This is a genomic window from Clostridium sp. (genome assembly GCF_036569345.1).
In the GTDB taxonomy this organism is placed as follows: domain Bacteria; phylum Bacillota; class Clostridia; order Clostridiales; family Clostridiaceae; genus Clostridium_AD.
Genome location: NZ_DATCQT010000209.1, coordinates 1 through 100,267 on the forward strand (window position 1 = coordinate 1; position 100,267 = coordinate 100,267).

The window sequence follows — 100,267 nt, forward strand, 5'->3', positions numbered from 1 at the left end:
TTGTTCATCACAGTCATTTATTAGTCTTTACCGGCCCAAGTTACCGATTAACACACTCAACCATGAATCCCCAGTAATGGGAATAAGGTGCTGGAAAAATTAAGTTCCGCAGTGCATGGTTTTTAGCTTGCCAAAAACAAAGTATCGAAATCAATACTAATATTTTTGCTATTATTTTAGGAGTAGATAAAACATTTCTAAATGTTAATATTGGGGAAGGGTATAGAATAGAAGAAGTTTTTTTAGACGAATGTGAATACAAAGATAAGATTGTTATGGGTGATAACTCTATTAGTAATAATTATTTGTTTGCTCAAATCAAAACTGAAAATGAAGGGAAAGAAAAAATAAGTTTTATATGTATTACTAAAAAAGATAAATTACAATACCCTCAACCAAAGCTCGATAATTCATTTCACCTATCTGATAAGAATCCATTATTCGATGATGAGATGCAAATCTATAAAGATAATAAGTATAGAGAAATTTATGATTTTATTTCAAAAATCATGTTATTTAAAGAGGGCGATATTGGAATATATGAAGTTTTTTTGAATTTTTAGTATCAATTTTTAATTATGAATAATGAGTTCACGAACACCGTGCTTATACAAGATGCAAATATTTTATGTGAAAATACATATACAGTTAATGAAAATGAAATACAAGTTTTAAATGAATTTCTAGTAAATCATAACGAAGCGTTTGAAATCTTACATAAAGTAATTGATAGTTTTACATATTCCTATAAACTGTCATATGACGCAAAGGCATTTGAACAAATTATAACAACACTTGAAATTTTGTTCCTTAATAAAGGTGAGTCAATGAAAACAGAAAATTTATCTAAGAGAGTTGCTGTTTTTTTAGAAGATGATGATGTCAAAATTTTAGAATTATATAAGGAGATAAGGTCTTTTTACAAATACAGGTCAAAGTCTACTCATGAAGGAATCGATTTAAAAATAACAAGAAATGCATTGGTATCTTTAAAAGAATATACAAGAAGGTCTATAAAAAAATTTATTGATGTTATTGAAGAAGACCTATTAATAAATTCTTTATGTAATTTCCATAGTATAAAAATCAATATTATTTTACAGCTTAAACAAGATATAATAGTAAAAATCCAGACAGGTATACTTCCTGAAAGGGCAAAATAAATGCATAATTGAGAATACTAAACAAATCATTTGCTCCTATTTTGTTTAGACTTTTACTCTCTAATTTAAATGTGTAAAATTAATGTTGACAATTGTGAAAGTTGAAACTTATAAACAAGTGATAAATTTTTAATAGAGGTGGTTATTTTGCTTAATAATAAAACTGAACAAATTGCAGTGAGTGGTGTTATAAATGCTATACTTCAAAGTAATATATTAGAGCCATTTATTGATTCTAATGATAAAACACCATCTTGGGATGGAAACATTTTGGTTTATAAATCGACAGATACTAAAAAAAGTAATTTAAAAGGCAAAATCCCCGTACAAGTAAAAGGTACTGCTGTTAAAGAATTTAGTGATGATACTATATCATTCTCTTTTAACATCTCTGATTTGAAAAACTTTCTTACGGACGGTGGCGTATTGTTTTTCGTTGTACAACTCATTGGTGTAAATAATGTAAAAATATATTATACCACCTTACTACCAATCGATATAAACAGACTTTTGAAAAAAGCAAAAAAAATCGAAACAGCTTATCTGCAAATCTTAAAGCTTTAAACTTGACTAATTCAAAACAATTAGAAAGCATTTGCTATAGTTTTTTATATAATAGAGAACTTCAATTTAGTACATATAACCACTCGAAAAATATAAGAAACTTTAATAAAATAACATTTAAAGTGTTCCCAGATGGTACCCCATTAAACGATTATCTTTTTAATAATGAAGTATATCTTTATGGTTATGATAACAGCAATACATTACCAATGCCCATAAGTAAAATGGCAATAGAAACGATTTCGCATAAAATGGAAAAGAAAATTGTCATTGATTCGATTGAATATTTTGATAGTTATGAAATTATAAACTCTAAAGAGAATAGTATAGTTAGTTTTGGCAAAAGCTTTACCTATAATATCGATAGTTCAGAATTAAACTATAAAACAAGGGGTAATTTAAAAGAAAGATTAAATGATGCAACATTCTTGAATAAGTTAATTGAAAAAAACTACTTTAATATAGGTAATGTTAAAATAACAAATTTAAAATTACCTAAAAGTGAAAGTGATTCTATTCGTAACTATTTAAACTATTTAAATGATATATTGGATTTGATGAAATTCTTTCATATTAATGATGAATTAAATATGGATATCTTTAATACTAAAGACTACATTAATATTAACTCTTTAATTGATATTGTCCTTTATAACAAAAAAATCAAATACCCAAATCAGCCTGGAGTTACAAATGTAATAATCGCTAATATAAATATTGCCATTCTTATCACTCTTGATAAAAACAGCATTATTAGTATAGAGGATTATTACAGCAAAATGTTTAAAAACCACAGGGTGTACTATATATCGCAAATAGACCAGAAGACGATTGTATGTAGTCCTTATGTGCTATTAAAAGCAAGTGATATAATTGAGTCCAGTAATTTAGATTTAGACGTTGTTGAGGACTCTTTCAAAAGTATCGCACTAAACAATGATAATTCTGGTGCAGCTAACACTCTGATTCTAGAATTAATAAAAGTATATGACATAAATAATGACTTTACTAACTGTTTAGATACTGCCATCAATTTATGTGAATGGCTACAAGAATATGATAGTAATTCTTGTATATATATAATTAATAAATATCAAATTATAAAACGCTTGCGAGACTTAAATAAAGAAGAAAAACGTAAACTTATGGAAATTAGAAGTGCATCAATAGAAAACATACCAATACAATGTGGCATTAGTATTTTATTGGAAAATAAAAGTGATTTTGAATATAATTTTGAGAAACTTCCTGAAGAAGAAAGTAACGTATTCTGCGAGTACCCCATCTATAAATTAATTAAATAATGATTAAATATTAATGTTAAAGAAAAGAATAAAAAATAGCTGCTTTGCATAGCAGCTATTTAAGTATATGGGCAAATTCCGATATTACTTATCTGATATTACTTATATAAGATTCTAACGAAAGGGAAGGCATTCCCAACAAAAATTTATTGTAAGATATAATCGAAAGATATAATTGCTGATGATGAGCCTAATTTAAGACAGCGTCATCCTTTAATTAAGGGTATCTAGTTAGATTATCAAAATAGTCATACATTGTTTTTCTCTTTTCTTTAGAAAAACCGCTATAAAATGAATTTGTATCTTCATATTTAGTATTATAGCTTAATGCAATACTAAAACAATCTGCAAAAACATCTTGTTTATGCTCTGCAAGCACATTATTCCAACTTGTAGGAAAAGTTTCTTCAAACATTTCCTTAAATCCATATGGAATTACGGAATCATCATTTGTTATTGCAAGGTGCAGTGCATGACCAGTTTCGTGCATAAATACTTCAGAAATTGGACTCTTATCAATTGCATTGTTTCTGGAATTAATAATAGTATTAAGATTAATATAATATACTGAATCCAGATTAGAAGACATATTAAAATTCAAAATAACAAGTGGATTATTCTTGTATATTATATCGATAGATGATTTAGCTAATGACATATTAAGGATATCTATAATTTCTTTTTCTTTAATAAGTTCAGAACTATTTTCTAAGGGCACATTATACATAGAAAGAAGTTCATGAACAATTGCTATTGTTTCTTTATAAGATTTAATAGTAGGATTAATACCTAGACATCCAAGTATAGAGGTTATAAAAATAATATATGAATCCTTTTCTTTAAAATAGAAATATTTAACCTTATCAATAACATTATTTTTATAATTCATTTGTTTCCCTAGAAAGATAGAATGCCTGTATTGATTAATATTTTCAAGTGCATTTTTTATAAGATATCTTTTATCCATCGAGTTTAGTATAATATAATTAATTTCATCTAAGTAATTCAATGCCTTTTTCTTAGTGTTACTTTTGCTATAAAATTTGGCAAGAGTTTCTTGTATATCATTTAACTCTTCAAATTTATTCATGGACAGCTCCTAGTATTATTACCTTAGAATATTATATTTTAAATGTTATTCTAATATAACTACTAGATAAAAATTCTGATGTATATACCGTAAGAATGATGCAACCAGTGTCAAAGTCCTCATTACTTATTATTCTACGTTCGATACACGTCAGTTCAATAAAATTAATATACTAATGAATATACTTCACAAATATAAAAGAGCCTATTTCTAGGCTCAATAACTTAAGTTTCTTATTGTGTACTCATTCTATTAATTAGCATTTGGGCAAATTCATAAGCTAAAATCTTAATTTGGTTATTCACCTTAATAAGTTCGTTCCAGAATATATTTTATAATCTCGGTATCTAAACAACTTATAAGCAATTATTTGTCATTTGTAATTTAAAGGTTTTCGTATTAAGTCCGTTAAATGATAACTTTATAATTTATCATTGTGTTTTTTAGCAATTACATTCAATTGTTGAACAATACTCACATCCATTTTTACACATACTTCTGTTAAAAATTTATAATATGATTTATAATCATCATCATTTTGTCCGAAAACTTGTAGAAATGAACTAATCCCTCTTGTACATGCAATTATTATATCTTTTCCCCTTTTAAATTCTTTTGAAATTAAAATATCTCCTAATTTATTTTCTTCTATGCGAATCTTTGAAAAATTCTCAAAAATGACTAAACTAATGTAGTTATTTTTGGTAATTAAAGCAAGTAGTGAATCTTTGAATTCTGGATACCGAAAAGCAAGCAAATTAAAATAATATTTACTCTTACTTGAATAGTTATCAATATACTTAACAACCATCATTGCATAGTCTAGAAATACTTCATTTGTCACAGTACTATGAATAGTTTTAAGAAATACAATATAAACATCAACGAAACTTAATAAATCTGAATTTTTATCCATCGAGAGATAAACTTTAAATTTTTCTACCATTTCTTCCTTTGAATTAATAGTTAGTGATAGGTTAAATAGGTCTACTGAATTAAAGTTTATAAAATCGTACTTAGAAAGTATAAGTTTGATATTTGCATTGCTAATTATCATTGACCGTTTTTCATCCTTTTGTTGTATGCTCCTCAATACGGCAACTATATTAACAATATAACTGCCTTTATCTCCAAGGCTGCTCTTTAGAGTAAAATCTGAGTTTAAATATGGAATCTTATTGTCTAGTGAGTAGCTTGCACAGTGTATCGTTTCTTCATGATATGCATCTACTCGTTTAAAGTCTAATAGTATTGCAGTATCAACTGGTACAAACTTTACGTCCACAGAATCTTTAAAATAATCAAAAACTGTCCTTATTAGAGCGTTTTCTGTATTTGATAATAATAGTTGAAGGCACTCAATAGTTGTATATGATATATATACTGTTTTAAACTCATCGAGTAACTCTAATAATCCAGCTTCAGCCAAGATATATAGCCCTATAGAATCAATTAATATCTCATCTATTACTAATTGTGTTGTAGTTTGAACTTCAGTTATATCTCCAGATGTAATCTTTAATTTCTGTTTGTGATTTTTAGAAGCCACTATCTGTATAATATTAATTCCAGAAAATTTAATATATGTTGAAACCCCGATTTGATGGTTATTAAAAGCATTTTGAATAGTATTATCCCTTGGTATTTTTGACCCAGTCTGTTTTTGCAATTCTTCTAAAAACTTACCTTTGCTTATATCTCCTTCGTCAATTTTAATCGCTTTAATCCAGCCATTGTTGGGATAATCCACAATATAACCCTGCATTGTAGCCATCCAATCGTCGACTCGATTACATCTTAGGCTAATGCCAGCAAAGAATGGGTGACTTCTTGCCTTTGAATTATCTTTATCAAATTCTTTTGCCCTTTTAGCGTATTCAAAAGCATTTCCCAGATTTGAATGAAATACTTCTAGCGTGCTGTAGAGCATATATAACTCCGATGTTTCTGCCAATTTATTTGTACTAAGAAATTTTACTAATGACTCTGTTTTATTTAAGTCATTAGCTTTAAAGTAATAACCAGCACTTCTAAGTAGATACTTATTATTTTTAGTCAGCTTATAGAGTTCCTCTAGTTGTAATGCTACATTTAAAACATCACCTTTAAGTCTGTAGTACTCTATAGTCATTTGACAATAATCAACATCCTCCAGCTTTAATTTATCAAGACTATCATAAAAAATGTAAAGTAGTTGTAAATCGCCTTGCCTCAATAAGTAAAAAAACTTCCTTTTTATAAATTCGCTTTTATCAATTTTCCCTATTTTATATTCACCATTAAACACCTTATCCAAGACAATGCATAATTCCTCATCATAATTATTAATATCTAAAAATCTACTAGCGTCTAAAATCGTGAATGCATTATTGGAACCTCTTACTATATCCATTAATTTATTTTTAGCCTTTAAATGCTCATTAATTCTTTCATAATATAAAACAAGCAACATATTAATTGGTTCATCATCTGGTTCAATACTAATATACTTCTTGTAATATACTAAAAACTCATTATAATCTTGATTTCTAGTTAACGAATCCATAAAAATATACTGGAGATGCTTGTCCTCTTTGTATTTATCGTCTATAAATGGTCTTAACTTATCTATTAATTCTTCATACTTGCCTTTTCGAGACAAATTGAAAATTTCAAACTTAAATTGTTCTTCAGGAGAAAGGTTTCTTCTTGTTTCTTGGTTATCGTTACCTAAAGACAACTCAGCAATTGCTTTAACTCTCATTAAATCATTATTCATTACATCTATATATTCTTTAGATTCAGAGCTAATTTTAATTATTTCTTTCGGTCTTTGAGTTAAATGAAGACAACTGAAATAGAAAGGCATTAGCTGTTTATATAATGTCTTTTTTAATTCTATGTTAGCTGTATTGTAAAGTTTATTAAATATATCAATAGCCTTATCTAATGCATCATAATCAACTTCATTTAACTTAATAGTATCTGTTTCATCTTTATTTATTGAAGCTATGAAGTAATAAGACACACCAATAGCTAATTCTCTTTGTGCTGTATAATTTAATGCATTAGCATCTTCATAATACTTTTTCGCCTCATAATATTCTCCACATTGAAGAGATATATCCCCTAGGACAGTTTTCATTTTGATAATTTCTTCTATAGTCCCTGAAATATATTTAGGATGTGAAGTAATTTTCTCAATTGCATCTTTGTATTCAATAGTCTTATTGATGGCATTTAAAAATATTCTTGAAAGAATAGCATTTAAGTAATCGCTCTTAAATGCTAACGCTTTATCATTAAAGTATATAGCCTTTTGAATATCTTGTTTATTATGGTAATATACAGACAGTATGAAAAAAAATTTATTAAGTTCTTTGACTTCGCCGAGAGACTCAACCTTTTTTATCAATAATTTGATTTTTTCATCATCTTCATTGATGTTGACATAGCAGTTCAAAAGTCCATTGTATATAGAAAATTTGTCATTAACTGATAACCCTACATCAAAATTATCATACATCAACTTATTATAAGCCTCAATTGCTTTATATGTTAAACCTGAAGTAATCAATTCTTCAATTGGTTTAATTTTTTCAGTTAATGTAATACTGCTATCAGATGTTAATTGAGATTCTGGTGTGTTTATTATAAAAACATTAATACTTTTATCAATGCTATTTCCAGTTCCTATGTTTATATCTTGAACATTTATGGTAGAGTCATGAATTTTATCGAAGTTTAAGACATCTCTAACACAACTCTCCATATCTGGAACTATTTCAGGATGATTTGGGGTTATAAAATTTTTAAGCCATTTACTCATCTGCATCCTTATCACCCTTTGTTATCCTATTATTTTCACCAATATTAGTATTACTTACTGTAACATTACTGTTTTTTATATTTTTTATATTTTCACTATTTTTAATATTATTACTACTTTTTTTAGTAGTCTTATTCACTCCATATGTAATCCCTATCACACCAACTATTATACCAATAATTGTAACTATCGTTCCAAACTCCATCTCTTCGCCCCCTTAGTAAAGTATAAATAAATACTATAACTTTAAGTTAATTATACTGCTATAATTGGCATTAGCAACCATTTCACTTTTGTTAAATATATAATTTAAATCTTAAAATTTTAACTATAATTCAAAAATCTAAATATTGTTATGAAATCCCGTAAGAAATGACGTTCTACCTAGTATGATATTTTTTATTAGCATTCTGTATTTCTCAATACTTTTAGTAACAAAAGATATACCTTAACTCTACTTTTTTAACCTTTCTACGCCTTTATTACAATACACGGTTCTGATAACATACCTATATCATTACTTATTCCTGTTCTCAAAAGTGCAGCAGCAACTAAATTATATGGATTCTCTGCTGTCACAGCGTTAGCTTGTACTATTAATGGATATTCTTTTATAAATATTTTTACCGCAATCTCTGCGTCACCTGAATGAGTTAAAGCCTTCGAATCCTTAGAAACAAATGCCTCCCATATAAACAAGTTAACGTTTTCATTTATAAAATTATCCCACCTAAATGTTACCTTTATTTCTACATTTATTAATATCTTAATTCTATTTAGTATCCAAACAGTCTCGGTCAACCCTGTGGCTAATGCTCCACACCCTGCACTCCACGCTCTGTCTCCTTCACCTTTTCTTGCGCTTGTTAAATTTAAAGGTTCATCTGATATCGGTAAAAATAATGGGCATTCAAACCCTACAGCTACTTTATATCCATTAGATAAATCCTTTGCGATACCAATAGAAAACTCTTCAATACTTGTTCCTATACTCCAACTATCTATTTTCCCTAATTCAGCTCTGCACCACCCAAAATTTTTCTTTTTAATCGAACCAATATCAGCACACCAAATCACCAAATTACCCATTTTTAATGCTCCTCAATTTTTACAAATTACACCCTAACTATCTTAATCCTAAATAATTTTCTAATCAACCTTCGTGAACTCTATATATTTACCTAACTTCAATTCTGTTTTCTTCCATCCATTTTCTACCCATGACCTTGTTATAGTATGTGTATCACTTACACCCCAATAGGCACTATATTGATAGGCGGATTTAGGAAGTTTAAACCCTATTATTTTTTCAATATTATCATAAGTCAATATTACCTTTTCTTCTTTCAAATTCTCAAAATACTTCATCAGCAATTCATATTTATAGTCGCCTAGCATTGCTTTTACATCTCCTTTTATTTAAATATTTATAATCATAATGACTGCTAAATATTATTTCAACAGTCATCATAATCATTTACCCTATATCCAATTCGTCTATATTAATATCTTTTAAAATCTCTTTTAATTTATCCAATTCAACTTTACTAATTGTAATCCCTTTTCGCATTTTAATATGGTCTTCATCCCAATCTCTAATATCAATTTTTGGTTTTCTATCGTTCCAGCTTATTATATTTATCTCTCTTTTCCAACCCTTAGCCTCTGACAAAACTCCAATGTTCTTAATAATATCAAACTTTATTTCAGACATTAATACCACTCCTTCTCTTTAACTTATAAGTCCATCCTAACACCGTAATTTTTAAGCCACTCTTTTCTTATCTCATAGTCAGGCATTACAGAAGCTACAAGCTCCCAAAACTCCTTTGAATGGTTCTTGTGATACATATGGCACATCTCATGGACTATTATATAATCTAGAGCATTTGCCTTTGCCATTATACATCTCCAATTGAATAATAATTCATTTTTAGATGTGCAACTTGCCCATCTCTTCTTTTGTTCTTTAACTTTTACAACTGTAGGAACGATATTAAAGAACCTCTGATAGTATTTAACCTTTAACCCTATCATTTCTTTGGCTCTGCCCCTGTACCAGACTTCCATGGCTTTTCTAATATCTTCTTCATTTTTATTTGGAGCTGTAACAATAAATTTACCTCTAAATAATTTTACCTTAGTATTTTTTATGTTTAAATCTAATTCTATTTGCAGCGAGTAGTTCCGCCCTAAATACATAAAGGATTCACCATTAACAAATTCTCTATTAATATGGACATAATGCATATGTTTATAAGCATAAATTTGTTGTATAATCCAATTTGCTTTACATTTCACCTTTTCAACTACTCTTTCTTCTGATGTCCCAATAGGAGCAGTTACAGTAATAATATTGGGTGCCTCTACTGCAATTTCCATCGTCTTTCTATTTTTATACTCTACATTAAATGCTATGTTTGTTGTTCCATACTTAAAGGAAAGCTTCATACGATACCTCATTTATTAGGTTTAAGGTGAGCCTATGCCTTAACTCTAATTTCTAATTTTATAATGTATTAACTCTTAAATGACTGGAAAATGCTTCTTAGCTAAATTTAATAATGGTTGAACCATCTGCTTTCTTACACCAACTTTAATTTGTTTGAAATAGTTCTTGTTAAGTGTCATAAAAATGGCTCTTTCAACATCTGACGTTTTGGAATTATTAGTAACCCAATCTACAGCATAGTTATCCTTTATAATTTGTGACATATCCTTTGCTATTGCTTTTGATAATTCAATTATATCTTGACTAATATATGTTTCACTTTCCTCGTGAAGCTTATTCCCTTTTCCCTCTTCTAATTCATTTTCCTCTAAAATATATTTTTTTACAACCTCAAAGAAAGCAAATTCCTTTTCATCTAAGCCTAAGCTTTCAGACTGTGATTTTGTACCTTTTTCAACATCTCTTTCAATAAATTCTTCAAGCTTCTTTTTTCTCTCTATCCAATTATTCTTAGTTTCATCAAGTATTTTTTGAAGTTTCTGTAAAAGACTCGTGAAGAATACAGGATTATCATCCATTTTTACACTTATAGCATGTTTTACAGCATGCTCCATTGCTGATGCTTGTGCTTCGTCTGATTTCAAGGTGTTAATTTTACTTTTAAAATCATTTTCAAATAAAGTTATTGGTTCTATCCATTGGAAAACGCCAAGAGATTTTAGATGTTTTTCAATTATTTCTCTTACCTTTTCTCCGCAATCACTTATATCTAATTCCTCTTGTGGACTATATTTTGCTTTAGCCCCTGCCCTAATATATCCAAGCCACTTCACATCATTTATAATATCCGTTCCAACATGTGATGGTAATAACGATTCTACAGCTCCTGAAAAACGTTTATAACCTATTTCAAATTCTGCCCTCTTATCCTGTGGCTCTAACACATTAATAAGTTCATCAAGATTATTTTTATCTTTTCCCTTGAACATATTTATAATGTCTTCTCTATAGGAAAGCATTTCTTTATACAATTCATTCATAGGCTGCATAGGTTGACCTAAGTCTTGCTTATCAAATATAGCTAAAGCTTCCTCTAAATAGTCTGAAACGCCATAATAGTCGACAACATACCCGCACTGCTTTATTATGCTATCTTTTTTAATATTTCCGTCTTCAACTTCACGCGTAATATCTGTGGTGCAAGTTCTGTTTACTCTAGCAATAGCTTGTAATAAATTATGCTCTTTTAGTGGTCTATCAAGATACATGACCTGCTCTATTGGTGCGTCAAAACCAGTTAAAAGCATATCCTTTACAATAATAAAACAAAGCTTGTTTTTTTCTATGGGTTTCTTAAAGTTATCTATAATTTTTTCCTGCTCTGCTTTTGTAGTAAAATGTTCCTTTAAATAAGTTTCTTCATTTAAGTTCCCAGAGAAAATAACCTTACACTCTAATTCTTCCCCTATAATTTCGTTCATATGTTCCTTTATAGCATTATAATATTTAACACATGCCACTCTGCTTACACAAACAATTTGTGCCTTGAATCCATTAGGTAATATATTATCTCTATAATGTTTAAGTATGTCTATTGCGATATCCTTAACCCTATCATCTGCTTCAATTATTGTTTTTTTATTAGCATATTTTTGCTTTATAGCTTCTCTTTCCTCATCACTTTTCTCTTTAAAAGCTTCATTAAATAATTCATCCAGGCTTTCACCTTTAATATGAAGTTCTGGTCTTCTTCCTTCATACACTATCTTAACTGTAGCTCCATCATCCACAGCTTCCTTAATCCCGTACTTATCAATATATCCACCAAAAGTTCTTGGAGTAGATTTATCATCTTTATCTATAGGTGTTCCAGTAAATCCTATAAAAGTGGCATTAGGTAATGCTGTACGCATGTTTGATGCGGTATCCTTATACTGGCTCCTATGTGCTTCATCTGTAAGTACAATTACATTAGACTTTACTGTTAATACATGATAAGGAAGACTAAACTGTTTCTTAACCTTATTCCCATTTTTTATAACTTCTCTTTCCTCAATTTCACTTTCAAATTTTTGAATAGTAGTCGTAATAATCTTTGGTTGAGCATCAGCTAAAAGTTTCTTCATTACTGAAATTTTGCCAGCTCTTTCTGGCGTAGTAATTTTCGATAGAGTTCTTATAAAAGTATTAAATATCTGCTTATCTAAATCGATTCTGTCTGTTACCACTACTATAGTAGCATCAGAAAGCTCTTTAGTTCTCTTTATCTTCCTCGCTAACATTACCATTGTCAAAGACTTTCCTGAACCTTGTGTATGCCAGATAACTCCTCCTCTTGATAAGGAATCCTTTCCACCATTCAACCTACTAATTGCTTTGTTAACTGCTCTAAACTGCTGGTATCTAGCTATTTTTTTAATTGTAATTCCATTATCAGTCTCAAACAATAAAAAGTTCCTCATAACATCAAGAAGATTGTTCTTTTCTAACAATCCCTGGACAAATAAATTCTGTCCATTATCCTCCAAACCTTTAACCTTATCTTTTGCAAAGGGATAAGTATCTTTCCATTCCAAATAATGATTATACTGAGAGCTAATTGTTCCAGCATAAGCATGGTATTTATTCATTATTCCTGTAAAGAAATTCGTGTAAAAAAGCCTTGGATTACCCTCTGAAAAATTATTGTCTCTCTCATTCATATATCTTCTAAGTTGCTTAAAGGCTTCTCTTTTACCTATATTTTCATTCTTTGTTTTTTCTAAGAATGGAGACTTACATTCAAGAACAACAACTGGAATACCATTAACAAATATAACTATATCAGGGTATATTGATTTCCCTAAAGGAGTTTTAACTTCAAACTGACGTGTAACTAGAAATTCGTTATTATCTACATTACCCCAGTCAATAAAATGCACTGTCTGAAGCTTCTTATGACCATCGCCGTATATATCTTGGTCAACTGTATAGTTTAAATCTACAATAGCATCATAAAGCTTTTCATTTATTTCTAAAAGACTTGTCCCCAAATTCTCTGGTCTGCTTAAATACCTTATGGTTTTATTAATATTGCCTTCATCCATCCATGGATTTAATCTTCTCAAAGCTAACTCAAGCCTTTTAGTAAGGATAACTTCTGTTAAAGTATCCCTTTCTCCTTTTTCTGGAATGAGCTCTTTACCATGAATAAAATCATATTTTAAGTTATCTATTAAATACTTTATTGCAGGTAACTCTACCAGTGTTTCCTCATTACCTAACCGTGACATATTCTCACCCCCATGTTGCTATTTCCCCATTAATTTAGTTATCTGATGTATCAATCCATCTGGAATTGAAGGACTTGAATCACCCTTTAACAATCCTGTATCAGCTCTACTAAATAATGATTGAAATACAATGCTTCTTTCTGATTCCGAAACAGTACCCTCATTCAAAAGAGATAGGTATACATATGTAAGTTGATTTCGTTCCTTTGCGTCTCTTGATAAGTGATATGCACTTAAAGATAATTTTACAAAAATTCTTAACATGTATACCCCTATCGATATAATAATAGTTAGTATCAAAGTAGCTCTTAAATCTTCAAACTTAAACTTATTTAGATTTATATTAAGTGAATCAGGTGTTATATATAAAATTATACTCAAAAAAATAATTAGAATTATAGCTGTAACAATCGACCAATTACGCCACATGCTTCCTTTCACTTCATACTCTTCTCTTAGCGTATCCCAATATTCGGCAGGAGCTTTTAACTTTAGGTTTTCTTTATAAGTTTTTTCTAACTCCATTAATTTAGTCTTTTTATCTTCCAAAAAATCAAACGTATTATTTTCAATTTCTACTTTCCATGCTTTAATTCCATCTGAAAATGTATTATACATCTCTTTTATTTCATTATTTTTGTTTAGGTATTCACTATGTAACACACTCATTGACCCAGAATATCGATTTTTCAATTGAATAAAAGTAGAATCTTGTGTCTCTTCAAATCTTTTACATGCAATCTCCGAATCCTTCCAATTAAATGCAAATAAAATACCTTTGAAATATTGTACAGAATTTATATTACTAAAGCTATTTCCTTGAATAAAATCAATTACTCCATTTGCTTGTAAAGAGCTTTCAACATATCTTGCTTTTATTAACTGTCCATAAACACTTATGGAGTATATATTGGGAAATCCAATCATATTAGCTAAATTAATAGCTTTTTCTATGTTTTGCTGAGGATAATTATTCACCGAAAATCCACCTATTGAGTTATCTAAACAATTATTAATCTCAGTAAATCTTGCTCTAATATTTGAGGTTTGACCCTCACTGCAACTATTCCAAAATTCATATTCAATCTTAATAAAATCATAAAATTCTCTTAAAGTAATAAATTTATGTATTATATCTTCGGGAAACAACGTTATTTGAACGTTTTGCTCTTTAAAATAATTTTCAAGTTCATCTGCAATCTCCATATAACCCTCCAAATCCATTTATTAATAAGCCATTATTTAATATTTCTACTATAGAACAATAACTCAGCTTACTTTAATGTTTTATAATATTTCTTATAAATTTAAAATAATTTATTTCGTGTAATTCTAACACCGTTTATTCTTTTCCCAAATAAAATATAATATTGTCACGCTATTTATTTGCCATCAACCATAATAAAATTATCATATAAGTCAACCATTACAAATATATCCTTTCTAATTCTATTGTTATCAAGGGATAATCTAAAATACGCTGCGCCTTTAACTATCCAATCATAAATTTCTAAACATCTAACATCTTTATCACTATATCGCTCAGCTTCTTCTACTTTGCTTGTATTTTCTCTTAATCTTTCTATTTCATTACTATCGTTTAATATCCAAATTAAGTATGCTTTAAAGACACAAGTTTCTCTATCTTCAAGCCAATTAATAATGTTGGCATTATTTTTTTCTAAGTTAGATATAATTTGTCCAATAGATATTTTATTAAACTTCATCTTATTATACAAATTCTTATCAACTCTCTTTATTGCACATAAAATAAGCAACTGATAGGGAAATACACACTTTTTTATATTTGCTTTCAGTATCATATATACTTCAACAACAAATTTCTCTATATCCCTTAATGATAATTTAAAGCCAATAGCTACCTGTATCACTACTTTAGAGAAATCGTTATATTTATATTCAGTTTCCAATACATTGCTAAATTTTCTCTTTTCAAATATTTTATCAAACTCATATTTATTTAATAAATATTTCACATACTGTTCTTTATTACTCTCTTTTAGCTTATATTCTAAATCTATAAATCTGGTTAAATACCCATTGGTGTCTGTTTGTTCTCCATATATAACCTTTACAGCATTTGATAGTGCTTCTTTATCTATTCCTAAAATAAAAATTATGTTATTGCCATTAAAAAAATGCTTTATTCTTTCCAATAAACTTATAGCATAATCTGGTCTACACCTATCTAATTCATCAACGAATATAACAATAGATTTTTTACTTTCTTCAAATTGCTTATCAGCTACTTTCTCCAATTCTCTTTTAAACTTTTTAACAGAATTCTTGTCTTTTTTATAATTGTCGATTTTAGCAGATACCATTTGTGCTAATTCATCATCTGAAACTATGACATCACTGTCAAAGCCAGTCTTTTCTCTAATCATCTTAGAAGCCATTTTAGGTGTTTGTTTAACTATTGCTAACCCAACATCTTTAGCTTTCTCAATAAAACCTCTAATCTTGTTTTCATCATTTATACTTTCTCGTATTTCATCTACAAATGCAATGAATGGCTCTTCTACATAATCATTTTCCCAAGCATTAAAGAATATTGTCTTATATCCTTCATTTATTAAATATTGATTCCACATTTTTAAAAAGGAAGTTTTTCCTGTCCCCCATTGAGAATTTACTGCTAAAACCATTTGATTATCTACAATTTCAAATACTGCTGTAAGATTTTTAACCTCTGGTTCTCTCTGTAACTTATCATTTTTAAATGGATTTTCTATATCAACTTCTAAATTATTATTAAATATCCCCATAAAACTTCTCCTCACCCCTACTGTACTCTGATTTTCCCTGTTAAAAGCTTCTGCATAAGTCCTTCTTTAAGTTCTTGAAGTTTTTGTTTTTTTGATTTATATTGGTCTATTTTTTTATCTATGGACAATAGAATTGATGCAATTTTAACTTGCTCATATAATGGAGGAATTATAATGGGTAAGTTTCTTAACTCATTCAGTCCAATTCTTAATCTTGTTGAGCCTGTGCTATTCGCAATTGCATTAATTCTAAAATACTTAGAATTAATTGAATACTTTATATAATCCACGTTATTTTCACTTTCATCTACAGATATTCTGATACCATCAGAACACATTAAATATCTCTCTTCAATGCAAGGAATCTTACAAGCTCTTGCCACTGGTTCTGCCATTTTTGCAATTATAATATTTCCTGGATATATATTGCAACTTCTTAGTTCATCAGCCTTTTTTTCTGATGTGTAAATAGTAGATTCATTATTAAAATATCCATCTCCTATATTCTGTAATTGTATTACTCTTACTCCTACTTCTGTATAATCACATGACTTTAAATTTGAACCAAAAGGTCCTCCCGTAAAAGAATACCTATCAGATTTGTCAGCTATATCAATCAACCTCTTTATTTTCCATTCTTCTGGCATCATTCCAATCTCCGCATCCTTAAACCTCTCATGCCCAATTCCTTTTGTAAGAAGCCTCTGCATAAGTCCTTTTTTAAGTTCCTTAGTCTTTTCAATAAGTTTATCAGTATTTTCTATTTTTTCATCTAATAAGGATAGGATTAAAGAGATTTTTTGTTGTTCTTCCAGTGGTGGTGTAGTAATCATATATTCTTTTAAAAACTCTGTTGGGACCCTTTTTTGACCTGCTGAACCAGTCATATTAGCCTTCGCCTTTTGAATAAAATTATTTGATGATATTATATAATAAATATATGATGGTACACTTTCGTTCTTTTTTGCTCTTAACACATGAAATTCTGTGCTTCCAAAACCCACTTCATTAATTAATTTAGTTGCTATTACTTTTTTACCATTTTCAAAGCAAGGAGTAATTTTAGCAAGTAAAACGTCATTATTTTTAAACGCTGTATAACCCTTTTTTACCTCACCATATGTCCGTACATTGTTCTTAATAATCCATCCCTGATTTGATACATCCTCCATAGCTATAAAAGATACATCCTTATCATCTTCAATAATTTCTTTTTTAGGATTTATTTCAGATATATCACATAGCCTCTTTATCTCCCACTGAGTAGGTATCTCCCCTAACTCCGTCATCTTATATCCTTTTTTAACTTTACTCACTATTAAGTCACCTCTATCTCTATATAATCTTAATCACTAACCAAATAAGAAAACTGTTAATTAAATAATAAAGTATTTTCCCGCCTATACTTCCAAACCAAATTCCATTTGTTCTACCATAAATAAAAATTCTTCCAACAATTCTGAATGTTATTATTGATACTGGAACCCCAATTACAGCAGATTTAAATTCATTAGTAGCCCATAATATCTTAAATGCCAGTAAAAATCCATTTATTAATGGTTCATAAAACATCTTACTTATATCTGTATTATTCATATACCACTCTAACCCCTACATCCTCAATCCTATTTTATTTCTTCAAATCCCAATTCCTTCAAATACCCATTTAACATTAGTCCTATCTCATTTTCCTTAATGCCTAATTCATTTATTTCATCAATAACTGTTTCAATGTCTACTTCTTCCTCTTCTTCGCTGGTATCTACATATCTGCTGATATTAAGGTTATAATCATTTTCCTTTATAGCTTCCATCTCAACTACATTTGCATACTTTTCTACATCTATATATTCATCAAATGTATTTACTATTTTCTCAATATCTTCATTTCTTAGTTTATTCTTACTTCCATCTTTTGCAAAGTCATTACTTCCATCTATAAATAAAATCTTATTTCTTTTTTGTTCTGTCTTATTCTTATTTATCACAAGTATTGCAGCAGGAATACCAGTACCATAGAACATATTTTGAGGTACTCCAATTATAGCTTCTATTAAATCATCCTTTATAAACCCTTCTCTTATCTTACCTTCTGCACCGCTTCTAAAAAGGACACCATGAGCCACTACAGAAGCCATTTTACCTCTTACATTTAAACTTGCTACCATATGACAAACAAATGCAAGGTCTCCGTATGATTTAGTTGGTATCCCATATGGGAACCTATGAAACTGGTCAGCACTTGCCTCTTCTAAACCCCAGTTGCTTAAAGAAAAAGGAGGATTTGCTAAAACTTTGTCATAGGTCTTCAAAACTCCGCCCTCTGTATGTTTAGGTTCTCTTATCGTATCTCCTTTTTGAATGTCAGCACCCTTTGCTCCATGAAATAACATATTCATCTTACAAATAGCCCAAGTCGAAAGGTTAATTTCCTGTCCAAATAAGGATATATTTTTATAATTCCCACCTTGATTCTTTATATATTGTAATGATTGAATTAACATACCACCTGACCCAGCTGTAGGGTCGTAAATTCTCTCACCTTCTTGTGGTTTTAATACATTTACCATTGTTTTTACAATTTCTGTTGGAGTATAAAATTCTCCACCCTTTTTTCCACCTTCATCTGCAAATTGTTTTATTAAATATTGGTATGCATCACCTAATATATCCTCTGATTCAAGGTTTGAGTTCGCAAGGTTAATCGTATCAAGCACCAATAGAAGTTGCGAAAGCTTCTTGTCAGGAACCCTTTCTTTATCATTATAATTAGCTGTCGTAAGCACTCCAATAAGCTCTGCATTTTTAGGTTCATCTTCTAATGCTTTAAAAGCCTTATCAAGTTCTGGTCCCACATTTAAATTCAAATTCTTCAACTTAGCCCATCTTGCAGTTTCAGGCACATAAAAAGTTTCATATATAGCGCTGTCGTTTAATAGCATCTCTACTTCTTCCGCAACCATACCCTGCTCAATAAACTCTTTATTCCTTATTTCTCTTTCTTCATCAAACTCATCGTTTAATCTCTTTAAAAATAATAATCCAAATATATAGTCCTTATATTCAGCAGCTGATAATTCGCCTCTTAGAATATCTGCACACGACCACAATATTCCCTCTAAATTTTGTAATGTCAGTTTCTCCATAATTCTCTCTCCTCATCAATCTATATCCTTTATTTCAGTATATTTATTTTAATAATCTATACATTTTAGTTTACCACATTTTTGAATTTTTTTGGCTATTAAGAAGTGAATTTAGAAATCTTATATCAAATACTATTATTAAAGTTATTGACTATAAATAAAATATAAATTTCAACATTATATTTAAATGTTGTAATAATTTTAGCATTTGAACTTATATAATAATATAGTAATACTTAGGAAAGAGGTTTATATGTCTGATGTAAAAACAGTATTTTTAAAAATTGAAGAATTAAGGAAATTTTGTGAAGAAAACGACCTAGTTGTTAAAGTTAAAAATGCTCCAAATGTTACTGAAGCAAAGGAACTAATTAAAAAAGAACTTCCTACAGGAAAAGATGTTAAGATTGAAGTAGTTAGAAACTACAGGAGAGAGCTAAAAAAAACGACTCTTCTTGATACAAAAGAACAAATTGAAATAAAAGAATGTAAAAAGTTTTGTGAAGATAATAAACTCGTAGATAAAGTTAAAAAAGCAATAAATGATAATGAAGCATTTGAACTAATTAAAAAAGCACTACCAGAAGGAAAAAATTTTAGTCTAGCAACTGTCAAAGCTTATAGAGCAATACTTAAAAATATTGAACTAAAAATATTCCAAAAGTTTTGTGAAAAAAATGAATTAAACGATAAAATTAAAAATGCAAATAATGATAATGAGGCATGGAACCTTGTAAAAATACTACCTGAAGGAAAAGATTTTAGTCTTGACATTGTAACTGCATATAGGGAATACCTTAATAAATATATTCAACTGGATGAATTGAAAAAAATTGATGTAGAAAAAAATATATTAGATAATATTAAGAACGCTAGCAATGATAATAAAGCATTAAAACTCATCAAAAAATTATTACCTGAAGGAAAGGATGTTGAAATTGATACTGTAATAGCCTACAGAAAATTTATTAAGGAAACGTATGTAGGTTTAGCACAAGGAGAAAAAACCGTATATTCAACCACTGAAAAGCAATCAAAAGAAATAGATAATTTAAAAGCTAAAAATAAAAACCTTAATGATGAAAATGACTCATTAAAGAATCAAAATGAATTATTAAAACAACAGGTGAAAGCATTAAATAACCAAAGAGAGATAAAAAATGATTTTACATCTAAAATTCCAAGTCTAAATGATATTGCGAGCAGTGAAGATAAAACTAGCGTTTTTATAAATAAAGATATTCTAGTTAAAGCCACTAAATATGTTGATTCCCATAGTCTTGTAAAGCTTGAGAACATAATTATAAATGGTCATGATTTAAATTCTGCAATAGTTCAAAGTGTATTACTTGAATTTATACTTCAAAATTCACTATTATAATTTTTATTTTTTTTTGCTTTAGATGATAATAATAATGCATGAAAATATTCTTGTAAAATTTCAATTTAAATATTTATTTAATATATTTTTACAATAAAAGGTATTTTATATTTTATGTAGAATAAATAAAGTAACATATTTGATATTGGGGATGAGGGGATTACAAATGGATAATTTAATTATTAGAATAGGTAAATTAGTAAAAGAAAAGCGTCTTGAAAAAAATTTCTCTACACAGTTGTTAGCAGAAGAACTTGATGTATCTGTTGGTCTAATTAACAATATTGAAAATGGAAAGACCGATACTTTTAATGTAGTTTTAATGGATAAGTTATGTTCAACCTTAGGTATAGATACAATATCTTTGTTTGCTAATAAAGTTGATGATGTCTTAGACCTCCTTAATATATCTAGCGATGTACCTTTAGAATTATCAGTATATTCTAATAAACTCATACACGAATATGCTACAGCAGCTATTGAGCTAAACTTTAATTCTAGTAAATTAGAGACTTTATTAAATAAGCTTATATACGAAATTAAATTTGTGGTAGATATTGAAAAATAATATTTAAATCTAAATATAAGAAAATATTAATGCTGGATTTTATAGAGCTTACTTTTGCATAGTAAGCTCTTATTTCATTTTTTGTGAAAATCATAATTAAACATGCAATAAATATTAATACATTCTAAATACATGAAAATCTATCTACAATTTACTTTTAATTAGTAGACAAGTATTATTATTCATTATGATGAATAAATTCATTATAATGGGTAATACTTATAATTATAGATATGAAAAATTAAACTTTGGAGGTGAGAAATATGCAAAATAAAACTTTATTTATTAGCAATACAAGTATTAATATGTTTAAAAATTGCAAGAAAAAATTTAAGTATAAATACATTGATAAAATTAATATTACCCCAATAAAATCTCATTATTTAAGTTTTGGAACTTCACTTCATAATACCTTAGCAGAGCTTAATAAACTTAATATAGAACTACAGACCTATGAAAGCTCCATTCCTATTTTAGAAAAACATTGGATTTCAGAGGGATATGAATCTGATGAAGATGAACTTAGTTATTTTTTACAAGCCAAGGAAATGCTTGAAAATTACTGTGCTGACAGAAAAGATTTAGGTAGAATTATTTTTAGTGAAGAGATGATAAAACATTATTTAAGCAAGAATTTAACACTATGCGGTAAAATCGATAAAGTTTATGTTAATGAAAATGAAAAAATAGAAATTCTAGATTTTAAAACTGGTAATTCTTTTATCCCTTTCATAGACCTTCGTGAAGATATACAGCTTCCTATATATCTATTACTATTAAAATATAAGTTAGGTGTTTTTCCGTCTATTATTAGTTATTACTATATAAGCATTAATCAAAAGGTCTCGCTCGAAGTTACAAAAGAAGTTATAGATTATAGTTTATTACAGCTCAAAAATATTATTTCAGAAATCAATCTAGAAACTCAATATCCATTTACCCCTACCACTCGTTGTAATAGATTCTGCGAGTATTTCACATCATGTGAATTCTATAAAGGTATTACTTAAAAGCACCTTCAAATATTTAGCGCATTTCTAAATGGTTTTTTGAGTTTTATAGTTTCTCAAAACGCGCATTTCGGTTATAAAAAATTAATAATCAATATCATATATAGCTTTTATATGATTTTTATATAATAACCTATTACCCTATAAGCGTATGGTTTTTAAGATATAAATAAAATAATTTATATTAATAATCAATTACGAAATAATTCCCTTTAAACGTTTGTATAATAAACTATACACACTTTTAGATTGGAGAAACAAAACATCGATGAATAATGCCATATTATTCATCGGCTAGACACAAAAAAATAAAAATTTGTATCCTATATAGACTTTATATATTATTTATATAACTTTTATTTAGGATTTATATAGAACCTATATAAATTATATATAAAAATAAAAAATTAAGTATTTTTTGATATGACTATGATATCAAATTATATACGATGATATTAAAAATGAAAGGTGAATTAAAATACATGAAGAAAACCAATGAAGAATCATTAAAAGTAACTATAAAATATTCTGAAAGTGCTGATAGTTGGAATAATTTTATTAATTTCCTTATATCCTTTATGATAGATATCAATATTGTAGGTGAAATTAGCAAAAATGACGAAAACAATTAATAGCAACAATAAATTATTAAAAGACCCTAAAAACTATGTGGCAGTTTATGCTAGAACATCCTCAACAGTAGAGAATAACTCTATAGCCGCACAAATTAGTGAAGGAAAACGAGTTATTAACAATAAAAATTTACTCCTTTATGCGGTGTACGTTGACCAAGTTTCAGGATTTAACACTTCCCCACCTGATAGAGTTGGCTTTGGCAAACTTTTAGAAGATGCGAAATCAGGATGTTTTTCAACTCTGGTGGCTTATAGGCATGACCGAATTGCGAGGAACTTAAACGACTGGGTCAATCTTAAAAATCAACTTAGAAAATTAAAAATTGAAATCATCTTTTCAGATGATAATGAGTATGCTTCTGATAATTCCGTACAGGGAGAATTTCTAGAAAACTTAATCGTAATGGTAGGAGAACTAGAGCCTAATACCATTAAGGAAAGAACCAGCGCTGGAAGATTACAAAGAAGAACTGAAGGTGCTTACAGCTCAGGTGGTCATTGCCCCTTTGGATACAATAAAATTGCTAATGATAAACTAACATCTAAAGGCAAATCCTATTACGAAGTTGACCCTTTAGCCGCAATTTTTGTACAACGCATCTTCTGTGAAGCGAAAGATGTGCTTGGTAAAAAAAAATTTACGATAGAAGATATTAAAAGAAGCCTACAAGACTATATAGACAATCTGCCAACATCAACTGTTGACTCTCTTTCTGAAGTGCTCATACCGTATGCACATGATACTCAAGAAAGACTAATTAATTCTCACGAAAAAGAGGATATTTTTAAAAATTTTAATGAAATTTTGAATAATCACTTTAAAAAAACTAATCTGTTAGAAATTAAAAAAGACCTTATAAGAATTAAAGCCCACATAATCAAACCAGGCAATATAAACTCTTTACTAAGAAATTCAACATATGGTGGTTATATGCTAAAGAATACTAAGGAAAATGAAGAAGAAGGAGAAGAAGAAGAAGGAAAAAAAGAAAAGGAAGAAAGCATTATCATTGAAGATAAAATTCCAAGGTTAAACAAAGCTGCTTTCATAAAACTTAATAATGTTGATTCCATTGTTGATGAAGATACCTTTGCAAAAGTTTATAGCTATATACGTATGCCTGATGTTTTAAAAGAAAAGGAACCCAATTATTTATTCAAAGGCAAATTAAAATGCGGCAATAGTAACTGCAAAACCATTCTTCGTTTTACTAATGGTTTACTTCAATGTAATTGTAAATCCTATGCTAAAAACAGTGTAATTGAAGCTTTACTAGACATTATTATTGATGATGCATTTGGAAATAGCAAAAACGGATTTAATAATTTTCGTACCACTATCGAAGGAAAACTTGACGCCCTTAGACTCGCCCTTCAAAAGCTTAGAAATATAAAAATATGTCAACTACAAAACTACTTAGAGGAAAAGAATAAAAGATGTATTAGAGATGTCCAAGAAAATCAGAAAGAAATAAATACTTTGCTTCAAAAAATTGCGACCTATGCAAACGAGCTTAGCTACATTAATAGACTCCAACAAGTTATTGAATGTTACAATAATTCAAGTTTTAAAAATGAAAAATCCGATTCTGATATTTTGAAAATAAAAACATCAATTATTGCTTATATTGAATCTAATCAGGATATTTTTAACCCGATTTTCAATAAATTAATTAAGGAAATAAAGGTGAGTACTTTTGAGCGAAAAAACAACATTAAATGTAGGTTCAAAATTAACTACGAATTCGAATATAAAAAACCAAAAGATAAAAAATCAAAAGGTAAAAAATCAAAAGATAAAAAACATAGCGATATATCTACGAGTATCCACTGACAAACAAGATAAAAACACCTCAAAAGAAACTCAAATGAAGACAATTGATAGGTATATTGAAGACCATAAAATCATTGATACTAAAAAGTATATCTATGAGGACAAATATTCAGCCTCAAGAATGCCGAAAGGCTCAAGTATAGATGATGATAAACCATTTACAAGAAGAGGATTAAATGAATTAATTAATGATGCAAAACTAAATAAATTTAATACAGTTATGGTATTTAATCATGATAGACTTACCAGAAACGTTCAAGAATCTCTACTTTTGAAATTCATCTTTAATAAACTAAGTATAAATGTGATTTACTGTAAACCTGGTGAAAATGTCGATACAGAAAGCAAAAAGATGAACACATTCTTTGAAAATTTGTTAAATAATCTATCTGCTCTTGAATCTAATATAATAGGTTCAAGAACCAGACTAGGTAATGAATACAATATAAGAAAAGGTTTTTGGGCTGGTGGTCCACCTCCATACGGATATAAGTTAAGCCATATACAACCTGGCAGCAGAAAAAGTGTTCTTAAAATCTGCTATCCTGAAGCTAGAGTTGTAATAAAAATATTTGATTTATATCTAAAAGGGCTTTCTCCCACTAAAATAGCTGAATATATTAAAAGCAACTACCCAAATAATAAAGATAGAAAGTGGACTAAGAACTCCATCATATCTATAGTAAAAAACAAAGATTACACTGGTATAATGGAGTGGAATAAAAAAGGTGGAGTTCGATGTCCTACTAAACGCAAGGAAACCCAATTTATTACTTCAGATATATACAAGGAAAATATAATTATTAAAGATGAGTTATGGGAGCAGGTTAAAAATATTAAAGCTATACAAAAAAAGCATCCTAAACTCTTCTCCTCGCCATTTCTTTTAAATGGATACCTTGTATGTGGAATATGTGGAAAAGTAATGATGGCTAAAAATAATGGTGTCAACAAAAAGAGAGTTTATTACTGCATAAAGGAAAAAAACAAATGGGAAACCTGTATAAATTCCGAATCAATAGAGACTATTGTTATCGAAAAGCTTGGAGAACATCTAACTTACATTCTTAGTAATGATGCTAAATTCAATTCATTTTATGAAAAGTATAACTTGAATTTCAACTCTAAAAAAAGTATATATCAAAAGGCTATTGCCGAACTTCAATTACAAATCAATAAAAATAATAATTATTTAGTAGATTGTAAATCTGAAATAAATATGCTGGAAGACGAATTAAATCGTAGCGGCGAAGATTTAAATAATACTAACTCAGATTTTATAGACTCTTTAAAAGAATTACACTCCTATCTTGTTATTAATGGAAATATAATAGAAGATAAGAAACAAGAACTAAATAGTAAAGTTACTGCAACTATCTTGAGTAAAGATACCATAAAAGAATTTATTCTACAAAAGAAAAACCTACTAGCTACTATAGAAAATAACATTATAGATAAAGAATTATATAGAAGAAGTCTATGTCTTTTGTTATACGACCTAATAGATAAAATAGTGCTTTCAGAAGACGCTAAAAATATAGAAATAATATTAAAATAACTTGTACTAATTTTTTACCCTCAAGATGAATATACTTTAACATAGCAATATTTATCTTGGAGAGATTAAATGCCTAATCAATATAGTAAAATAGAACTTACATTAGAGTTAAAAATGCCTAAGGATATTACACTTCTTAAAAAGCAATATACAAAAGCGCTCTTTGAATTTCTGAAAGATAAATTTCCACAAAATTCTGAGTTTACAAATGATTTAATCAAAACAGTTAAAGAAGAGCTAACGTAAAAAGAAGGCATAATAATTTAAAATTATTGTGTCCAGAAAATAAATACAGGAGGGGTAGTGTTTTGACAGTTGCAGCTATATATGCTCGAAAAAGTAAGTTCACCGATACTGGTGATTCTATTACAAATCAAACTAATTTATGTAAGCGCTACCTAGAAACCTTAAATATAACGGAATTTCAAATATATCAGGATGAGGGCTTCTCAGGCAAAAATATGGATAGACCTGGTTTCTCAAAAATGTACGAAGATGCTAAGCAAAAGAAATTTAATGTTCTCATTTGTTATAAGCTTGATAGAATTTCAAGAAGCGTTGCCGATTTTAGTAACCTTGCAAAAGAACTTGAAAAGCTCAATATCTCTTTTGTATCTGTTAATGAACAATTTGATACTTCAACCGCTATGGGAAGAGCTATGATGTACATTTGTTCTGTATTCGGACAATTAGAACGTGAGACTATCTCCATAAGAATTAGAGATAACATGTACGCTTTAGCCGAAAATGGTAATTGGTTAGGCGGTGAGGTAGCAACTGGTTTTGAAAGTGAGAGGTTAACTTACTTAGATACCAATGGTAAAGAAAAAACGTACTGTGTTTTAAAACCCATAGAAGATGAAATTGAATTAGTAAATCTTGCATTTACTAAGTATTTAGAATTGAAAAGCCTAAGCAAAGTTCAAAAATACATGCTTTCAAATTATATAAAAACAAAAAACGGTAAAGATTGGTCTAGAAACGGTTTAAGAAGTATTTTAACAAATCCTGTATATGTAAGAGTTGATGAGAATGTATTAAACTATTATAAAGCACAAGATATTAATGTATTTGGCAAAGTGGATAATGTACATGGAATTCTTATATATAGTAAGCGTAGTGGCAAATCTGGAAAAAACAAAGACCCAAAAGAATGGATATATGCCATATCTTCACATGAAGGGATAATAGATTCTAATAATTGGCTTAGGGTCCAAAAACAAATAAGCATAAATAAAGATAAAGCCCCTGCACTGGGAAGCAGTTCAGTTGCGCTTTTAAGTGGCTTAATACGATGTTCTAAGTGTGGAAGTTATATGCGTGTGGCGTATGGCAAACAGTATGCAGATAGTAATATTAAAAAATTCTACTATGTTTGCAGCCTTAAAAATGATTCAGGTAAAACCCGTTGTAATAACAGAAATGTTAACGGTATTGACCTTGATACTATGATTATTAATAAACTAAGAGATATGTCTGTTGATAAAGGTACCCTAATAAATGAATTGCAAAAATATAAAGCAGAACTTGAAAATTCTACAGAAAATACAGAGTTTAAAAATATATTGCACGGTATTAAACAAAATAACGCTATGCTAGAAAACCTATTACACAATGTCTCTATGACAACAGAAAAGGAAATGGTAGAGTTGCTTTTTGAGCGTATTAGTTCTCTCAAAGAGAATAACAAAGTCTTTGATAAAAGGCTACTAAATCTTAAGGAAGAGACAGAATCGCAATCAACCACTATTCACAGCTGTGATGCTTTTATGAAGCTAATTAGGAATTTTTCTATGGCTACCGATATTGCTACAGTAAAAGAGAAAAGATTGCTGCTTTCATCCATTCTAGAGAGGGTATTTGTAGATGGAGATAGTGGAAAAGTGACAATAAAATTTTGGGGAGTAGATGACTTATGACACCGTCTAAATCTACTCCCAATATTGGCACTTCTGCGTCACAGTTTTGTGAAGAGAACATCTGCTCTCCATACAAACATTCCACTATTCCAAAGGAAGTTTCCTTTTAAAAGCAAATCTTTGGCTACTTCAGTGTTAGGTTTTTCTAAAAATCGTTCTACCCTGAATGTTGGCATATCGCCGTACACCCTATCCCCCATTTCTATATAACCATAACCGGTTTCTGGTCTTGTGGGCTGTACCCCAATGGTTACTAGCCCTCTTTTCTTATTTGCAATTTCAACCCCTTGCAGCACAGTTTCTTTAAACTCCTTTTCATTCTCTATATAATGATCAGAAGGTAATACTATCATAGTTGCTTCCTTGTCTTGCTTTAATAGTTTGGCAGCAGATAGACCAATACATGTAGCAGTCCCTTTATTAACCTCATTGGTTCTTAAACAAATGCTACCTCATTAAATAATCGCCTTTGGAACTTAAATATGGAATTTATAAAATATATCAATACTCTTTTCTTTACTTTCTTTATCTTCTGAAATAATGATTTTTTCTATCAAATTTTCTACCATATTTCTATCTAAGTTTTGAAAGCTCAAAATTTTATCAATTTCACTTTTATAGAATTTATCCTTATCATTATAATTCTCATCCATCTCGTTATATGAAGGGATTTCATTTTTTCGGCTAATTAACTCCTGTTGTTTTGTTTCAATAGTGCTAGAAATGACTTCAAAATTTCTTTCACTTACTTTTTTATTGAACTTATCTAAATATAACCCTTCAAATTGTCTATCCAGCTTTCTTAATTCTCTTTCTATGTTTATTAATTTATTATCTTTGTTTCCTTTTTTATTAACAGACTTATCTATTTTATTATAAATATCTAAGGTGTTAAATTTTGTTATAGCGCAATTCGATAAATCCGTAATTATAATTTTCTTCAATTCTTCCTCCTTAAGCGAGTGTGATGTGCACCTTCCTCCACCCATTTGACTGTTAGTACATTTATATCCTTTGTAACTTTTTCTAAATGACATACTTCCTCCACATTCGCTACATTTTAATACTGATGAGAAAATATATATATTTTGATCTTTGTATCTGTAACTTTTAGCCCTCTTAATTATAAGGTTTTGCACTTCATCAAATGTTTTTTTTGATACTATACCTTTAAATTCTCCTCCATATATCCATTCATCTTTTAAAGTTTTTTTTACTTTTTTTATTTTATAGCTAACTTTTTTCCATCTTCCTTGAACCATAACGCCACCATATTTGGGATTATTTAAAATTGATTTAATTGTATTATTAGTCCATAACCCAAATTTAGAAAAAGCGAAATTATTTAATTTTGCTGAAGGTGGTTCTATTCCTTTTAAATTTAAATGTGTTGCTATTTTTCCAAACCCGTATCCTTTAATGTACAACTTAAATATTTCTTTCACAATCTCAGTTGTTTCATCATCTGTAGCTACTAACCTTATTGTTTTTACATTACCCTCATACTCTTCTTCAAATCTATATCCATAAGGTGGTTTACTTGCAATTGATGACCCTCTTATCATTCTTTGCTTTAATCCATCCCTGGATCTTCTTGAACAGTCTTTAATGTACATTTCATTTAGTATGTTCTTAAAAGGTATGATATCATTTATTTCCTCTAATGTGTCTACATTATCAAAGACTGATATAAAACGAACTCCATTTACTTTAAAATACTCTTCTAAATAATATCCTGCTGTTATATAATTTCTGGAGAATCTTGAAAGATCACGAGTAACAATCATGTTTATTATGCCTTTATCAATATCTTCCTTCATTTTGATAAAACTTTTTCTTTCAAAATTAGAGCCAGAAAATCCCGCATCTTCATATACCTCTATAAGATTATATATAGACTCTTTATCTGCTTCACTTTTTTCAAGTAACCATTTTTTTAAACTTTGTACCTGTGCAGGCATTGACTCTTGCTGCTCCTTCTTATCTGTTGAAACTCTTGCATACAATGCTACATTCCATGTTTTTCTTAAACAATTCATACCTTACTTTCCTCATTATTAATTACTGTTGAATTAATGTCTATTTTGTAATATATTTTATTATCCTTCTCTTCGCTAGGTTTGGAGTTTGAAATCTTCATTAATACTAACCTCTCCATTATAGTTTTTAAATTGTTATTCCCGTAATGCTTATTTATTTTTAAAGTAATTTTTGTCACCACAAACCCTCCACTAAGTACTTCACTCTAATATATGCTATAAAAATAATAGTCATGTTTATTAAAGGTTATAATGCTTTTGCTAGTATTTTAATGATTCCTTTTTGATTATCTCTCAATTCGACATTTATTTCACAGTATTGTTAATTTAATCATAAACAATATGAACAATATTGCTTCTATGCTTAATCGAATATTTACTTTTATATACTTTATTGCTATAATTTCAATATAAACATTTTACAAATAATAACTTAATATGCTAGTTTGATAATTAACAAACAAATTTGTTATATTATTACTTTAGTCAGTAAACGTTTTATTTTGTGAAAATGTTATCTATCTAACATAAACATAGGGGGGATTAACTTGAATAAAATATTAAAGCCATTTACTTGTGCATTAGTAGCGATATTTGCACTTTCCACTTCAGTAACTAGCTCGACTTTAGGATCATTAGGTGTAGATACTGTTTCAGCAGCTACAGTTGCAACACCAGCACCAGCACCTACTCCAACACCTACTCCAAGTTCATCAGGATCATCAAGTTCATCAAGTTCATCAAGTTCATCAGGATCATATAGTTCAGGATCATCAAGTTCATCAACAGCAACAACTCTAAGCGGTACACTCCAATCTGGATCTAGAGGTAGTGCTGTTACACTTTTACAAACTAAACTTAATACCGTAGGGTATAAGCTTCATACTGATGGTATATTTGGAAGTTTAACTGTAGAAGCAGTTAGAAACTATCAAGCTCTTCATGGTCTTGCAGTTGACGGAATAGCTGGACCAGCTACTTTCTTAAAATTAACTCCACCTGTAGTTGCAAAAGTAACTTCATTTGCATTAGGTTCTACCGGTGTTAAAGTTAAATCTCTACAAACTAAACTTAATACAGTAGGGTACAAACTTGTTGTTGATGGTACGTTTGGAAATTTAACTAAAATTGCAGTTGCAAACTATCAAGGTCTTCATGCTCTTGCAGTTGATGGAATAGCTGGACCGGCTACTCTTGCAAAATTATTTCCAGTAAAAGCAACAGTTGCAGTAGCACCTGTACTTAAATTAGGTTCTAGGGGTACTGCTGTTAAAGCTCTACAAACTAAACTTAATACAAAAGGTTACAAACTTGTTCCAGATGGTATCTTTGGCAATCTAACTGTTGCTGCAGTTAAGAACTATCAAGCTCTTCATAATCTTGTGGCTAATGGAATAGTTGGCGCAACTACTTATGCAAAATTAAATGCAGTAGTTAAACCACCAGTAGTTACTCCACCAGTAACAACACCACCAACTGATGTTACAACAACAGCTTCAATAGTAGATAATATAGCTGCTTTTAAAACAGCAATTAGCCCATCAGGTAAATGGATAGCAGCTACTGTAAAAGATTTAACTACTACTGATGCTCTTGTTTTAGATGGCGATTTAAATGAAGCTGGAGTTGTAAAACGTGAAATAGCTCTTTATGCTCAAACTAATGGTGTTGTTTCTGCTAGATACACTTTAACAGCTCCAAAATTAACTATTAAGAGTGCAAATGCTAATATCTCAAACGGAACTTTCAAGGGTGATATTTACGTAACAGTACCAAACTTCCAATTGAAAGGCGCTAAAGTTGTCGGAAATATACATTTCACAACTCAAGCAATTAAAGATACATTCAAAATGGATGCTACAAGTTCAGTATCAGGTTCACAAATTGTAGATGCACCACCAACTGATGTTGTAACAACTGCTTCAATAGTAAATACCGCAGCTAAACTAGAAACAGCAATAAGTGCTCCAGCAACAGGCGGCACATGGATTGTTGCTATTTTGAATAATATAACATCTACTAAAGATCTTGTTTTAGATGCCAAATTTTTAAATGGCAAAGCAGATGCTGTAACAGCTGTTCCTCTTGTTCAACGTAAATTAGCTCTTTATGCTCAAGACGCTGCTCATGTAGTAACTGCTAGATATACATTAACAGCTCCATCATTAACAATTAAGAGTCCTAATGCTAGTGTAGAACATGGAACTTTTAAGGGTGATGTTTACGTTAACTCTCGTAACTTCAAATTAATAGATAATGTTATTGTAGGAAATGTTTATGTTCATTCAACTGAATTTGCTTTATCAAAAAATGCTAAAATACAAGGAAATGTATATTTTGATAATATAGAAGCACAAAAAACATTCACAATGGAAGCTGGAAGTACTGTAACAGGAACTCAAGGATATAAAGCAACAACAGCAGTAGATTCAGTAACATCTGCTTCAAGAGTAAATGATCCAGTTGCTTTCGAAAAAGCAATAAGCCCAACAGGTACATGGATCATTGCTGCACAAAGAGATATGGTAGTTAATCATGAACTTGTCTTAGATGGTGACGTTAGAAAGGTTGACACATCTGTTCCACCTGTACCAGCTGCAGCAGGACGTAAGATAGCTCTTTACTTCCATGATGGTGATAACTATACAACTGCTAGATTTACTCTAACAGCTCCAAAATTAACTATTAAGAGTATAAAATCTAACATTTCAAAAGGAATCTTTAAGGGTACCCTTAATGTAGCAGCTACAGGCTTCAGCTTAGTAGATGCTAGAATTGAAGGAGATGTATATTTTGCTACTCAAGCTATCAAAGATTCATTTACAATGGATGCTACAAGTTCTATAACAGGACAACAAATAGTAGGAACAGCACCTGATGTTGTAGCGGCTGCTTCAATAGTAGATAATGCTGCTGATTTTGCAACAGAAATAGGCACTCAAGCTACAGGCGGTAATTGGATTGTTGGTCTTAACAAAGATATAGTTAGTCCAACTGAGCTTGTTATAGATGGACCTTTCTTAAATAAAGCAACTCCTCCAGTTTCACAACGTAAAATAGTTCTTTACACTAGACAACTAAATGCAGCTGGTGTTAATGTTGAGACTGCTAGATTTACTATAACAACACCAAAATTAACAGTTAATAGCCCAGATTGTAGCATTAGTAACGGAACTATCAAAGGTGACCTTGTTGTTAATACAACTAACTTCAAGTTATCAGATGTTCATGTTACAGGAGATGTTCACGTTAATGCAACAAACTTCACTATACTTAAGGGCACTAAAATTGACGGAAAAGTAATTTTTGGTACTCAAGGATCTAAAGATACATTCAAAATAGATACAACTGCAACAGGATTATCTGGAGCTACAAGTTCTGTAACTGGAACACAGGCTGTAGAAGTAGTAGATGCTGTAACAACAGCTTCAATAGTAAAAACTGATACTGCGTTAGTAACAGCATTAAGTGCAAGTGGTAATTGGATTACTGCTATATTGAATAATATAACTACAACAAAGGCTTTAGTTGTAGACGGAAACTTTTCAAATACAAAAACTCCACCTGTTGTTTCACGTAAAATAGCTCTTTACACTCAAGCTAAACAGGATGGTGTAAATACTGTAACTAATAGATTTACTTTAAAAGCTCCATCATTATCAGTTAATAGCCCAAGTACTAGTATTCAACACGGAACTTTTATAGGTGATGTTAATGTTTCAGCTGTAAACTTTGGTTTAATCGATGCCACAATTACAGGAAATGTGCATTTCGCTACTCAAGCACTTAAGGATGCATTTATGGCTACTCCACTAGATGCTACAAGCAAAGTAACAGGAACAGTTGATGTTGTAGCAGCAGCTTCAGCAGCAGAGTAAAACATTACTCATGTTACAAGGCCCCCTATGTACGCATAGGGGGCTATTTTTACGCTAAAAATGACCTATAAAGTTAATAAGGCGGTCTCTTTATTACTAGGCTCTACATATATATTAGCTTTATTGATTTCTGGAAGTTCATCACAAATTTTTTCAAAATACTCTTCATTAGTAACTACATAAATATTTTCATTGCTAACTAAACATTTTATTCTATCCACAGTGCTTCTTAAAAAGCTCTTATTATTAATAATATTCAAAAACTGCTTTGGGTTTTGTGCCCGAGATAGAGGGTAAAGTCTTGTTCCTTTTCCACCTGCTAAAATTAGTACATATAACAAAATACCACCCCAAATTATTACTCATTTCATTTTATGAAACATAAGTCTATGTTGTGAGCATAATTTATAATATTGCTTTTATAGTAAATTAAAAAGTGTGTAATATGAAAAAAATATTTTTCATATTACGCACTTTTTATTTAGAAGTTTTCATTCTTCTTCCACAACAATATATTCTTCCTCAATGGACGCAACAAATTCTATGCTGTCTGTTGACATTTTACCTCCGCTTCTTTTCAATAATTCTAAGTCATCATATTTCCTAAGTTTATATTCCTTTAATACAGAGGTCATACCCTTTTTCCCACGTCCTGGTAAACGCTTTGAAAATGTTCGAAACAGTTCCTCTCTAAAATATTCTGCATCTAATTTAGGGAAATATGGCAATGGAGAGAATCCATATTCCTGCGCCCGTTTGACACCATCAATATCATAATTAAAATAGTATTTTCCAGATCGTCTACTTAATTCACCTACTTTAAAAGATTCATCTTGGTCATTTCTCCATATCATCCATATTGTGCATTCCACTTCGCTAGTCATTCCTCTCACCTTCTTATTTAGAAAAATTACATTGCTGTTATATTATTATGATAGTTATTTAATAATTATCATAACAATAACCTTCATAAAATTTTTTTTTTATACATTAAGATATATTCTATTTATATCTAAAATTTATTTAATTTTTGTGTTAATCTCTCCATAATTATATTAGGGTTTCTATAAAATTCACTTGCACGAATTTTATAAAACTCCCAACCAACTCTTTCAAGGCACATCTGCATCTCATACTTCTTTTGCCAATTATAAATCTCGCCTTCTGAGGTGCCAATACATTTAATTGCTATTTTTTTATAATTCATACAACTACCTGATAATGAGGAATTCGATTCTACAACGAAATCTATGGTGTATTTTCCTACTTTAACCTTTGGCGTAACCTTGTAGCCGCAATCTTTTAAACACTTTTCTACGTGCTCCTCAAAATCATTTAATAATAAATATTCAGAAGATGCAATTTCTTCCTTAGGTTCATTCTGCTCAAGACAATATTTTAAGAGAGAGTATCTAACACATTTATTGCTAAGATCCTCTAAATCAACTGAATGAAATAACCACATTTGATTCTTAGCACGGCTGGCAGCCACGTTAAATCTTCTTATATCTGACCCTTTAGTTAAAGTCGAAAATTTAGTATTACTTGCAATAACCATAGATAGGAACATTATATCCCTCTCATCTCCTTGAAAGGAGTATGCATCCCCACATATAAGCCTTCTTTTAAGTATTTCCGCCATGCCAAGTTTATCTATCAACATGCTTAGTATTAATTCAGCTTGAATGTCCCCTAGTAGTGATATAACTCCCATAGTCATCCCATTATACCTCTCGTCACTACAACACCCTAATATCTTCTCTACAATGCTTTCTGCCTCTTTTATATTTAGAGACTTAGTTTCATCCTTAAATCCGTCGATGACCCTAAAAGTTACTATAGATGGCCCAACCCTTTCTTTACTATCTATTCTTCTTAAAGGTATTATTTCATTAGAATAACACAATTCATTACTAAATCCAATTATCTCAGGAGCGCATCTAAAATGTTCCTTTAATAATATTCTTGCTGGAAATACTCTTAATGCTGTATTGTATAAACTAGTTTTTAAATCAAACCATAACGCATGTGGAATGTCCTGTAAATACGTATCTATTAAGGTTTCTACAATATTATTATCTTTTCCAATGGCTTCAGGACTTATTTGCTTTTCATCCCCTACAATAATTGCCTTCTTAGCCCTCATTAAAACAGTTATAGCTGATATGTCACTTTGACTGCTCTCATCAACAATTACCACATCGAATAAATTATCTGTTAGCTTTAAATTTTCCATAACTCTGTTTATCGGCATAATCCATACTGGAATTACATCCTTGCAATTGTCCATCTCTTTTTGAGCAATTTTTCTATACTTTGCTGCCTGAGTTCCTGTGCCTTTCCCTATCCTCTTTATGGCTTCCATCCAAGTAAATAAACTTCTTTTCTGGACCTCAGTAGTTCGCTCAATTTGATTAAACCAGCTTTTTTTAGAAACAAGTTCTCTTATAATTATTTTTTCTTTATTTTTCTCATGTGTTATGTTTTTTTCTATTGCTTCTACATCGACCTCTTCAAATTTTAATAAAAGATCATTCCATTTTTTCCACTTCCATGAATTTTCCCAATCCAGATTTTCTAAATTCTTTTTGATTTTTCCTTTTTTATTAATAATGTTTTCAAGTAAAATGGGGCAACTTGCTTCTAATTTCTTGCTTAACTCTGTTAATTCTAACACCTTGTAAGCTATTTTAGTTAAACTTTCTATTTCCAAATATATAGCTTGTACACCCTTAATGTTTCTTTCATTTATAGCATAACGTAGTTTTAGTATACACCCCTCGCCTTTGAAGGTGTTTTTGATCCCTTCCATTTCATTTCTTAATTTATTATATTTATTAATAAGCTTTAAACTCTCTAATCCATTCTTAAGATAAATATATGATTGTTTTTCGTGCCACAAAAAATTACTTGTAAAATTTTTATCTAGGAAAAAATTAATTATATTATTTCTGAAGTCTCTGTCCCAATTTATAATTATCTCAATGCTTGAAGTGCCACTTGCCACGTCGCTTACATAATTTAAATCTGAATCTTCTATAATATTCCCACCATATTCTTTAACTGTATTATTCCAAATATTTTTAAGTTCTCTTTCTAATAACTGTTGCTTTATATATAAATCAATAACCATTACTTGCTTATGGTTATTGATTAACTCATAATCTACTTTTAAGTCATCATATATGTATTTAAGATTTCCATGGAGAACCTTAAATAGGATTCCTAATTTACCTTTTTCACTAATTGTTTTTGCTACAATATCAAAGTCAACTTTAAATTTGTTTATATCAATTCCACTTGGCAATTCTAAATTATGATTATTTAATTCTTGCTTAAATTTACTTATATTTTTTATATATTCATTACTTTTATTTACTAATTGCTGCCACATACCTTTAGCCTCATTACTAGAATAATAATGAGTCAAAACATTGCCTAGCCAGTTGTTTTCAAAGCCTTCTAGACTTTCTATAGCATTATCTACAAGTTTTAGTAATCTTCTATTTCCATAATCTATAGAATCAACATTATTTAAGTCTTTTATATTATTTTCATAAGCATATTGCTGCTGCTCTAATTTTAATAGTTCTGATATTTTATTACATAAATCATCTTTATCAGGCAATACCGCAATGTATTTATCTATGTTATCTATTTCCTCAATTTGCTCTTTTGTAATTATTTTTGATAATGTAACTAGCTTTATAAATTCTTCATTAGATAGAGGATTTTCCTTATTAAAATTAATCTTATCTACTAGCCAATCATAATTATTTTCATTATCTTTAACCCACTTAGCCATAAACATTAAGGTATATTCTTTTCCTTCATATTCTATCTTCTCATTTTCTCTAATTTCAATACATTTCAACTCTTTATATAAACATTTCTGCATCTCCAGGCAATTACTTTGTTTATATTTTAAAAGTTTTATTTCTTTACGTAATTCTTTAGTGTCCATGGATAAATTTTCTGTTATTTTTCTTACAGACTCGTCCAATTCTTCTAATGCTTTTGTGTCATTTCCTAATATACTGATACATAATGCCCTAACCTCTTCTGGTATTTTGTTAGACAAAACTCTGAGTGCTCTGTCTGTTTGGCTAGTCACGAGCACCCTTTTACCATGGGCCAAAAGATGACATACTAAATTAGCTATAGAGTGGCTTTTCCCAGTGCCTGGTGGTCCCTGTACAACGATGCCATAGTTTTCTGCAAGTCGTTTAGTTATTTCCATCTGCTCCTCATTTGCAGGCAATGGAAATAATACATCTTCTCCTACCTCAACCCATTCTTTAAGCTCTTCAATATCTTGCACTACTTCTTCCTCAGAAACCAAAACCTCTATAGTTTTGGGTATTGGAAATCCATTCCTTATTTGTTGGAGTACTTCATTTAATTCCATATTCCAAAGTCTTGTATCCACCTTTCTAAGGATGATACAAGGTGAGTTGTAAAATTGTATGTTACTACGAACCGTAATATCTGTCTCGCAACTTAGATCTTTAATGTAAAAGCCTTCCATATGAGCTTTTAAAAGCAGTGCTATTTCCTTAAAAATATTTGAAGCCATTTCTATATTTCTTACATCCAGAGCCATATCTTTAGCTTTATTCCTAATGTTTAGTAAACTGTCTACGTTTACTAGAGCATATTCATTTAAAAATTCTAGTTCCACATTAGTTTGATTATTATATGGTTTTAATTTAAAACTTTTTTCCTTAACGTCAAATTTTATTTCCATCTTGGTTGTAAAAATAGGATGTACTATTTCTTTTTCTTCCATTTGCCAAGTTAATAGTCCATTTGACCAAATCATCTCTAAATCTTCACTGTTTTTTTCTAATTGGAGATATGTTTTTTGAAACTGACTATATAATTTCTCTGCTCTCTCATCGATAGCTAGCCAATAATCCTTATTTTCATCAAGATTAAAAGTGCATCCACTAATATCTTGGAGTTCCTTTTGCCAATAAACTTTTTCATATTCATTAATATTTCTTATAGTTTTTTGATTCATATTTTTAATACTTAATAAATATGAGAATACTTTTTCTACTTTACTATTAATATCCAAAGCTCTATTACCTCCAACTTGTAAATTAGATATTTATAAAATTGACTGTTTTTATATTATTTACAAATAAAAAATGTAAAAAGTCTTATTAAAACTTATCGGTTTTAATAAGACTTTTATTTATTTACAGGAATTTCTCTCAACTATTCTATAAGGTAATACAAAATGTTTTTCAGTAACTTCTAAATTATTTATAGATTTTATAAGCATTCTCATACTTACAGAACCCATGTCATACATTGGTTGTGCTACTGTAGTCAATTTAGGATAAAATACTGAAGCGGAATAAATATCATTAAACCCCATAACATCTATATCCTCTGGAACCCTAATGGATCTATCTCTTAATGCATTTATTACGCACATAGCAATCTCATCACTTGCGCAGAATACCGCATCCATTTTTCCACCTTTATCTAATATAGCATTAATTCCTATGTATCCATCTCTAGACTTAACTCCACCAAGATAAACCAGTTCTTTATCTAAAGTTATTCCCATTTCCTCAAGTCCTTTGCAATATCCTGTGTACCTTTGAGATAATGCATTAACTTTTTCTATAGATGGTCCTACGTATGCAATTTTTTTATTGCCCTTGTTTATTAAATATTTAACTGCATCCGAGGCTGCCATTACATTATCAATGGTAACGCTAGGAAATGTACCCTCTGGATCTGAAGTTTCTACAAGTACAACTGGCATTTCCAGTTCTTTTATTAAACTTATAACATTATTTTCTATGGAGTTGCTCATATAAATAACTCCATCTATCATTTTCTCTTTAAGTATTCTTAAAGATTCCATTTCTTTTTCCACATCTAAATCTGCATTGCAAAGCATAATATTATAATTATAAATATTAGCTACATCCTCACATCCTCTAACGATTTCAGGATAAAATTGATTTGATATATCCGGTATAATTATTCCTATCGTGCTAGATTTCTGTGTTTTTAAACTTCTTGCAACAATGTTCGGCCTATATGATAATTTTTTTATTGCGTCTTTTACCTTTTTCTTAGTGTCTTCATTTACCACATCAATATCATTTAAAACTCTAGATACTGTGGCAATTGAGACTCCAGCTTCTCTTGCAACATCTTTTATTGAAGCAGCCATATCTCTCAACTCCTACTATTTTCTTATTATACCATTATACTTATAAAAGCTTCTCATTTCAAGTGTCTATTAACATATACTCTCTAAAAATAAAGAGTATGTCTCTAAAAATATAGAGTATGTCTCTAAAAATATAGAGTATGCAGATAAGTTCTACTGCATACTCTTTATTATTACCAATTAATGTATTTTTTAATCTTAGGATTTTCCCAAATGATTTATATTTTTTCTACCGCTAATTTCAAATCTTCGCCATTTATTTTAACTTCATTGTATTCTCGTGCTAAATTATATACAATATCTACAGCTAAAGTATCCCGTTTGATTTGCTCTTCAAATTTTGTTATTATCTTTTGAAGCATTTCATTTCCAGAAACGTAGATTTTAACCTTATCAGCAACTTCAAACCCACTTTCTTTTCTCATGTTTTGAATCTTACTTAATATCTCACGTACATTGCCTTCTTCTTTTAGTTCTTCTGTAATGTTCGTTATTAAGACTACTCCCATTTCACCTTCTCCTGCAAATGCATAACCTTCAAGCCCTTGCATTGTGACAAGTAATTTTTCACTATTGAGTTCTATTTCTGTTCCATTTACATCAATAGTAACCACTCCGCCATTATTTATAGTCTGAGCAAGTTCCATTTGGTCCATAGCACCAATTGCTTTTTTAATGCCTGGTATTAATCTGCCATACGGCTTACCGAGCACTGGTAAATTAGGTTTTATTTCGAATTTAACATATTTAGAAATGTCAGCTCCTAGCTCTACTTCCTTAATATTAAGTTCTTCTCTTACTATATGTCCATAATACTCTGGAAGAGATTTGGAACTAACGAGCATTTTAGAAAGTGGCTGTCTATTCTTTATATTAGCAGCGTTTCTAGCACTTCTTCCTAACTTAACAGTCTTATAAGCCATATCCATTTCTTTTTCTAAAGCTTTATCTACCTGATCTTCTCTATACTCAGGCCATGCACATAAGTGAATACTTTCTGGTGCAGACCTGTCAAAAGCAACAACAAGGTTTTGATATAACTCTTCTGTTACAAACGGTATAAATGGGGCAGCTATTTTAGCAAAAGTTGTGATAACTCTGTATAATGTCATATAAGCGCCTATCTTATCATCTGTAAGTGACTCTACCCAGTATCTTGATCTATTACGTCTTACATACCAGTTAGAAAGTTCATCAACAAAATCTTCAAGTTCAAGAGCTCCTTGAGTTATTCTATAATTTGTTAAATGCTCATCTATGTTCTTAACTAATGAATTTAGTTTTGACATCATCCATTTGTCCATAATATTAGAAGACTCAAATTCCTCATATTTAATTGGGTTAAAGTTGTCTAAATCAGCATATAAAATGTAGAATGAGTATACATTCCAAAGTGTTCCTATAAACTTTCTTTGTGCTTCAATAACTGCGCCTTCATAAAATCTTGAAGGTAACCATGGTGCACTAGCAGTGTAAAAATACCATCTTAAAGCATCTGCTCCTTGATTCTCAAGAACTGTAAATGGGCTTAACACATTGCCTTTATGTTTAGACATTTTAAGACCATTTTTATCTAATACATGGCCCAGTACTATACAGTTTTCAAATGGATTTGTATCAAAAACCGTTGTAGATATTGCTAGCAATGTATAAAACCAACCTCTTGTTTGATCTACTGCTTCTGAAATAAATTGAGCTGGGAAGTTAGCTTCAAATAATTCTTTATTTTCAAAAGGATAATGATGTTGCGCAAATGGCATTGACCCTGAGTCAAACCAACAATCTATAACTTCTTCTACCCTATCCATTGATTTACCACATTTTGGGCACTTTAAATGTACCTTATCTATATATGGTTTATGAAGTTCTATTCCTTCTGGCACATCTATTCCCTTTTCATTAAGTTCTGCGATACTTCCTATCATTTCACGATGTCCGCATTCACATTCCCAAATTGGGAGTGGAGTTCCCCAGTACCTTGTTCTACTAATACTCCAATCTATAACACCTTCAAGGAATTTTCCCATTCTGCCTGAACGCACGTTATCTGGCATCCAGTTAACTTTATTATTGTTTTCAATAAGCTTGTCTCTTACGGAAGACATTCTTACAAACCAACTTTCTCTTGGATAATATAAAAGTGGTGTATCACATCTCCAGCAGTGTGGGTATGAATGTTCAAATTTCTCTGCTTTATATAAAACATTATTTTCTTTTAAGTATTCTAATATCTTAGCATCAGCATTTTTAACAAAAATACCCTTCCATGGAGTAACACACTCTACAAATTTCCCTTCTACGTCAACTAAGTTAACAAGTGGTAAATTATATTTTTTCCCAAGCATATTATCATCCTCACCATATGCTGGGGCAATATGAACTATTCCCGTACCATCTGATAGAGTTACGAAATCTCCATGAACTATATAGAAGGCTTTTTCTTTTGGTGTATAAAAATCAAACATCTGTTCATATTCAAGTCCTAAAAGAGCTTCCCCTTTAAATTCGCGTACTACTTCATACTCTCCCTCTAGTTTACTAAGTAAATCTCTTGAGAGTATTAAAGTCTCACCTTCTTGAACAGCTTCAACATAATCATATTTTTTATTAACTGCAAGTGCTACATTACTTGGAAGAGTCCAAGGAGTTGTAGTCCAAACAAGTATAAATTTATTTTCACCTTTTACTTTAAATTTTACGTATGCTGACATTTCTTTTACATCCTTATAACCTTGAGCTACTTCATGCGACGACAAAGATGTTCCACATCTTGGGCAATAAGGCATTACCTTATGACCTTTGTATAATAGATCTTTATCCCACATTTGTTTTAATGCCCACCAAACTGATTCAATATAGTCGTTATGATAAGTTACATATGGGTTCTCCATATCTATCCAGTATCCAACTCTCTCAGACATTTCTCGCCACATTTCAACATAGCTAAAAACACTGTCCTTACATTCCTTTACAAACTTTTCTACTCCATAAGCTTCTATTCCAGGTTTCCCAGTAATTCCAAGTTTCTTTTCTATTTCAAGCTCTACTGGTAATCCATGAGTATCCCAACCTGCTTTTCTAAGAACATTATAACCTTTCATTACCTTGTATCTTGGAATTAAATCCTTCATAACTCTAGTTAAAACATGACCTATATGTGGTTTTCCATTAGCTGTTGGTGGACCATCATAAAAAGTAAAGGATTCTCCTCCCTTATTTAAATCAAAGTTTTTCTGAATAATATCTTTTTCTTTCCAAAGCTTAAGTGTATCTTTTTCCATATCCATAAAGCTTTTTGAAGAATCATTTTTCTTGTACATAATAAAACTCCTTTCCCTATTCCAATTAATTGTAGATACTTAGATGCGAGTAACTTCCCTACTTATTAATGTTAAAATTCACTAATGTTGTCTAATTGCTAAAAATATTTTAAACATAAAAAAACTCCACCCTGAAATAGGACGAAGTCAAATTCGCTATACCACCTACATAATAAATTCTAGTACAATTATAATAAATATAAATTCAAGTACAATTATACTTTATCCTTTAACGCAGAAATACGGATAAGCTTACTAAATTTTCAGCTCTCAGCTCCTAGGTGATTTTCTTTAAACCTTCACTATGGGTTCTCAACACTTCCCACTCTCTGTTAGTTACACGCTTAAATACTTTTCCAAATCATCGCCTTTTATTAGTTATAATTGATAATCAATATATACCAAAAATCAATTATAACTTCCCTTCATTATATTATAATGAATTTTTATTGTCAATTTCTTTTTAGATTTTCTATATATAAGTTGTGAAAAAATGTACATATATATATTTTTTAAATATTATATTATTGAGTAACCATCTTTATATTTGTGAATAATATAAAGCTATGCTAATAATAAAATGCTTTGATTATTTATTTATTACATTTCCATAGATATATGTGATATAATGTTACTTAAAAATGAACTCTGTTGTAATTAAAAATTATCTGTAAATTTCAAATATATCATTAAAAATGATTTTATTTTTATATTAACTTGCAAAATAGTATCATTATTTTGTAATTAGTTATAAATTCATGATGTTTTGTATTGACAAGGCGTCATTTTTATAATAAAATCATTTTATTTACAATAATAATTTAGTTATGTCTTAAATAAAAATTTCTCTACTATTATAAGTTATATTATTCTGTGAAAATGTCAAATGTTTCACTATAATATGATTTAATATTTAAAAAGGTTAGTCAAGTCGCCTTAGTGGCTTTTAAGTAATTTAATATATATTTTAAAGGAGGACTATTATTTTGAAAAAATTAATTTATGTAATTCCTAAAGAAACACATTCTGAAAAAGAGATTAAAGAAATTCTACTTGCCCACTCTGAGGTGAAATTCGTTTCCTTAGTTGGTATTGACTTATCCGGTAATGACACTGATGAGAGAATTCCAATGAAAATATTCTTAGATGATATTAGTGGATTCGCAAATGGTGCTATTCAAACTGATGGTTCGTCTGTAGTATTGCCAGGAATTGCAACTTTAAACAATGCTAAATTAGACATGCTTGCAGATTTAGATTGTAATTGGTACGTAGACTACAATCTTGAAAATATTGACCCTGAAACGGAATTACCTATTGGTACATTAAAAATTCCATGTGTATTATTACATGATAAGATCGCAGTTGATTCAAGATCAATATTAAAAAGATCAGTTGAAAGCTTTAAATCTACTGTTCTTGATTTATTCAAAGAAAATCCATCAGCTTTAAATTCTTTTGATTTTGAATATAAAGATATTGATGAGTTATCGCTCACTGCAGCTACTGAATTAGAATTTTGGGTAAAAACACCTAATGATCAAGCTGATATAGAAGAACTATCTACTTCTCAAGTATTAAAAGAACAATATTGGAGCAAAACTAAAGGAAGCGTTAGAACAGCTCTCGAGCAAACTCTTCTACTAATGGAAGAATATGGTTTTGAACCTGAAATGGGACATAAGGAAGTTGGTGGCGTAAAAGCTCAAATAGGCGAATCCGGCTCTTTAACTCATATTATGGAACAACTTGAAATAGATTGGAAATATTCAGACGCTCTTCAATGTGCAGATAATGAATTATTTATTAGAAATTTAGTTAAAGAAACTTTTAGACTTAACGGTTTAGATGTTAACTTTTTAGCAAAACCAGTTCATGATGTAGCAGGAAGTGGTGAACATACTCATATCGGTATGGCTGTAAAACTTAAAAATGGTAAAAGAGTTAATTTATTTAATTCAAATAAAGAACACTTCTTAAGCACTTTAGGTTATGCTTCTGCAATGGGTATACTTAAAAATTACGAGGTAATAAATCCATTTGTTTCATCAACAAGTGATTCTTTAAGAAGATTAAAAGTTGGTTTTGAAGCTCCTATTTGTATAGTAACTTCACTTGGTCACAGTGTAGATGTTCCATCAAGAAATAGATCTATACTACTCGCATTAATAAGAGACCTTGATAATCCTCTTGCTACTAGGTTCGAGCTTAGAGCTCCATGTCCTCATACTAATGCTTACCTAGCTTTATCTACTTTATATATGGGCATGCTTGACGGAATATCATATGCCATAGAAAACAATAAATCTGAAGATGATCTTTTGAAAGAATTATCTAAAGCACCAGGAGACGACAGTGATTATTTAGAAAAAGATAGAGCTTACAGAAGTGAAGAAGATGTATTTGAATACTATACAGAAGAGCAAAGAGCAGAGTATTTTGGAAAAGCTCCTAATACTGTTTTTGAAAATGTTAGTGCATTAGATGCATATCCAGCTAAACTTGAAGTTCTTAAGGCTCATGGTGTATTTACTACTAGTATAGTAAACAGCTTTAGAATGGCAATAACATCTAGATGGGTTACTGAAATAAACAACAGATTATTACACAATTATGCAGAGGAAATTAGAAAATGTAAAATGATTCATGCTGCTGAAAAAGCTTTAGATTTAGATTTGGCAAATTGGCAGAAAGTTAATGATCTAAGACATTCTCTTATGAAAGACACATATTCGAAAACTAGCCTCTTTACTAAAATAAATGAAGCTTCTAACTCTGAAAATTATGCAGAACTATCTAAATTACAAATACAATTAGATGCACAAATTGAAGAACTTAGACTTTGTTATTCTAACTATACAAAGAATTTATTAGATATCTAATAAAAAATTATATTTATAGTCACTAAAAAATCACCTCAATAGTAAAATTACTATTGAGGTGATTTTTTTATAATCATTTTATAAAAGATCATCAAAACTTTTAATATACTATATTAGTTATTCCTAAACACTTAAGAATACCCGTTGAAATTGCCTTAGCCAATGTGCTTTGGTAGGTAGCACTCTTCAATAAACTTTCTTCTGTTGGATTAGTAATAAATGAAGTTTCTACAAGTATTGCCGTAGCAGCTGTATTATTTAGCACATAATACCCTGCAGTTTTAATTCCCCTATCTAATCTTCCAGTTGCCTTAATTAATTCAGTTTGTACAGCTTGAGCAAGCTTTGATCCAGCTGCACTCCCAGTTGAGTAAGTCTCTATTCCACTAGCTGATGGACTTGAAAATCCATTGGCATGAATACTTACAAAATAATCTGGTTTAGCATTATTAGACACATCACATCTTTCTTGAAGAGATATTGTTTGCTCATTAGTTACTCTTGTATATACTACATCAACACCATTTTTAACTAATATATTTCGTATTTTTATAGCAATTGCTATTGCTATAACTTTTTCCTCTGTCCCCGCCGGGCCTACTGCTCCAGGATCAGTTCCTCCATGGCCTGAATCTAAAACTACTTTATATTTAGCAGTTGCTTTTACAGTAATTATAGCTTTAACTTTAGTATTAAAATCTTTTACCGTTCCATAATAAGTAGAAACGCCTGCCATGTTTGTAGTAACTAAAGTCGGAAGCCATACTACTCCAACAGTTTGTCTTGAGTTATTACTCATGTTAGCTTCTACTGTTGTAGGTAATGTATATTTGCTACCTACTGCTAAACTAGCTGATATATCTGGGATTGACACTATTTTTAAGACAGAATCATAAACAGTATCTGTATTTGCAACGCCAGCATAGTTCATTAGTCCGTTAGCAATAGCCTTTGCCTCATTGTTTTGGTACTCATCACTACTTAATAATATTTCTTCAGTTGGATTACTTATAAACCCTAAATATGCAGATATAGCAGGACAGCTTGTCTTACCTAATACTGCAAAATTTCCATCGGTACTTGCTATATTTATTCCCCTATTATAAGCCCCTGTTGCTTTTATTAGTTCAGCTTGAACCGACGTTGCGAGCAACTTATTCTGACTTACATCAGGTGTGTAATATGACTCAATCCCATATGCCGTTGGTACAGCCGAATTAGTGTTTATACTTAAAAATACATCAGCATTTTCATTTTTAGCTATTAAAGCTTTTGCAGCATCCTCACCACTCTGGGTCCAAGTCACTGCATCAGTGTCTCTTGTATATACTACATTAAATCCTCTTGCTTTTAGTATATTCCCAAGTTTTAACGCTATACTTAAATTTATATCCTTAGCGCGTACACCACTTGAACCTGTAATTTCTTTATAGTACTGGGCTGGATCAATACATACAGTGAACTCACTTGGACTTGTAGGTGCACTTTTAGTAGTAAAATCCATCCTAACTTCATTAGGAAGTGGTTTCCCGTCATAAGATAGAACATTCTGTGTAACTATCAGAGTATATGTCTTATTATATTCATAATTTTTTGCAGCCTCAACGATTACATCTTTATTGCTATTAGCTAAAGTAACTTTGATATCTATGTATTCATTGTCCTCACCAACCACCTTAATATTCGTGGGATTCACAGTAGTAACACTCAAAGGTTTATTAAAATTTATCGTCCAAGGTTTACTCGCCACTACATTTTCTTTTGGCACTATATTTGTATATGTACTTGCCTTTACTATAATTTGCATAGGTATACTCAATGCAAAAGCTAAAATCATGATTGTAAATGCTTTAAAGATATTTTTCATATAATTCCTCCTACATTATCTTAATTCTCATTTTTTAACATTTATTAAAAATACATCTAGATTTAATATATCTTCTTTTTTAATAGTGTATTACTCTACTAAGAGTGGCATAATTGAATTATAAACAACCTTTTAAAATATTCTTTCACTATAAAATACGTTCAAGTTGATTATTGGTTTCAACCTATACTAAAAAAGTAAAATTTTAAAAATAAAAGGAGAATTTACATGAAAATAACATGGTTAGGTCATTCATCCTTTCTTTTGGAAGATTCAAAAGGTAGTAAACTTTTAACAGATCCTTTTGACACTACTTTAGGATATGAAATTTATAAAGGTAGCCCTGATATTGTAACAATAAGTCATCAACATTTTGATCACAATTATTCCAAAGAGTTAAAAGGTAATTATAAAATCATAGATAAGGTTGGTACTTTCAATTTACATGATATACCTATAAAAGGTATCCCTTCATATCATGACAAAGCTAAAGGTGCAAAGCGAGGCGATAACATAATATTCACTTTTAGAATGGACGGGTATGCCTTATGTCATTTAGGCGATTTAGGGCACACTCTTTCAGATGATGATATAGACTCAATTGGAGATGTGGATATATTATTTATTCCAGTAGGTGGTAATTATACAATTAATGGCAAGGAAGCCTCAGAGGTTACAAAAAAAATAAACCCCAAAATAGTTATGCCTATGCACTATAAAACTTCAAAAGTGTCCTTTCCTTTAGATGGTGTAGAATCATTTCTTATACATATGAAAAATGCCTCAAAAATAGATAGTAATACACTAGTAATTAATCGTGAACTAAAAGGGTCAATGTCTGTAAAAATATTGAATTATATTTAAGCCATAATTTCTACATTATTAATGCTTAGATAAGTTTAGGTGTGCTTCATTAAATAAATACTAAAAAAATACAAATATTTTTTTTATTTTCAAAAAACTATTTCAAATTTTGTTAAAGTGTAGTATCATAATAGTTATGTTACAAATGTTGCAAATTTTTTTATTCAGGAGGAAAGTTATATGAAAACAGGTACAGTTAAATGGTTTAATTCAGAAAAAGGGTTTGGATTCTTATCCGTAGAAGGAGAAGAGGATGTATTCGTACATTTTTCAGCTATTCAAGGAGACGGATATAAGTCTTTAGAAGAAGGACAACAGGTTCAATTCGAAATAACTACTGGCGCTAGAGGCCCACAAGCTTCAAACGTTACTAGATTATAATTCGAAATCTAAGTAATCTATAATATAATACAAATTAATTATAGATAAACCACCTATCACTTTGTGATAGGTGGTTTTTAGTTTATGTATATAATACATAATATCTTGTTAGTATGTCTGTATATCTTATCCATAAAAACATTATAACTTATATGAATATAATAGTGATTTTTGCTAAAACTACTATAAAGTAAGTATATGTTATATGGAAGGATGATTTTATAATGGTTGGGAAAATAATCGATATGAACAACACCGATGCATTTATTAATTTTTTAGATGGAACAACTATGGACGTAAGTATTTCTCGTTTACCTAAAGATTCAAAAACAGGGGATACAATCGATTTAAATATTGGAAATGTTACTAATATGCTTAGTGATAAAATGATAAATTTTCTCTAAAATTTTAATAATAAAAGTCTGTATTTGCATTACAAATACAGACTTTTATTTTTTTGTATAATTAGAGTCTCCTTTTGAAATATTATTATCTAAAAAATAATGTTTTAAAAAGTTTTAAGCAAATCTATTTAATATTTAACGTTTCAACTATACTTTCAAAAATAGCTCTATAAGTCTCTTTAAAATTAACATTTCTAATAAAAAATGAAAATCTATAAAACTCTTTTCCATTATCAATAAAATATTCATAAGACTTGTACCAATTATCACCTTTTGTATTAATTAAGTATTGTACTAAGTATGTTTTCTTCCCTGCTACAATAATATCGTCTATTTTATAATTTTTAATTTCATTTTGCTCCTGAGATATGTTTTTACTATTGTCTAAGAATACTTTTAGGTCCTGTTTATTTTTCCACACTTCTACAAATCCGTGAATTACTGCATCCGATGATTGAAAATCATTATGATAAATAATCTCTTCACCATAATTTTTTTTCTCTGAGGTTGTCCATCCCACAGGCAATTTATAACTACCTTTCCCATTTATTATCTCATAATTATTAAGTAACTTAATATTATTCTCTACAAGAATGGTAGTTTTTAATTTATCATTAAATTGCTCTGATATTCCTAAAAGCGTAATCATAAGTCCTAGGACTATTACTATAATTCCAACTTTTTTTCTGTTTATAACTATAACTTTCAACTTACCCCTCCACATATTAATATTAATATACTATATGTTATTTATTAAAATAATATTAAAAAATTAAATGCGCGACTAAAATATTATAGCCTCGCATTTAATTTTTCTATATTATTTTTTTAAAGGGACAACAATTGTAGAATTTTTGAAATCATAAAACATCAGCCAATGTCCCATTTCGTCATTTTCTTTATCTGAAATCCAAGTTACAAAACCAGTTTTGCCTCCATAAGGTTGATGAGATTTAGATTTTGTGCCAGGTATCCCATAAACAATATATTTCATTTTTCCACTTGCATCACATTTATATCCTAACATAAAATATTTATGGTTCATAATGTATGGGTAGTAACTAATCATAGGATAATAGGCTATTGTATATTTATTGTAGTCACTCAAATCATACATATTCTCTAAGTCATGCACAGGTACCTTATACCATGTGCACCATTTAATTTCTTTAGAGAAATCCTTTGCTTCCTCAAAATCTTGCGCCACCACCTTGAAGAAATTTCCTATAGTCCCTTTAGGATATTGACCTTTAAAGTAATTATTTTCCTCATCATTAGACTCATGTTTTTTGTCTTCTTTAGATTGTTTTTTATTTTTATCTCTATTCGCATCAAAAACGTCTTCACCTTTATTAACTTCTATCTCTTCTTCTAATTTGTCTGTAATCTCAACATCTTTAGATGTAACGCTTTGATTAGCATTTACTTCATCAGGGTTCTCTGATGTACTTCTTAAAGTAGTATCTGCTTCTTTGCAAGCTTCTTCATCTACATTTTTTTTCTCTTCTAAAGATTCAATACTTTTAGCATCAACACTTTTATCGTCGACTCTGTCATTACTCCCTGCTTCTTCATTTTCTTTTACTTCTAAGTGTTCAATAATTTCATCACTTTTCACTTTAATTAGTTCAATACTCTTTTCATATTCATCAAATTCATTAACCACATCATCTGACCTTGTTTCTTTCTTTTCCTTATTAAAGTCCGCTAATTTATAGTTTTTCCATTCGATTGGTTTATCTGTGGTTGAGAATCCACTCATTATTGAAATCACATTTGTATCTAGAAATTTAACAATTGCGGCTCCAATAATTTTTTCAGCAGAAATGCCTGTATCTGCTATATTGTCCATATCATATTCATGGAAAATGTCTACCCTACCATGATCGTCTATGTTCAATTTACCGACTTTTATGATTTTGTTGACATCTTTTTTACCACATATCAAAATCATGTAATAAGGTTGTTTTTCTTTTCTTAGGTTTTGCACATAGTATGAAATCTTACATTTACTGTTTTTCATCTCGAGCTTTGCATAACCAGAAGGGATTTTCTCAGAGTCTAATGAATAGCCTTTTTCGTCTTCTTGTAATATAATAAAATACCTACTATAATTTTTTTTAGGCGTCACTTTCTTTTACCTCCATATAAAACTTATTCATTATAATATATGAAGTATATAATAAAAAATGAACAACATCTGAAAATTTATTTTAAAAATCCTATTTCATCCGAAAGCAGAGCAAACTCTTGAAGTGATAAAGTCTCTCCTCTCCTCTTAGGATCAATATTTGCTCTTTCAAAACATTTTAGTAAATCTTCTTTTGCAATACCTATATCCTTAACAGAATTCCATAAGATTTTTCTTCTCATATTAAAAGATTTCCTTACTATAGAAAAGAATAGTTCTTCATCATTCACCTTAACTTTAGGCTCCTTTAATCTATCTAGTCTTATAACCATAGATTCTACCTTGGGCTGTGGCAAAAATGCTGTTGGTGGCACCAACCTAAGTATTTTTGTATTGCAATAATATTGAACTAATATTGAAAAAGCTCCATAAGCTTTACAATTAGGCTCTGAATCTATCCTCTGCGCAACTTCCTTTTGTATCATTATAGTTAGGGATTTAAAATTATAACCACCAGTAAGTAAATTCACAATTATCGGGGTTGTTAAATAATAGGGTAAATTTGCAACTAATTTTACTGATTTTTCATCTCCAATTAATTCATTAAAATCTACTTTTAAAGCATCACCATGTATAAGTTCAAAATTATCGAACTCTTTAAGCTCATCTTCTAATATTGGTAAAAGTTTATCGTCTAGTTCTATAGCACAAACTCTTTTAGCTCTCCTTAAAAGTGCTCTAGTTAATGTTCCAAATCCTGGTCCTATTTCAATAACAAAATCCTCTTCATTAACTCCTGCTCCATCTACAACGTCGTCTAGTACAGAGTCATCTATTAAGAAATTTTGACCTAAACCCTTTTTAAACCTAAATTCATATTTCTTTACAACCTCACTAATCGTCAAATCTGCCATAATTCATCTCCTTGTTTATTTTTTCTATAGCTATTATAAATTCCTCTTTTACAATTCCATAGTTATTAAGTCTAGTAATAAATTGTGCGCAGTTACCATAACCTATACCTAATTCATTTCCTAACGCATCTCGCCTTTCCTTAGCGCGACTATCGGCAGTTAACTTAAAAAATATCATATCTTTCACGTCAAACTCTTTTCTTTTCTCTTGAACTTCAAATTTTGCAGCTTCAAGAGCTCTTAATATTGTTTCAGGTGATGCATTTTCAACACCTATATCGCCATCCTTAGTACCTTCTTTTTGAGATATGTATGCATGTTTTACATTAGCTATTCTTTTAGAAATAATTTTTCTTATTTTTTCTCCTGCAAAGTCCGGATCAGTGAATACTATTACACCTTTCCTTTTTTGAGCTTCTCTAATTTTATTAATTACCTTTTCGTTGATTCCAAATCCTCCTACAGATATAAGTTCAGCTTCTACGGCTCTTTTAACTGCTGTAATATCATCTCTTCCCTCAACTACAATTACTTCTTTAATCATATTGTCCTCCTAATTCTTCATTTCGAAGATAACACCTATATGTATTTTATCCTAGTTTGTATATGCTAATGTATCCCTTTCATTTTGCATAAAAAACAAATATATCCCTAAGTATTTCTTTTATTTCTGTATCTATAATACCATTTTACTTATTAATAGTGAACTATAAAACAAAAAAAAGGAGCTTATGCTCCTATTGTAAAATGTAAATATTTACATTTCGTGTTCCCCAATCCCAAGTTTCACCACTAGAATTGTAATACAAATCTATCCTGTTACCCTTTATAGCACCACCTACATCTTCTGCAATGGCGTATCCATATCCTTCTACATAAAGCTTAGTTCCCAGTGGAATAACCCTAGGATCAACAGCTACAGTACTAAATCCGTTAGGATCTCTTTGCGCTATTACACCCGTTGATGTCCTACCATAAGCAGCATCCCCCGGGCTTTTACCAGTGCAATTATAATCAGCAGAATATGCTGTTGCCCTAACATTCATTTTCTTAGTATAATTAATATCACCTCCACGAGATGGTGAATATACATTACCAGTACCTAATGCAACTATTTCTTTAATCGGGTTTGATTTAATTTTTTCACTGATTAAATTTCTAGATACCTCTTTACCATTTTCATAGACTATAGCTGAAGTTATAAGTTTCTGACCTGCTCTGCCCTCTTGAATGACTTTTTTTTCACCTTGCTTTAGTTCGCTACTACTCTTAGTCTCAGTTGCAAAGTTTATCGCTTTAATTTCTTGAAGATTTTTAGTGTTTACTCTTGTTATTGTTACTTGTAAGCCTGATTTTAGTTGATCTCTTGTTAATGGGGTAATTCTGTCTTCATCATTTAATACAATTTTTTCTGCTTTTAGCATATCTCCTACTGTTTTTTCAGCAGTTTGTATATTCAATTCTTTCCCATCAACTGTCACCTTAACATTCACAGCTTTTTTTATATATATTTTGTCTCCGTCTTTTACTTCACTGTCTAAACTAACTGTTATTTGGTCTTTTGACCCTAATGCTATATTGTTACTTTTTAGTATTTGTGTAAGATTACTTTTTAAAGTCGTAACTTGTATAGATTTACCATCAACGATAACAGATATAACTTTTTTCATATTAAATATAGTAACCGTAATGCAAGTTAATAACAGCATCACTACAAAAACTGTCTTGGGCCCATTTGAAAAATAGTTCTTCAAATTATTTTTCGCGTTTGTCATCATAAAGATTCCCTCCCTTGGTCAAGAGTACTTGGGTATTATACCTTGAAGCAATAAATATGTCAAATTTCGAACCCATTACTCATAATTTTGACTGTAAATGCATCATTATGCATACAATTATAATATTTAATTATAATTTTAGAATAAATTAACTAACCCAGTCTTGAGGGTAAACTGGTAAAAATAATATCTACCATTAAAATTATATGTTTAATACTTAATTTTAATGACTATTATTTATTTGTAAAATTATTCCATATATTAACTACTGATTATTTTACACTATTTATCTATTTTTAGCAAACATTTTATATTGAAAATGGTTGCATTTTCAATCTCATCTATGTTTTTGTCCTTTATTTCCGATATTTTTTCTATTATAAACTTAATGTAATCAGATTGATTCCTTTTTCCTCGATGTGGTACGGGTGCCATATAAGGACAATCTGTTTCAACCAATATCCTATTCATTGGTACAACCCTTGCAACTTCCACTGTTTTTTTTGCATTTTTAAAGGTTATTACTCCAGTAAAACCTATATAATACCCCAGTTTTAAACACTCATTTGCAAATTCAACACTTCCTGAGAAGCAGTGAACTACCCCTATTACATCTGGGAATTCCTTTAATATATCTAAAGTATCTTTATGTGCATCCCTATCATGAATAACCACCGGTAATTTAAGCTCGCGTGCCAGCTCCATTTGAAGTCTAAACGCTGCCTTTTGAATTTCTCTATCTGGGTTTTCAGCAAAATAATAATCAAGTCCTATTTCTCCTATAGCTCGAACCTTTGCATTTTTCGCTAAATTTCTTAGTTCTTCTATAATTCCCTCATTAACTGTATCCGCATGTTCAGGATGTACGCCTACTGCCGAATATATAAAATCGTATTTACTGGATAATTCAACTGACATTCTTGCGCCGTGTATTGACGCACCACAGTTTAAAACTCCAATTATACCTTTATCTTTTAACCCCATAATTACTTTATCACGATCTTCATTAAAAGCCTCGTCATCATAATGTGCATGTGAATCAAATATCATAATATATACTGAATTAAACCTATTAGTTAAGAAGTTTAATTACAGCTTTCACCATCCTTTCTATGTTTATAAATTCTTAAATATACTATAAATATTTGTTTAATATTATATCCCTAAAACTAAACAAATATACAAAATTATACAAAATATTCAAAGAAGTAAAAGTCACTTTCCCTGGAAAGTGACTTTTATCTATTGATGGATTATGTACTAAAGTGACCCGAGAATTGGAGATAATAACCCCATAATTGCTCCTAGAAGTGCACCTAGCCAAGTTATAGCATTTAACTCCTTACTAGCAATTTCTAATATAATTTTTTCTGAAAAAGCTACATCAAATTCATTGATTTTTTCTTCAACTATTTTGGGTATATCAAACACTTCAATTACATCTGCCGCCTTATTCTCTATGAATTTATTGTATAATCCCCTAACTACCTTAGCAAGAGAGTGGGCTACTTTATCTCCTTCTCCCTTAAATATTGATTTCATCTCTATGTTTAACAATTTATTGGTCATTATTGATACTATTTCTGTAATTTTTATCTTTGCAGAATCACTTGCTACTAAAGTTTCTATTCGGTTCCTAATAAGTTCTTCTATTACATTTTTATAATTTATACCTGTTTTTTCTAGCAAAGCCTCAATAGAAATATAATTATTAAATTTACCCTCAAGTGTTTCAAAGACGCTTCTAACAAGTTTTTCATCTACAACCTTTGATGTAAATAAGTTAATTAAAGGCTCTATACCGTCGTCAATTCCGTTTTTAGGCAATTCAGAAAGAACACTAGCTATTGAGTTTTTAAGCAGTTTGTCCATTATATCATTAATAATTAAAGCAATATCATCATGATTTTTCTCGTCATCTAAGAATTCATCTATACCAATTACAACTTTTTCATAGATACTATCCGTATTCATAAACATTGCTATCATAGGGCTTAATTTAGTACTTATTGTTTCTCCTACTATTTCCTTTATTTTTTTACTATTTTTTTCTTCTTTTATCATTTTTTTAATTTCCATGGCAATATTATATCTTTTACCATAAACATATACTTTTAAATTGCTAATTATCTCTTTAGGTACAATGTCCTCAAAATTTTTTTCCAAAACTACCACATTAGCTACTTTCTCTTTTAACATCTTTTGGATTGAATTGTAAAAGCTTTTTGAATCCTTATACTCAATAGTAACGTCTAATACTTTATTTTTTATTGAATTATATATTTCACTTTCACAAATGACTTGAGGTTTAACCGTCAGTTCTTGCAAAATCTGAGAATATGCAATTTTAACAATTCTCTGTTTAACATCATCTTTATTTATATATTCAATAAGTGATTTAGAAATATTGTTGCTAGTATTCTGCAAAAGCACACAGTATTCATCACCTAATAATGCTTTTACCTGGTTTTCTACTGTAACCTCACTATTTTTCATAGAGTCAACTTTACTTTGCACCCAAAAATCCAATTGCTGATTCATATTTTCACTACATAAGGACTTTATAATTGTTTCTTTTGTCAAAAGGTGCTGGCCTATAGACTCACCTATACTTTTAGAGATTCTATACTTTTCCTTTGGTATAAGACCTGGAGTAAATGGAACTTTAAAATTAAAAATTCTAATCTCCTTGTGAGGTCTAAATAACATTTTTATAGCTAACCAATTGGTTATGTACCCGATAACAGCTCCAACTAAGGAACCTATAATAAACTTCATAATATTTCCCCCTTGCGGTGCTTCTTAGTACAAAACAATTATTAATTGTTTCAAAAGCATGAAGTCTATTTCAATAGTGCTCCATGCTTTCTTAAATAATTTTACCTTACTGTACTTCCTGTAGGCAATTCTCCTGGTACCGATATAGCAAATAGCTTACTATCATCCTCGTTCGCTGCTGCAATTATCATTCCTTGTGATAATTCCCCTCTTAAAGTAACAGGCTTTAAATTGGCTACTAGTACTACATATTTGCCAATTAAATCTTCTGGCTTATAATTTTGAGCTATTCCCGAAATTACTTGTCTTATTTCTCCACCTAAATCTACTTTTAGTTTAAGTAATTTTTTTGATTTTTTCATTGACTCGCATTCGAGTACCTTAACCACTCTCATATCAATCTTATCAAAATCTTCTATAGTAATTTCTTCTTTAACTTTCTCCATAGTAGGTTTTCTTGTTAATTTCCTTTGCTCTTCTACGAGTTTGTCAAGTTCTTCTATTTTGGCTTCCACATCTATTCTTGGAAACATCACTTCTCCTTTATTAACTTTTGTCCCAGCGATTGTGCCATCAAATGATATAAGACTATCCCAAGTGGTTGCATTTGTATTTATTTGAGCATTTATTTTCTTACTTGTAGTTGGCAAAAATGCTGATATTAGTACTGATGTCATTCTTAAAGATTCCACTAAATTATATAATACTGTGCCTAATCTTCCCTTTTGAGATTCATCTTTTCCAAGGACCCAAGGTGTTGTTTCATCTATATACTTGTTAGTCCTCCTAATAAGTGACCAAACATGATCAAGTGCTTCAGGAATTTTAAGATCATCTATAGCCATTTCTACCTTACCTGGAATTGAAAGAGCCAGTTCTATAAGTTCATTATCAACATCGGCTTTTTCTGATACCTCTGGAATAATTCCATCAAAATATTTTTCTATCATTGTTACTGTTCTTGATAATAAGTTTCCTAGATCATTAGCTAAGTCTGAATTTGTTTTCTTTATGAATATTTCATTAGTAAATATTCCATCAGAACCAAATGGTATTTCATGAAGCAAATAATATCTTACAGCATCCACTCCAAAGTGATTAACTAGTATTACTGGGTCTACTACATTTCCTTTAGATTTTGACATTTTTACTCCACCATCAAAAAGAAGCCATCCATGACCAAATACTTGTTTTGGAAGAGGTAAATTTAATGCCATGAGCATTATTGGCCAATATATTGTATGGAATCTTAATATATCTTTTCCTATTAAGTGCACATCCGCTGGCCAATATTTTTCATAAAGAGACGTATCTTCTCCATTGTAACCAAGGGCTGTTATATAATTTGATAAGGCATCTACCCATACATATATTACGTGACCTGGATCAAATTCTACCGGTATTCCCCAGTTAAAGGTTGTTCTTGAAACACATAAATCTTGGAGACCTGGTCTTAAAAAGTTATTTAACATTTCATTTTTTCTTGATTCTGGCTGAATAAATTCCGGATGAGTTCCAATATATTCTATAAGTCTATCTGCATATTTCGACATTTTGAAAAAATATGCTTCTTCCTTAGCTTTTTCCACAGGCCTTCCACAATCGGGACATTTTCCATCTACCGCCTGAGTTTCTGTCCAGAAAGATTCACAAGGAGTACAGTACCAACCTTCATATGCACTTTTGTATATGTCACCTTGATCATACAGCTGTTTAAATAGTTTTTGAACTGCTTTTTTATGATATTCATCTGTAGTCCTTATAAACTTATCATAACTTATATCCATAATACTCCACAATTCTTGTATACCAGCAACTACTTTGTCTACGTACTCTTTTGGAGTAACTCCTTTTTCCTGCGCTATTCTTTGGATTTTTTGACCATGCTCATCTGTTCCTGCTAAGAACATTACATCATAGCCTGTAAGCCTCTTAAATCTAGCAATTGCATCCGCCGATACTGTTGTATATGTATTCCCAATGTGTAAATTTGCTGATGGATAATAGATTGGTGTAGTAATGTAGAAAGTTTTTTTAGTCATAGTTTTCTCCTGCCTCTCGTATTTAAATTAACTTATATAATCTTCAGATTTTATTTCACGGGAAATAAAAAAAATCTCTAAACAGAAATAATATTCTGTTTAGAGACGTATTTAACGTTTTACCACTCTAATTTATCCCTATATCACTATAAAGATCTCAATGGGTGACCATCATCACCTTCCAATATAACGGTTGTTCCCGTATTATCCTAATAATAAATTTAAAGTCTATTTTTGCAATAAGCTTTTAATTTTCACTTAGATAATCTGCTTAGAGGCCATGTTCATAAGCTTCCATACTACTGATTTTCACCTATTATCAGCTCTCTTTTAACATTTAAGCTTATTACTCTTCTCATCATTGCATTTATCACTAATAATTGTATTGCAAATAAATCACTATGTCAATATTTTTATCCTAAACTTCTATAATTATACTTAAATCATCTTATTTTATAACTATGACTCTATTTTTCCTAAAATTTTCACCCCTTTTGTACCTAGCAGATAATATAACACTACATCTAAAATTCCATATAAACCTGCTATTAAAGCAAATACTACCCATTTAGTTATTTCAAACTTGATAATTAAAAATACCGTAAGCCCACCTAATGCAATGCAAATAATCATACTAACTATCACGTTAAAATTCTGCTTAACTGCCTTCTGTTCCGTGTCCCAGTTAAGCTTAGGAAAATTCAAATCAATAAATATTCCTATAAATGACGTTAATAATATCCCAACGCTACCAACTATAAGCATTAATAAAACTAAATTCAATGGCAGTTTTATTAATATTATGCCAAGTATAATTACCACAAACATACCAGCCACGCCTAAAACTGCTGCTGATAATACCTTTGCCATAAGCTGCTCTTTATATTTCATAGGTATATATTTTAATATAAATAGATTTTTACCTTCTCTTGTTATCGCGGTAGTTGAAATTGAATTACTACAAGATGTAAAAAGCATAACTGCAAAGAAAGCTCCTAATACTACTCCTGTACTTCTACCATCTTGTAATAGCTCAGTTAACTTCTTAAGTTGTCCCCCGCCGCCATTTTGTGAAAAAACCGGTATAAGTAAAAATACTGGCCATAAAAAATTCATAAGTACACAATTTATAAAATAAATTGGCGTCCTAAATAAAAGCTTTAATTCTTTTAATACATATACCTTTAGGGAAGATCTTTGTGTTGTGTTTTTTATGAGTTCTAGGTTACTAAGAGTTTTTCTCTTTGAGGTTGTTTCAGACACTCCCATTACGCCTTTAAAATACAACACTTGGCCTAATATTATAAATATTATTAATGCAGCTACTGATATTACTACAAATAAAATCAAATTAATAAAACCCTGAACATTAGAAGTATTAACTAAACTATTTACAGCTATCTTAGTACTAGGGAATATTTGAGTAGCCAAAGAAAGTAACGAGTTATTCCCCTTTGCAAACATTTCAGTAATTGATGATTGACTTATATTTTGCGAGAACCTTTGAATATATATATTGATTCCTACACCAACAGACATCGCTATAATCCCACCGAGCAATCTAAACCTATCCTTATTTTTTGCAATATTAGTAAATCTCATTATAATCATGTTAATTACAGATGCCATTACTAAAGGAACTATAGGCAAGAGTAAAAATATAACAACTCCATATGCATAATACAGGGCTCCACCATCACTCTTTATACCAAAAGCAATTAATGTAGGTGCAAAAAATATAATTTCAGTGAGGTATTCATAAATTAGTACTACAGTAAATTTAGCTCCCATAATGTGCCATGGTTTTAAAGGTAATGGTAATAAGTTTTCTACATCCATAGAAAAGTAGAATATGCCCATGGCATAAAAAATTCCAAAGAAGAAAATAACAACACTAACAACAGATAATCCAAATCCCAGTATAACTCCTTCTTGACCTATAGCATGTAATCCATCATAGGCCATAAATATAAACTTTCCAAACCCTATTGCCATAGGTGTCAATGCTAGAATTAAAATTAATCCAAGAAAGATTTCTTTTATCCCATTTTTATTTTTCTTATTACTAAAGGACTTAGTCCCTGTTTTTAATAACACCATAGTTAAAGCTATAAATTTACTCATTTTCAGTCATCTCCAAGAAGATTTTTTCCAGTGAACCACTTGCTTTAAAATGATCTCTTAGTTCTTCTAGTGTTCCACAAAACAACATTTTCCCCTTGTTTATTACAGCAACCCTATCACATAATTTTTCAGCAACTTCTAGAACATGAGTTGAGAAAAATACAGTTTTACCGCTACTGGCATGTTCCTTCATCATTTCCTTCAAAACATAAGAAGATTTAGGATCAAGTCCAGTCATTGGTTCATCTAAAATCCAAACCTCTGGTTCATGAATAAGTGCACCCATAATAATAATTTTTTGTCTCATACCATGAGAATAACTTTGAATCTGATCTGTTAATGCATTACTCATTTCGAATCTATTTGCTAATGATTCAACCCTTTCTTTTCTAAGAATACTTGAAACATCATAAATATCTGCCATAAAGTTTAAATATTCAATCCCCTTAAGTCTTAAGAACATATCTGGATTATCTGGTACAAACCCAAATTGCTTTTTAGCATCCAAATCGTTTTTTTCTATATCAATTCCATTGATAGTGATCTTCCCACTGTCAGCACTCAATATTCCAGTAATCATTTTTATAGTAGTAGTTTTCCCTGCTCCATTTGGTCCTAAAAATCCGAATATTTCTCCATCCCGTACATTTAGGCTTATGTTATCTACCGCCTTGTTTTTATTATTGTAGCTCTTATTCACCGAAGTAATTTCAATCATATTTCATCCCCCTCTTATTTCTCTAGGGGGGCGACTAACAATTATAGATTATTAGTCGCCCCCCAATATATTCATTTATCTTTTTTTAATAATATAGTAAATATACATAGTAATATTAACATATTTATTGTTTTTTTACAATATATGTTACGAATTCCTAATGTTATTAAAAGAAAAACTTAGCCAAGTTAACCGCCATTATAACAGCCGTAATATCTGCTAATATTGCTGCCACTAGTGCATGCCTTATTTTTTTTACATTTACTGCTCCAAAATACACTGTCAAAGTATAAAAGATAGTTTCGGTTGATCCCATTATTATTGATGCTACCCGTCCTATGTAACTATCTGCCCCATATTGTTTTATTATATCTGTAAATACTCCCAAAGCTCCACTTCCTGAAAGTGGTTTTATTAAAACTAAAGGAACAACTTCTGGTGGTAACCCAATAAACTTAACAATTGGTTTTACTAAATAAATAAGAAAGTCTAAGGCTCCAGAAGCTCTAAATACATTAACAGCTATTATCATAGCCAGAAGGTATGGAAAAATCTTTAAGCAAATGGTTATTCCATCCTTTGCGCCTTCAACAAAACACTCATATACCTTTACTTTCTTAATAACTCCATATGTGACTACTATACCAATAATAATTGGAATTAGTCCCTTTAAAATATATGATATTAAATTACCTACAATCACCTTATTTCACCTACCTCCTATTTGATTTAAATAAAATATTTTCTCATTAAAAATATTTTTGTAAAATTTTGCAGTAAACTACACCTAGGACTGCTGCAGTACCTGTGGCAATAATCGCAGGTATTATGATAATTGCTGGGTTTTGCGAATTATAAGCGGCTCTTATAGATATTACAGTTGTAGGTAAAAACTGAATACAGGCAGCATTCAAAACTAAGAATAAAACCATATCATTACTAGCTGTATCCTTTTGTGTATTCATTTTCTGCATCTCTTCCATAGCTTTTATTCCAAATGGAGTTGCTGCATTAGATAGACCCATCATGTTTGCGGTTAAATTCATTGTAATACTCGACATTGCCTTTTGGTTTTTCCCAGCTTTTTTAAAAATAATTTTTAATATTGGCTTAAGTACTTTTGCTAGCTTATCAGTTAGCCCACTTTTTTCAGCAATTTTCATTATTCCGCACCAAAGACACATCATTCCAACCAGCCCTATTATAAGTTCTACAGAACCAGTTGTTGATGTAACCACGGCCTTTGAAACAATTTCTCCTTTTCCTGTAACAATACCAATAATTATTCCTAATGATAAAATTAAAAACCAAATGATATTTATCATATATTTTCCTCCTAGAAATCAAATTGAATTATCATTGTTTCTTAATATATATGTATATATTTCCATATAATATCATGTATTAATATTTTGTTTACATCACACACTATAAAAAAAATGATTTTTGTGGTATTATTTTGTTGTTCAATATACTAGACCTTTATAAAAGGGAGTTAATTAATGATTAATATATATTTCCTAAATTTTAGTTTATTTTCACTTTTTTGTTATTTTACTATTTATTCCTTTATGGGCTGGTGTCTAGAAACTGTATACTCTACCATAATAAAAAAAGAATTTGTTAATCGAGGCTTCCTAAATGGTCCATTTTGCCCTATTTATGGCTTTGGTATTGTATCTATTATTGTTTTGCTAAACCCTATTGAAAATAATTATATTTTTCTTTTTATAGGTTCAGTATTTTTAACATCAATTGTTGAATATATAACAGGGTACATTTTAGAAACCACATTTAATAGTACTTGGTGGGATTACAGTAATAAGCCATATAATCTCCAGGGACGAATTTGCTTATCTTTCTCTATAATATGGGGGTTTATAGCAATATTTATTTTAAAAGTAATCCATCCCCATATTATTTATTTAGTAAATTTAATACCCCCTAAGCATGGCACAATATTTTTTTATATTACGCTTATATATTTCTTCATCGATTTTACAATTACTATAATTACAATATTTAAATTAAGGTCACTTTTATATCAATTGAATAAAGCATATTCAGAATTAACTGATAAACTTTCAGATTTTAAATTAAATTTAGGTAATCCTAAAAACATACCAGAATTAAAAATTAAGTTAGATCAGCTAATAGCAAGTACCGAGATTAAAATGATTAAGAAAAAATCTGATATAACAAATATCATAAAAGAATTAAAATGGAGATATGATTCTTTATTTATTAAAAAACGCCCTAATTATTCAAGAATTATAAGTGCCTTTCCTGGTCTTAGATTTAAAGGTTTAGATTCTATTATAAAAGATGTCAAAAATAAAATTCGCAATAAAAACAAAAGCTAAAGGAGATTAAATAATGAAACAAGATAATTTGAAACTAGCACAAAAGGGAATTGATGATGCATTAGACACTATAGAGTCCTTAGAGAAAACTATAAAAGAAACTCCTCTTCCAAAAAATATATTAAAAGAGAGTTTTTATATTCTATCAAAAAAAGTTGATGAGATTGAAGATATCTTAAAAAATGAAGGTATATTGTAATTTTACATAAAATTATATATGTAAATAATTAGAAGAGGCACATGAGTTAAAAACTCATGTGCCTCTTCTAATTCAAAAATATATTAAATTGAATCTTAATAATTGACTTCTTCTAAAAACAAGCCTTTAGCTGGTGCAATATGTCCTGCATATTTTCTTTCTTTTTTATCTAAAATACCACTAATTTCATTAACATCTGTTTCACCAAGGCCTACTTCAACAAGTGTTCCAACTATTATTCTTACCATATTTTTCATAAACCCATTTCCTTGGACGCTAATTTCTATATTCCCATCATCATTTATTATATTTATTGTAAAAATAGTTCTTACTGTTGATTTTTTCTTGGTTTTAAGTGTTGTGAAACTTTGAAAATCATGTTCACCTATTAAAAATTCTGCTGCTTTTCTCATCTTGTCTATGTTTAAAGGTAAAGCTACATGATAGTCATATTTTCTAGTAAATACATCGTGCGCTTTGTTATTACAAATATTATATACATATTTTTTTACCTTTGCGTTATATCTAGCATGGAAATTAAGATCCACTTCTTCCACTGTTTTAACTACAATATCTTCTGGTAAATATTCATAACAATAACTACGCATTTTATGTGTAGGCATTGTAGATTCTGTTCTAAAATTTGCTACTTGATTTGATGCATGTACTCCAGCATCTGTTCTTCCTGATGCAGTAATTTCAATGTTTTCTTCCGCCATCTTACTTAAAACGGATTCTATTTTATGCTGAATTGTATTATCACTATCTCCGAGTCTTTGCCATCCTTTATACCTAGTACCATCATATTCTATTACAATTTTTATATTTCTCATATTTATTATTTATCCTACTTTCTGTTTTAGAGTTTAATCTAATATTTTTATTTTTTTTAATACCTTAACTATATTATATACATATATCCTAATTAATAAAACATACCGTATAAAATAATTTTAAGCTTTGACAATACAAAATTCAATTTCACTATAGGATGTCTTGTTTCTGTATTTAAAATAATCCTACGCTTTAGTATTCTCCACTTAGATAACTTCCATGTTGTTTTTAAATCATTTGCTGTTTTCCTTATAGCTTTTTTTTCTTTTTCACTTCCATCATAAAATACTACAAATTCAAATTCTGAATTTTCACTATCAATTTCTTCATCAAATTTTTTAATAATACTATTCGGTGAGAGTAATAACCTGCCTGCTTTAGACTCTAAGTTAAATGTAATCCCCTTCTTATTACTTGAGTATAAATATGACTTATAAATTAATTCACTACAAAACAAAGCATTATCTGTCATAATATCAAAATTATAATCATATGCTTTTCCTAAATATTCAAAAGCTACAAATATAGCCTTTAACTTATCTTCTTTAGATAATTTAGGACGTAATGCAGAAAAATAATCAACTTTTGCAATAGCTTCTAGAGAATTTATTACAACTCCTGGTGCAATAACTTCTATAATATATTCTTTATTGCTTATGTCTTTTAAATCGTCGTAAACCTTAGGGTAAATTACTTTTACATACTCTGACGCTGTTAAACAATCATCCAATAGAATATCATTAAAATACTTGTCCATCTTATCTAAACACCCTATATAAATTGCAGTATGAGTCCAAAAACCTGGCAACCCTATATTTGTTAATTGATAATTGTTTCTCTTGAAAAGTACATCTCCTGGGAGTAATTCTTCCTTAATAATATTAATATCTTCATTGCTTATATATTTTTCTTTTCTACTAGAATAATCAACTCCAGTAATACTTATAGCAATCCATTTTTGAAATGGGAACCAAAAATCGAAAACATTTTTACCACAAAAATCAATCAGGTTATTTCTAACAATATTTCTATGATTTTTAACAAGTTTTATAACATTTAAATAGTTATTACTAGCATAAGTTAATAACTCTTCTTCGTTTTCATCCCTTTCGTAACCATAAATTTTATAATAATTTACCATAAAATCAAAGTAATGCTTGCTCCTAAACAACGTCAGCATATACGAAATTTCTGTGATTTCTTGTGTTATATGATAATATTGTTTTTTATTAATATTGTATTCTGGCCTAGATTCATTTAACATCGACTCCAAATACCTGTTTTTATCAATAATATTTGCCAGCAATACTGCGTTTTTACGTATTGCTATAGTTGATGCATAAATTAATAATTTATTTTTATTTTTTCCCCTAATTTCATTTAATTCATTATAACATCCTACGTAACTAACCCATTTATCTAATATACTTTGTTTATCAACTAAGGACATATTTTGGATGTTAGAACTAAATAGTGTTTCTCTAGACTGAATCCCATTCATAACATGCTCTAATTCTTTTATAAGCTCCAAGGATCTGTTTATTTCCTCTTTAACCATTCTATGAACTAAGCCCATATCCTTCTCCCCCATAAATTGGCCTCAGCAATTTAGTATTATTATACCATAGAACTTACTGTTCCTTTAATAATAAAATTATAAAATTAAAATATTTCTATTTCATATAAAAATATTCTAAACAAATATTTTTTTGTATTTTACAAATTTTTTCAGTTTTTTTTTACTAATTTATATGTATACTATGAATATAAGATAAAATGAATTTTTGGAGGCTCATATGTTTGCAAATGAATTATTTTTACGTTTATTTAATTTATTATTTGTTGTTAATATCCTCTTTGCCTTTGCCGTTGTTTTTATTGAACGAAAAAATCCTGCAAGTACTTGGACATGGCTTATGGTTTTGCTATTTTTACCTAGCATAGGATTTGTTTTATATTTGTTCCTTGGACAAAACTTAAAGAGAAAAAAGATGTTTGCACTAAAAAAAGAAGAACGAGAAAACCTTACGTCAATTATTAATAAACAAAGGGAATTTCTAAATGATGAAGGTTTAATTAAATCCAATCCCTTTTTAAGTAAGTATTCTGATATGATGAAACTTAATCTTTGTAGTGATAATTCTTTTTACACCAATAATAACAATGTAACTATATTTACCGATGGTAAAGCAAAATTTGATCAACTTAAAGAATCCCTTAAAAATGCAGAACTATATATTCATATGGAGTATTATATATTTCAAAATGATAATTTAGGAAATGCTATTCTTAAAATTCTATGTGAAAAAGCTATAGAGGGAATAGAAGTAAAATTACTTTATGATGGAATGGGATGCCTTAAGGTGCATAAATCTTTTTTTGCTCCACTTATTGATGCCGGAGGGAAGGTTTCTTGTTTCTTTCCTCCCTTTGTCCCATATATAAATCTTAGATTGAATTTTAGAAATCATCGTAAAATATGCACAATTGATGGAAAAAATGCCTTTATAGGTGGATTTAATATTGGAGATGAATATTTAGGACATTCTAAGAGATTCGGTTTTTGGAGGGATACTCATTTGTTCATACAAGGAGATGCAATAGATGCACTTGAGTTGCACTTTTTAATGGATTGGCGATTTGCGGCAAGTGAAGACACGATTTTCGACAACAAGTATTTTCCTCACAGATCTCCATTAGGTAAAACGGGTCTTCAAATAGTTTCAAGTGGTCCTGATTCCACTTTTAATTCTATTAAAAATGGTTATTTAAAAATGATAAATAAAGCCGAAAAAACTATTTATATAGAAACTCCTTATTTTATTCCAGACGATAGTATCTTAGAGGCTTTAAAAATAGCATCTTTGTCTGGAGTAGATGTACGTATAATTATACCTACTAAACCAGATCACCCTTTTGTATATTGGGCTTCTACGTCTTATATGGGAGAACTCCTGGAATCTGGCGTCAAATGTTATACTTACAATAAAGGTTTTCTTCATAGCAAATTTCTCTCTATTGATGAATCTATAAGCTCTGTAGGTACCGCAAATCTAGATATTCGAAGTTTTACTTTAAACTTCGAAATTAATGCATTTATATACGATAAAAAAATCACTTCAGAATTGGACCATTTTTTTATTGATGATTTAAAATCCTGTGATGAACTAACTCTTGAAAAATACACAAATAGAAATTTCATAGTTAAATTCAAGGAATCTATTTCAAGATTAATTTCTCCTATACTATAATAAAAAACCCAATATATAATAAAAAACCCCACAAACACTTTTTTAATGTTTGTGGGGTTTTAGTAATCCTCATTGTTGCACTTTTTTTACTAATTTACTAATTGCCTTTCGCTTCCATCCTTGTTTATTTTATAAAATTTCTCATCGCTCATATTTTTATATAATATCCAATCACCTTGAATCTCTATGTCAGTAGTCCAATCGTTATTTAGCTTAGTATTTCCAAGACCATCTTTTCGAATTTTAAATAAAAATCCTCCATTAGAATAATCACTGTAATAAATCCACTGTTCATCTATAGCTTCATATTTAGATTTGGAATCATTAAGTTTCGCACTAATTTCTCCATCTAATGACATTTTATATAATTTATACCCATCTAATTCATTACTGAAATATATAAAGGGACTATCTATTACCGCATGGTACATAGATTGCAAGTATTGAAATTTTTCACTATCACAAATTTGATAGTTTCCCCTAATCCATACATGGCTCTTAGCCATTTCTACATCAGATAAATTAAAGTAAGTATATCTCACCTTATTCCCTTCATCTGGAGATGGGTCATCCCATGTGGCATCTAAATGATAATATTTTCCATCTATTCTCACTATATTCCAGGCATGTGACTCTCCTGCATAACCTTCTACTACTTTTGCTTCTATTCCTGCTAAATTTAATAGTAACTTCATTGTATCAGCATATCCTTCACAAACCGCTTTGCCTTTAATCAAAACTCCATAAGCAGTATAAGAATCTTCTGGCACTGTTTGATTAATATAATTTTCATAATCATATGCCGTATTTTTCACAACATATTCATGCAACGCTAATTCCTTTTCTAATTCGCTCATGTCACTGCGAGTTACATCATTTACAATCTCTTGTGCCTTCTTATATGCTGCAGCCACCTTAGTATCGTTAATAAGTACATCATATTTATTGTCTATAGCTGTATACAATTCTTGGAAACTATTAACTTCAGTATATGGCTTAACTGGCACAACCTCATTACCATCATCATTTGCAGCGATAACTTTTATTACCTTTAATTTCACTCCTTCATAGAGTTTTTTTTCAGGTTGTTTTTTCATTATTCCCCATAAAGTTGAGTTAGAAGACATTGCCCATAAATCTAAAACATATGTTCCTGGTTTTGTAGGCGTCCACTCGGTTTGCCCTCTATATGGTTTATCGTCTATAGTCCACTCTCCTGTTACAGTGTTAAAAATATAAAGTTTATATGTATATGGCCCAGCCATTCCACTTATGCCTTTAATACCACTTACTATAACCTTTTCTCCTACTCTATAAGTGCTTTTCTCAATATTCATATCATTTATAGTATAAACTGTATTGCTATTATTTTTCACAACACAATTTAAATAAGAATAAGAATAGTTATCAAATTCCTTCAGTGATTTTTCCCCTCTCACCCATACCCAAAGTTTATATTTGCCAACTGTAAACTTCTTATTAGGAGAAATCTCGTAAGGTTTATCTGCGTCCACTAAAGGTGTATACCCATTAGTGATATCTTCCATGGTTTTTTTATTTTCATCATATATCCATGCTTTATACTGGACCTTTTCTGCATACTTTGAAGTTAGGTAGAATTTCTCTGTGTCTCCTGCTACTAGAGGTAAATGCCCTATACCTACAAAGGATACTTGTACATCTTTTGCTGCATCTTTTACTGTAATAATTTTCATCTTCCAGCCTTCATATAATTTTGACCTTGGATCCTTTATTAAGGACTTCCAAAGCGAAGAATTATTAGACATATCCCAAACCACTAATGCATAGGTTCCAGGTTTGGTAGGTACCCATTCTAAATTATTTCTATATCCTTTAGTATCAATTATCCATTCATTGGCCACGGCATCGTATATATGAAGTTTATATGTATATGGACCTTCCATGCCACTAATATCTTTAATTCCACTTACTGTAACCTTTTCTCCTACTGTATAAACATCTTTAGTAGTATTCAAATTTCCTGATGAATATACTCTTTTTTTATCATCCCTAGTTAGACAATTTAAACTAGATGTATACTCACAATCATATTTCTTTACAGAATTCTCTTCCTTAACCCAAATTATAATCTTGTATTGACCGGTTTTAAATTTTACACTTGGACTAATGATATACGGTTTAGTGGCATCTACGGATTCTGTATACCCATTAGTAATTTCCTCGGTTTTATTTATGTTAAGTTGATTTAAAAAAACTCTATATTTAACTTTTTTAGCTCCCTTAGCAGTTATATAAAAGCTTTCAGTATCTCCTTCAACTAATGGAGAATGGTCTACCCCTACAAATGCGACCTTAACAGTATTTTCTACCGCCATAACATATTTAGAATTCCCCCCTAAAATAATAGTAAGGAATATTAATAATATTACTTTAAACATTTCTGAGCCTTTCTTCAAAAATCCACCTCCATGATTGGTTTTAATATATTAAGTGTTTCCAATAATTCTTTACTATGTATTCATGGTTTACATAATATTTGTTAATATTTTATTATAAATATTAGTCGCTATAATAAAACTATTAAAAAATTCCCAATGAATATATTATACATGATATACTTTTTTTATTCCATATGTAAATGCGGTCACATTTATTAGTAATTATTATAAATTTTACATTTTCTAATTGTATAAATTTATTTTTACCTTAAAATGGGTATACTAAATGAAAAATCAGTTCCTTTTTCCACTTCACTTTCAACCCATATTTGTCCACCATGTTCTTCAATAATAAACTTGCATATAGATAATCCAAGTCCAGTACCTCTAGGTTTATTTGTAAGAGTATCACCAACTTGGCTAAATTTTTCGAATATATATTTTTTATCTTCCTCGCGAATACCCAAGCCAGTGTCACTAATACTTACTATTATATTCTCCTCCATGACTCTTGCGCTGCATACTATGCATCCTTCCTCTGTAAATTTTATAGCATTAGAAATAAGGTTAATTATTACTTGCATTAATTTATCTTTATCCGCCATAATCTTAGGAAGTGGTTCACTTATGCTTTGTACTACTTGAAGCGATTTTTCTCTAATAATTGGGTTAGTTAATGTTATTACCTGAGTAATAATTTCTTCTATATCAATTTCTCTTTTATTTAATATGACTTTTCCGGATTCTAATCTTGATATATCTAGCAAATCATTTATAAGGTTAGATAATCTCTCGCCTTCAGATAAAATTATATTTATATTTCTCCTTATTTTAACTACAGCATTTTGATTTTTTTCACTGACAAGATCTAGCTCATCTACTATTGTCCCCTCAAATTTTCTCTTTACCATTTCTGCAAAACCAATGATTGAAGTTAAAGGAGTTCGAAGCTCATGAGAAACTGTTGACAAGAAATCTGTTTTCATCTTATCTATGTCTTTTAATCTTTTAAACAGTGTAACATTTTCTATAGCTAAGGCTACTTGACTAACAAATGAAAAAGCATTATCACTTTGCCCTCTATTATACGCTGCCCTTTTATGGCTTAGCATTATCACAACTCCATATTTTTTTTCTTTATACACTATTGGGATTATAAGTAAGCTCCTCATGTGATATAATAATACCTGATACTTAGTCTTATATTTTATACATTCTAATTTATTTAAATCCTTAATATAATAAGGAGCTTTGGACTCTATGACACTATTAATTAGCTCTATACATTTATTATCATGAAGGTAGCTACTTAGGTTTATCTCCTTTCCCTGAAAATGACAGGCCATAAGCTCAAAGTCATTTTCATTTTTAAATATACTTATAGCAATATCATAAGTTAAAATTTCATTTAAATATTCTAATAATTCATTGAAAATTTCATCTATATCTATAGTAGATTTAAATATACTAATATTAGCATTAATATTTTTATCAAATTCTCTACGTTTTTTAATCATTAATCTTTTAATTTTTATATTAGTAACTATAATATTTATTATAATTACCACAGCAATAAATAAGTAACTTTTGCACCATAATATTTTTATCATAGTATCCCTCTATTTTTTACAAAATATTTTACATATCTTTATATGTAAGACTTAATTTAATAATTTACTCCAATTGAAAATAACAATTTTTTCAGCTTATGTCAAGTATTATTAAATATATATTGTTGCTATTTATTATGATATGAGAGGAGTTCACTTATGCGAAAAACTGGTAAAATAATAAATACTGAAAAAAATAAAGTGTACATTATAACTGAAAATAATGAATTTGTAACTCTTGAAAAACACGAGGTTGTACCTGTAATAGGTGAACCGTATTCAGGTGAAGTATCTAAGAGTTTCGCCACCTGGAAGTATTTTTTAGTAATTGCTTTTACAATATTACTTTTATTTTCAATTAAAAAGTTTTATTTAGATAATAGATATGATTCTTCAGTTATCGTAGATATGAATTGTTCTATAAAGATGGTGATAAATGGTTCAGGTATAGTTAAAAAAGTTGAAGGTATTAGCTCTGGTGGCTATAAAATAAATGGCCTTGTAGCTTTAGAACATAAATCAATAAACGAGGCCTTGCATTTAATTTTAGATGAATCCATAAAACTAAAGTATCTTACTAAAGCCCATGCTGATGATGGATTTAAAATTTCTATTTTTATCTCTGGCAATAAAAATAGAACTCCAATAAATTTAACTGAATTTAAAAAATATGCTGGCATACATAATTTTAAAGTTTTAATAAACAACAATGGAGAGGCTTTAATTGATTAAGGGTACCCTTTGTTGGATATCCTTGTTTCTATTTGTATTAAGGGCGGTGTGAAATGAAAACCATACATAATGAAAAAGAGAAAAATATTATTAATCACGAGGAAAATGATACTTCAAAAACTAGATTAAATAAATTTATAAGCGAAACGGGTTTTTGCTCTAGGCGAGAAGCGGATAAAATGATTGATAAAGGCAATGTCACCGTAAATGGTAAAATTCCTGAAATGGGAACTCAGGTCTCTACAAACGATCTGATCAAAATAGATGGTAAACTATTAAAAAATAAAGAAGAATTGCTTTATCTAGCTTTCAATAAACCCATTGGGATTACCTGCACTACAGAACATAAAGTTAGAGGGAATATCATAGATTTTATAAACTTTCCAAAAAGAATTTTTCCAATTGGTCGCCTTGATAAACCTTCTCAGGGACTTATATTTTTAACTAACGATGGGGACATTGTAAATAAAATCCTACGTTCTGGTAATAACCACGAAAAAGAATATATTGTTACTGTAAATAAACCTATTACCCCTGATTTCATAAAAAATATGGCAAATGGCATACCTGTTCTTAAAACTATAACTAAAAAGTGTTTTGTAAAAAAAGAAAGCAAATATATTTTTAGAATAATTTTAACCGAGGGGCTGAATCGTCAAATACGAAGAATGTGTGAGTATTTAGGATATGATGTTGTAAAACTTGAGAGGCTTAGAATTATGAATGTTTCTATAGCTAACTTGCCAATTGGGAAATGGAGATACCTAACCCAAAATGAATTAGTAGGTATTAATAAGTTAATTTCTGATTCTATTAAAACAGAGAATGCTTGAAAAAAATAAATTACACATATTTTTGTTATACCGTCATATAAACTAGTGAAATATCATTAAAAAAGCACACAAATTTGTGTGCTTTTTGCTTTAAATAAAAGTTATCAACATTATTCACACAGAAATTGTGTATAACTTGTTAGTCTTAGTTAATAATTACTATCTGATTTCCCATCTAATTCTTTTCATAATAATATTCTTAATTCATGGGTAACTATAACTCTAACTTCTTTTAAATATACCTATTCTATACCTCAAACTGCAATCATTACCTACATACTGTTTAAGCTTCATACTAGCATTATAGGACCTTGTGTAATCCTTTTCAATTTTAAATAAGAAATACTTTTGTTTTGCTTTCAAATTTTTACTTAGATAGCCTTTATTTTATTATACTCACAATTTTTAAGGTATAGCCCCGTTTATGGAGGTAATTTAATAAATCGTTATATTTTTAACCTTTTAAATTATAAAGATATAATAACTATTAATATTTAATATAGTACCTTATTTTTTACTTTTTTTTAAAAATTATTTATGTTTTTTTAATAAAATAGTTAATAATTTGAAATACATTATTGATTTTTATTTACACTCACAGATTATGCACATAAAGATTTAGTAATCCACAACAGCTTTTAATTTATGTATTTTTTTGTAATTTTTTCATTGGAATTTAAGAGTTATTAACATTATCCACATTTTTTTTGTGTATAACTTGTGGAGTTGATGTTAATGATAAGTTATGAGTTACAATTATCTGTATTTTACAAAATATATTGTAAATATTTAGATTTCAAATAAAATATTTCAATTTTTTTTTATGAAGTTATCCACATTATCCACAGTTTTGTTGATAACATGTTGATAACTTATTATTTATTTTCTTACCCTCTTGACATTTATTATATGTCTAATATCAGCCTCTCTTGTTGCCATTCATATATACTTATTAACGTTACAATAATAAAATATCTTGATTAGCTCCATTTGACATGGTATATTAGGCACATAAATAACAATTAAAAAAATATGGCTTATAATAAAAATATTTATATATTAGTTTGAAAAGAGGTAATTTGTATGAGAATTGGAATGGGATATGATGTTCATAAATTAGTTAAGGGTAGGAGTTTAATACTTGGTGGAGTAACTGTGCCCCACGAGAGTGGATTACTAGGTCATTCAGATGCAGATGTTCTGATTCACGCTATTATGGATGCTCTTTTAGGTGCGGCAGCTCTTGGTGATATTGGGAAGCATTTCCCTGATAATGACACTAAATATAAAGGCATCTCTAGCATCACCTTGCTTAAACATGTTGGTAGTTTAATAAAAGATAGGAATTATATAATTGAAAATATTGATGCTACAATAATCGCACAAAGACCTAAAATGGCACCACATATACCCTATATGGTAAAAAATATTGCAATTGCACTACAATTGCCTATAGAAAAGGTTAATGTTAAAGCTACTACAGAAGAAGGTCTTGGTTTTACAGGAAAAGAGGAAGGAATTGCTTCTAATGCCATATGTCTTTTGAAATAAAAAAGAAAAAAGTATATATTACTATTAATGCATTCTCTTCGATAAGAACTACTAATTTTATTTTTAATTAATCTGCTAAAAAACATAAACTCGCTGTCGCTCAAACATATGTTTTTCCTAACGCATCTTAATTAAAAATAAAATAAGAAGTTCTAAATCTTGTTCAAATGCATTATACGTAATATATACTTTTTTTAGCGCATAAAAACATTAAATATAATCACCAAGGCCACTTCTATAAAAGAAGTGGCCTTAAATCATCACTTATGCATCTAAGAATCATTATAATCTATTTTACCTCTTAACTATGCCCTATTAAAGCTTTCTTCGTGTAAGCCATTGCAAAGCTTATTTAAACTAAACACATAATATTATATTATATAACTATATTGTTAAAATTCTAGAACCCTTGGTTCCAAATTTCATAATTCGCATAATCAATAAGCATAGCTGACGAAAAAAGTGTACCTTGTCCGTATTCAACTCCTAGCTCTATTAGCTTTTCTTTCTCTTCCAAATTTCGTATTCCTTCAGCTATAATTTTCATGCCAGTTTTTATAGCCATTTTAACCATATGCTCTACCATTAATGCTTTTACTTCATCTGTATCAACATCTCTAACTATTTCTTGAGAAATTTTTATAAAATGTGGCTTCATCTTTATTAACTCCACCATATTAGAATTACCCTCTCCAAAGTTATCCATAGCTAATTTAAATTTAAGTTCCTTTGCAAAATTACGCCAGAAAGCACTTCTTGGTATTCTTTGAGTAATTTCTAAAACTAAGTTTGTCCCTTGTAATTTATTTATAACTTTTTTTATAGTATGTCTTGTTGTATCCGATTGCAGTTTAAAAAATAATCCCTCTTTTATAAATGGTTCAAGTTTATCAAGGTAATTGCATAACTTATCGCAAGCTAGCAATGTAAGCTTTTCTAAATCTCCAGTAAGCCTAGCTTTTTCAAACATTTCATATGGAAAAAATTCTAATCTTGAATCCCTAACTAGTATTTCTAATGAATTAACAGTTCCTGTACTTAAATTTACTATAGGTTCAACCGTAAGCTCTATAGATTTATTTTTTATTATACCTGAAATATGATATGCTTTTTCATCAATTTTATATATTGATTCCTCATCTAGATACTCACTTATTGAAGTTTCATCTAAAAACCATTGAACACTAGTACTTGATGATAAGCTAGGGTTATACAAATCTATAAGTTCATGCTTTAAAACAGCTCTTAGGTTATACATTGTATATATCATTGCCGCCATTCTTTTATTTTCATCCTTTGTTTTGCGGATGAAATTTAGCCCTGCAGAAACTCCCGCTAAATAAAAAGATGGCTCATACAGTTTATTTCTAGAATCAGAGAGTAAGTAGTCTATAGCATGTCTTAATTCCGGTATTATATCTCTAAGTATACTTGCCCCGTCTCCATCCGGTATATCAACATATTTCACATTTTTGGTTAATTCTCCACATAAACTAATCCAGTATTTTCTTTGTTTATTGTTATCAAATTTTAAATAATCCATTAGTGAGTGTAATTCTAAGTACCTTGTATCATAAAAGATATTACTATGAAGTTGGTAACTTCCAAAATCAATAATAGATGGTTTTTTTACAGAAACAATTATATTCCCACCATGTAGATCACCATGTATACACGAATCCAAATATTTCATTTGTCTACCGCACCAAACATCTTCATCTGTAAAGAATTTATAAGGATTAGGGAAGAATTTATCAACCCCATCAATAGCTAACCATTTCTTGTCATCGTCAATCATTAGGGTTTCAAATGCCTTTATAAGCTTTTTATCCATAAATCTGTACCCTAAGGAGGTTTTCATTATATCAATTGGGGATTTAATTTCAGATATATGGGGTTTATTCCAAGTATATAAAAATTTAGCCACTTGCTCTGATGTTTGTTTAACTAATGCTAATTCATTTTCAAGTGAATATTTAAGGGTTTTAATTCCTAGTACATTATCTCCCCCTAATTCATATAACACTCCAAATCTCTTTAAATTATTGCCACATTGTATTTCCACTTCATCAATAATTTTCGGAATATATCCTTCAATAGAATTTTCTCTTGATTGCAAAAAGGCACTATTATGTAGTCCACTTTCATTCATTTCCTGAATTTTTAAAACTCCTAATTTACGAGATTCACCAAATTCCACAGTATATACTGCAGCTACAGATTGTCCATCATTTAATTCATTTATTATTTCTATAGGCTGATTTTCTTCTGAGAATTTTTTTAGAACCATTATTTTTTCTTGCTGGCTTAGCATATTTTGCCCCCTGTATCAATTTTTGTGTTTATACTGATATTTATAATATATATAAACATACCTTTCTACAGACTGATTATATTTTATGTTTTCTAAAATTATAAACCATTTCTAGTTAAATTAACAGTGTATAAACTGTTAACTATACTAAAAATGAAGAAAACCACACAAGCTTTATTAATTATAAGGCCTGTATGATTAACTTTAAATTAACTAAATAACTTCCTTGTACAATAATATTTATCGTCTCTTATTTCTAAGTCAAACTCATTTATAGATGTAATTCTATCATGCTGCTCTACATGAAGTACATATCCTTCTTCATTTTTTCCTTGAAAAAAAACTTTAGTGTAATTCATAACTTCCACTTTATCTCCACAAATATCATAAATTAATTTTGGTATTTTATTTAGCATATATATCTACCCCTTTAATATTTAGTAACTATAAATTAATAAATATTACGGTGCACCAATATTTATGCTAAAAATATTGTTAAAGAGGATTTATTTTTTTAGAAATTAGTTTCCTAATGTTGCTACCATAACTGCTTTTATAGTATGCATTCTATTTTCAGCTTCATCAAATACTATAGAAGCAGAACCTTCAAATACTTCATCTGTAACTTCAACACCATTTATTCCAAATTTTTCAAATACTTCTCTACCAACCCCAGTTTTTAAATCATGATATGCTGGTAGACAGTGCATAAATTTAGTATCTTTATTATGTGTCAAATCCATCATTTCTTTATTAACTTGATATGGCTTTAATACACTAATTCTTTGTTCCCAAACTTCATCTGCTTCTCCCATTGACACCCAAACATCGGTGTATATAACATCTGCATCTAATACGCCCTTGGCTACATCATCAGTAATAGTGATTTTTGCTCCTGTATCCTTTGCTACTTCTCTACATTTGCCAACTAGTGCTTCTTCTGGAAATAATGAAATTGGAGCAACTATTCTAAAGTCCATTCCCATCTTGGCAGCTCCTATCATAAGTGCATTTGCCATATTATTTCTTCCATCACCAGCATAAACAAATTTTATTTCGCTTAATGGTTTTGTAAAATGTTCTTGCACGGTTAAGAAATCTGCAAGAATTTGTGTTGGATGGTCTTCAGTTGTTAATCCGTTCCATACAGGCACTCCAGCATATTTAGCTAATTCTTCAACTATTTCTTGACCATAGCCTCTATATTCTATTCCATCGTACATTCTACCAAGAACTCTCGCTGTATCTGCTACAGATTCTTTTTTACCAATTTGAGTTCCTGTAGGTCCTAGATATGTAACATGTGCTCCTTGGTCTAGCGCACCTACTTCAAAAGCACACCTTGTTCTTGTGGAGCTTTTTTCAAATATCAGTGCTATATTCTTACCTTTTAATGACTGCCTCTCTGTGCCTGCATATTTAGCCCTTTTTAAATCTCTAGCTAAATCAAGAAAATAATTAATCTCCTTTGGTGAAAAATCCATTAATGTTAGAAAACTTCTGTTTCTTAAGTTAAACATAAAAATTCCCCTCTCTTATCTTTAATTTTTATTATAATAATGTACCATTAAGTCATAAATTTCAATGTGTTTTTATCTTTATATTAAATTATCTCTATACAAAGGCATAGACATGCACCTTGGACCACCTCTACCTCTTGATAGTTCACCCGAGGCCATTTGAATTACCTTTATATTGTTTTTATCTAAAATTTCATTTGTTACATAATTTCTCTCGTAGGTTATTACTGTGCCAGGTGATATGGCTAGAGTATTGGATCCATCATTCCATTGTTCTCTCCCTGATATAATTTTATCTCCGCCACCACACCGTATTAAAGTAATGTCTTTTTTTAAATGATTAGAAAGTATTTTTTCTAAACTACCTTCTTCTTCTCTAGTTTTCAACTCTTTATTTTTATAATCATAAGTTATTGCTGTAACCCTTAGTGTGCCTTCTATTCCCGGATGGACAGTAAACTTATCATAGTCAATCATTGTAAATACGGTATCTAGATGCATGAATGCCCTAATCTTAGGAATATCAAAAATTAAGATTGTTTTTAGACCCTCTCCATTTTCAAATATATTTTTAGCCATCTTTATAATTGCTTGTTTATCAGTTCTTTCACTATGGCCAATTGCAATAACTTCTTTTGATAAAATTAATTCATCGCCACCTTCGATATTATATACCTCATTTCTGTCATACCACAACTTAATACCTGAGTCCTTAAAATCTGGGTGATATTTAAAAATGTATTTCCCAAATATTGTTTCTCTTCTTCTAGTTTTAGTCTTCATAGAATTCAAACTTATTCCATTTCCAATACATGCAAATGGATCACGAGTAAAATATAGATTTGGCATAGGATCCATAATAAATGGATATTCGTCATAATGTTCTTTGACCCCTATTTCTTTTTTTCTTATTCCTGCCATTACCTTATCTATCATTTCTATTTCTGGTATAGAGTATAAATATTCTTTTAAAGATGTTATTATTTGCTTTTCGTTTATACCACATTCCTTTATAACTTCATTTAAAAATAGTTCCTTAACCAAAGGATCTTTTACTGCTTCAACAGATAAATCTTCAAGGTACAATGTCTCTACACCATTTCCCTTTAATATGTTTGCAAAATTATCATGTTCTTGCCTTGCTACCTTTAGAAATGGAATATCATCAAATAAAAGTCTTTCTAAATATTCTGGTATAAGATTTTCAATCTCTTCTCCAGGTCTATGTAAAAGAACAGTCTTTAAATTTCCTATTTCTGAATAAATATTGATTTTCCTCTTATCCATATCTCGTTTGCCTCCTGAACTAAACATAATTTCATACTATCGTCTTATAAAGCACTAAGCACTAATTAATTTTATGAAAAAATAAAAGACCTCTGCTTAAAAGGATCTTTTATTTTCGCAAAAAATTAAATTTTTAATTCTCATAGTCATTAACAATTTTTTGCACTAATTTTTTTATAGCACTAGCTTGTGATACTAAAGTCATAACCACTAGAAACACTGATATTCTTTCTTTATCACTTTCTAATAAATCTAATTTATCTATTATCTTTTCTAAGCTTTCTTTATCACAAAACTTATTTGTCGCAAAATCATCAATGCTTTCTTTTTGCATATCAGAGAAGATTTTATAAGCATTTTCCCATGTAATAATATCATCACTTCTGTCATTTATTTCATTAAAAGCTAATCTAAAAACTTTTCTAATTTCCTCTGTTGTAAGTATAGGTCGCATGTAGCTAAGTAATACTAATTGGGCAAGATGTAATTTTGTATAACCTCTTTTCTTACTATCTTCTGGTTTCGATATAACTTCGCTTTTTATATAATTTTGTACTATATTATTAGTATAATTTTCACAATCAAATTTATCATTTAAGTAGTCAATAACTTGAGATATAAACAAATCATACTTAGGCAATTCTTCATATTGAATTATGCTGTTTCTTGATATTTCTTTTGACAATGCATTTATATTTTCAAGATTAAATTTAACTTTATCCACCATTTATCACCTTCCAAAAATTAATATACTTTATAAACATACTTTTGATCAATTACATACAAATTTATATATATTTATATTATAAGGTATTGATAACCTATTACAAGTTATTTTCTATAATCTTTATATATAAAACCTATTTATACATTATAGTATATCTAAACAATCCCATTAATATAATTATATTATTATAATTCTCATATAATAATTTGCAATAATTAATTCTTAACATAAATTTCATTTTACGAGAATATTAAGAAATTAACAACAATAATCCCACATAATACATTTATACTTATGCAGGATTCTTGTCGTTAAATTTGTTTTATTCACAGTTTCTATTGCAAATAACTAAATTTTAATCATTATTACTAAACTATCCACAGTTTTCAACATTTAATCAACAGAACCTGTGGACAATTATGCCCATTTATAAACCCTTATTTTAAAAGCCTTTACACATGAAAAGTAGTTATAACAAAATTTTTATGCACATTGTTCGCTATTGTTAACTTTTCAAATTGTTAATTATACAACTTCATTTCTTATTACACATTTAAAATAACAAATATCTATTAAAAATAGATTAAAATTAAACGTTTACAGTCAATGAAATATAGCAAAAAAAACAGACTATTTTAAAATAGCCTGTTCTAATCCAAAATTACATAACTCTTCTTGCTGTTAGGTAATCACTTCTTGTTAATGCTGATATTTTAACAACATCACCTGTACTAGGCGCATGAATATATGAGTTATTGCCTACATATATACCTACATGATGTGGATCTGAAGATGTACCAAAGAAAATTAAGTCTCCTGGTTGTAAGTTTTCTCTAGGTACGTATGATCCTACATTTATCTGGGTAAATGTAGTTCTAGGCAATGTAACTCCAAAATGAGCATATACATATTTCGTAAAGCCAGAACAATCAAAAGTATTTGGGCCATTAGCACCCCATGCATATGGTGTTCCTAGAAAATTACTTGCATAAGCAACTATTGCATTAGAGCTTATTGATGTCGATCCTCTAGATGGTGTATACTTTGGTGCATTATTTTGTATTTGTTGTATTTGTTTCATTGTAGCATTTACAGTAGCTTGTCCATCATTAAATGTACTAGAAGCTAATTGATTTTGAGTTTTAGCTTTTGCAATTAACACATTTTGTTGTACTTTTTTTGCATTAAGTGCGGTTAATTTATTTTCATTTTCAACTTTTAATGCTAGTAAGTTAGTTTTTTCAGTCTCAAGAGCTACCTTTTTATTTTCAACTTCGCTTTTTTTAGCTGTTAATTCTGCAATAATTTTATTATCATATTCTACAATTTTCTTAACGTTTTCAACTCTTGAAATAAGATCTTCTATTCCCTTTGAATTAAGCAGAATTTCTACATAACTGTCTACACCATTCATATACATAATTCGCATTCTCTTATTAAATAAGTTTTCTTCTACTTTAATATTATCCTGTGCAACTTGTATATCTTTTACCGTTTGTGTTATTTGCTCTCCAGTTTCGCCTATTTTTGTTTTTGTGTTGTCTACTTGTTCATATGTTTTTCCTATGTCTGTATCTAATTTTTCAATTGAAATTTCTATATTATCAACACTGTTTTGTGATTTATTGTAATCGGCCTTTTGCTGTTCAAGTTGTTTTTGTTGAGTGCTAAGTGTACTTGATAATGGGTCTGCCATTACCTGCATACTTAATGTAGCTACCAATCCAATTGTTACCATTAATGATATTATTCTTTTGCTCAACCCAATTCCCCCCTGTAATTAAAATATAAATATCTATGTATTTCATTCATTATTAAATCAACATTTTAAAATCAACATTTTTAGTATAACCTATTCTATGTCAAATCTCAATGAAAACATAATATAAATTGTAAATTATTTCACATTTTGTTTTGATTCTCACAATAATTTTCTTAAGATTTATACTATATTTATATGTTCAATGAATATTTGTATATCTCTGATTTAGGTTTATTTCTATCCTTTGCGACCTTTTTCATTGCATCTTTTTTATTTATTCCTTCGTCCATATATCTCCTTATGTGCTCCTCTATAGTTAATGAATCCCATTTAGCTCTTTCATCCTTATCTATAGCTTCCTTACTCTTACCTTCGATTACTAATACATATTCTCCCCTTGGTGAGTTTTGTTTATAATATTCAATAGCCTCTTCTAAAGTAAGCCTAATTATTTCTTCATAAAGTTTCGTAAGTTCTCTACACATTGATATTTTTCTATTCCCAATATTTTCATATAGAAATTCTAGTGTGTTTAGAAGTCTGTGAGGAGCTTCATAGAAAATTAAAGTTTCGCTCCTATCTATTAAGTCATCAATAATAGGCTTTCTATCTTTGTTTTCCCTTGGCATAAAACCTCTAAATATAAATTTGGTAGTATCAAGACCTGAATACACAAGTGCCGTTGTAATTGCAGTGGCTCCAGGTAGAACCACAAATTCTACGCTTTGCTCTATACATTTTGAAACTATCACACTTCCCGGGTCTGATATTCCAGGCGAGCCTGCATCACTGATTATGGCTATATTTTTACCTTCTTTTACTTGATCAATTATATTTTGACTTCTTCCTTGTTCATTATGCATATGGTAACTTATAAGCGTTTTTCTAATATTAAAATGACTCAAGAGTTTTAAGCTTTGCCTTGTGTCTTCTGCCGCTATAATATCTACACTTTGTAAAACTTCTAATGCTCTAAGCGTAATATCCTTTAAATTCCCTATAGGGGTTGGAACTAAGTATAATTTCCCTGCCATTCTTATCTCCCTTTATCATAATATTTACATTTCTTTATCTTATTTAATTTATTTGCTATTCTATTATATCTGAATTATACATATCATTAATTTCCTGAGTGTACCCGCCATCCTCATTATGAACATAAAGTGGTGGATCCCATTTTAAAAAGCTCCCTCCATCTCGCTGGCCTTCGATGAGTACGATATTAGGTGCCTTATTTACGCTTGGGTGCACCATTCTTATACGTTTAGGCTCAATTCTATGTTTTCTCATAGTGCATAACACATCAGCTAATCTATCTGGTCTATGTACCATGTATAATCTTCCACTATCACGAAGTAGAACTCTACATGCGATAATTACGTCTTCTAATGTACAGCAAATCTCATGCCTTGCAATTGCATTTTTATCATTTAAACTTATTAATCCTGAATTATGAAGTTTATAAGGTGGATTAACTGTAACAATATCTACTTTTGGAATACTTTTAATAAGTTCTAGATCCTTTAAGTCCCCACTTATAAAATTAATTTTATCTTGTAGATTATTGAACTTTACGGATCGATTCGCCATTTCAACAAGTTCTTCTTGAATCTCTACCCCAATTAGACTACTTGCATTTGTTTTACCTGCCAATATGAAAGGGATTATACCCGTACCTGTACATAAATCAACAATTTTAGAATTTTTTCTTACTTTAGCAAAATTAGCAAGTAAAACAGCATCCACACCAAATCTAAAAGCATGTTTTTTTTGAATAACATGAATGCCATTTAGTTGAAGATCATCTAAAGTTTCATCATTTCTTAAAAAATCCATTATTATCTCCTTACTATGAAATTTATTTTCACTATATTTCTAACAATAAAAGAAGTATACCTCAATTTTTATAAAAATCATAATTTTACTATAGTAATATAAGTTTTTATTGTTTTTTATTAGGCTTAAATTGATTTTTTCATTAGTAATAAACTAATTAATTAGAAAACTACTATTAGTAAACATTGTTGAATATATATTATATTATATAATAATCGATTATAATGAGGTTAAAAATGCAATTAATATTATACCCTTTTAAAAATATAGTTTTTAATAAAAATTCTGTGTTATTAGATGCATCTTTCTTGCTCAGCTTAATATATGATGATGATATAAAACATAGTGATTGTTTATCATGCTTAAAGAAACTTTCTGAAGGAAATTGCGACTTTTACACCACCAGTATTATATCTGCTGAAGTTTTGAATAAAATACTTTACAAATTATTTATTAGTGATATTCAATGTAAAATTAGTAATAATAGCCCCTATAACTCAAACGACAATATTAGAACTATAACCAATAGCTTTAGCAGACATGATACAAAAATATTAAAAGAAAAGAGAAAAGACAGACTTATTCATATTCCATATAAAAGGTATTTTGATAATATTTCTAAGAATTCTATAAAAAGAAGTTTGCTTAATATCTATTATAGTAAGTCAGTTGAAATAATATCAGAACTGGAAAAAATTATAAATATAAAATATCTTAATATTTCTGAGGAATGTATCTCTCTAGTTAAAACCTTTATGTGTGAGAGTTTATTATCTGTGAATGATGCCTTTCACATAGCTTCTGCTCAGCACAATAATATAGATTTTTTACTTACTTTAGATGGTGACTTTATCTTTGCCGAAAGCAGTGAGATGAAAATACTTAAGATTTAAATAAAAAGAAGTGTATTTTGATTTTCTCAAAATACACTTCTTTTTTAAAGCTATTATTTGGGAATATTAATAACTGATCCAATCTTGATAGCATTCTCATCTGTAATATTATTTGTTTGTTTTAGCATGTCTATCGCTTGTTTTACATTATATGAAGACATATTATTTTTAGCAATTGAAGTTAATGTATCTTGTTTTTTAACAGTATATTCAATATTACTTGTTTGCGCAACTGTTGCCTTTGATGTTTGTATTGCCTTTTCATAAGGTATTACTATCTTTTGGTCCTTTGTAATCTTATATGAGTCATTCATACTATTTCTATTTTTAATGAATTCAACGATTTCACTTTGATCATGATTAGGCATATACGTTTTTACTATACTAAACACTGTGTCATTCTCTTTAACAGTATATACTCCAACATTAGTTTTATCATCTATATAGGTAGCATCCATTTCATTACTACTAACCCCTTGAATATCTTCATTTGAAACGCCATTGCTCTGAATCGCTGTTGAATTATCGCTTTGTACTACACTATCATTCTGCGATTTTACACTAGCAACATTTTCCTGTCCTCCAATAAACCTTACTGCGAAAAACACACCTAAAATTACTACAGCAATCGTAGATATACTAATTATTCCTTTTTTTAAATTCATATTTAAAACCCCTTTCATATTTATTAGTTAATGATTTACATTTGAATTATTGACATAATTTAGAAATCTCATACAAGTAATATACTTTTCATCATTTTAAAATAAGCTTATTAATATTAGCCCAAAATTTGTTCACGTATTTAACCCCACCTTAAATAAAAAAATTAGGCTGTTAACCTTGAATTTAAGTTAACAGCCTACATATATTAATGTTTTAATTTCTTTTACAGATTATTTTTTTCTATTCGCATCTTTACTTCTTCTAATGTCATTCCAGTTGCATTAATAATTGGGGTAGTTGATATTATTTCCTCTACACCCATAATGTCTTGATTTTCACCTGTAACAATAACAGCATCATACCTATTTAAAAAATTACCTGCATTTTTTTTTCTGTTATCAAATTCTTTGACTGTATATCCTTCGTTGCTTAAATAATCTATAACTGGATTTAACCCTTTTTGGACCGCTATTTTTTTCATATTTTACGCCTCCTTTTAAAATTATTATCTCCAATTTTAAAAAGTGTATTCAAATGACGTCATTTATACTTATTATATTAAAGGAATATGAAATTACATATTATTAACATATTTATAATATATTTCCACTAAAATTTCAGGTTACAATTACATTATTAAATAAAACACAATAAAAACTACAATACTGGAGGTAAATAATGAAAAGTAAAATGACCAAAGCAATAATAACAGGTGTAGTTGTAATCGTAATTACTACTGGTGGTTATGCAGTTTATAATAAAATTTTCAAGAAAACTGTAGCAGTTACTGCAACTAAATTTTCTTCTTCAATAGTTAAAACTATGAGTATATCAAAGACTATACAAGGTACAGGAGCAGCTTATGTTGGTACAAGTTCCAATGTTGCACCTAATAATAATGGTACTATATCAGGTTTAACTGTCAAAGTTGGAGATACTGTAACCGCGACGCAAAAACTTTTTGTTTGTACAGGTTCTGCTCTTACAAATGCCGTAACTGCTGCAACAGAAAAATTGGCAAAAGCAAATTCACAACTTGCAACTAATGAAACCACTCTCACTACGGCAAATTCACAACTTGCAACTGATCAAAGTGCTTCTAAAGTTGATTCAAATAAATTATCATCTGATGAAAAGACGATAAGTGATGCTACCAGTAAATTATCGGATGATACAGAAACAGTCAGTGATGCCACTACTGAACTAACAAATGCAAAGGCTGCAGTTGCCAGTATGACTGTACACTCACCTATAGGTGGTCTTGTAACCACTGTGGTTAGTTCTAACGGTTCTACAGGTAAAAGTAGTGAAAGTTCACTTACAATATCAGATATGAACACAATGAAAGTTAAGGTAGCTGTAGATGAATTAGATATTACATCTGTGGCAGTAGGCCAGAAAGCCACCATTAAATTTGATGCTTTAGCAGATAAAACTTTTACAGGAACTGTTGAATCAGCAGCACAGTCAGGTACTGCTACCAATAATATTACAACATATGATGTAGTTGTAAGTGTTAGTTCTCCAAAAGGAATAAGACTTGGTATGAATGCCAATGTCACTATCGCAATACAAAGTAAAGAAAACGCAATTGTAATACCGTCAGAAGCTTTAATTGAAAGTAATAGCAAAAAATACGTAAGAGTTGAGGCTACTACATCTTCTGATAGCGAAGTAAAAAATAACACCTCCGAAGCTCAGTCAAATAGTAAACTAGTCGAGATTACGACAGGTATAGAAACTGAAGACTACATCGAAGTTACAAAAGGTGTTACAGAAGGTCAAGCGTTAATAGTTCAATTACCAACAAGTAGTAGCAGTACTACTCAAGGTGGAATGGGCGGCATGGGTAGCGGTGGTGTACGTCCAAGTGGTGGTCAAATGTCAAATGGTGGTGCTCAAGCAGGCGGTAACAATAGCGGTTCTAGTTCTAAATCAACAACTACTAAATAATAGGACTTATAATACAGGAGGATAGGTGTATGTCACAAATTTTAAAAAATAAAAACTTAATTGAGATAAGTAATGTAGAAAAAGTATATCGGATGGGTAATGGTAGTTTTAAAGCTATAGAAAATGTAAATTTGACAATATCTACAGGTGAATACGTAGCAATTGTTGGGCCCTCAGGTGCAGGTAAATCCACGCTTATGAACATTGTTGGTTGCCTAGACAATGCATCTTCCGGAGAATATTTTTTAGACGGGGAAAACACAAAATGTAGTGACAACAAGCTTGCAGAAATAAGAAATAAAAAAATCGGTTTTATTTTCCAAAACTATAATCTGATTACTAAGTTGAGTATATTGGATAACGTCTCATTGCCATTGTTGTATTTAGGCTATACAAATAAGGCCGCAAAAGAAAAGGCAAAATCTCAACTCACGAAATTAGGATTAGGATCCCATATAAAACATAAACCAACTGAATTATCTGGTGGACAAATGCAGAGAGTTGCAATCGCTAGAGCTTTGGTTACAGAACCTCAAATTATATTAGCGGATGAGCCAACAGGTGCTCTTGACAGTAAAGCTGGAGCTGAGGTACTTAGAATTCTACAGGATTTAAATAATGAAGGAAATACAATTGTAATAATTACTCATGATAGAGATATAGCTTCCCATGCAAAACGGATGATTACAGTTAAAGATGGTCATATTACCTCCGATGAAATGAATTATAAAGAGGTGACTGCATGAGAATATCACAACTATTTAAAATAGCACTTTATTCAGTTTGGACTAACAAAATACGTTCATTTCTTACAATGCTTGGGATTATTATCGGTATATCTTCCGTAATTATTCTTGTTGGTATCGGTAAAGGCACCGAAAAGGAAATTAGTGATCAAATAAGTAGTTTAGGAACCAACCTTATAACAGTTTCTCTATCGAAAACTGCTTCTATTGATGATGTCGACTTAAAAGAACTTGAATCTAAACCAGGCATTAAAGCAATATCACCTCAAATTTCATCAAGTAATGTAAATGTAAAAGCTGGGAGTAAATCTAGTACCACATCAATAGAGGCATCAAATGAGAGCTATGCAGAAGTAAAAAGTTATACGGTAAGTTCTGGTAGGTTTATAACTGACAGAGATGTTAAAAATAGATATAATGTACTTGTAATCGGAACTGAAACAGCAAACAATATTTTCGGGACCACAAATGTTGTTGGTGAGACAATGTATGTTAGCGGTATTCAGTTTAAAATAATAGGAGTTCTTACCTCAGCAGGAACATCAACAACTGGTAGCGGTGATGATAAGATAATCCTTCCAATAACAACCGCACAAAGGCTACTTAAGACCTCTACTATAAGTACTTATTATATTGAGTCTAAAAGCCAAGCAGAAGTAGATACAGCTATGTCTTATTTAAAAATGTTTCTAAATAAAAAGTATGGACTTAATAATTTAGCCATTAGCACAACTACGGATACTTATTATAGGGTGCTAAGTCAAACAAGCTTACTTACTACAGCTACTTCAACCACTAAAAGTATGAGTAACATGTTAAGTGGAGTTGCAACTATATCTCTTTTAGTTGGTGGAATTGGTATTATGAACATAATGCTTGTATCAGTAATAGAAAGAACTAAAGAAATAGGAACAAGGAAAGCAATTGGAGCAAAAAGAAGAACTATACTAACTCAGTTTTTAATTGAAGCAGCAATTGTAAGTGGTCTTGGTGGTCTTTTAGGTGTATTGTTCGGCTATGCTGGTGCCTATATTGGCAAAACATTCTTTGCCACATCTATTATAATAGCAAACAACGTAGTAATTAGTGCTTTTGCATTTTCAGTTGTTATAGGCTTAGCTTTTGGAATTTATCCTGCGGATAAAGCATCAAAATTGAATCCAATAGAAGCATTAAGATATGAATAACAAAAGTGGATTCCTCGGAATCCACTTTTGTGTATAGAAAATAAAAAGCCTTTAAGGGTGCATCTTCCTTTTTTATATAATTATATATAATTCTATATAACTGTGTACCCAGCATCTTCAATTGATTCAATTAAATTATCCAAAGAAACGAAATAATCATCATATATTATTTCTATTTCTTTACTAGCACTAATTATTTGGCAGGCAATTACTCCATGATTATTTGATATTGCTGTATTAATGTTACTAATATCCTTGGAAGTATTCATATTGCATACTTTTATAACTGACTTCATAATTAGCCTCCTTACTTCTCTTTGAATAATTCTTTTATTATATATGCACTTTCATCATTTGCAGCTAATTCTAATTTAATTTCCTCCACATTTACAGCATCTTCATATCTTCCAGAAATTAATGTTAAGTCTTCAATTTTAACCTCTACTATTTCTTCATCGCTACCATTAAGTTTAGTTCTAATTTTTACAGCTTCTTTTACAACACTATTGCCAATAACTTCTGCTCGACCATAAGGTGTTTCTACTATTGATCCTATAGTAGGCAGAGTTTTTCTTATTTTTTCATAGGTATCCTGCTCATAGTTTAGACAACACATAAGCCGCCCACAAATACCTGAAATTTTTGTAGGATTTAGTGATAAATTTTGCTCTTTAGCCATTTTAATCGATACTGGCGCAAATTCCCCTAAAAATGTTGAACAGCACATAGATCTACCACAAGGTCCAAGCCCACCTATCATTTTTGCCTCATCCCTAACGCCTATTTGCCTAAGTTCTATTCTGGTTCTAAAAACCGCCGCTAAATCCTTTACGAGTTCCCTAAAATCCACGCGTCCATCTGCTGTAAAGTAAAATATAACTTTATTATTATCAAAAGTATACTCCACATCTATAAGTTTCATATCAAGTTCATGTTTATGTATTTTATCTAAACATACTTCATAGGCTTCCGCCTCTTTTCTTTTGTTTTCCGAGTCCTTTTCTGCATCTCCATCTGTAGCCTTTCTAATAACACATTTAAGAGGAGATACTATATCATCTTCTTTTATTTCTTTTATTCCAATAACGCATTCTCCAAATTCTATTCCTCTTACAGTTTCAACAATAACTTTATTTCCCTTTTGAATATCTATATCGTTGGGACTAAAATAGTATATTTTACCAGCTTTTTTAAAGCGTACTCCTATTACTGTAACCATGTTATACCTCCTGCATTTTAAATAGCATTACTTCAAACGCTAAACCTGGGTTAACGTTCCTATCTAAATTTTCTCTAGTATCGTTTATTATATTTATAATACCATTTAATTTGGTAAATGAAAATATATTAGCTAATTCTTTTATACTTAATAACTTATCTATGTTAATAATTAAATTTTCTTCTCCAATTTCTTTATATATTATAGTATCCCTAATATATGAAATAAATACAGTTAATATATCTTCGAATTTTTCCTTTTGATTTGATAGTTTTTTTTCATACTTAATTAGTTCTTCAGTTGTAACTTTATTAAGTTTAAGTAGTATTTCCAAGGTAATATTTCTAATATCCTTGAAATTTTCATCTTGAATGAATTTTTCAGCTTTTCCCGGTATTCCATCACTAAAAGCTATAATAACTTTTATTTCTTCTAATGATAAATCATAATAATTTACTTTTAGAAATTTTTCCATTTCATCTACATTAAGGCTTTTTAGTTTATGTATTTGACATCTTGATTTTATTGTATCCAATATAACTTCTAGATTTTCGCAAAGTAATAATATAGTCACATTTTTAGGTGGATCCTCAATTGTTTTTAAAAAAGCATTTTGAGCTTGCACCGTCATTTTATGAGCATTGTAAATAATAATAACTTTCTTATCACCTTCAAATGGTTTTTTATTAATCTCTTCAACTAAAGTTCTTATAGAATTAACACCTATGGTACTTTTATTCTTATCTATTTTCCATTCCAGCAAATCAACATATTGTTTGTCTTCATTTTTCCCTAATATCAGTAACCCTATATTTTTAGCAAGTATACTTTTTCCTATTCCATCCTCTCCGACTAAAAGATGAGCATGAGATAACTTATCTAATTTTATAGAATTACTTATTTGATTTTTTATATCATTATGCCCTATTAAACTCTCAAAACTCATTTTAGTCCTCCAAGAATAGAAGCAAGTATAAATTTATATATACTTGCTTCTAATTAATTATACCTTTATGTATTTATCTACATCAACTACAAATACATTTGCTCCACCTACATCTACTTCAATAGGGAATGGCATATATACACCTGTGGATCCAGCTACTGGTGATGGTGACGATATTATTTGCTTTCTTTCCTTACATACCTCTTCAATAATAGCTAAAACATCATCTACTTTTTCTTTATCTATACCTATTAGTAAAGTTGTGTTTCCTGATTTTAAAAACCCGCCTGTTGTAGCTAATTTTGTAACTCTAAACCCCTTATCTGTAATTACCTCAATTAAATCATTTGCATCATCATCTTGTACAATTGCAATAACTAATTTCATATAATCCCATCCTTTCTATAATTTTATTTTTTTTAGTGTGTTTATTATATCTTTATGAATTTCGTCTATGTTTCTATTACCATCGATTACTTCTATTTTATCATATTTTTCACAAATATCTAAGTAACCTTCAAAAACTTTTTTATGAAAGTCATTTCCACTGTTTTCTAAACGATCTAAAGTCCTTTGCATTTTTTTCCTTTTTAATCCTTCTTCATATGGAATTGTAATCATAAATATTAAATCCGCTTCTAGTCCATCTAATGCAACTTCATTAATGCTCTTTATCCTATCCATACCCAGGCCTCGACCGATGCCTTGATATACCATTGATGAATAAACAAAGCGATCACATATAACTATCTTTCCTGCCTTTAATGCTGGCTTTATAACCTCACTAACTAACTGTGCGCGAGACGCTGCGTAGAGTAATGCCTCACACATATAACTCATATCAGAATTATCATTATCCAAAATTATTTCTCTGATTTTTTCACTAATCTCTGTACCTCCAGGTTCTCTAGCTCTTACTACTTCATAACCTAATTCTTTTAAATGGTTTTCTAATAATTGTATTTGAGTAGTTTTGCCTGAACCATCTGGACCTTCAAGCGCTATTAGCCGACCTCTTTCCACGCAATCCCCTCCATAAATATGTATGTCTATTAATATATAATATTCATTTTTCTACTGTTGCCACTTTTCCATCATTTATCCCAAGCACTGTTATCTTACACTTCAAGTAATATTCTATCACAGCTATAGTTTTCTTGCTTATCATTTCACCAGGCATCACAATTGGTATCCCCGGTGGGTATGGTACTATAGCAACTGCACTTATTTTGTTTTCTGTATTTTTTAAGTCTACCATATCTTTTTCTCTATCCATTACTTCATATGGATACATCATAATTTTTGGCATATCATAATCTATTAACTCTACATATTTATCCTTTATAGAATTCATATCACAATTTTTCAGAGCTTTGTATAACTTCTCGAAATCTCCATTTTTATTAAACGGCGAACATATTAGAACTACATTTCTACTATCGCTCATTTCAGCTTGAATTTTGTTTATCCTTAGATATTCTAATAACTTATGTCCACTATAACCTTTAGGAACATTTAATATATATCTAGTTAAATCCAAAGTATATTTATTAACATCTTTTGCGCTACTTCCTGATGAATCTATTAAATCTTCTTGACCTAAAATATGAATTTTCCCTAAATTATTTATTTTTTTTCTATATAACTCACATATTTTTATTAATACTTCATAATCATTTTCACCATACTCTTGAATATAAAATCTTGCATAATCCATAGAACATAAAAACATATAAGATGGACTTGTACTTAAAAAAGCACTTACATAAAAATCTACCTTACTAATATCATTGCCTTCCCCTATATGTAAAAAAGCTGTTTGTGTTAAACTAGGCAGGGTTTTATGAGCACTCATAACTACCATGTTCGCTCCCATTTTCATGGGGTTTTCAGGTAATAACTTATTGGCACCAAAATGCGCACCATGAGCAGCATCCACCAATACCTTAATGTTATAACTTTTAGCTATTTTAATAACATATGGCAAATCAAAACATATACCATAATAATTAGGATAGGTAACGATAATTCCTTTAGCGTCTTTATTTTCATTAATTAAAGAAAGAAAATGCTCCTTATCTAAAGGAAAAGGAACATCATATTTTGAATGAATTTTATTTTTAATGTAAACTGGTCTTAGTTTTCTCATAATTATGGCATTAAATATCGAACGATGACAATTTCTCTCTACAATAATTTTATCACCCTCATTAAAGGAGGAATAAATCATTGCTAAATTTCCACTAGTACTACCATTCACTAGAAAATAAGATTTAATACTTGCATAATATTCACTCAATAATTTTTGAGATTCTTTTATAATACCTTCTGCATAATGAAGATTATCTAGTCCATCAACCTCTGTGATATCTCCTTTTATAAAGTTCTTATAAAGTTCACTGCCTTGCGACGTATTTGAAAAACCAAGCCCTCCCTTATGACCAGGCATACAAAACGAAACATTTTTTTCTTTTATATATGTTAACACACCATCTACAAGTGGTAATCCTGACAATCCCTAGTCACCCCTCTTGGTATAAACTGCACTAATGTCTTTCTTATACAGTTCTTGTAATATTCATAAAAATCAGTATTAGCCTTTGATTCTATAATTCTTTCTTCACAATTATTGCAAATTCCTCTTCCATTTATTATTATACCATCATTTAGAGGCTTTCTACATATTATACATTTTTCTTTTTTCATAATTATCTCCTTAAACTTGCTAACTTAAATCATATCCTCATATATTATATTTTATTCAACTGAGTACCATTTCTTATTTTGTCCACATAATTATTCCAAATATATTTATCTACATTTTATGCCATAACTAGCTATTAAAAATTATTATGTGACTCTATGTCCATTAAAACTTTATTTGCTAGTATCAATATATCTGTGTAACTTTGGTTATACTAATTATATTAATATGTATGTAAATTTTGAGAGGGGAATAGTATATGAAACAAGAAATCATAAGTTATATAAGCAGCATAAAAGAGGATATTTATAATTTATCAAATTACCTCTATACTAATCCAGAACCAAATTATAATGAATATAAGGGTTATTCTTATATAGTAAATATGTTAAAAACTAATAACTTTGAAGTACAAGAAAATTATTGTAATATTCCTACTTCTTTTTATGCTCAATATGGAAGTGGCCACCCTAAGATATGTTATATATGCAAATACTCATCTACCGATAATCTAGGTCATCTTTTCGGTAATAACGTAAATGCCAGTATTTCTGTTGCTGCGGCACTCGGCCTATCAAAAGTAATATCTAAAAGCGGTGGGAGTGTAATTCTATTAGGATGCCCAGGAGATTACGTAAATGGATCAGAACTAACTTTAACAAAAGAAAAATGTTTTGATGATATGGATGTTATTATTTCAACGCATTGTGATATAACCAATGCAGAAAGTGGCAGCTCAATGGCTACAATTCCAATTAAAATTAAGTATAACCAAAATAATAATCTTAATAATTTATCATCTTTAGATGTTTATTTATTTATACTTAATGCTTTAAGCCAATTACTAAAGGGATTTAAAAATGGATGTTGTATTGATGCTATTTCTATGAATAATATCACCTCATGCCTTAATTCATTTTCTAAATCAGAGGTTAAATTTTATATTAGAGCTACTAACATAATCGAAGCTGAATTATTAGAAAGAACTATTGTAGACTTTATTAAGTCAACTTCTACAATAATGAATATAACTTACGACATAAGTCGCTTTGAATTGCCTTCACAAGAACTATTATCTAATAAATGTTTATCAAGAATATTTACACACAACTTAAAAGAATCTGGCATTATTAATATAGCTTGTTGTAAGAATACACTATATGGCTTAGGAATAGGTTCTATAAGCCATATAACCCCTTGCATATACCCATCAATATGTATTACAGAAAACCCCTTAATAAGTTGCCCATCGCCTTTATTTGCCCTAGAAACACAAACAGATTTCTGTAAAGACAATATGATAAAAGCTGCAGAGGCTCTTGCCATCACAGGCTTAGACCTTATTGAAAAACAAGATTTACTAAAAGAGATTAGATTCGAATTAAAATAACGTACACAATATGAATATTTCACAATAAAAAAAGAAGTATAATCTTTAAAAATTATACTTCTTATATATATTTATTATCTATTATTGAAATAACGGTTTACTTTTTAATAAATTTATTTTGTTAATGAGAGGAACACTAGGTTCAAAATAAAACTTTTTGAATTTATTCCCTAATTTATATACACAACAGAATTTACTTCCTGTAAAAGAAGAGCAAATATATTTTTTGCTACTACTAATGTGATTATCTGAACTGTAGTCGCTATACTTACCAATAAATTCTATATCCTTCAATTTAATATCTTCTAGTATTGTAACCTCTCCACCCTTTATTCTATGAATAATGAATTGATCAACTACAATTGAATACTTATACTTAATTTTACATTTCGAAAACTCCATATAACAAAGCCCTATCATTATCGTATTAAAGAACATAGTTATAAACGTTTTTATATTAGTGTTACCTATGCTTACCTTAGGCAATAAGTCTGATATGCATATAAATGTAATTAATGTAATAAACAACAACACTATAGCTGGAAACTTTTTTCTTTGAACCATCTCTTTATACATGAAAGCCAGACCCCCTAAAATAAGTTAAACTATTAGACATAAATAGTTTTGTACCCAACATAAGTGATTATACTAGCATTTCATATATTAATCTACTTGTACTAGGTCCTCAATAACATATATACCGTAATATAAGATCATATAATCTATTTATATTGATTTGTATGCATCAATATAAGTATTTCTAAGTTTATCTCCATATTCCCACTCTTTAATAAATGTTTTAGGTATTTTTCTTGTTTATTTATATTGAAAATATGTACTAAATATACTATAAATTACCTATCTTTTATAATTTACCACAATTAAAAAAGGCACTTTGTAATAAATACAAAGTGCCTTGGAGGCGCCACCCGGATTTGAACCGGGGAATAAAGGTTTTGCAGACCTTGACCTTACCGCTTGGCTATAGCGCCATAACTGGTGGCTAGACCAGGAATCGAACCAGGGACACGAGGATTTTCAGTCCTCTGCTCTACCGACTGAGCTATCCAGCCACATTACCTTGCGACGATCGACTCTTCCACAAGATTACCATGTAGTGCTGACTTCCGACGACATGAAACATTTTACCATAATAAAATTATTGTATATTGGTCCTATAGCCCATATACTCAATTTATTCTCATTCTTCTCGCATATTCACTATTAATCCTAACAATATCTCGTATTGATACACTAGGATAAGTATGTTGTTTCTTTTCATATATTTAAGAATTGGAAAATCTCTTATTGAAATATTATTTTCTCATTAATGTGAGCTAGCAATTATTTTAACTGTTATACTATACATAAGGAGTTGAGGTTATGTGTTACGAGTTATTAAAAACAATTATAAAAAATACTACTAATATAGTATTTTTTGGAGGTGCAGGTGTATCAACAGAAAGTTGCATCCCTGATTTTCGTTCCTCAAATGGTTTATATAACATAAAAAATGGTTTGAAATTTCCTCCTGAAGTTATTTTAAGTCATTCTTTTTTTATAAATAATACTGAGGACTTTTTTAAGTTTTATAAGTCTAATATGATTTTTCCAGATGCAGTTCCAAATGATGCACATATTACATTAGCTAAAATGGAAGAAAACAATAAACTAAAAGCTATAGTTACACAAAATATTGATGGCTTACACCAAATGGCTGGTTCAAAAAATGTTTATGAACTTCACGGATCTATACATAGAAATCACTGCATGAAATGTAATAGATCTTTTGATTTGAATTACATATTGAATAGTAAAGCCATAATTCCTACGTGTGATAGCTGTGGTGGTATCGTTAAGCCAGATGTAGTTCTTTATGAGGAAGGTTTGGATATGGATGTCTTAGACTGTTCTATTAAAGCAATAAGTATTGCTGATACATTAATTGTGGGCGGAACCTCTCTTGTTGTATATCCAGCTGCAAATCTCATAAAATATTTTAGAGGAAATAACTTAATTCTTATTAATAAATCCTCTACCCCTTATGATAAACAGGCCAATTTAGTGATTCATGACAGCATTGGGAAAGTTTTAAGTGAGGTATATGACTTTTAATCAAAAACCATTTATATTTAGACAAAATAAAAAAACACTAAGTTAAACTTAGTGTTTTTTTATAACCTGGCGACAACCTACTCTTCCACAAGGTCACCCCTGCAAGTACCATGGTTGCATTGAAGCTTAACCGACCTGTTCGGTATGGGAATGAGTGTTACCTTCATGCCATAATCACCAGATGAGAATATAAATATTCTTTGAAAATTGCACTACCGTTAAATTTGAACAAAATAAAAAACACTAAGTAAACTTAGTCAGGTTGTTTACAAACCCAGTATAATTTTTTATTATACTGGGTTTATTTTACATGTAGTTATGCGATAGCATTTTGAATTATGAATGAGTTAGAACAAAACACTATATTTCGCATTAGAAAATCAAAAAACAGTTGAGA

Annotated in this window: 82 protein-coding genes, 2 tRNA genes, 1 rRNA gene, 3 pseudogenes and 1 other annotated feature; of the genes and pseudogenes, 29 read left to right on the forward strand and 59 right to left on the reverse strand. The window is 29.6% G+C overall.

Annotated features, from left to right (window positions below; translation table 11 throughout):
- Window positions 1–275: 275 nt before the first annotated feature.
- The 4 genes from VIM70_RS21935 to VIM70_RS21950 all read left to right on the forward strand — a co-directional run bounded on the left by VIM70_RS21935 (window position 276) and on the right by VIM70_RS21950 (window position 3,031).
- Window positions 276–563, forward strand: a complete 288-nt coding sequence (locus tag VIM70_RS21935; protein ID WP_331947906.1) for a hypothetical protein — start codon at window positions 276–278, stop codon at window positions 561–563.
- Window positions 564–602: 39 nt separating this feature from the next.
- A complete protein-coding gene (locus VIM70_RS21940) occupies window positions 603–1,163 on the forward strand; it encodes a hypothetical protein (protein ID WP_331947907.1) in 561 nt (186 codons plus the stop codon).
- A gap of 147 nt (window positions 1,164–1,310) precedes the next feature.
- Entirely contained in the window at window positions 1,311–1,727 is a 417-nt protein-coding gene (locus tag VIM70_RS21945; protein ID WP_331947908.1) for a hypothetical protein, read from the forward strand.
- A gap of 2 nt (window positions 1,728–1,729) precedes the next feature.
- The gene (locus VIM70_RS21950; protein ID WP_331947909.1) at window positions 1,730–3,031 is read left to right on the forward strand and encodes a hypothetical protein; all 1,302 of its coding nucleotides are present in this window, start codon (window positions 1,730–1,732) and stop codon (window positions 3,029–3,031) included.
- A 217-nt stretch (window positions 3,032–3,248) separates the two neighbouring features.
- On the opposite strand, the gene VIM70_RS21955 is transcribed toward VIM70_RS21950, so the two are convergent.
- The 13 genes from VIM70_RS21955 to VIM70_RS22015 all read right to left on the reverse strand — a co-directional run bounded on the left by VIM70_RS21955 (window position 3,249) and on the right by VIM70_RS22015 (window position 19,588).
- Window positions 3,249–4,121 carry a hypothetical protein gene (locus VIM70_RS21955; protein WP_331947910.1) on the reverse strand — a complete coding sequence of 291 codons (873 nt, stop codon included), beginning with the start codon at window positions 4,119–4,121 and terminating at the stop codon, window positions 3,249–3,251.
- A gap of 421 nt (window positions 4,122–4,542) precedes the next feature.
- Entirely contained in the window at window positions 4,543–7,929 is a 3,387-nt protein-coding gene (locus VIM70_RS21960) for a hypothetical protein (protein WP_331947911.1), read from the reverse strand.
- Complete coding sequence (locus VIM70_RS21965) at window positions 7,922–8,134, reverse strand: hypothetical protein (RefSeq protein ID WP_331947912.1); 213 nt, start codon at window positions 8,132–8,134, stop codon at window positions 7,922–7,924. The genes VIM70_RS21960 and VIM70_RS21965 overlap by 8 nt, the downstream gene beginning before the upstream one ends.
- 266 nt (window positions 8,135–8,400) lie before the next feature.
- Window positions 8,401–9,018: a hypothetical protein gene (locus VIM70_RS21970; RefSeq protein WP_331947913.1), complete on the reverse strand. Its 618-nt coding sequence runs from the start codon at window positions 9,016–9,018 to the stop codon at window positions 8,401–8,403.
- A gap of 60 nt (window positions 9,019–9,078) precedes the next feature.
- Window positions 9,079–9,327: a DUF7662 domain-containing protein gene (locus tag VIM70_RS21975; protein WP_331947914.1), complete on the reverse strand. Its 249-nt coding sequence runs from the start codon at window positions 9,325–9,327 to the stop codon at window positions 9,079–9,081.
- Window positions 9,328–9,406: 79 nt separating this feature from the next.
- A complete protein-coding gene (locus VIM70_RS21980; RefSeq protein ID WP_331947916.1) occupies window positions 9,407–9,643 on the reverse strand; it encodes a YdbC family protein in 237 nt (78 codons plus the stop codon).
- 23 nt (window positions 9,644–9,666) lie between these two features.
- Entirely contained in the window at window positions 9,667–10,380 is a 714-nt protein-coding gene (locus tag VIM70_RS21985) for a SprT family zinc-dependent metalloprotease (RefSeq protein ID WP_331947917.1), read from the reverse strand.
- 75 nt (window positions 10,381–10,455) lie between these two features.
- Complete coding sequence (locus VIM70_RS21990) at window positions 10,456–13,653, reverse strand: type I restriction endonuclease subunit R (protein ID WP_331947918.1); 3,198 nt, start codon at window positions 13,651–13,653, stop codon at window positions 10,456–10,458.
- A gap of 18 nt (window positions 13,654–13,671) precedes the next feature.
- The gene (locus tag VIM70_RS21995; protein ID WP_331947919.1) at window positions 13,672–14,859 is read right to left on the reverse strand and encodes a DUF6161 domain-containing protein; all 1,188 of its coding nucleotides are present in this window, start codon (window positions 14,857–14,859) and stop codon (window positions 13,672–13,674) included.
- Window positions 14,860–15,035: 176 nt separating this feature from the next.
- Window positions 15,036–16,442 (reverse strand): KAP family P-loop NTPase fold protein, encoded by a 1,407-nt coding sequence (locus VIM70_RS22000; RefSeq protein WP_331947920.1) that lies wholly within the window; start codon window positions 16,440–16,442, stop codon window positions 15,036–15,038.
- A 17-nt stretch (window positions 16,443–16,459) separates the two neighbouring features.
- Complete coding sequence (locus tag VIM70_RS22005; RefSeq protein WP_331947921.1) at window positions 16,460–17,758, reverse strand: restriction endonuclease subunit S; 1,299 nt, start codon at window positions 17,756–17,758, stop codon at window positions 16,460–16,462.
- 19 nt (window positions 17,759–17,777) lie between these two features.
- Window positions 17,778–18,038: a hypothetical protein gene (locus tag VIM70_RS22010; RefSeq protein WP_331947922.1), complete on the reverse strand. Its 261-nt coding sequence runs from the start codon at window positions 18,036–18,038 to the stop codon at window positions 17,778–17,780.
- A gap of 29 nt (window positions 18,039–18,067) precedes the next feature.
- The gene (locus VIM70_RS22015) at window positions 18,068–19,588 is read right to left on the reverse strand and encodes a type I restriction-modification system subunit M (protein ID WP_331947923.1); all 1,521 of its coding nucleotides are present in this window, start codon (window positions 19,586–19,588) and stop codon (window positions 18,068–18,070) included.
- Window positions 19,589–19,841: 253 nt separating this feature from the next.
- On the opposite strand from VIM70_RS22015, the gene VIM70_RS22020 reads away from it, so the two are divergent.
- The 8 genes from VIM70_RS22020 to VIM70_RS22055 all read left to right on the forward strand — a co-directional run bounded on the left by VIM70_RS22020 (window position 19,842) and on the right by VIM70_RS22055 (window position 28,493).
- Window positions 19,842–20,969: a hypothetical protein gene (locus tag VIM70_RS22020; protein WP_331947924.1), complete on the forward strand. Its 1,128-nt coding sequence runs from the start codon at window positions 19,842–19,844 to the stop codon at window positions 20,967–20,969.
- Between the two features lie 166 nt (window positions 20,970–21,135).
- Window positions 21,136–21,537, forward strand: a complete 402-nt coding sequence (locus tag VIM70_RS22025) for a helix-turn-helix transcriptional regulator (RefSeq protein ID WP_331947925.1) — start codon at window positions 21,136–21,138, stop codon at window positions 21,535–21,537.
- A 263-nt stretch (window positions 21,538–21,800) separates the two neighbouring features.
- The gene (locus VIM70_RS22030) at window positions 21,801–22,547 is read left to right on the forward strand and encodes a RecB family exonuclease (protein ID WP_331947926.1); all 747 of its coding nucleotides are present in this window, start codon (window positions 21,801–21,803) and stop codon (window positions 22,545–22,547) included.
- Between the two features lie 482 nt (window positions 22,548–23,029).
- Window positions 23,030–23,179 carry a hypothetical protein gene (locus tag VIM70_RS22035; protein WP_331947927.1) on the forward strand — a complete coding sequence of 50 codons (150 nt, stop codon included), beginning with the start codon at window positions 23,030–23,032 and terminating at the stop codon, window positions 23,177–23,179.
- The gene (locus VIM70_RS22040) at window positions 23,163–25,016 is read left to right on the forward strand and encodes a recombinase family protein (protein WP_331947928.1); all 1,854 of its coding nucleotides are present in this window, start codon (window positions 23,163–23,165) and stop codon (window positions 25,014–25,016) included. The genes VIM70_RS22035 and VIM70_RS22040 overlap by 17 nt, the downstream gene beginning before the upstream one ends.
- Window positions 24,994–26,574, forward strand: coding sequence for a recombinase family protein (locus VIM70_RS22045; RefSeq protein ID WP_331947986.1), 1,581 nt, complete (start codon window positions 24,994–24,996; stop codon window positions 26,572–26,574). The genes VIM70_RS22040 and VIM70_RS22045 overlap by 23 nt, the downstream gene beginning before the upstream one ends.
- A gap of 69 nt (window positions 26,575–26,643) precedes the next feature.
- Window positions 26,644–26,820 carry a hypothetical protein gene (locus VIM70_RS22050; RefSeq protein WP_331947929.1) on the forward strand — a complete coding sequence of 59 codons (177 nt, stop codon included), beginning with the start codon at window positions 26,644–26,646 and terminating at the stop codon, window positions 26,818–26,820.
- Window positions 26,821–26,882: 62 nt separating this feature from the next.
- Window positions 26,883–28,493: a recombinase family protein gene (locus VIM70_RS22055; protein WP_331947930.1), complete on the forward strand. Its 1,611-nt coding sequence runs from the start codon at window positions 26,883–26,885 to the stop codon at window positions 28,491–28,493.
- A 41-nt stretch (window positions 28,494–28,534) separates the two neighbouring features.
- On the opposite strand, the pseudogene VIM70_RS22060 reads toward VIM70_RS22055, so the two are convergent.
- The 3 genes and pseudogenes from VIM70_RS22060 to VIM70_RS22070 all read right to left on the reverse strand — a co-directional run.
- A pseudogene (locus VIM70_RS22060) lies at window positions 28,535–28,927 on the reverse strand (sugar phosphate nucleotidyltransferase); the annotation flags it as partial.
- Between the two features lie 42 nt (window positions 28,928–28,969).
- Window positions 28,970–30,532 carry a recombinase family protein gene (locus tag VIM70_RS22065; protein WP_331947931.1) on the reverse strand — a complete coding sequence of 521 codons (1,563 nt, stop codon included), beginning with the start codon at window positions 30,530–30,532 and terminating at the stop codon, window positions 28,970–28,972.
- Window positions 30,529–30,711: a hypothetical protein gene (locus tag VIM70_RS22070; protein WP_331947932.1), complete on the reverse strand. Its 183-nt coding sequence runs from the start codon at window positions 30,709–30,711 to the stop codon at window positions 30,529–30,531. Before VIM70_RS22070 ends, VIM70_RS22065 begins: the two co-directional genes overlap by 4 nt.
- Window positions 30,712–31,080: 369 nt before the next feature.
- On the opposite strand from VIM70_RS22070, the gene VIM70_RS22075 reads away from it, so the two are divergent.
- Entirely contained in the window at window positions 31,081–34,410 is a 3,330-nt protein-coding gene (locus VIM70_RS22075; RefSeq protein WP_331947933.1) for a peptidoglycan-binding protein, read from the forward strand.
- An 80-nt stretch (window positions 34,411–34,490) separates the two neighbouring features.
- On the opposite strand, the pseudogene VIM70_RS22080 reads toward VIM70_RS22075, so the two are convergent.
- The 5 genes and pseudogenes from VIM70_RS22080 to ileS form a co-directional block, all read right to left on the reverse strand.
- A pseudogene (locus VIM70_RS22080) lies at window positions 34,491–34,751 on the reverse strand (sugar phosphate nucleotidyltransferase); the annotation flags it as partial.
- 150 nt (window positions 34,752–34,901) lie between these two features.
- Window positions 34,902–35,294: a HipA N-terminal domain-containing protein gene (locus VIM70_RS22085; RefSeq protein ID WP_331947934.1), complete on the reverse strand. Its 393-nt coding sequence runs from the start codon at window positions 35,292–35,294 to the stop codon at window positions 34,902–34,904.
- Between the two features lie 128 nt (window positions 35,295–35,422).
- On the reverse strand, window positions 35,423–39,490 hold the full coding sequence (locus VIM70_RS22090; protein ID WP_331947935.1) for an AAA domain-containing protein: 4,068 nt from the start codon (window positions 39,488–39,490) through the stop codon (window positions 35,423–35,425).
- Window positions 39,491–39,610: 120 nt separating this feature from the next.
- On the reverse strand, window positions 39,611–40,609 hold the full coding sequence (locus VIM70_RS22095; protein ID WP_331947936.1) for a LacI family DNA-binding transcriptional regulator: 999 nt from the start codon (window positions 40,607–40,609) through the stop codon (window positions 39,611–39,613).
- Window positions 40,610–40,827: 218 nt separating this feature from the next.
- Window positions 40,828–43,929: an isoleucine--tRNA ligase gene (gene ileS / locus VIM70_RS22100; RefSeq protein ID WP_331947937.1), complete on the reverse strand. Its 3,102-nt coding sequence runs from the start codon at window positions 43,927–43,929 to the stop codon at window positions 40,828–40,830.
- A gap of 134 nt (window positions 43,930–44,063) precedes the next feature.
- Window positions 44,064–44,303, reverse strand: a binding site (T-box leader).
- A gap of 609 nt (window positions 44,304–44,912) precedes the next feature.
- Between ileS and VIM70_RS22105 the strand changes: the two genes are divergently transcribed.
- Window positions 44,913–46,811 carry a glutamine synthetase gene (locus VIM70_RS22105; RefSeq protein WP_331947987.1) on the forward strand — a complete coding sequence of 633 codons (1,899 nt, stop codon included), beginning with the start codon at window positions 44,913–44,915 and terminating at the stop codon, window positions 46,809–46,811.
- Window positions 46,812–46,911: 100 nt separating this feature from the next.
- On the opposite strand, the gene VIM70_RS22110 is transcribed toward VIM70_RS22105, so the two are convergent.
- The gene (locus tag VIM70_RS22110; protein WP_331947938.1) at window positions 46,912–48,678 is read right to left on the reverse strand and encodes an N-acetylmuramoyl-L-alanine amidase; all 1,767 of its coding nucleotides are present in this window, start codon (window positions 48,676–48,678) and stop codon (window positions 46,912–46,914) included.
- 228 nt (window positions 48,679–48,906) lie between these two features.
- Here VIM70_RS22110 and VIM70_RS22115 point away from each other — a divergent pair, with 228 nt between their 5' ends.
- From VIM70_RS22115 to VIM70_RS22125, 3 genes are all read left to right on the forward strand, one after another.
- A complete protein-coding gene (locus VIM70_RS22115; RefSeq protein ID WP_331947939.1) occupies window positions 48,907–49,542 on the forward strand; it encodes an MBL fold metallo-hydrolase in 636 nt (211 codons plus the stop codon).
- 180 nt (window positions 49,543–49,722) lie between these two features.
- Window positions 49,723–49,923 carry a cold-shock protein gene (locus VIM70_RS22120; RefSeq protein ID WP_071611001.1) on the forward strand — a complete coding sequence of 67 codons (201 nt, stop codon included), beginning with the start codon at window positions 49,723–49,725 and terminating at the stop codon, window positions 49,921–49,923.
- Window positions 49,924–50,147: 224 nt separating this feature from the next.
- Window positions 50,148–50,327 carry a hypothetical protein gene (locus VIM70_RS22125; protein ID WP_331947940.1) on the forward strand — a complete coding sequence of 60 codons (180 nt, stop codon included), beginning with the start codon at window positions 50,148–50,150 and terminating at the stop codon, window positions 50,325–50,327.
- A 124-nt stretch (window positions 50,328–50,451) separates the two neighbouring features.
- Here VIM70_RS22125 and VIM70_RS22130 read toward each other — a convergent pair whose 3' ends face one another.
- From VIM70_RS22130 to VIM70_RS22185, 12 genes and pseudogenes are all read right to left on the reverse strand, one after another.
- Window positions 50,452–51,036 (reverse strand): hypothetical protein, encoded by a 585-nt coding sequence (locus VIM70_RS22130; RefSeq protein WP_331947941.1) that lies wholly within the window; start codon window positions 51,034–51,036, stop codon window positions 50,452–50,454.
- Window positions 51,037–51,147: 111 nt separating this feature from the next.
- Window positions 51,148–52,458 carry a hypothetical protein gene (locus tag VIM70_RS22135; RefSeq protein ID WP_331947943.1) on the reverse strand — a complete coding sequence of 437 codons (1,311 nt, stop codon included), beginning with the start codon at window positions 52,456–52,458 and terminating at the stop codon, window positions 51,148–51,150.
- A gap of 77 nt (window positions 52,459–52,535) precedes the next feature.
- The gene (gene rsmA, locus VIM70_RS22140) at window positions 52,536–53,372 is read right to left on the reverse strand and encodes a 16S rRNA (adenine(1518)-N(6)/adenine(1519)-N(6))-dimethyltransferase RsmA (RefSeq protein WP_331947944.1); all 837 of its coding nucleotides are present in this window, start codon (window positions 53,370–53,372) and stop codon (window positions 52,536–52,538) included.
- On the reverse strand, window positions 53,353–53,916 hold the full coding sequence (gene rnmV / locus VIM70_RS22145; protein ID WP_331947945.1) for a ribonuclease M5: 564 nt from the start codon (window positions 53,914–53,916) through the stop codon (window positions 53,353–53,355). Before rnmV ends, rsmA begins: the two co-directional genes overlap by 20 nt.
- A 193-nt stretch (window positions 53,917–54,109) precedes the next feature.
- The gene (locus VIM70_RS22150) at window positions 54,110–55,150 is read right to left on the reverse strand and encodes a 3D domain-containing protein (RefSeq protein ID WP_331947946.1); all 1,041 of its coding nucleotides are present in this window, start codon (window positions 55,148–55,150) and stop codon (window positions 54,110–54,112) included.
- Window positions 55,151–55,432: 282 nt separating this feature from the next.
- Window positions 55,433–56,200, reverse strand: coding sequence for a TatD family hydrolase (locus tag VIM70_RS22155; protein WP_331947947.1), 768 nt, complete (start codon window positions 56,198–56,200; stop codon window positions 55,433–55,435).
- Between the two features lie 210 nt (window positions 56,201–56,410).
- Window positions 56,411–57,928: a DUF445 family protein gene (locus VIM70_RS22160; RefSeq protein WP_331947948.1), complete on the reverse strand. Its 1,518-nt coding sequence runs from the start codon at window positions 57,926–57,928 to the stop codon at window positions 56,411–56,413.
- Between the two features lie 101 nt (window positions 57,929–58,029).
- A pseudogene (gene metG / locus VIM70_RS22165) lies at window positions 58,030–59,979 on the reverse strand (methionine--tRNA ligase); the annotation flags it as partial.
- Window positions 59,980–60,429: 450 nt separating this feature from the next.
- On the reverse strand, window positions 60,430–62,094 hold the full coding sequence (locus VIM70_RS22170; RefSeq protein ID WP_331947949.1) for a putative ABC transporter permease subunit: 1,665 nt from the start codon (window positions 62,092–62,094) through the stop codon (window positions 60,430–60,432).
- Window positions 62,087–62,812 carry an ABC transporter ATP-binding protein gene (locus VIM70_RS22175; RefSeq protein WP_331947950.1) on the reverse strand — a complete coding sequence of 242 codons (726 nt, stop codon included), beginning with the start codon at window positions 62,810–62,812 and terminating at the stop codon, window positions 62,087–62,089. The genes VIM70_RS22170 and VIM70_RS22175 overlap by 8 nt, the downstream gene beginning before the upstream one ends.
- A 166-nt stretch (window positions 62,813–62,978) precedes the next feature.
- A complete protein-coding gene (locus VIM70_RS22180) occupies window positions 62,979–63,497 on the reverse strand; it encodes a spore maturation protein (RefSeq protein ID WP_331947988.1) in 519 nt (172 codons plus the stop codon).
- A gap of 64 nt (window positions 63,498–63,561) precedes the next feature.
- Window positions 63,562–64,137, reverse strand: a complete 576-nt coding sequence (locus tag VIM70_RS22185) for a nucleoside recognition domain-containing protein (RefSeq protein ID WP_331947951.1) — start codon at window positions 64,135–64,137, stop codon at window positions 63,562–63,564.
- A gap of 177 nt (window positions 64,138–64,314) precedes the next feature.
- Between VIM70_RS22185 and VIM70_RS22190 the strand changes: the two genes are divergently transcribed.
- Both VIM70_RS22190 and VIM70_RS22195 read left to right on the forward strand, forming a co-directional pair.
- Window positions 64,315–65,175 carry a putative ABC transporter permease gene (locus VIM70_RS22190; RefSeq protein WP_331947952.1) on the forward strand — a complete coding sequence of 287 codons (861 nt, stop codon included), beginning with the start codon at window positions 64,315–64,317 and terminating at the stop codon, window positions 65,173–65,175.
- Between the two features lie 13 nt (window positions 65,176–65,188).
- The gene (locus VIM70_RS22195; RefSeq protein ID WP_331947953.1) at window positions 65,189–65,374 is read left to right on the forward strand and encodes a hypothetical protein; all 186 of its coding nucleotides are present in this window, start codon (window positions 65,189–65,191) and stop codon (window positions 65,372–65,374) included.
- A gap of 95 nt (window positions 65,375–65,469) precedes the next feature.
- Here VIM70_RS22195 and truA read toward each other — a convergent pair whose 3' ends face one another.
- Window positions 65,470–66,207 (reverse strand): tRNA pseudouridine(38-40) synthase TruA, encoded by a 738-nt coding sequence (truA, locus tag VIM70_RS22200; protein ID WP_331947954.1) that lies wholly within the window; start codon window positions 66,205–66,207, stop codon window positions 65,470–65,472.
- Between the two features lie 92 nt (window positions 66,208–66,299).
- Window positions 66,300–67,784, reverse strand: coding sequence for a YiiX/YebB-like N1pC/P60 family cysteine hydrolase (locus VIM70_RS22205; RefSeq protein WP_331947955.1), 1,485 nt, complete (start codon window positions 67,782–67,784; stop codon window positions 66,300–66,302).
- Window positions 67,785–68,004: 220 nt separating this feature from the next.
- Between VIM70_RS22205 and cls the strand changes: the two genes are divergently transcribed.
- On the forward strand, window positions 68,005–69,459 hold the full coding sequence (gene cls / locus VIM70_RS22210) for a cardiolipin synthase (protein WP_331947956.1): 1,455 nt from the start codon (window positions 68,005–68,007) through the stop codon (window positions 69,457–69,459).
- An 89-nt stretch (window positions 69,460–69,548) separates the two neighbouring features.
- Here the strand turns inward: cls and VIM70_RS22215 are convergent, their stop codons facing one another.
- Window positions 69,549–71,897, reverse strand: coding sequence for a DUF5050 domain-containing protein (locus VIM70_RS22215; RefSeq protein ID WP_331947957.1), 2,349 nt, complete (start codon window positions 71,895–71,897; stop codon window positions 69,549–69,551).
- A gap of 245 nt (window positions 71,898–72,142) precedes the next feature.
- A complete protein-coding gene (locus tag VIM70_RS22220; protein WP_331947958.1) occupies window positions 72,143–73,489 on the reverse strand; it encodes a GAF domain-containing sensor histidine kinase in 1,347 nt (448 codons plus the stop codon).
- Window positions 73,490–73,648: 159 nt separating this feature from the next.
- Between VIM70_RS22220 and VIM70_RS22225 the strand changes: the two genes are divergently transcribed.
- The 3 genes from VIM70_RS22225 to ispF all read left to right on the forward strand — a co-directional run bounded on the left by VIM70_RS22225 (window position 73,649) and on the right by ispF (window position 76,605).
- A complete protein-coding gene (locus VIM70_RS22225) occupies window positions 73,649–74,221 on the forward strand; it encodes an anti-sigma-I factor RsgI family protein (protein WP_331947959.1) in 573 nt (190 codons plus the stop codon).
- 53 nt (window positions 74,222–74,274) lie between these two features.
- Entirely contained in the window at window positions 74,275–75,054 is a 780-nt protein-coding gene (gene rluF, locus VIM70_RS22230; RefSeq protein WP_331947960.1) for a 23S rRNA pseudouridine(2604) synthase RluF, read from the forward strand.
- Window positions 75,055–76,137: 1,083 nt separating this feature from the next.
- Window positions 76,138–76,605, forward strand: coding sequence for a 2-C-methyl-D-erythritol 2,4-cyclodiphosphate synthase (gene ispF, locus VIM70_RS22235; RefSeq protein ID WP_331947961.1), 468 nt, complete (start codon window positions 76,138–76,140; stop codon window positions 76,603–76,605).
- A 400-nt stretch (window positions 76,606–77,005) separates the two neighbouring features.
- On the opposite strand, the gene VIM70_RS22240 is transcribed toward ispF, so the two are convergent.
- The 8 genes from VIM70_RS22240 to VIM70_RS22275 form a co-directional block, all read right to left on the reverse strand.
- Window positions 77,006–78,919, reverse strand: a complete 1,914-nt coding sequence (locus VIM70_RS22240; protein ID WP_331947962.1) for an EAL domain-containing protein — start codon at window positions 78,917–78,919, stop codon at window positions 77,006–77,008.
- Between the two features lie 209 nt (window positions 78,920–79,128).
- Window positions 79,129–79,335 (reverse strand): hypothetical protein, encoded by a 207-nt coding sequence (locus tag VIM70_RS22245; protein ID WP_331947963.1) that lies wholly within the window; start codon window positions 79,333–79,335, stop codon window positions 79,129–79,131.
- Between the two features lie 105 nt (window positions 79,336–79,440).
- Window positions 79,441–80,439, reverse strand: a complete 999-nt coding sequence (gene argF, locus VIM70_RS22250; protein ID WP_331947964.1) for an ornithine carbamoyltransferase — start codon at window positions 80,437–80,439, stop codon at window positions 79,441–79,443.
- A 78-nt stretch (window positions 80,440–80,517) separates the two neighbouring features.
- On the reverse strand, window positions 80,518–81,726 hold the full coding sequence (gene arcA, locus VIM70_RS22255; protein ID WP_331947965.1) for an arginine deiminase: 1,209 nt from the start codon (window positions 81,724–81,726) through the stop codon (window positions 80,518–80,520).
- Between the two features lie 133 nt (window positions 81,727–81,859).
- Window positions 81,860–82,453: a DUF1836 domain-containing protein gene (locus VIM70_RS22260; protein ID WP_331947966.1), complete on the reverse strand. Its 594-nt coding sequence runs from the start codon at window positions 82,451–82,453 to the stop codon at window positions 81,860–81,862.
- Between the two features lie 661 nt (window positions 82,454–83,114).
- Entirely contained in the window at window positions 83,115–84,215 is a 1,101-nt protein-coding gene (locus VIM70_RS22265; RefSeq protein ID WP_331947967.1) for an NlpC/P60 family protein, read from the reverse strand.
- A gap of 191 nt (window positions 84,216–84,406) precedes the next feature.
- Window positions 84,407–85,249, reverse strand: a complete 843-nt coding sequence (gene rsmI / locus VIM70_RS22270; protein WP_331947968.1) for a 16S rRNA (cytidine(1402)-2'-O)-methyltransferase — start codon at window positions 85,247–85,249, stop codon at window positions 84,407–84,409.
- A gap of 55 nt (window positions 85,250–85,304) precedes the next feature.
- Complete coding sequence (locus VIM70_RS22275) at window positions 85,305–86,051, reverse strand: tRNA1(Val) (adenine(37)-N6)-methyltransferase (RefSeq protein ID WP_331947969.1); 747 nt, start codon at window positions 86,049–86,051, stop codon at window positions 85,305–85,307.
- A gap of 236 nt (window positions 86,052–86,287) precedes the next feature.
- Between VIM70_RS22275 and VIM70_RS22280 the strand changes: the two genes are divergently transcribed.
- The gene (locus VIM70_RS22280) at window positions 86,288–86,944 is read left to right on the forward strand and encodes a PIN domain-containing protein (protein ID WP_331947970.1); all 657 of its coding nucleotides are present in this window, start codon (window positions 86,288–86,290) and stop codon (window positions 86,942–86,944) included.
- Between the two features lie 53 nt (window positions 86,945–86,997).
- On the opposite strand, the gene VIM70_RS22285 is transcribed toward VIM70_RS22280, so the two are convergent.
- A complete protein-coding gene (locus tag VIM70_RS22285) occupies window positions 86,998–87,609 on the reverse strand; it encodes a LysM domain-containing protein (RefSeq protein ID WP_331947971.1) in 612 nt (203 codons plus the stop codon).
- 224 nt (window positions 87,610–87,833) lie between these two features.
- Window positions 87,834–88,091 (reverse strand): YkuS family protein, encoded by a 258-nt coding sequence (locus tag VIM70_RS22290; protein ID WP_331947972.1) that lies wholly within the window; start codon window positions 88,089–88,091, stop codon window positions 87,834–87,836.
- A 197-nt stretch (window positions 88,092–88,288) separates the two neighbouring features.
- Here VIM70_RS22290 and VIM70_RS22295 point away from each other — a divergent pair, with 197 nt between their 5' ends.
- Genes VIM70_RS22295 through VIM70_RS22305 form a run of 3 tightly spaced genes read left to right on the forward strand, consistent with a single transcriptional unit; the run spans window position 88,289 to window position 91,496 of the window.
- On the forward strand, window positions 88,289–89,563 hold the full coding sequence (locus tag VIM70_RS22295; RefSeq protein ID WP_331947973.1) for an efflux RND transporter periplasmic adaptor subunit: 1,275 nt from the start codon (window positions 88,289–88,291) through the stop codon (window positions 89,561–89,563).
- Window positions 89,564–89,592: 29 nt separating this feature from the next.
- A complete protein-coding gene (locus VIM70_RS22300; RefSeq protein WP_331947974.1) occupies window positions 89,593–90,309 on the forward strand; it encodes an ABC transporter ATP-binding protein in 717 nt (238 codons plus the stop codon).
- Entirely contained in the window at window positions 90,306–91,496 is a 1,191-nt protein-coding gene (locus VIM70_RS22305; protein WP_331947975.1) for an ABC transporter permease, read from the forward strand. The genes VIM70_RS22300 and VIM70_RS22305 overlap by 4 nt, the downstream gene beginning before the upstream one ends.
- Before the next feature lie 92 nt (window positions 91,497–91,588).
- Here VIM70_RS22305 and VIM70_RS22310 read toward each other — a convergent pair whose 3' ends face one another.
- The 7 genes from VIM70_RS22310 to VIM70_RS22340 are packed head-to-tail and all read right to left on the reverse strand — an operon-like array spanning window position 91,589 to window position 96,367.
- On the reverse strand, window positions 91,589–91,792 hold the full coding sequence (locus tag VIM70_RS22310) for a heavy-metal-associated domain-containing protein (RefSeq protein ID WP_331947976.1): 204 nt from the start codon (window positions 91,790–91,792) through the stop codon (window positions 91,589–91,591).
- A gap of 11 nt (window positions 91,793–91,803) precedes the next feature.
- Window positions 91,804–92,715, reverse strand: a complete 912-nt coding sequence (locus VIM70_RS22315) for a stage 0 sporulation family protein (protein ID WP_331947977.1) — start codon at window positions 92,713–92,715, stop codon at window positions 91,804–91,806.
- Window position 92,716: 1 nt separating this feature from the next.
- A complete protein-coding gene (locus VIM70_RS22320) occupies window positions 92,717–93,661 on the reverse strand; it encodes a DNA polymerase III subunit delta' (RefSeq protein WP_331947978.1) in 945 nt (314 codons plus the stop codon).
- Window positions 93,662–93,718: 57 nt separating this feature from the next.
- Complete coding sequence (locus VIM70_RS22325; protein ID WP_331947979.1) at window positions 93,719–94,048, reverse strand: cyclic-di-AMP receptor; 330 nt, start codon at window positions 94,046–94,048, stop codon at window positions 93,719–93,721.
- Between the two features lie 15 nt (window positions 94,049–94,063).
- A complete protein-coding gene (gene tmk, locus VIM70_RS22330) occupies window positions 94,064–94,684 on the reverse strand; it encodes a dTMP kinase (RefSeq protein ID WP_331947980.1) in 621 nt (206 codons plus the stop codon).
- Window positions 94,685–94,727: 43 nt separating this feature from the next.
- Window positions 94,728–96,176: an aminotransferase class I/II-fold pyridoxal phosphate-dependent enzyme gene (locus VIM70_RS22335; RefSeq protein ID WP_331947981.1), complete on the reverse strand. Its 1,449-nt coding sequence runs from the start codon at window positions 96,174–96,176 to the stop codon at window positions 94,728–94,730.
- Window positions 96,155–96,367: a sigma factor G inhibitor Gin gene (locus VIM70_RS22340; RefSeq protein WP_331947982.1), complete on the reverse strand. Its 213-nt coding sequence runs from the start codon at window positions 96,365–96,367 to the stop codon at window positions 96,155–96,157. Before VIM70_RS22340 ends, VIM70_RS22335 begins: the two co-directional genes overlap by 22 nt.
- 257 nt (window positions 96,368–96,624) lie before the next feature.
- Here VIM70_RS22340 and VIM70_RS22345 point away from each other — a divergent pair, with 257 nt between their 5' ends.
- Entirely contained in the window at window positions 96,625–97,755 is a 1,131-nt protein-coding gene (locus tag VIM70_RS22345) for a M20 family peptidase (protein WP_331947983.1), read from the forward strand.
- A gap of 81 nt (window positions 97,756–97,836) precedes the next feature.
- Here VIM70_RS22345 and VIM70_RS22350 read toward each other — a convergent pair whose 3' ends face one another.
- From VIM70_RS22350 to VIM70_RS22360, 3 genes are all read right to left on the reverse strand, one after another.
- Window positions 97,837–98,331: a hypothetical protein gene (locus VIM70_RS22350; RefSeq protein WP_331947984.1), complete on the reverse strand. Its 495-nt coding sequence runs from the start codon at window positions 98,329–98,331 to the stop codon at window positions 97,837–97,839.
- A 341-nt stretch (window positions 98,332–98,672) separates the two neighbouring features.
- Window positions 98,673–98,747 (reverse strand) — tRNA-Cys (locus VIM70_RS22355).
- 5 nt (window positions 98,748–98,752) lie between these two features.
- Window positions 98,753–98,828 (reverse strand) — tRNA-Phe (locus tag VIM70_RS22360).
- A gap of 310 nt (window positions 98,829–99,138) precedes the next feature.
- On the opposite strand from VIM70_RS22360, the gene VIM70_RS22365 reads away from it, so the two are divergent.
- Window positions 99,139–99,870 carry an NAD-dependent protein deacylase gene (locus VIM70_RS22365; RefSeq protein ID WP_331947985.1) on the forward strand — a complete coding sequence of 244 codons (732 nt, stop codon included), beginning with the start codon at window positions 99,139–99,141 and terminating at the stop codon, window positions 99,868–99,870.
- A gap of 64 nt (window positions 99,871–99,934) precedes the next feature.
- Here the strand turns inward: VIM70_RS22365 and rrf are convergent.
- Window positions 99,935–100,052: ribosomal RNA gene (gene rrf / locus VIM70_RS22370) — 5S ribosomal RNA — on the reverse strand.
- Window positions 100,053–100,267 lie beyond the last annotated feature (215 nt).

What these genes read in the sequence shown, in the direction of transcription:
- VIM70_RS21960 (WP_331947911.1), bottom strand. Translation starts at nt 7,929, where the DNA reads ATGAGTAAATGGCTTAAAAATTTTATAACCCCAAATCATCCTGAAATA.
- VIM70_RS22010 (WP_331947922.1), bottom strand. Translation starts at nt 18,038, where the DNA reads ATGAATAATACAGATATAAGTAAGATGTTTTATGAACCATTAATAAAT.
- VIM70_RS22160 (WP_331947948.1), bottom strand. Translation starts at nt 57,928, where the DNA reads ATGAAGTTTATTATAGGTTCCTTAGTTGGAGCTGTTATCGGGTACATA.
- rsmI (WP_331947968.1), bottom strand. Translation starts at nt 85,249, where the DNA reads ATGGCAGGGAAATTATACTTAGTTCCAACCCCTATAGGGAATTTAAAG.
- VIM70_RS22220 (WP_331947958.1), bottom strand. Translation starts at nt 73,489, where the DNA reads ATGATAAAAATATTATGGTGCAAAAGTTACTTATTTATTGCTGTGGTA.
- VIM70_RS21970 (WP_331947913.1), bottom strand. Translation starts at nt 9,018, where the DNA reads ATGGGTAATTTGGTGATTTGGTGTGCTGATATTGGTTCGATTAAAAAG.
- VIM70_RS22125 (WP_331947940.1), top strand. Translation starts at nt 50,148, where the DNA reads ATGGTTGGGAAAATAATCGATATGAACAACACCGATGCATTTATTAAT.
- VIM70_RS22225 (WP_331947959.1), top strand. Translation starts at nt 73,649, where the DNA reads ATGCGAAAAACTGGTAAAATAATAAATACTGAAAAAAATAAAGTGTAC.
- VIM70_RS22000 (WP_331947920.1), bottom strand. Translation starts at nt 16,442, where the DNA reads ATGGGGATATTTAATAATAATTTAGAAGTTGATATAGAAAATCCATTT.
- VIM70_RS22240 (WP_331947962.1), bottom strand. Translation starts at nt 78,919, where the DNA reads ATGCTAAGCCAGCAAGAAAAAATAATGGTTCTAAAAAAATTCTCAGAA.
- VIM70_RS22280 (WP_331947970.1), top strand. Translation starts at nt 86,288, where the DNA reads ATGCAATTAATATTATACCCTTTTAAAAATATAGTTTTTAATAAAAAT.
- VIM70_RS22030 (WP_331947926.1), top strand. Translation starts at nt 21,801, where the DNA reads ATGCAAAATAAAACTTTATTTATTAGCAATACAAGTATTAATATGTTT.
- VIM70_RS21990 (WP_331947918.1), bottom strand. Translation starts at nt 13,653, where the DNA reads ATGTCACGGTTAGGTAATGAGGAAACACTGGTAGAGTTACCTGCAATA.
- VIM70_RS22015 (WP_331947923.1), bottom strand. Translation starts at nt 19,588, where the DNA reads ATGGAGAAACTGACATTACAAAATTTAGAGGGAATATTGTGGTCGTGT.
- VIM70_RS21935 (WP_331947906.1), top strand. Translation starts at nt 276, where the DNA reads ATGGGTGATAACTCTATTAGTAATAATTATTTGTTTGCTCAAATCAAA.
- VIM70_RS21995 (WP_331947919.1), bottom strand. Translation starts at nt 14,859, where the DNA reads ATGGAGATTGCAGATGAACTTGAAAATTATTTTAAAGAGCAAAACGTT.
- rnmV (WP_331947945.1), bottom strand. Translation starts at nt 53,916, where the DNA reads ATGATTAAAGAAGTAATTGTAGTTGAGGGAAGAGATGATATTACAGCA.
- VIM70_RS22305 (WP_331947975.1), top strand. Translation starts at nt 90,306, where the DNA reads ATGAGAATATCACAACTATTTAAAATAGCACTTTATTCAGTTTGGACT.
- VIM70_RS22035 (WP_331947927.1), top strand. Translation starts at nt 23,030, where the DNA reads ATGAAGAAAACCAATGAAGAATCATTAAAAGTAACTATAAAATATTCT.
- VIM70_RS22155 (WP_331947947.1), bottom strand. Translation starts at nt 56,200, where the DNA reads ATGATATTTGATTCACATGCACATTATGATGACGAGGCTTTTAATGAA.
- VIM70_RS21975 (WP_331947914.1), bottom strand. Translation starts at nt 9,327, where the DNA reads ATGCTAGGCGACTATAAATATGAATTGCTGATGAAGTATTTTGAGAAT.
- VIM70_RS22285 (WP_331947971.1), bottom strand. Translation starts at nt 87,609, where the DNA reads ATGAATTTAAAAAAAGGAATAATTAGTATATCTACGATTGCTGTAGTA.
- VIM70_RS22325 (WP_331947979.1), bottom strand. Translation starts at nt 94,048, where the DNA reads ATGAAATTAGTTATTGCAATTGTACAAGATGATGATGCAAATGATTTA.
- VIM70_RS22205 (WP_331947955.1), bottom strand. Translation starts at nt 67,784, where the DNA reads ATGGGCTTAGTTCATAGAATGGTTAAAGAGGAAATAAACAGATCCTTG.
- VIM70_RS22320 (WP_331947978.1), bottom strand. Translation starts at nt 93,661, where the DNA reads ATGAGTTTTGAGAGTTTAATAGGGCATAATGATATAAAAAATCAAATA.
- VIM70_RS22300 (WP_331947974.1), top strand. Translation starts at nt 89,593, where the DNA reads ATGTCACAAATTTTAAAAAATAAAAACTTAATTGAGATAAGTAATGTA.
- VIM70_RS22315 (WP_331947977.1), bottom strand. Translation starts at nt 92,715, where the DNA reads ATGGTTACAGTAATAGGAGTACGCTTTAAAAAAGCTGGTAAAATATAC.
- VIM70_RS22260 (WP_331947966.1), bottom strand. Translation starts at nt 82,453, where the DNA reads ATGGTGGATAAAGTTAAATTTAATCTTGAAAATATAAATGCATTGTCA.
- rluF (WP_331947960.1), top strand. Translation starts at nt 74,275, where the DNA reads ATGAAAACCATACATAATGAAAAAGAGAAAAATATTATTAATCACGAG.
- VIM70_RS22115 (WP_331947939.1), top strand. Translation starts at nt 48,907, where the DNA reads ATGAAAATAACATGGTTAGGTCATTCATCCTTTCTTTTGGAAGATTCA.
- VIM70_RS22095 (WP_331947936.1), bottom strand. Translation starts at nt 40,609, where the DNA reads ATGGCTGCTTCAATAAAAGATGTTGCAAGAGAAGCTGGAGTCTCAATT.
- VIM70_RS22190 (WP_331947952.1), top strand. Translation starts at nt 64,315, where the DNA reads ATGATTAATATATATTTCCTAAATTTTAGTTTATTTTCACTTTTTTGT.
- argF (WP_331947964.1), bottom strand. Translation starts at nt 80,439, where the DNA reads ATGTTTAACTTAAGAAACAGAAGTTTTCTAACATTAATGGATTTTTCA.
- VIM70_RS22350 (WP_331947984.1), bottom strand. Translation starts at nt 98,331, where the DNA reads ATGTATAAAGAGATGGTTCAAAGAAAAAAGTTTCCAGCTATAGTGTTG.
- VIM70_RS22275 (WP_331947969.1), bottom strand. Translation starts at nt 86,051, where the DNA reads ATGGATTTTTTAAGAAATGATGAAACTTTAGATGATCTTCAACTAAAT.
- VIM70_RS22050 (WP_331947929.1), top strand. Translation starts at nt 26,644, where the DNA reads ATGCCTAATCAATATAGTAAAATAGAACTTACATTAGAGTTAAAAATG.
- VIM70_RS21965 (WP_331947912.1), bottom strand. Translation starts at nt 8,134, where the DNA reads ATGGAGTTTGGAACGATAGTTACAATTATTGGTATAATAGTTGGTGTG.
- VIM70_RS21985 (WP_331947917.1), bottom strand. Translation starts at nt 10,380, where the DNA reads ATGAAGCTTTCCTTTAAGTATGGAACAACAAACATAGCATTTAATGTA.
- VIM70_RS22175 (WP_331947950.1), bottom strand. Translation starts at nt 62,812, where the DNA reads ATGATTGAAATTACTTCGGTGAATAAGAGCTACAATAATAAAAACAAG.
- VIM70_RS22085 (WP_331947934.1), bottom strand. Translation starts at nt 35,294, where the DNA reads ATGACTAGCGAAGTGGAATGCACAATATGGATGATATGGAGAAATGAC.
- VIM70_RS22170 (WP_331947949.1), bottom strand. Translation starts at nt 62,094, where the DNA reads ATGAGTAAATTTATAGCTTTAACTATGGTGTTATTAAAAACAGGGACT.
- VIM70_RS22110 (WP_331947938.1), bottom strand. Translation starts at nt 48,678, where the DNA reads ATGAAAAATATCTTTAAAGCATTTACAATCATGATTTTAGCTTTTGCA.
- VIM70_RS22195 (WP_331947953.1), top strand. Translation starts at nt 65,189, where the DNA reads ATGAAACAAGATAATTTGAAACTAGCACAAAAGGGAATTGATGATGCA.
- VIM70_RS22120 (WP_071611001.1), top strand. Translation starts at nt 49,723, where the DNA reads ATGAAAACAGGTACAGTTAAATGGTTTAATTCAGAAAAAGGGTTTGGA.
- arcA (WP_331947965.1), bottom strand. Translation starts at nt 81,726, where the DNA reads ATGGATAAGAGGAAAATCAATATTTATTCAGAAATAGGAAATTTAAAG.
- VIM70_RS21980 (WP_331947916.1), bottom strand. Translation starts at nt 9,643, where the DNA reads ATGTCTGAAATAAAGTTTGATATTATTAAGAACATTGGAGTTTTGTCA.
- VIM70_RS22025 (WP_331947925.1), top strand. Translation starts at nt 21,136, where the DNA reads ATGGATAATTTAATTATTAGAATAGGTAAATTAGTAAAAGAAAAGCGT.
- VIM70_RS22020 (WP_331947924.1), top strand. Translation starts at nt 19,842, where the DNA reads ATGTCTGATGTAAAAACAGTATTTTTAAAAATTGAAGAATTAAGGAAA.
- rsmA (WP_331947944.1), bottom strand. Translation starts at nt 53,372, where the DNA reads ATGGCAGATTTGACGATTAGTGAGGTTGTAAAGAAATATGAATTTAGG.
- VIM70_RS22345 (WP_331947983.1), top strand. Translation starts at nt 96,625, where the DNA reads ATGAAACAAGAAATCATAAGTTATATAAGCAGCATAAAAGAGGATATT.
- VIM70_RS22185 (WP_331947951.1), bottom strand. Translation starts at nt 64,137, where the DNA reads ATGATAAATATCATTTGGTTTTTAATTTTATCATTAGGAATAATTATT.
- cls (WP_331947956.1), top strand. Translation starts at nt 68,005, where the DNA reads ATGTTTGCAAATGAATTATTTTTACGTTTATTTAATTTATTATTTGTT.
- ileS (WP_331947937.1), bottom strand. Translation starts at nt 43,929, where the DNA reads ATGTACAAGAAAAATGATTCTTCAAAAAGCTTTATGGATATGGAAAAA.
- VIM70_RS21955 (WP_331947910.1), bottom strand. Translation starts at nt 4,121, where the DNA reads ATGAATAAATTTGAAGAGTTAAATGATATACAAGAAACTCTTGCCAAA.
- VIM70_RS22040 (WP_331947928.1), top strand. Translation starts at nt 23,163, where the DNA reads ATGACGAAAACAATTAATAGCAACAATAAATTATTAAAAGACCCTAAA.
- truA (WP_331947954.1), bottom strand. Translation starts at nt 66,207, where the DNA reads ATGAGAAATATAAAAATTGTAATAGAATATGATGGTACTAGGTATAAA.
- VIM70_RS22290 (WP_331947972.1), bottom strand. Translation starts at nt 88,091, where the DNA reads ATGAAAAAAATAGCGGTCCAAAAAGGGTTAAATCCAGTTATAGATTAT.
- VIM70_RS22295 (WP_331947973.1), top strand. Translation starts at nt 88,289, where the DNA reads ATGAAAAGTAAAATGACCAAAGCAATAATAACAGGTGTAGTTGTAATC.
- VIM70_RS22150 (WP_331947946.1), bottom strand. Translation starts at nt 55,150, where the DNA reads ATGATGACAAACGCGAAAAATAATTTGAAGAACTATTTTTCAAATGGG.
- VIM70_RS22365 (WP_331947985.1), top strand. Translation starts at nt 99,139, where the DNA reads ATGTGTTACGAGTTATTAAAAACAATTATAAAAAATACTACTAATATA.
- VIM70_RS22065 (WP_331947931.1), bottom strand. Translation starts at nt 30,532, where the DNA reads ATGAATTGTTTAAGAAAAACATGGAATGTAGCATTGTATGCAAGAGTT.
- VIM70_RS22245 (WP_331947963.1), bottom strand. Translation starts at nt 79,335, where the DNA reads ATGCTAAATAAAATACCAAAATTAATTTATGATATTTGTGGAGATAAA.
- VIM70_RS22310 (WP_331947976.1), bottom strand. Translation starts at nt 91,792, where the DNA reads ATGAAGTCAGTTATAAAAGTATGCAATATGAATACTTCCAAGGATATT.
- ispF (WP_331947961.1), top strand. Translation starts at nt 76,138, where the DNA reads ATGAGAATTGGAATGGGATATGATGTTCATAAATTAGTTAAGGGTAGG.
- VIM70_RS22340 (WP_331947982.1), bottom strand. Translation starts at nt 96,367, where the DNA reads ATGAAAAAAGAAAAATGTATAATATGTAGAAAGCCTCTAAATGATGGT.